Genomic DNA, 81681 nt, shown 5'->3' with positions numbered 1-81681 from the left:
GTGCAGGGGCAGGCCGTTGCCGTCGAACAGCGCCAGCCAGGGCCTCGAGTGGGCGGCGAACTTCAGGACATCGGCGATCGGCAGCAGCGTGCCGCCGGCGGTCAGCCCGTGGCCGGTGCCCTTCTCCAGATCAGTCAGACTCACCGTGATCACGACATTCGCGGGCAGGCCGTTGATGGTCCCCGTCGCTCTGGTGAGCATCCGCTTGCACAACGCCAGCAGCGCATCGTGGTTGCGCTTACCCGCGGTGCGGGTGTCATTCCGCTTCTGCTCTTCGGTGGGTTCACCCTCGAGGCAGGGATTCTCGTCAGCCGGGTTGCACATCCCCGGGGCGGCGTTGCGCTGCATCAACGGCTCTAAGGTGGCCCACGCTTCCGGGGTCAACAAGCCTTCGAAGGGGCGCATCCCGTCGGGGCGTTGCTTGCCGACCCGGATGTAGGCCAGGGCTTGACGGTCCTCATCGGAGAGCTCGCCGTCCTGGTTGAGCAGATAGAGCATGTGCGCTGCGGCTATCCGGAACTCGGCGGGCCCGAGTTCGCAGGCATGCTGGGCCAACTGGGCCTCGACATTCTCCCGGGTCTGAAAGTCCACGAACCCGGGCAGCTCACGGAAGAACCACCGCAGATGCTTGATGTGCTCGGCGCCGATCAACCCCTGGGCCTGACCGCGGGCGAACATCGGCATCGAGGGCGTCAACGGCTCGCCGGTCAGCGAGGTCCGCGGCCCCAACGACGCCGCCTCATCCAACCGGCGGTGCGCCTCAGCGGTGGAGATCCGCAGCCGCTGTACCAGTACGGCGGCGTAACTCTTGGCGCCCAGGGATATCGGTGAGCTTTGGGAGGTGATCCGCTGATACACGCGGTGATCGAGCACTGGCTGCGCCCGGACCACCGCTTCGCGGCGCTGCTGCACGTCGAGTAACTCGGCATCGGTGAACGCGTCGATCGACAGCCGATTCATCTGCGCGGTCAAGGTTTCGATCTGCGCGAGGGCAGCCAGCATCGCCTCCCGATCGGCAATAGCTGACGTTCCCATGACTCGAACAATAGTGCGACCCACCGACAAGACTCAGCGCGGTGAGGCGTCAGATACTGAAGTGAAACACGGGTTTTCGCACATCGTCGAGACTGCACCCAGCGTGAGCGTCAGCCGAGCTTTATCACGCTGTGCGCAGTGTCAACGCTCGTTCACTCGACGATGCTCAGCGCCCCAGAGGGGCAGAGCTGCACGGCTTTCCGCGCGTTGTCCTGCTCGGCTGGGGGCACGTCGTCGACCAGCAGTACCACGATGCCGTCGTCGTCCTGATCAAAGACCGCCTCGCTGTTCATCACACAGACCCCGGCGCCGATGCAGACGTCGCGGTCGGCGCGCACCCTCACCAGGCCACCTGCAGCGACTGCAGCCCATAGATGAAGTGGAAGGACCGGAACGCCACGTCGTCGAAGGGTTCGTCGAGCCGCAGCGTCGGGAAGCGTTGCAGCAGAGCCGGAAACGCGATCTTCATCTCCATCCGGGCCAGCGGTGCGCCCAGGCAGTGATGGACGCCGTGGCCGAACGCCAGATGTCCCATCGCGCCGCGGCGGACGTCGAATACCTCCGGGTTGTCGATGAAGCTCGGGTCGCGGTTGCCCGACGGTAGTGAGACGACCACCAGCTGGTGCGCGGGAATCTGCACCCCGGCGATCTCCACCTCGTTGGTGGTGATGCGGGGGATGCCCGAATGCACGATCGACAGCCAGCGCAGCAGCTCCTCCACCGCCGGGCCCACGGCATCGGGGTCGTTGCGCACCAGGGCCAGCTGATCCGGGTGCTGCAGCAACGCCAGGGTGCCGAGGCCGAGCATGTTGGAGGTGGTCTCGTGACCGGCCACCAGTAGCAGGCTGCAGATGCCCACCAGCTCGTCGTCGGTGAGCTCGGATCCATGCTCGCGCACCAGCATTCCGAGCATGTCGTCACCGGGGGAGCGACGTGCGCCGGCCACCAGCGCCTGCATGTAGGCACGCCCGGCGCGCTGCAGCTCGAAGCGTTCCTCGATCGGGATCGACAGGTCGAGCTGCCGGCTGGTGCGGTGCTGGAAATCGTCGCGGTCGTCATACGGCACGCCCAGCAACTCGCAGATCACCAGTGACGGGATGGGCAATGCGAAGTCGGTGACGAGATCACTTGGTGGACCTGCCTTTTCCATGGCGTCCAGATGCTGGGTCACGATCTCGGTGATCCGCGGCTCCAGGCGCTTCATCCGGCGGCCGGTGAACTCGCCGGTGAGCATGCGGCGCAACCGGGTGTGCCTGGGTGGGTCCAGGCCCAGCAGGTTGCCGGACTGGGCGGCGCGTTGTTCTTCCTCGGACACCTCGGGTGCCCCGGGTACGACGAACCCTGGCGGGCGCTCATTGGAGAACCGCTCCGGATCGGAGAGCACCGTCTTGATGTCGTCGTGGCGGGTCACCAGGTACACCGGCATGCCGAAGGCGTTGATGACGGTGCGCACCCCCTCGGTCTCGCGGATCTCGCCGAGGGTGGGGATGGGGTCGAAGTCGACACGCTGCATGTGCAGCGGAGGTGAGGCAGGTGCCTGGGTCATGGTGTCGACGGTACACGCGAGGCTGTTGGGTCCGCGTTGGGAAAGCGTCGATCAGGCCGTTGACCAGGGCGGGATCGCCAAGAAGCCGCTAACTCACCAGCCCCCCACCCAGCCGTCGAAAATGGCGTCCGGCTCGTTTTCGGGCTGCTCGGAGCGGCCGACCAGAAAGTCGAAATCGCACCCCCGGTCGGCCTGCAGGACACGGTCGACGTACATGGCCGCGTAGCCACGACGCTGTCGATGGCGCGGGGGTGGCGCCTGGCGGGTGGCCAGTTCGTCGTCGGGAACCAGTAGGTCCAGCGTGCCGGCGTGGGCGTTCAGCGCGATGATGTCGCCGTCGCGGACCAGGCCCAGCGGACCGCCCGCGGCCGACTCGGGGCTGACGTGCAGAACACACGTGCCGTAGGCGGTTCCGCTCATCCGGGCATCGGAGATCCGCACCATGTCGGTGACGCCCTGGCGCAGCAGCTTGCTGGGGATGGGCAGCTGGCCCCACTCAGGCATGCCGGGGGCACCGCGCGGGCCGGCATTACGCAGCACCAGCACGGAATCCGCGGTGACGTCCAGGTCGGGGTCGTCGAAGCGGGCCATCATGTCGCGCATGTCGTCGAACACCACGGCGGGCCCCTGGTGCACCAGCAGGGCAGGGGTGGCCGCGCTGCACTTGATCACTGCGCCGGTGGGCGCCAGGTTGCCGCGCACCACGGCCAGGCCCTGCGGCGGCTGGAACGGGGCATCGATGGTGGCGATGACGTCTGCGGCGGTGGAGATGCCGGAGGGCAGGTTGTCGGCGACGGTCTTGCCGCTGACGGTCAGCGCGTCTGTGTGCAGCAGGGTCTCGATTGACTTCATCACCGCGGGGATGCCGCCGGCGTGGAACACCTGCTCCACCAGGTGCTCTCCGGCGGGCCGCACGTTCACCATCAGCGGTGTGCGCGCGGACAATTCGTGGAACCTGTCCAGGGTCAGCGGCACCCCGGCGCGGCCGGCGATGGCCAGCAGGTGCACGATCGCGTTGGTGGATCCGCCGACCGCCAGCATCAGAGTGATGGCGTTGTCGAAGGCCTCGGCGGTGAGCACGTGCGAGGGCCGCACTCCCTCGGCGGCCAGGCCCACCGCACGCGCACCCACCTCTTCGGCCACCTGCAACCGCCGCGAGTCCATGGCGGGCACCGCGGCGGCGCCGGGCAGTGTCATGCCCAGCCCCTCCACGATCGTGGCCATGGTGGAGGCCGTGCCCATCTCCGGGCAGTGCCCGCGGGACGGGCCGGCCGCGGCCTCGAGACGCTCGTAGTCGGCCATCGACATCCGGCCCGCCCGCACATCGTCGATGTACTGCCACACCTAGAAGTCGTCGACGGTCAACGAGCGCGGCATCAGCCACAGGGTGTCGGGGTCGCCGTCGATGAGGTGCGCGCCGACCATCTGCGGCCACGGCCACGGCAAAAATGGGAAGAACACCAGCTTGTCCTCGACGCTGTTGGCGCGGTCCAGACGCGGTTCGGCGATCGCCACCGCGGCCGTCATCACGGGCCGCAGAAGAATGTGTGTGCGCAGCAGCTCGAACCGCGTGCCGGGGCAATCCTGGGCCTGGTCCTTCCGGGTCGCCACGGTCGCGCCGCGCGACACCCAGTCCTGCCACCGCCGCGTCAACGACGCGATCGACTCCGCTGGGAAGTAGAACAGCAGCTCGGGTGTGGACAGCGCGGCGCCGGCCATGTCAGACCACCGGCCGTGTGCCCGACCCCGCTTCGGAGTTCTTTTGAATGTCGCTCAGTCGGCGGCGGTAGCCGTCGATCCTGCGGGCGACCTCGACTGCGTGACGCAGCTGCTCGCCGACGTCATCGCAGGACTGCAGGAACCCGGTGAAGCCAGCGACGGTGCGGTCCACCGCCGCCAGGTAGAACGCGATCGCCTCGCGCAAGCTCGCCCGGTCCGCGTCGCACTTACGTTGGGAAACTGCGAGAGCCTGAATCTCATCGAAAACCGTTGTCGCCGAATCGTACTCAGTCCCGTCGCCGACATCAGGCAACGCGGCCATCGCCGCGGCAGCGCGATCTACGTCATCGCCAGCGTCGAGAACATCCAGCCACGCGTTGATCCGGATCATCCGCTCACCCCACTGGCGCATGGCGACGAGCTGATCCGACGACAGGACCACGTTCACCGCCTGGAGGTAACCGCGAGCTGCCATGTCGACTACGCGCAGCGGGCCGTCACTGGTGACCTCGGGCACGTCATAGGTCTCGGCCATGGGCGGAAACGGCGTCTGCTGCAAACCTTTGAGATATGACCGGATCGCGTTCACGTCGGCGTCGCCCGCTCTATGCCGTGTTGGCGGCGGCGGGATGCAGCGGCGCCCCCGCCAACCGGGAGGCGTACAACAGATCCGCACAGCCATCGACCGAATCGAAATCGCGCAGGCACATCACGACCTCAGCGGCACGCGCCGTCGCCAACAGCCGGGCCGGCGGCTCCGCTCCGCCCTGACCGGCATTCTTCATCGCCGTCTGGTAGGCGATCAACGACATGAAACGTTGCTTCGCAACGTCGGCCCACAACGCGTCGCTGATGGGCTTGCGCTGCTCGAAAAGGTCGATGACCTGATCGGTGGCGCGCCCGCTCATCTGCGTCACACTGGCCGCCATCTGCGAATGCCGCGCCGCCACCTTCAACCGGTCCTGTTCGGTGAACCTGTTGACGACACTCCATTCCCACGGCATCGCGACCGCGCAGCGATGCGCCATCGACGGATCCGCGATTCCCTTGCTGGCCTGGACCTCTCGGGGATTCACACTGACCGGCCGCGCTCCCACTGCGCCGGCCCAGTCGATGACTTGATCCATCGGCAGCGTCGAAGCGACCGCCAACACCCGCGCGCCCGGCGCGGCCTGCTCACGCGCCTCGGCCTGCCGAACGATGGTCTCCAGCGGATTGGCGCCGCCCGCCTCCGCCGATTCGCTCCACAGCTTGTGCCCGACGATCGGGTCGGTGACCGCCAAGCGGACGTCCTGCGGGATCCGCACACCCAGCGGGATGTAGCTCGCGCCCTCACTGGTGGCCAGCCACGCTGAGATGGTGCCGCCACGCTCCCAGATCAGCGACGCCGCGTACTGGATGTCGACGTAGCCGCTGCCCATCGTCTGCGCGACCAGCGAGGTGATCACGTCCCGGCCGGCGTCCATCGCCTGATCGAAGATGACATCTCCGGTGGCACCGTCCGCGCCGATCCCACGAATGGACGGCCCCTGCACCGCCACCGGCGCCAACGAAGCCCCAGCAGAGGCCGCAGACGGCGCTGCGGCGCTACTGAGCGGTGCCGCGCCAGCGGCCGGCGACGTCGGCGTCGGAGCGGCAGCAGCGGGAGGAGCGCCGGTCACCGGGCTCACCGGACCAGGACCGCCCGCGGCCGCAGCCGGCGGCGGCATCATCCCCATCGGCGGCGCAGCAGCACTCACCGGACCACCCACAGACGCCGGCGTGGTCGTCGCCGCAGGACCCGCCGGCGCTTGCGCGGCGGCCTGCGCCACGTTGTGCGCCACGTTGGTGCCGATGTTCGTCGCGGCACTGACCGCATTGGTCGCCGTATTCACCGCCCCAGAAGCCATCCGCGCCGACGACTCAGCCAACCCGGAACCCAAGCTGGCCAGCCCCGATGCGCGCCCTGCCGCGTTGGCAGCATTGGCCGCCCCAGCCCCGTTCGCCGCCCCGGCCCCGTTCGCGCCGTTGGCATTCGCTAGCTGACTCGACTGCGCCGCACTCGCAGGATTGCTCGCCGCGCTCGATGACGCCGGCGACGACGACGCCGGCGACGAGCTGCCCGAGGACGCCGGCTTCATCATCTGTCCGAGCACAGACGCCGGATTACTACTGCCCCCACCAGAACTCGGCGACGAAGGCGTCGATGGCGTGGACGGTGTGGAAGGCGTCGAGGGCTTCGATACTTCGGTGGGGTCAGCTTTGTCGGGCTGCTTAAAAGCTGTCTGCTGAATGTTTCTGTCGGCCGCAGTCTGTGATTCGGATTTCGGCGCCTGTTGCTCCGGTGTGGCCTGCTTCGGATCAAGCGCGTTCCCAGTTAGATAGTCGACCTGGCGCACGCTGCCGTTCGTGTCCTGAGGCAGTCCTGGAGCAGGAGCAGCCGGCGCGCTGATCCCAGGGAGACCTGGCATGCCGCCCGCCTCGGGCAGTAGGTGATTAGCGAAGGGGGCGGCCCATTGAGAGATGTCGGTCGACAGAGCAGTCACCGTGGAGGCGCCCTGCCCGTCACGTGCTATGGCATTTGACTTAGCTATGGAAACAATCTTGGCGATGCTCGTCTGTAGTTGCGCCTCGATGGCGGCGATCGCAGCAGGAGCAATTAGCGGGGTGCTTTGTAGTGCAACGGCTTTGGCCTTTTCCGCGCTGTCGCGGGAAGTTTGGATGTCCTCCTCGGCCTGGTTCACGATCTCGACAAGATCCTGTTTGGTCGACTGCAGCTCATTCGCCGCCCAGTGGGCCTTCTTCGAGATATGGCGGTACGCCTCGATCCGATTCTGCAATGCGGTCTCGCGGCCTGCGGCGAGGTTGCGCGCCGCGTCGATGAACGCGCCGTCCATCGGGGCTAGAATCTGCTTGATGTCCATCTGGACATCGAGTTCCTTGAATAGCGTGTTTGCGGCCTGCGAGAACGCCATGGCGTAACCCGACCAAGACATGACACTCGACGCTGGCCACGACCCGGCCAGAATTTCAGCCGAGTGCTCCGTCATCGGCATCATGACCTCACCGAAAGCCAAGGCGCTGAATCCTTTCGGCTATGCCAGACGGACGCACAATGCGCCGGTCAGCTGAGTCGACTCGTTTGCCATCGTGACGGCGTTTCCAGTAATCGGATCACTTGTCCGGATTGCCTCACCAAGGACCCGAAGGGTGCGAACGCTTGTTCGTGCAGCTTCGGATAAGACAGGTGTGGCGCCCGGTGCGATACTTCCGTCGAGTGCCGCACTAGCCTGCGTATAAAGATCTGCCGCCCTGCGAATAGAGCTGGCCCACTGTGGATTCGACGTCGCAGCCGGATCTCCGACCTTTACATCAGGCGGCAGCACACTGAGGGCGTCTTGCGCAGACCTGATGAGATTGCCTGCCTGAACCCACCCGTCTTGGCATGTTTGACGGTCGGCCTCTGCGGTCGGCAAAGGCGCGGGCGCGGCAGGGGTTGGTGCTGCAACGGTGACCGTGACTGGTGAGCTGGTGACCGGGGCGTCTGACGGACCTGTATCCCGTGCGCTGAGGGTGATTGAGGCCGCGGCGACGCTGGCGATTGTCGCAGCGATGGCGCCGGCAGCCACAAGCACGGGCCAGCGCCGACCACGGGCTGGCCTCGCTGGGGGCGGCCCAGGCGGCTGATGAGGCGGCCAACCCGGAACGGGCGGTGGAGGTGGCGGAGGAAACGCCGTGTCCACACCAAAATGGTTCTGACTCATCGGCACAACCAATCAACAGCCTTCTGGCTCGCTTGGAAGACCGCAATCGCGTTGCCTGTGGCCGGGTCGAACGACTTGTAAGACTCGGAGAGAGCCCTCAGCGAGCTGACGGTGGTGTCCGCCACGGCCGCCAGCGTCGGGCTAGTACCCGGAGCCGTTTGAGCCGCGAAGGTTTCGGCGGCCTGGCCGAAGAGATCGCCGGCGCGCGTGAAAGCAGCTTTGTACACCGGGTTGTTCGGCGTGGCTGGGTCGTTGAAATCTACGCCGGGGGGCACGGCTGCAGCGCCGGCGGTGACGAGGGTGTCCGTTGTCTGCCATGCCCGGCAGGTTTGGGCGTCGGCCTGGGCGGCGGGCAGTGGCGCGGGAGCTGGTGGCGGCGCGGCAGTTTCGGTGACTGTGGAGGGTGCCGATGTGGCGGTGGTTGCAGCTTCGGGGGTGGTGACGGCGAAGGTGATCAGGGTGGTGACGAGGCCGCCGACGATGGCCGCGCCAGCTGCTGTGGCTGCGACTGCGGGCCAGCGTCGACGTGGGGGCTGCGGAGCCGGTGGGTACGGCTGCGGCGGCCACGTCTGGTAGGCCGGTGGCGGCGCGACTGACATCCTGTACTCCCTGGTCCGGTATCGACTTCTGTATCTAGATTGGCGCGACTCCGCCGGATACGCCAGCGCCGGGTCCTGCTCCCCCGCTGGCGCCACCCTGCGGCCACACGGGCTGCGGGGAGCCCCACTCGTCCAGCTCCCACTCACCGTCGTCCAGGCCCCATGGCCCGTTCTCGGGCATTGAGGGGCTGTAGCTCGCGGGTTGAACACCGTCTGCCGGCGCGATCGGGTTGATCTGCGGCATCGGGTACTCGCTCTGGGGTACCGACTCCATCTCCGTAGCGCCCTGAACGTCCTGCTGCTGAAGAACGGGGGGCGACTCCGTGAGCGCCGCGGACTGCTTAGTGGCCCACGTGCTGTCGAGGGTGTCGACGTTGGACCGCAGCAGCTCGCTCTGCGCGCTCACTGCGGCCAGTGCTGCGTCGAGCTGCGACATCGCCGCGGGAGGGGGTGGCGGGATTGCACCGATGACGCTTGCGGCCAGCGTCTGCCCGGCTTTGCCGGCCGCAGAGTGCAGCTGGTCGGTCTCGATGTCGAGCTTCGTTTTCGCGCCCATAGGTGCATTGTCCCAGCATCCGCAGACATTGGAAACAGCAATTGGCTGCTTAGCTGGGTGGCGGCATTCGACGTAGAGGTAGCCGCGCTGGTACCGAATAGTCGTACGGGTTAGGTACGATAATTGCGTACTTGTCCGAGTGAAAGGCTGGGTGGATGTCTATCAGCGCAAGCGAAGCACGTCAGCGGCTGTTTCCGCTGTTGGAGCAGGTGAATACCGACCATGAGCCTGTCCGGATTACGTCCAAGGGCGGTGACGCGGTGTTGATGTCGGCGGACGACTACGACTCGTGGCAGGAGACCGTCTACCTGCTGCGATCTCCTGAGAACGCACGGCGGCTGATGGAGGCCGTAGCCCGAGACAAAAGGTCCCGTTCTCCCGAGTCGGTGGATCACGCGACGACGATCGAGGAACTCGAGGAGATGTCCGGCGGCCAGGCGTGAGAAGCATCCATTTTGACCCCGACGGATGGGACGACTTCCTGTACTGGCTGGCCACCGATCGGAAAACGGCGCGCAGGATCACCAGGCTGATCGCTGAGATTCAACGAGATCCGTTCAGCGGCATCGGGAAGCCGGAACCGTTGAAGGGCGACCTCTCCGGGTACTGGTCGCGGCGCATCGACGACGAACACCGCCTGGTGTACCGAGCCGACGCTGATGAGGTGAAGATCCTCAAAGCCCGGTACCACTACTGAAATTCGTCTCGAATGTCATGTGCGAGGTAGTCGCGGTCAGTTGTCCAGTCGGGATCGGCAGGACCAGTGAAGACCACGGCGACGTCGCTCCATCGTCGCCAGCTGTGAGTGCGCACTATGGCGGGGACGAGCTTGGCGATAGGCCGCCCGGCGACGGTGATGACGATCTCTTCGCCCGCCTCGGCGCGGCCCGCCAGTTCGTCGGCGCGCTCTCGTAGCTCGCGCAGTCCCACCTCGCCCATAGTCTCCACCATGGCATCCGGCCCGCCGGCTGGTCATTCGTTGTGGAGGCAAGCGGCGGTGCAATAGCCCGCGGCCAGCACGGGATCCACAAGGGGTTGGCCGCAGCGGCGGCAGTTGGATCGGTGTCGGCAGGCGCAGGTTGAAGGCCAGGGGCGGTGGCAGCCGGCGCATTCAAGGGGTAGCGGATCCTCGATGTAGAGCGGTGTCGCCGGCGGCCGCCCGGTCACGCGGCGTCCACGCCGAAGACGCGGCTGCCGATCCAGGTGAGCCGATCGGAGGGGATGTCGCCCGGTACGCGGATCTCCGGGTAGTCGGGTCGCCCTGGGGTGTGTTCGATGTCGGTGAGGTCGGCTTCCCACAGATCCCAGACGGGGTGCTCCACGGCGAACCCGCCACCTTCGAGTGCTCCCCCGGACAGCCACCACGCCTGGGCCGCTGTCGGCGCCAGACTGATCCAAGGGTTGCGGTGGTCGTCTTCGACGCCGTTGACGCTCGGGGCGGCTCCGATGACCAATCCGCGCGTCCGGATGGAGGTGCGCCGTGTGCTCGGCGACCAGTGGTAGGCGACTGCCATGTTCCGCACTGTAGGTGCCGGGCGAGACACCACCCGTGGTTCACCGGCGCGGTTCCGGGTGCATCCGGCGCAGTTGGTTCGCGGTTCCGGCGCAGAGTCCAGTGGTGCGCCCTAGTTGGTGGCGCAGTTGGCGCACCATCTGGTGCAGTTCTCTGACCTGCGGCGCGCCAGTGGTGCACCGCGCCAGAAGGGGTGGCCGTGATCTAGCCGTGATGCACGGTGCATCACCGGGGGCGGCGGCTCATCACGTCGTCAGCGTCGATCACCAGGGGCAGTGGCGAGGTCTGGATTCGCTTCAACACGTCGGGGTTGGTGTCGACGGCGCCGTCCACGTTCTCGACGTCTGCGCCGGCATCGAACATGAGCCGGGTTATCCCCTGGGCAAGATCCTCATCCGTGATGTTGGGCCAGTGCCGCTTGAACGGCAGGGGCCACGGCTTGCCGCAGCTGTCGACGAAGAACGCCACGCCGGCAGCGAGGTAGGCCTGGCGCAGGACGCCGCGCGCCGGGGCCGATACCCCGCAGGTCACGATGACGATTTCGCCGCAGCCCACGATCCAGCAGTCGGGCCATTCGGCGTCGGTGAAGTAGCCGGTGGGTGAGAGGTGGTCGTCGGGGCCGAGTTCGGCCGGGAGCATGGACAGCGCCAGTTGAAAGCCGATCTCATCGCGGCGCGCCGTGCTCACCGGCCGCAGCCGGGTCAGCCATTCCTGGATCATCCAGTGCTCGCGGTTGGACGGCTTGATGACGTAGGCGGAATGGGCGATGGGGTAGCCGCCGGCGACGGCGGCGGCGCGGGCAGCGATGAGCGGGTTGGGGATCTGCTGGTGCAGGAACAGTGCAGCTTCGCCGGCGGTCCGCGGCCGTGGCCGCTCCGGGTCGACGGCGGCGAACGCCGCGTGGGTAAGGCCGGGGAACGACTCGAAACGGTCTCTGCCCGAGTTGAATTCGCCGCACAAGTCGGTTTCGAGTTCACGGATCATCCGCGCCACGGTGTGGCGCAGGCCGGTGGAGCTGTCCGGGGTGAGGACGTCGAGCAGGGCTGCGGGGTCGCGTTCGGCGACGGCGGGAGTGATCGCCAGCGGGTCGTCGCCGGGCCGCCAGGACAGCATCGCGTCGCGCTCTCGCAGTCCTTTGGGCCACCACGGGATGTCGGTGCGTAGCAGGTTGGCGGCATCAGCCCATACGCCGCGTTCGACGCCGGAGGTGTTCGGGTCGCCGCCGAGCACCAGGCTGCGGCCGTCAATGATCCAGACCGCTGGCTGGGTGCGGCGGTGGCCGCGGCGCCCATCGGGGCCGTTGGCTGGGATGACGAGGGCGCTGGCCCAGGACAGCTGGGTGAACAGGCTGCGGGCAGCCTCAGCGGTGTCGGCGCCAGGGCAGTCGCGGACCGGGTATCCGATCGCGACGTGACCGCGGCCGTCGGGAGGATCCCAGGCGTGGATGACGAACTCCTGCCCGCCGGCGATCTCGATCGAGGTGGTGAAGATCAGGCGTGCCGGCCAAGCGGGTGCGGTCGGGTGAGGGAACAGTCGGGGCACGACAGCCGTGGGATCGCAGTACTCGGGGTGCTCGAAGATGTAGGTGTAGAGGTCGGCGAAGCTCCAGCGGGCTTCAACGTGCCGGCTGGGTGGATAGGTCTGCAGGAAGCTGGGCAGGATGCGCAGCAGCCTGTTGCTGATGGTGAGCATCTCCCCGAGTTCTTCCGCGGCGAGGGTGCGCCGGTACCAGTGGGAGTGCGCCATCCACACGTCCGGGGACACGGCCGGGTTCATCGACTTTCCCTTCGCGGCAGCGGACTTGATGTTGCATCGGAGTATCTCACCGCCGCGGGACAGGAAACCGGGTCGAGCGCGTCGAATTCGGTGACTTTCCCTCATGATGGAGCCGGACCGGCGCACCGGCAGGTTCTTTCGTCACGTGACATCCGGCTGAATCAAAATCGGTTGGCAAAAATACGTAACTCCATACGTGGATTTGTACGTTTCGGTTGTAGCGTCCGCAGGCATGAAGATTGACACCAACTCACTCGTCTCCGCGACCGACCTGAACCGAAATTCCGGACAACTCCTGGCCCGAGCCTCGAACGGCGAACGGCTGGTGGTGCTGAACCAGAATCGCCCCTTCGCCGCGATCGTCTCGATCGAGGACCTGAATCGGCTGGAAAAGCTTGACGTCCCCGACATCCCCAGTACCCCGCAACGACCCACTTTCGATCCCGGTTTCGCGCCCAAACAACTCGCCAATCTCGACGCCGCCCAGGGCTACACCGGGATCGGACAAACCCTCGACGAGCAGACCGTGGCACTGAAACTGGCCTGCCACACCTTGGTGATGGGTGCGCCCGGATCTGGGAAGTCCGTCACATTGAGCGCGGCGATCGCCGGCGCCCGCTCCGCCGATGCTCCGGTGGAGTTCGCGATCGCCACCGTGGATCTGGTGGGCCCACAGCTTGTGCATCAGCTGGTTGACCGCGCGCCCTCGGTGGTGGCGGTCGCTAACGACCTCACAGACGACAAAAGTCTGCTGACGTTCATCAATGATGTACAGGACCAAATCAACCGTCGCAGAAGCCTTCTCAAGGAACAAGGCGTATCCACCATCGAGGAGTACCGGAGCCGCGCCTCCGCCGATCAGACGCCGATGAGCGATCTGATCATCATCGTCGAGGGTCGGTCGCGACTGGCCAATCACAACGGTCGCCCTCTCGACAGCATCATGAGCAAGGTGCTCGCCGACGGCGCGGCGCTCGGCATCTACCTGTGGTACTTCGACGCCGACGTCCCTGAATCTGAAGGGGGCCTCCGCGAAAAATCGGGGGTCCTCGACGACTGCGCGGACACGTTCGCCCAACGGATCGCGCATCAGACCGACGCAAGCACTTCGCGCCTCGTCGTTGGCTCCGACGAGGCCTCGCTCATCTCCACAGCAGGCGAGGGCCTCCTCCGCACCGCCGGTAGCGGCGCTGCGGTTCGCTTTCGCGTCGCCGCGCCGGATGCGGAAGCCACCATCGTCACCGCACCTCCGGTCAAACTGCCCGAAGACGCCGGCAAACGTTTCTGGAAGACCATGGTCGTCGGCAGCAGGTGATGCGGAGGCGGTTACTCGACCTGAATAGTTGAAGGCGTTAACCTGACGCGAGCGAAGGAACCGGCCCTCCGGGCTTCATGCCTCGACAGTCGGTCTGGCCCTCGGTGTAGCTACGGCAGCCGGGGGCTGCTTCATCTCTGGGGTCGGATGGCCGGCTGCGGTGGGGCAGCGTGCCTGGGATGGGCGGCGCGAGTCGCAACACCAATCCCGCGCGACGCGGCATGTCGGCGCGTTGACGAAGCCTTTGCCCACCGTGCCGCCTCCATGCCGCATCCTTGAACACATGGTCTCGGTGGGCTCAGTGGTAGCGGGTTACCGCATCGAACGTGTGCTGGGCACCGGCGGCATGGGCTCGGTGTACCTGGCGAAGAACCCGACCCTGCCCCGGCGCGACGCGCTGAAGGTTCTCGACGCCGAGCTGTCCCGCGATCGCGCGTTCCGGGAGCGGTTCATCCGCGAAGCCGACATCGTGTCTCAGTTCGACCACCCCGGCATCGTGTCGGTGTACGGGCGCGGCGAAACCAGCGACGGCGAGCTGTGGATCGCGCTGCAGTACGTCGACGGCACCGATGCCGAGGAGGCCCTGCGCGCCGGTGAGATGACGCCGCATCGGGCGGTTCACATCGTTGGTGAGGTCGCCAAGGCCTTGGACTACGCCCATCAGCGCAACGTTGTGCATCACGACGTGAAGCCGTCGAACCTACTGCTCAGCGATGAGATCGGTGATGGTGAGCGGGTGTTCCTCAGCGACTTCGGGGTGGCCCGCCCGATCGAGGATGTTGACCGGGAGATGGACGGGGCGTTCACCGCCACGTTGGCCTACTCCGCGCCTGAGGTCATCACTGGCGAGCCGATCGACGGTCGGGCCGACATCTACTCGCTGGGCTGCACCCTTTTCCGGCTGCTCACCGGCCGGCAGCCGTACTTTCAGGCTGACGGGGTGGTGGGCACCATCCGCGCCCACCTGCAGCAGGCCCAGCCGCGGGTGTCCGAGCACCTGCCGTGGGCCACCCCGGATCTCGACGCGGTGATCGCCAAGGCGTTGGCGAAGAATCCGGCGCAGCGGTTCGGGTCGGCTCGCGAGTTCGCCGCGGCCGCGGCCGACGCGGTGCGCGGTGCTGCGCCCCCCGCGGGTTCGGCTGCGCCGTACCGCGCCATCCCGGCGTCGCCGGCTCCGCGGCGCGTGCCCCCGCCGCGGCCGGCTCCGGTGGTCGAGCAGCCGGCGCGGCCGGTTCCGCCGCCGCGGCAGCAGCTGTTCGATCACGCCACGGAGTTCCGGCCAAACCAGGCGCCGCGGCGCGCACGACCGCAGGTCTCGGTGCCCAAGGTCTCGGCGCCGAAGCTTTCGGTGCCGAGCGTCTCGATGCCCCGGCCGATCGTCATCCTGTGGAGCGTGGCCGCCGTCTTGATCGTGGCCGCGGCGGTGCTGATCAGCCTTGTAGTGCGGCGGGAGATGAGCCCGCCGCCGGCGGCCGCTCCGACGCCGGCGCCGGTCGGCGATACCGCCGCCCAGGAACAGCTCACCGAGCTGCTTCCGTCGGGTTACCCGGCGGGCAGCTGCGAGCCGACCCCGATCGGTGCCGGCGCTCGTGCCGTCGTGTCGTGCGGGCAGAACACCGATCCCGGTGGCCCCGCGTCCTCGGAGTTCACCCTTGCCGAGGACGAGACGGCCCTGCAGGGCGCGTTCACCGACGTGATGAGCCGGTCGTCGGTGGTCGTGTGCCCCGGAAACATTCAGTCGCCGGGCGCGTGGCGGCGCAACGCCAGCCCGACGTCGGTGGCCGGGACGCTGTATTGCGGCACCCGCGACGGCACGGCCGTGATCGCTTGGACCACGACCGCTGACCTGCTGCTCAACGTTGTCGAGGCCGAGACCTCGGAGATGGCTGACCTGTACCGCTGGTGGTCCTCGCACTCCTAACCCTGGAAACCGGGGCGTGAGTCCCCGGAATAGGTGGTGACGCCACCTATTACGCGGCAGCGGCGGAGCCAGAAGACTGCGGTCTTCTGCCGCGATTTCCCGAAGGGAACCGCGTCGTGAAAAACGCAAGCATCGTGATGCTGGCCGGAGTGCTTTACCTGTACCTGGTGTTCGGCTTCTACGTGGTGCACACCACCGGCAGCACCGCCGGCCTGGCCGACATCGGTAACGCCAAGCTCGCGTGGGTGGGCGTGGCGGCTCTGGCCGTGGCTGCTGGGGCCCGCAAGAAGTAGCGGGGCTACGCGGGGGCCGGGAGCAGCGTCTGGCTGGGATCTGAGGGCCGCAGGCCCTTGAAGCTGGTGTGCCGGAGCCATCGACCCGCGACGTACTCGCGGTAGGCGACCTCGGCGACGAGCTGGGGCTGCACGAAGCGCACGCCGGGCACGTCGACGTGGTTGGCGACAGGGGCGGTCGAGCATCGCAGCGGCTGCAGCTGCGCGTGCAGGGTCCGGCGCGTGAGGTCGCTGAAGCCGGTGCCGACCTGGCCGATGGCCACCAGGTCGCCGGTCTGGTCGTGTCCGGCGACGAGCAGGGACCCGACGCGGGTGCGTCCGCCTGGGCCGCCGGCGTTCCAGTATCCGACGATTGTCAGCTCGATACTGGCTCGGATCGGGACCTTGATCCAGTACGGGCTGCGCTCCCCCGGCCGGTACGGCGAGTCGAGATCCTTGACGACCACACCCTCCATCCCGTGCGCGGCTACGGCGTCCAGTGCGTCGGAGGGGGTCACGCCGAGCATGGGGCGCGGCACGGTGAGTAACCGCGACTTGTCGACCACCATGAGGTCGTCGAGCAGGTCTCGGCGCCGGGTGTAGGGCTGCTCGATGACGCTGTGGCCGTCGGCGTGCAGGATGTCGAACGCCCAGAACCGGACGGGAACTGAGCGTACGAGGTCCGCGCCGGGCCTGCGCTGCTGAGGCCAGCGCCGCTGCAGCCGGGTGAACGACGGCCGCCCTTGGGCGTCGAGGGCGACGATTTCACCGTCGAGCACGACGCGGCGGTCACCGATCGCCGCGGCGATGCCGGACAGCTCGGGGAACGTGCGGGTGACGTCGGTGCCGTTGCGTGAGAACACGGTGACGGCGCCGTCGGCCACGACGATCGTGCCGCGCTGGCCGTCGGCCTTCACTTCCACGGCCCGTCCGGTGCCCTGGGGTGGGGTGCCCAGGGTGGCCAGCATCGGCGCGTACGCGGCGTCGCGCACGGCGGGCTTAGTTCTGGTGGTGGGCACGTTTCGACGGTACGCGCGAGACCCGGTTGTGCTCCGTGCGTGACCGGTCGGTGATGCACGGTGCATCACTGTCGTGGGCGAACCGTCAGGGCGGGGGTGGCTGTCCGTCGATACCGATGAACTGGATCTCCGACATTGCTACTGAGGTCACTTCGTCTGGGTTGGGTGAGGTGTTTTCGCTTGTCGGCGTTGCTGGTTGGGGCGGTGGAGACGTTTCAGCGACGCGGATAAGCAATTTGCTGACGGTGGCCGGCGGGTTCAGGGCGATGAATCGCCAGTCGCGGGCGCCGGCGGTGTCGATTGTCACCGGGTCCCGCCTGAGGTCTTTCGGGAAGTACACCTCGAGTTTGGTGACGATGCGGTGCTTGGACCACTGGTCGGTGCCGTCGGGTGCGGTGGCGTCGAAGCCGCCGATGATGCGGATCTGGGTCAGCGTGACTTGCCGGCCGAAGTCGATCTGGATCTGCTGCCCGTCCTGGTTCTTGGCGCGGGTGCACACCCACGCGGTGTTGAAGTCGCTGTCGAACGCGCGGTTGGCGTCCGAGTAGTTGGGGTCGCGGGGGCAGACGTCGGAGGCGGTGGCCCCGGACAGGATCGTGTCGCGGTTGAGCGGTGCCTGGCTGGGAGGTGGTGGTGGAGCCGCGGTGGCCGGCGTCGCCGGTGCGGGTGGATTGACGTCGGTGGTGAGGTAGTTGACGCCGGCCAGGGCGACTAACAGGATCGCGACCGCGGCGACGGTCATGATGGCTACGCGGGCGCGGTTCTCCCGCGGTACCCGGTTGTTGAAGGCACGTCCGCCGGCGGTCACGGCACGGCCGGAGGCCCGCATACCGCGGCTGAGAAAACCGGGTTTGCGGGTTCCGTCCGAGTCGGCCTGAGGGGTGCTGTCGCCGTCAGCGGGTGTGCTGCGGCGGGCCGGGCGCGTGGCTGAGCGTGGGGCCAGCGACGCCAGGATCAGGCGCCGGTTGTCCCAGCTGCGGTCGATCGGCAGATCGTTGTCGTCGTTGTCTGTGCCCATGCTCATCGTGTCGTGTCGTCGTCCATGTCGATGATGTCGTAGATCGCGTCGTGGGCCTTCTGGCCCTCGGTGCGCACCGGCAGGGCCGGGCGGCTGTAGTCGGGTCGCGGCATCGGCTGTGCTGCAGCGGGTACGTGGCCGTAGAAGTGATAGTGGTTCACCTGAGTCAGCTGCGGCGAAGCCGTCTTGGGTGTCCGTGCTGGGGCCTTATGGCGGCGGCGACGGCGGAGCGCCAGGCGCACGAGGCGGCGCAGCAGGGGCCAGAAGAACCACAGCGTGACGCTGAGGACGAGGCTGTATCCGAAGGCCTCGTAGGGGTCGGTGTGCAGGAAGTGCGTCGCGGCGCCGGTCATGAGCGCCGCGATGATCAGGGTGCGTATCACGGTGATCCTCCTCCGGGGCTGACGGTGGTGATGTGGTGGCCGGCGGCGGCGCCGGCAAGTTCGGGGTCGTAGGTGACGAGGGTGCGCAGTCGTGGTCCGGCGCTCAGGGCCGCGGCGATGTGCAGTGCGTCGACGGTGCGTGCGGGGCTCGGGTTGAGCGCCACGGCGGCGTCGAGGAGGCGCTCGGTGACGGCCACGGTGTCGAGCCCGGCCAGGACGTGGTGGGCGTGACCGGTGGCTTCTTTCGGTAGGGCGGCCACTGCGCGGAGCAGCTCGACTCGTGACAGCGCGCAGGTGATCCACCGGGTGTCGGTGTGTGCGCTGAGGTATGCGGTCAGGGCGGCGGATTCGGGCGCTTCGTCAATGAGTTTCATGAGGGCGGTGGGGTCGAGGTAGATCACCGGTCGTCCCGTGGGGCGGCGGTACTGGCGTTCTGGCGGTACGAGCGGGGCGGGCGTTTGAGGATGTCGGTGACACTGTGGCGGGCGGCAGTGACTTCCTTGCTGGCGATGAGTGCGGTCCAGGGGTCGTAAGCGGCGGGGATCATCTGCGCGACGGGGTGCCCGTTGTTGGTGATTTCGACGGTTTCTCCGGCGGCCACCTCGCGTAGAACCATGGCTGCATTCTGGCGCAGTTCACGGACACCGTAGCTCTTCATGTACACAGCGTAGCTCGCAGTAGCACACCGTGTACACATGTCGATGTGAGGTGGCCGGGGGTAGTGGATGCGCCGAGTCGTGGGGGCAGCGAGCTGCGATGCCGCATTCATCGCTGGGGTCGAGGCTGAACGAGCTGTCCGAGGACCGGCCGAATGCCTGCGGTACGACACCGGGATCAGCCTCGGTCCGGCCGGGCCACAGTGACGCACGTGTCGGCCCGAGGTGGCAGCGACCCTCCCCAGCGGCCGGGTTTCCTTTGGCCTTGGCGCGGGTCGTTGGCGCGCGCTGGCGAGCGGTGGCGCACCGCCTGCGCACCGACGGCAGACGGGCTTCCACGCGGCATCCGGCGGGGTCGACCCGAGCCGTCAACTCGTGTGCAACCGGCCCCGGAACTCGGTTGTGGTGCACAGTGGCGCGGCTCGTACGCGGGTTCCGCGACAGCGCGCCGAGGAGCCAGTGACCGAGCCCAGACACCCGTCTCGACCTGACGCCTATGCAATGTCGGCGCATGCGACGCAATGGTCGAACGCCGAACGCTGTGGGCGGGCCCGATGAGCCCTGCGAAAGTGTCAGTGAGTCAGCTCAGCTGCGGCCACTGAAAGTGTGGTGAGCACGCTCTGGCGCAGTGTGGCGCAGCTGATAGGGACGATCATTTCGCGGTGGCTTTCCGGCCGTCGAGAGCGCTCCGCAGGGAGGCGATGTCAGGGTGACGGACGTACACGTCCCAGTTCCGGTCGAGGTCGTTGAGGTCGGCTCCAGGAGCCAGATCGAGACCCAGCTCGCGCAGGCGGTCGGGCAGCTGTTCGCGGCCGTCGCACAAGTCGTAGACCGGCCAATGGTCGGTGCGGGCAGGGGCGCTGGATACAGCGTCGCCGCCGCCGGTCTCCGACCATCCGGTGAGGGTGATGCGGCCGGTGTCGTCGGCGAGCAGCCATAAGCCGTAGTCCATGTACAGGAGTCCCTTCTGCATTAGCAGCGCTCGCGGGGTGCGGTGTCGATGGTCATGGGGCGGTGCCTTTCAGACGAGCTTGTTGATCTGGTTGACGAAGTAGCGCTGCACGATCTGAGTGCCTGTGTGGCCGGCCTTGTCCAGTGGCGTGGTGGCGTAGTTCTCGTGAAATCCACCCTTGATGAATTCGGCGTAGTGCTTGACGGCCTGGGCGACGTTGGCAGCGGAGAACTGGGAGAAGGTGGGTCCGAACATTCCGGTGGACTGGCTTCCGACGCCGCCGGTGGCGACGCTGATGGCGTTGAGCACGGCGGTGGCGAGATCGCCGATGTTTACGCCGCCCCCTTGGGAGATGCCCGCTCCGACGGGGCCGAAGCCGCTGACGTTGATGGTGGTGGTGCGGTCCTTCATCTGGGCGAGTGCGGCGCCGACGCTACTGGCGGTGGTGGCGATGGTGGTGATGGCGGCAGGGATGGCCGCCCACGCACGGGAGGTCACCAAGTTGATGACGTTGGTGACGGCGTTGACGAGGTTGGTGGCAGCGCCGGCGACCTGGGGGCCGGCCAGGTAGAACAGCTGCTGGGCGAGGGCCTTGGCGAAGGCGACGCCGCGGCTGATCAGGTTGGGGATCAGGTTGGGATCGTTGACCAGCTGCAGGATCTGGTTGATGGCGGCGGCGGCGGGGGCGATGAGGCCTCCCATGAAGATGGTGGCGAGCTTCTGGGCCGACCCGGAGGGGTCGGCGGCGTCGAGCTGGGAGCCGAGGTGCCCGATCATGCGCATCACGAGGTCACCCTGAGGCAGGTTGCAGTAGTAGTCCTGGGGGGCGCAGACGGAGAGCAGTCCGTTGCGCTGCAGCAGTGACCCGAACCCTCCCGAGCGGACGCCGGCGAAGCCCATGCCGGGGTCGCGCAGGCCGATGGTGGGTTGTCCGACGGGGGCCTGGGAGGGGTCGGCGACCAGGGCCACGCCGAGCAGCTTGTTGGCGGGGATGACACCGCGGTTGTGTCCGATGGCGGCGGCGACGTCACCGGCGACGTCAGCGCCCTGGCTGTAGCCGGTGAGGATGAACACGGTGTTCGGGCAGGCGCTGGCGACAGCTTTCAGACGGGCGTTGGTGGCGTCGATGCCGGCGTTCTTGGAGGCGCGGTATCCGCCGCCGTCGGTGCCGCCGACGATGGTCGCGGGGTAGGGCGTGTAGTACGTGACCATCCGTACGGGTGCGTTCTTACGCAGCGGCTCCAGAATGTTGCCGAGGACGCCCACGGGCTTGTCCGGATCGGCCTTCGGGTTGGTCTGGGTGGTGCCGGGAACGGCGATGGCCTCCACGGCGGGGCAGTTGGCGGCCAGCGCCGTGGGTGCGGTGTTCAGCAGCAGGGCGGCGCTGACGGCGGGTGCGAGTGCCAGTGCGGTGAGGCGGCGGGTGCAGATCATGCGGCGACCGCACCGTCGTAGAAGGTGCACAGCTTGCGGATCGCGCGCTGGGCGCGGCGTTCGACGGCGCTGACGTTGGCGCCCAGGACGCGGGCTGCGGTGGAGGGGCTGAAGACGTCGGAGGTGAGGTAGAGAGCGCGCAGGGTGTCGTGCTCCAGGGCGGTGATGATGCGGCGGTCGCGGGCCTGCTGCAGCAGGGTGGAGGTGTGGTCGTAGTCGGTGCCCAGATCGGCCTTGTCGAGGACGACCGAGTGGGGGTCGACGCGCACGGCGACCGCCGGGGATTCGGCGGCGGGCCGGGCCTTGAGGACACGCTTGAGGGTTTGGCCGTAGAGGTAGCGCGAGTTGAGCAGCTGGGGGTCCCCCGCGGTGCGGATGATCTCGAAGAAGATGCGCAAGGTGTCGTTGTCGCGGGCGTCGCGGTCACTGGAGCGGTACCCGTCGGGGTCGGCCATGTCGGCGATGCGTCGCAGCGGGTGGCGCATGAGGACTGCGGCCATCAGGAGGGCGTGGCGGTCACCGCTGCGGGCATAGCGCGCGATTTGGGGCAGTGCGGCGGAGACGGTCTCCAGGTGCGCGCAGATCGCGGCCGGCGAGGACGGCGGCTGCTTGTGCAGTGATTGGACGAGGGTCACGGAGGGGGTGAGGTCGCCGCGGCTCGGCCGGGTGAGGAGGCGGTGGGCCTGCTCGGCGAGGTGGTCCCAGGTGTTCATCGAATTCCTTGGCGTCGCGGGTTGGTGACGCGTTCATGGAATCCGCGGGGGTTGTTGCGGGGGTTTGCAGAGCGGTTGGCCGGGGCGTTGTCAGCGGGCCGGAAAAACTGTGATCTGAGTCACTGTGGAAGCTGCCGACGTGGCGTTTCAGGGTTGACAACCGGGTTGTCAGGGAAGTGGTGTGCGCAGCCAGCCGGACATCGCCGTGCATTGCTGGGGATGCTCAGAAGGTGCGGTGCGGGGCCGGCGGAATCGCACGTGAGGACGCGCTGGTGCAGTACGTGCGGGTGCGGGAGGTATTCGCCCAGGTCGTGTGCGCCGCATATGCGGTGATGCGGTTGGCGAATAGTTGTCGAGCTAATTGCACTAGGGGTGTCGCTCGGGATTCCTCTACGCAAGCTCCGAGATCCCGAGCGTAATCCCCTTGTCAAGCATCTAGCGAACATATGCGGCGCATACGCGCGTATGCGTTATCAATTCGTTACATATGCGGTTGTCGGGATTTCGGGGTCGCAGGGGTCATAAGGGGCTGCTCAACACCACCGACCCCCGAGAGGCCTGCCCGTGGAGCCCATGGCCCAGCCGATCCGCCGCAACGCCGGCGGCGTCCGCGCGTACTCCGATCACCTGCGCGACCTGATGAGCCAGCTTGCCGCCGACCCGCTCAACGAGCAGAAGTCGATCGCGTTGGTGACCCACATCGTCGAGCGCCGGGAATCCGCGGCGCAACTGCTCGAAAAACTGCAGTCCCAGACCTTGGGCATCTCATGCTGAGTCGCCCCCTGCAGAGATTCCTGGACGGGGTGTTCCTTCGCATCAGCGGCGGCGACACGATCCGCGCCGACGAGATCCGCACCCGCGCAACAGGCACCTTTCTGGTGTTCATCATGGCGAGCTACATCCCACTCATCGCAGCGGTCGTCCTGCTGGTGATCAACCGGCCCCAGCCGGTCGATGAGATCGCCCAACGCGATCAGATGTCGGCGGTCGAGGCCTACGCCACACACTTCGTCGACACCTACCTCAAAGACCCGTCCAACAGCACGGCCATCAAGCAGTTCTACGACGGCGATGTGCCCGCATCCGCACTCCCCGCAGGCGGTCGAGCACTGCGCGCATCCTCTGCGCTTCCCGGTGTCTTTCTCGACGGTTTTCAGACCTACTCCGTGGTCGTAGATGCCGAGATTCCGAAAGCGGCCAACTCCGCGTCGATGGTCTTCATTCGGCTACAGGTCGACATCTCTGCTGACACCAAGAACAGGTTCAAAGCGTTCACCCTGCCGCACGCCCGACCGGACAGGCCGTCGGGCGTCGCCGTCGAACTCGCCACGACAACATTGGTCGCCGAAGATCGCCCGGTTTTCAAGACGGTTTACGGGTTTCTCAGTGCCATGTTGACGGGCCAGGGAGACCTCGCTCCATACGTGGCCGCAGGCTCTGGTTTGACCGCCGCACAGCCCCCACGTTTCACGACCATGGCTATTGAACGTGTGCAAACCAATTCCGACCTCGCCAACGCCCAGGACGTGCCACCGAAAGCTGACGGCATCGAGGTCACTGTCCGCGCGGTGATGCAGACCGCGAGCGGCGTGCTCATGCCAATGGATTTCCCGCTCGTCATGTCCGTGGCCGGCGGCCATTGGCAGGTCGATCGGATCAACGATGCGCCCAGCATTGTCGCGCCCAATGACTCGGGGTCAACGACGCCCCGGACCACCACCCCATCCACCACTACAACCACACCACCGATGTATTCCAGCAGCACTCCGGAAGGGAGTTAGCACATGTTCACCACCCTCGCACCCATGGTTCTCGACAGCGCCGCCTCCGGCGCCACCGCCGCACAGGTCACCTACATGGCCGCGCCGATCTGGGACATCGGCGCCAACATCAAGAACCAAGGCATCACCTTCGCGGTGTACCTGCTCATCGGCGGCAGCGCACTGGTGTCGGCCGGCTATTACTTCATCGGCCGCAACAAGACCGCCGCGCTGAAGACCCTCGCTGTCGGCGTCGTCCTCATCGGGTTGGTTGGTTCACTACCCGCTCTCGGCGTGGTCTCCAAGGACACCATCGGCGGGCTGACCAACAGCGGAACCAGGTAGGGCCACGCCGCCGATGTTCGTCGCCAAGTGGTACACACGCGCCAGCCGAGTCCGCATCGTCATCGCGAAGTTCGACGGCCGATGGAAACTGCCCGGCGGGCCGTACCCGATCCCCGAACTGGTCGCGCTCGTCGTAGGGATCATGCTGACGCTGTTCCTGCTTCCCCGCCTCGGGCAGCCGGTGATGACCGGTGTCGTCGGCATCTCGGTGACCGCGATCGCTGTCGGCGCGATGCGCAAGATGCCCTATTCACCGGTGCCGTTCGGGACCCGCCTTCACCGCATCGCGCGTCTGTACACCAGCCCAGTCAGTGTCAGCACCGGCGATGAATCGCACGCAGTGAACACCGTCTCGACGGTGCGCCCCCAGATCGAGGTGCTCGACATGGGGATAGAACCCGTCCACGCCCACCCATCACGCCCCCGCCGCACGCCGTCGCCAACGTTCGTCCCGCCCCGTGAAACCGACGAATGGGCGGACATGTTCGGCGGCCAACAGCGCAGCGCCGCGGCAGACCTCTTCGGCTGATCCAACCCCCACCTTTCAAGGACTCATTGATGGCCAACCAGCTCGATCAGAACCTGCAACCCACCGTGTCGATCTTCGGCAACCTGCGGCGCCTGCGGGACGGCTCCATCTGGGCCGACTACCGGATCACTGGACTGCCCTACGGTTACACCAGCGATCAGCGCAAGTACGACACCCTCGTTCACCACAAGAACCTGTTCCGCGCACTGCCGAACAACGCGGTGATCTCCGGGCTGATCGCAGCGATGAACCCCGACGAGATCCTGTCGCGCGCTATCGCTGGAACTGACGTCAATGCGATGCCGATGTGGCGCGAAGAGTGCGAAGGCAAGCACGATTTCTTCTCCTCCGCGGTGCGGCCCACCGAACGCATCTTCACCGTGTCGTTCCCCGTCGTCGACTCCGATGTCGTCACCGACTTGACCGGCCTGGGTACAGCGGGCCGCCGATCCCGCGAGCGCGACCGCGCCGAAATGGCCAAGGCCGCCGATCTGGCCGCCTCAATGGTGTCGCGTCTGCCGTCGGTGTTCGGGTTCGAGCCCATGACCCCCTCGCAGATGGTGTGGCTGTGGAATCACGCCCTGTCCCGCGGCGGCGCACCTGAGGTGTTCCCCACCTCCATCCCGTCGAATGTGTCCTCACCGGCGGGCGCGTTCTCGATGGCGGAATTCGACGAGGGGGAACGCCGCGGCGAAGGCAAGCGGTGGCGACCCAGCAGCTTCGCGCCGCTGGTGAAGATCACTCAGCCCGGCCGCATCGACGCCACTGAGTCGTGGCAGACGCTGCTGGCGATCGAAGCGCTCCCCCTTGAGGGACTTCAGTTCCCCGGCTCGGAGTTCTTCACGATCGCCGACCGGGTGGCCGACTTCGACATCGACTGGGCCGTGCGCATCAGCAAGACGCCGCGGGAGCAGGCGATCTCACGCAACACCAAGAATCTGCGCAAGCTCACCGAGCAGGTCGATGAACGCGACAGCGAGATCTCGTTCGCGCAGAACACGCTCCACGAACAGGTGCTGCTACTGAGCGAGTACAACGGCCACCTGGAAAGCAACGACGATGAGATCGAGGTGGCGTTGTGCCCGATCTTCTCCGTCGCCGGCACCACCCGAGCCATCTGTGAAGACGGCGCCCTGAAACTGGTCCAGGCCTTCGAGCGCAACCGCATCAAGGTAGTCGCGCCCCTGGGTGGTCAGCGCGAGTTGTGGGCGGCGATGAACCCCGGCGGCACCAGCATGCGCGCTGTCGCGGACTTTTCGCACGTGACGATCAGCGAGTACGCCGCGGCTAGCGTGCCGTGCGCCACCAACGATGTCGGCGACGTCCGAGGTCCGATCTTCGCGCTGAACCTGTCCGGCCGGCGCAACCAGCCGGTGCACCTGGAATGGTTCCGCGAAGCCTCTCGCGATGCGTCACCGTCGGTCGCGTTCGCCGGCGAACTCGGCGCCGGCAAGACGTGGGCGATCGTGACACTGCTGTTCCATCTCGTCGACATCGGTGGGCAGTACCTGGCGATCGACCGCACCGATCAAGGGGAGTACGCGGCGCCGACCCGAACGCTGCCCAACTCCGTGGTCGTCGACATGATGCGGCCGCAGTGGTCGATGGACCCGCTGCGGATCTTCCCGTCAGACATCGGCGTCGACAAGGCCGTCGACCTGCTCACCCCGCTGTTCGGCTGCACCGCCGACTCGCCGCAGGGGCTGACCCTCGGCGAGCTGCTGCGACCCGAACTCGGGGTGCGCTCCATCCCCGACATGCTGGCCGTCCTACAGCGCGGGATGGACACCGGCGGCATGCCCGATGGCAAAAAGGCGTTGCCGGCGGGCTGGGCCGAACTGCACCGGCACCTGGACTACTGGTCGCGCAAGCGCTACGCCGCGGCCCTGATGGACCCCAACCTGCCGCCGCTGAACCTCAACGCCGAGGGCATCGTCATCCGCACCAACCGCGTGGAAGTGCCGACCGCCGAAGAAGTGGCCAGCGGTGACCCCATCGACCCCAGCAAGGTGTTCGGCCGCGCAATCTACGGGTTGTCCACCGAGATCGGCCGCCAGGCATTCGGCTCCAACCGTCGCCGCATGGGCGCTGTCGTCATGGACGAGGCCTACCACGTGACCTCGACCCCACGCGGGCTCGCCAGCGTCACCCGCATCGTCCGCGACGGCCGCAAGGACAACACCGCCCTGATCCTCGGCAGCCACGACCCGGTGTCCGACTACCCCGCCGGGACCGCGCTCGACCTGATCCCGATCCGCATCGTCATGCGTCACCGCGACGAATCGCTGGCCAAACGATCCCTGAAGTGGCTGGGCATCGACCCCGACAAAAACCCGCACATCGTCACCGACCTCACCAAGAACACCGCTCCGAAAGGCAGCAACAACAAGGTGATCCCCGGCCGAGAAGGCGAGGGCTACCTGCGTGATGCCCGCGGCGCCATCGGCCGCATCAAGGTTCTCGGACCGTCCTCGCAGATGCGCCGAGAGGCGATGAGCACCACTCCCCCAGAGCAGTCCGACGTCGCATGACCGAGAACGGGGCCACCGACATGATCGACCACCACCAAGATGCCGGCGCCGTCATCGCCGCCGGCCGCCGCCGGATCCGGCGGCTCCTCGTGGCAGCACTCATTGCGCTGGCCGCCGTTGCCACCGCGCTGGTGCTCACCACCGGGCCGGCATCACCCCCGCAGGCCGCCGGCCCCGTATGCCTGACGTTCGGTCCGGGGCCGGTGAACAACGGCAAGGCGGTCATCGCCGCCGGGGTGGCGATGAATGTCCCCGAAGAGGGCATCGTCGCCGGACTGACCGCGGCGATGGCCGAAACTCACCTGCTCAACCTCGCCAACCCCCACGTCCCGGACTCGCTGGCCATCACCCACGACGGCCTCGCCGTCGACCGTCAGTCGGTGGGAATCCTGCAGCAGGGCGCCACCTGGGGAAGCCCCGAGGAACGGATGTCACCCGCGGTGGCGGCCAAGCGCTTCTACAGCGCGATGATCTCCGTCGACGGCTGGGAGACGATGCCGGCCAGCGAGCTGGCCGGGTTGGTGCAGCGCTCGGCCTGGCCCGACAGCTACGTCGACGACGAACCCGCAGCCCGCCGGTTCTACCGCGACTACATCGACGACGTGCGGGTCTCGCGTTGCGCGGCCAGCCACGCCGATACCGGCGCTGCCCTGGTGGGGGCCCCTTCGTGATGACGCTCAGCAGGCTCGCCGATCCCGACCGGCTCGACAACGCCCACCGGTGGATCCGGGGCTGGACCCCGGCAGCACCCCTGCGGTGGTGCGGCCGGCACCGCCTGATCACCGCCGCGCTCGCCGTCGCCCTGGCGCTGCTGCTCATTGGAACCGCCACGGCGTGGGCAGATCCGGGAACCGGCAACAGCAGCGACGCCGGCAACCTGCTCATTTCCTGGATGGGCATCAAAGACTCCGACGGGGTGCCGGTAGCCAAATACACCCTCACCCTCAACGAAGGCGGCTGGGACGACCCGGCCTCGACCATGTTCGCCAAGGTCGCCTCCATCTCCTACGAGATCTACCTGTGCATCACCGCCACCGCGCTCTGGCTGATCAAGTTCGTCCTGGACTTCCAGTGGATGAGCCTGTTCACCATCCCGTTCCAGACCATCGGGCGTGGCGTCACCGATGCCATGGACCGGTTCGGGCTTGCCGCGACCGCGTTGGCGGTGCTCGCGATCGTCGTCGTGTGCACTGTGCTGGTGGGCCGGACCGCCAAGGCCTTCTCCAACATCGCCATGGGCATGCTCATGATCGGCGTCGCCGCAACGATTTTCGCCAACCCGCTCAGTGAACTCGTCGGCCCGGACGGGCTGTTGGCCAAAGGGCGCGATACCGGACTCGAGATCGCCACCTCGGTGTCCGACGGCACCCTGAGCAAGCAGGGCGACGGCGCCAACATCGACCAAATGGTCTCGCGGCTGGCCGACCGCTTCCTGCGCTCACCGACGCAGATGATCAACTTCGGCACCGTCGCCGACTCGATCTCCCGTAAGTGCCGAGAAGCCTGGTCTGCGGGCATCAACAACGAACGCGGCGACAAGCTTAAAGACGACATCAAAGGGTGCGATTCCGACAAAGGCGAAGCGATGCACCAGAAGTCGATGGGCAACCCCGCCGCGATCATGGTGCCCCTGAGCATCTGCGGGCTGCTCGCCGCCTTCCTGGTGGCCTTCGCCTGCTACTTCGTGTGGCACGTGGTCAAAGCCGCCGTGCAAGCCATGCTCTACGCCGCGCTGGCTCCGCCGGCATTCGCCATCGGTGTAATCCCCGGCGGCCCGCAGACATTCGCCTGGAAAACCGTCCTGGACTGCGCGATGGCGTATGCCGCCATGGTCATCTACACCGCAGCTTTCGGTGCCTACAACGTGATCCTCGATCAGGTCTTCAAAGAATCCACCAACGCCATCCAGTCGCTGTTCATGACGGCGCTGGTCCTGGCGTTCGGATTCGCGGTGTTCGGGCCACTGCGGCGCATGTTCGACCGTCAACGCGACACGATGGCCGCCCGACTCGGCGGTGGCGGCGCGATGGGCGGGCGAGGTGGCCGCGGCTTCCTGCACAAGGCCGCGGACATGTCGCGCATCCGTCAGGAACTCGGCGACCAATTCGGTTGGGGCCGTGGAGGACGTGGCGGCTCCTCGCAGCGTGACCCCGGAAAGATCGAACCCGAAACCGACTCGTCGAGCACCTCAGGTGGTGGCGGAGACGGAGGCGGAGGCGCGGGCCCGGACGGCGGTGGACCCTCGGATCCGGTGTCGGTCGGCGATCCCGCCTCCGGCGCCCCGGACACGAGCGGATCCGGCGCGGCGGGCGGCAGCTCGGACGCCGAAGCCGCCCCCGACACCGGGAGCCGGCGGGCACCCGAACCGCAGCCCGCCGGCGCGCCCGCGGACAGCAGCCGCGCCCGCGACACCCTTGACACCGCGATCCGGATCTACCGCGCCAGCCGCGGCGATGTCGGTGGCGGAGGCGGCGGTGCCGGCGCTGCGGGGGCCGGCCGGCACGCCCTGTCCGAGGCAGCCTGACGGGCCGCGCGGATGGAACCGATGTCGTGGGCGGCTGTAGCCAGCACCCTGTGGGCGCACCGGCGCAAGCTCTACGCCGCAGCCGCGATGCTCGCCCCGTTCGCCCTGGTCGCGGTGCTGCTCATGTTTGTGCTGTTCGCCGGCGGCGGCTCGCCGTCGACTCAGGAAGCGGCCCTCACCACACCGCAGTGCGCCCAACAGATGCAGTCCCAGGGGGTCGACGCCAGCCGGGGCGTGCAGTTCGGGCCGGGGCCGGTCAACAACGGCAAAGCCGTCATCGCCGCTGGCATCCAGATGCGGATCCCGGAGAAGGGCATCATCGTCGCCCTAGCCACCGCCATGCAGGAGTCCGGCATGCGCAACCTGGCCAACCCCAATGTGCCCGAATCGCTGCGCATCCCGAACGAAGGCACGGGACACGATCATCAATCGGTCGGCATCATGCAGCAGCAACCGTGGTGGGGAACCATCCGCGACCTGATGACGCCGCGGATCGCGGCGCTGAAGTTCTACGAAGCGCTACTCAAGGTCGGCGGGTGGCAGCAGATGGCGCCCACGGTGGCCGCTCAATCGGTGCAGCGCTCGGCATTCCCTGACGCCTACGCCGACGACGTGGCCGCGGCGACGCTGTTCTACCGACAGCACCTGCGTGAGGTCATGACAGCTGCCGGCCCCGGCGCGCCCACACCGGACTCCATGAACAGCGGAGAAACCGAAAACATGTGCGCCGCATCGCGTCCCCGCGCCTCACGCTCGGTGTACAACTTGTCCAAACTGCCGCCCGGAAAGGCCCCCGAGGACCGCCTGCAGCGCTACACCATCATCACCAACCGCGCAGTTTCGGCGGCCTTCCCCCAGATTCAAACGATCGGCGGTTACCGGCCCGACTCGATGAAGTGGCACCCCCAAGGCCTCGCCCTCGACATCATGATTCCGAGTCCCACCAGCCCGCAGGGCATCGCGCTGGGCAACGGGGTGCTGCAGTTCCTGCTCAAGAATGCCAAGACCCTCGGCGTCGACCACGCCATCTGGCGCCAACACATCTACTACCCCAGCGGCACCTCCGAAGCGATGGAGGACCGCGGCGGCCTGACCGCCAACCACTTCGACCACGTGCACGTCGCCACCATCGGCGGCGGCTACCCCACCCCGCAATCGCGTCCACGCAGGAGAAAATCCCATGGAGTACTACGAACCGCCGCCCAACCCCCTCACCCTCGGACTCGACGGCGCCGCCCTGGCCACCCTGTGGGGCCTGCTCGCCCTGCTGGTCGCCGCTCCGATCACCTACATCGCCGTGCGAGCGATCCACGCTCGCTGGTGCATGTCGGGCAGTGAAGCGCCGCGGCGCCGCAGCCCAGCTCGGATCGCCATCTCCGGTGTAGCGGCGCTGGCCCTAGTCGTCGTCGGCGGCTGGTTCCTCCTCGGCTCGGCGCTCAACCCGACGCTGGCCGCAGCGGACACCGGAAGGACCTCCGACGCCGGACTGCAGCGTGACGCCATTGCCGTCAAAACAGCAGTGGCAGAGCGGTTCCCGCAGATTCAAGACATCTCGGGTTTCCGGCCGGATCCGTTCAGTGAACATGACCAGGGCCGCGCGCTGGACATCCTCATTCCCGGCGACCCGACCAGCGAGCAGGGCATCGCCCTGGGCGACGACATCCGAGACTTCCTGCTGCAGCGCGCCAACGAACTCGGCGTGCAACACGTGATCTGGCGCCAGCACCTCTACCGCGCCGACGGCACCGCCGAGCCGATGCAACCTCGCGACAGCGACGTCGCCAATCACTTCACCCACCTGCACGTCACCACCTCAGGCGGCGGCTACCCGTGACCGTTCAAGCCTGCTGGATCAGCCACTGCGAAAGGACATACGCCATGAACCGCGATTACGACCACCGTGCCAGCAGGAACACCGGCGGTGCGCGATGAGGCAGCGTTGGGCGATGCTGCGCTACCGGTGGCGCCGGATCCCGATGCGCACCCGGATGGGCGCCCTGATCGCGGTAGTCGCGATCGCGGGGCTGACGTGGCAGTACTACTCCGTCGAAGACGTCGCGCAGACCGCGGAACAGGTCGCGCCCGGCGAAATCGACCACGAAGGTCACGATCACGGTCCTGAAGACGGCCACGCGCACGGCGAGTACCAACCCGACCCCAGCGAGCTGCCACCCCCGCCGGACTTCTCCCCCGAGGCGGCCCGCGTCATCGCAGAGCGATTCGCCTCGAACTTCGCCTCCCCCAACGGCAATCGCGAAGACTGGATCGCCCGCGTCGCCCCCGATGTGATGCCCGAGCTGCTCGACCAATACCGGCTCACCGACATCCGAAACGTCCCGCAGGCCAGCGTGGCGAAGGTCGACGGCCCCCTGGCCGCCGATCCGTTCCTCCCCACCTTCCAGATCGCCTACAGCGACGGATCTGCCGTAGAGACCACACTGGAGATGGCTGTGGACGGCTGGAAGATCAGCACCGTCGTCCCCGTGCAGGCCCAAGCACCGCCCCCGCCGGCCGCCCCCGCCGACCCAGCGCAGCCCCCCGCCGCGCCGGCACCGTCATCGGAGACCGTGGCGCCGACCTCCGCGATACCCGGCGCGATCCCGATCTCACTGCCCACGCCGTGAACCACCGGGCCGCGGCCCACCGCACGATTGCGCGACCAGTTCACGGTGTCCGTTCGGCGCCCGATGATGTGCTCAAGTCTCTCGCCCCAACCAGCGGAAAGGACAGCCACCGATGGCTCCCAGCGGCAAAACCGTGCCCGCCAAATCGTCTTCAGCGGCGGCAGCGCCGAGCAGCCGGCCCTACGCCACCAGCGGTGCTGAACTGAACCGGCCCTACGTTCCTGGCGAGAGCGCCGCCGAGCAGAAGCAGGCCGCCGAGAGCTGGCGCTGGATCCTGATGGCTGCGCTCGCCGTGGCCGCCGTTCTCGGATACACCAAGCTCTGGCCGGCCGCCCAGCAATTCCTCTACCGCCCCTCACCAGCACGGGACTACTTGCTGCCGCCCTCCCCGGAGCCGGTGTACGTCATCGCCGGCGTCGGCGTCGGATGGTTCTGGATCCTGTTCATCGCCGCCCCGGTGGTGACCGCGGTCCTGGCCGGACTGTGGTGGGCCATGCAGTCCTGGTCCAACCACCGTGCTCGCACCGGGCACACCGGCCACGTCCGGCCGGGACAGCACTGGACCGGCGAGCAGTACCCCACCGTGCCGCTCATCCTGGTCGGCGCCGCCGTGCTACTGGCGGCCTCAGGTGTGCTGCTGCGCTGGGCGGCGCCCTCAGCCGCCCACCTGCCGGGCCGTCTTCTCGTGGTGGCGGTACTCCTGGCCGCGGTGTTCGGGTTCTGGCAGTACTCCCGCTGGGCCTACGCCCGCGGCCTGGTCACCCGTCAGATCAACAAGATCACCTTCCTGATCTCGCCGGCGCTGGGCTGGCCCGATCTGCGGGCTGGGCGCGTGCGGGTCGAGCGCTGCGCCCACCCCCGCGGAAAGCCAGCGTTCCCCAAGGTGATCAGGCTGCTCTACGGTCAGCACCCCCGCTCGGTCGGCGAAGAGCTCACCGCCGAGATCGCCGCAGTCCTGCACGAAGTCACCGGCCATACCTACGCCTTCGAGCACGACCCCCTGGCGCGGGCGCTGACCGCGACCGAGACCGTCGTGGTCGAAGAGGATGTGGTGGTCGACGCCGAGTCGGTCCTCGCGCCGTTGGTGGCGTCCTGGTTCGATGCCGCGGCTCACATCGCCTCAGTGACCGTCGACAAACCAGCCCCGGTCGTCGACTCCGCGGTCGGCACGGTCGAGGCGATGCGACGCGCGCTGCACCCGCTGACTCCCCACGACGACGAGGGGACAATGAATGCGCAGCTAGACATGGACGAGGAGTTGGCCGCGCGGTCGGCGTCCACCGGTAACGACGCGATCGCCGCACGGATCCGAGAGTTCACCGTCGGGTTCGCCTATAACCTCAAGGTCAGTTCGGCCTTCCGGCGCGGAGCGATCGAGGGCATGGTCTCCGACTCGCTGGGCGGCTCCTGGGAAGCCGAGTGGAGCATGGCCTCGCGGCGCGTCCGATTCGTCCGCAGCCCCGGCCTGCCGACCATGGTCGATCCGCCCCTGGACTTCCCCGAGGTGACTCGGGCCAGCGTCCGCTCCCTCTACAAGAACACCGTCATCCCCTTCGGTATCGACGCCTACGGCAACGTCGTCGGCTGGGACTTCAAACAGTCACCGCACTTCCTCATCGCCGGCGCGACCTCCACCGGCAAGACCTCGGTGCTGATGACGATCGCCACCCAGTGCGCGCGCCGAGGCTTCAACGTCGTCTGGGTCGACCCGAAGGGCTTCGACTCCCCCGGCATGCGCAGCTGGCCCAACGTCTCACTGGTCACCGCCGGCACCGACGAAGACGGCCTCGTCGGTCACACCGCAGCGTTGCGCCTGATCGCCGACACCATGACCGACCGCCTGTCTCAGGTGAAGATCAACCCCAACCGGGCCGACGACTTCGATCCCATCATCGTGATCACCGACGAGTTCTCGAACCTGGCCGTCGCCCTCGGCCAGTTCTACAAGACCTACAAGACCTCCAAGGAACGCGGCGAACCACCGACCGCGACGGACATCGGCATCCTGCTGCGCACCGCCCGCGCCGTCGGCATCCACATGGCACTGGGCATCCAACGCCCGGACACCATGTTCATCGCCGGTGAAGCACGTGACAACACCGCGCTACGCGTCGCGATGGGACGTCTGCGCTCCAAAGACGCCGCCATCATGATGTTCAACGATGCAGTGGCCGGCACCAGATTGCAGCCCGGCATCAAAGGCCGCGGCACCGTGCAATTGCCCGACGGATCATTCCGCGAAATGCAGGCCTTCTACACGCCACGCGTGCCCGCAACCGAGGAACAAGACGCCGCCCTCACCGACCATGAACGTGCCATCTTGAACGAGCTGCAGAACGTGGACAGTTTCTGGCCTCGCCGCGTCGTCGACAGCGCTCTGCGCGGTTACGATCCCGAGGACGACGAGCAAGAGATGTCGTTCAAGATGATCCGCGAATCGCCCGTCGTTCTGGCATCGGATCGCCCCGATCTGGATCCCCTGCACCCGTCCTACGTGCGGCCGATGATGGCGCTTCGCCGGCCGACGATGGACGACGAGCACGGCGACGTCATCGACGACACGCCAGCGCCACATCAGAGTCCGTCACCCAGTGCGGCCGGCGCAGCCAAACCGGCACCGTTCAACGACGTAGTAGACGGCTTCGACGACGAGTATCTGCCCACCGTCGACGACGAATACGGGCCACCCATTCCGGTGTCGGCCAACGAGCTTCAACACGGCGATCTGGTCAATATCGGTGACGTTGACGGTGTCATGGACTGGAAGTACGTTCACGCTGAGCCCTACCTCACCGACGACGTTGACGGTGGTGACCGGCTGGTGATCCCGTACCGGGACCTCGACGACGGTCGCCATGCAGGCGACATCGACGTCGATCCCTACGAAGTGATGCAGGCTCGGCAACTGCATATGCACTAGACGCGAACGCGAAGGAGAGTCGGTAATGGCACCCAGGAAGAAGAACGGCCGGGCCGCCGCAGAAGCGGCCTACGCCAATCTGCTCAAGGACAACACCGCTCTCGTCGGCGACGTCGGAGAAGCCTTCGACCGCTACGTCGCCAGCCTGGAGGCCGCAGCCCAGGCCCGCGACGAGTTCGAGCAAGCGCGCGCGGCCGCCGTGAAAGCCGGTGCAGTCACCAACGACCAGCTCGACCAGATGGGCTACAAGAGGACCTCGAAACTGCCCGCCCCGCCGGCCCGCCCGGCGGACAAATCCAGCCAGGAATCACCGGGGGCCGATGCCGGCTCCTCGCCTGGCCCGAACACCAACGGTGCCGCGCCGGCGGCATCGCAACTGGCGTCCACGAGCGCCGGAACAGGGGAGGGAAGCTGACATGACACCGATCGAACTACTGGCGCAGCAATCACAGGAACAGCACGCGCGCTACCACGCCCTGTTCGGGCTCAGCCCGGTCGGCGGCGAGGGCCTGCGCGACCTGGCGCGTCGCGCCCGAGAGGTCGGCCTGCGCGAGCGTCAGGTGCGCCAAGGCGTCATCAACCTCAACTTCTCGACCAGGGTCACCGGATGAGCACCGGAAGCGGAGGCCCCTTCGCCCAAACCACCGGCCTCGACAACCTGCCGCTGGACAACTTCGGCGGCACCGCTGACAGCAGCGCCGACGTCACCGACAACAGCGCCGACGTCAACGTCACCGGTGCCAACGACGTCGCGGCCAACGCCCAAGCAGAGGCCGCGGAGATCGCCGCGGTGCCTGATCCGCAATCGCCCGCCGGCCAGGCGGCCATCCTCGCGATCATCGAGAAGTACCACGGCAAGAGTGCCGGCACCGTCGAGGGATCGGCGGCCACCGAGCAGGCCAACGGGTCGCAGGCCGCCGACAGCGGCAGCGACAAAGACGATGACGACGACAAAGGCAGCGACGAGATGAGCGGCACAGGCAGCGGTACCAGCCTGATGGACATTCTCGGTCAGCTGCTCGGTGCCGGTGGCTCGGGCATGCAAGGTATGCAGGGCATGAATCCGATGGGCCAGCAGGGCATGAGCCCGTTTGGTCAGCAGGGCATGAGCCCGTTCGGTGACCCCTACGGCCAGCAGGGAGCAGCCACGCCCGCAGCGGACCCGTTCGCCGACCCGTTCGCGGGATCGTCGGCAGGTGGTGCGCCGGCGACCACAGCCGGCTACAACGCTGCTGCCGACCCGTTTGCGACTGCACCGTCAGGGGGCAGCGGAACGGTCACCGCGGCCAGCACCGATGCCAACGCCGCCGCAGACCCGTTCTCCACCGCCGACAACAGCAGCGACGGCAACACCGACAGCGAAGACAGCGACGGCGAAGCGGCCGAGCAGGGCGCAGATCCCGCGGCGGCGTCGGAATCGTCGTCCTCGGGTGTGGATGCCGGCGCGTTCGGCGGTGCCGACGGATCGGCGGTCCCCGCTGATCCCGCCTCCGCCAGCAGCGGCGCCACCCAGTAAAGAAAGCAGGTCACTTCACCGTCATGACGTCGACCACCGCTGCCAGCAGCACCCCGGTCACCTCCTGGTGGTACGGGCAAGGCCGCGCGGTCGACGTCGTGCGGCGGCTGGAATCGCTGTACAGTCTCTCCCCCGCGCCGGCCGGCCCCGCGGGGCTGATCACCGCTCGACGCGACGAGCTGGTAGTCACCTTCGTGGCCGGTCTCAAGTCGCCACTGCCCTACCCCTGGAGGACCGCGGACTCCAGCAACGAAGCCCGCATCCCATGGGAAGCGGTAGACCCAAACCTCGCGCCCGACCCGGACCACCCCGTCTACCTGGTGGCGTTTGGCACCACTGACGACGGAGCCCTTATCGGACTCAATCTTGCTGCCTTCCAACGCATCCGCATCGACGGCGAGGCCAACGTCACCACCGCTCTGATCAGTCGCTGGGTGCTCGAACTGCTGACCACCCACCCCGACATCACCATCGGGGTGACCTCCGACGTGTGGCGCGGACCCTTCACCACCCGTGTGCGCCCGGTGGCCGTCGGACGTGTCCCCCAGGTCGACGTCCTGATCTGCGGACCCGACCTCACCTACACCGACCGCGCGCAGATCGTGTCCAACGCCGCCAGCAGGATCATGGTCGACCTCGGCAAGGACGCTGCCATCGACACGAAGTGGACCATCACGTGCGGGCCGGATCGGTTCGGCCAGATCAGCAACGGCGTGACCCGGCCCATGACGGCAACTTTGATCCTCCCGAGCCCCGCCGTCGTCGAACGCTGCGCCGATCTACTCACCGACCAGCCCATCGTGTCCCCCGCTCCACTCGAACCGGCTGCGGAAGCTTTCGAGGAGATGCAGCCCGCCGGCGAATTCGATGACACCGACACCGATCCACGCCTGCCGGTGTGGACACCACCGCCGACCGCCGCCAGCGAAGACAGCGCTGAGCCGATCGACTTCTTTGCCGGTCCGGGCACTGCCGCCGAGATCGACGACGAGACCGCCTCATGGCCGGCAGAGGACGATGATTTCGCCGCCGCGGACCTACCTGACGGCGGCGCGGCGCCGCTTCCAGTCCCCGTCGACGCGACCGCGGCGCCGGACGTGCTCGACGACCGGCCCGCGGAGCCCGCACCATCAGAGCCCGAACTCGCGCCGGCATCCAGTGCCGCTGAGGGCGCCAATGACGAGCCCGCGGCGGGAACGGCGGCTCCCGAGATCGCTCCCATCTGGAACCGCATCCTCGGCCAGGTCGACCTCAAGCCGCCTCACAGCGCTCAGTCACCCGGCCCGCGCGAGAAGCGCCTCAACGAACTGACGGTGTTCCTGCAGCACAACCGCTTCGCCGACAGCGGTGAGATCATCCGCGCCGTCTTCAACGGCGGCGCCTCCGAAAAGACCGTCACACAACAGGTTTCACTGCTTCGAGCAAGACTTGGGGTGACCCACGTTGGCGGCCCCAAGGCGCTACCGCCGATGAAAGACGGCGGTTATGTGCTCCACAATGCGGTGCGATCGGACTGGATGGAGTTCGAGCGGCTCGTCGAGATCCTCATCGACACGACCTCGACGGCCAACCTCGTCGCTGCGATGAGCCTGGTCACCGGGCCACCCCTGGGCGGGGTGCCGCCGAAGGAGTGGGCTTGGACCAAGGATCTGCGTGACGAGATCCGCGATCGCGTCGCCGGCGCCGCCGTCGTCCTGGCCGGCCGCCACCACGCGACCAAGAACTTCAGTGCCGCAGTGGAAATCGCGCGCAAAGGACTTTGGTACGACAACGCTCGCCAGGATCTGTGGCAGACCGGTATGCAAGCCGCTCTGGACGGGCACGACAAGGACGCATACCGGGCACTGCGCAGCCAGTACCTCAGCACCGTGCCCGGACCCGACCGCGATCCGGCGGTACTCGATCTGACCAAACAAGCAGGGTAGGCCCAGATGCACTCGATCACGCTGTCCCAGTTCAAAGATGACGACGATGAAGTCATCACCACGGCCGCTACCGACCCGCCGGCGATGTCGGTCTCGGTGCGTACCACCGGCGAGATCGTCGACGTCGACGCGCAACCCGAACGGCTCAAATCCCTGGGCGCGGACGGCCTCGGCGAGCTGTTCACCGCATGCGCACAATCAGCGTTTGCCCACCGATACGACCCACTGCAAGACGACCGGTAACGAGGTGTCTCGCCAGGGCACCGAGCCGCCGCGAACTGTCCGATCTGACGCCAGCACTCGACCTGGGCACAGCTGCCGCAGGTGCATGCGCGCAAACACGCCTCAGCGCTCGCGGCAAACGCTCACGACCAGGTACAAAGGCAATAGGGCCAACTGTGCAAGGCGCGTCGGGATGGTGAACAGCACCGTCACCTGATCGCTCACCGAGGAGCGGAGATGCAACACAGGCAGGGACCTGAAACGGGGAGGAGGCACTGATGAGTAGGACGTCCGGTCCTGACGCCCAGGAGTGCTCGATGCCGGCCCCGTTCGCACTGCCCCACCTCCCCGGCTGCGGTGACCCGATCTCCGCTGAGCGGATGCCGCGCTCCATCTGCCCGGTGACACACAACCCGCCTCGTCGGACAGCACAGGGGACGAGGAAAACCCAGGTCAGTGCGGTTCCGCTGAGGGCAAGGCCGATGTCCATCGACGCGTTGCCCGCGATTCCCCCGAGCCCGATCTAGGAGAGTCATGACCCAACCGAACGAGCCGACGCCCACCCCCACACCGGACATCGTTTATCCCTCCGGGCCACCCGGAGGCTTCGACGACGGATCCCCGCTGTACCCGGAGGGCGGGCCCGGCCCCGACGGCACCTGGCAGGTCCCCCAGTACCCGCCCTACATCCCCGAATCGCAGTTCGACGCCTCGCAGGGGATGCCGCGTTCCACCCTGGACGGCATCCACGGCACAACCGGAGATGAGCCGGTGCGGTGGTCACCGAGTCAACCCGGCGAGCTGCCGCCCTACTGGATGCACGACTACGTGCAGGATCAGACCGACCCAGACCTGTGGTGGCCCGACAAGCGCCCCCTTGCCCCCGGCTCGGTGCAGCCAGCCTCACACAACGGCGACAACTCAGGCGGTGCTGGTGAGGACAAGCTCGACGTCAATCCGGCTGACCTGACCAACGCCAGTGAGCAGTACGCCGAGCTGCAGGCCGCCGCCGCGGCGATCGGGCCGCAGGCCGTCGACGAGGTGAACCGGATCATCGCCAGCCACGGCGCCATGGGCTACCCGGTGGCCGTCGGAGTGGTGGCCGGCCTGGCGAGGCGACAGGCCATGTTGGAAAAGAAGGCCGCTGATTTCGGTGTGTACTCGACACGATTCACCGAGCATGCCGCGTCGTATCAGACCGGCGACTCCGACGGCGCTCAACGCATCCAATCGGTGTCCACCCCCGGCGACTGGGACGACCCCGACGAAATTTGGCCTGAATACATCGACCCAGGTGGTGCCGCCGCGGGCCCCAATGCTGGCCCAGCTATTCCGCCGGGGTTGCTGTCGACTTAGTGCGTTGCCGGTGCCGCCGGAAAAACTGGTGTTCCGCCGGCGCGTCAACTCGGGAGAAAATACAGTCATGGCCGCTTTGAATGTCGACACGGACGGGTTTCGCCGCACCGGTGAACTCGTCGACCTGGCCGGGGCGCTGCTGGGCTCGGACTTCGACGACCCGACACCGACGCCGCCCTGCGCGTCGGATCCCGCGTCAGAGACCATCATGCGCAACCTCAACGCCCGCCATCAGTGGTTGCTCGGGCACGTCCGCGCTGGGTCCGACCAAGCCTCCAACGCCGCGGCTGGCATGAACGACACGGCCGCCAGCTACGAGACCGGCGACAGCCAGGGCGCCGCATCCTTCGGTCAGTTCGGTGGCACCTCTCCAGGCGGCGCGCCAGCGGCCACGATGAGCGGCTCGGCCAAGCCCTCAGCGGCCCCGTCCGCCATGCCGACCTTCGACCCGATCCCCGATGTCAGCGGCACAGAGGGCGAGTCACTGGCACTGCAGCTGGAAACCGGGGCCGGAACCGGACCCGCAGTGACCGCGGCGACCCGGCTGACCACCCTGGCAGCCCGCGCGGCCGCAGCTAACGCCAGCCTGGTCAACGCCCATACCCAACTGCTGGCCACCGGTGAGTCCGCGGCGACGCCAGGGATGGCTACCAAGCTCACTCGAGGAATCGCCTTCACCGAAGCTATCGCCGGGCACGCCACCGCCCTAGCTGCCGGATACGAATCGGCGGGCAACCTACACACCCTGACCTACGGACAGGTTGGCCCGTCGGTCAGCTGGACCACGCTGAAAACAGAGCTGGCACAGGTACAAGCGCTCAACGCGGCGAGCGGCGGCGCTCATCAGCCCCTCGTGGACGCCTACCAACAGACCCTCGACGACAAAGAAGCCCTTAAAGGGGTGGCCGCGACCGGCTTGCAGGCCGGCGGCGAGGTCGTCAGCACCCCTCCCGGCGACGTGCCCGATCCCGGCATGGACCCCAACGGTCACGAGCCCGGCGAGTCGGACGAGAAGAAGGACAAGGGCGAAAAGAAGTCTGCGGCCGAGGAACCGTCGGGCGGTATGCAGGACATGCTGCAACCGCTGATGGGTGCGCTCGGCCCGCTCACACAATCGCTCGGCAAGGCCAACCCCCTGCAGTCGGTCGGCCAGATGGCCCAACAACTCGGCGAGCAGGTCAGCAAGCTCGGGGGCGATGCTGCAAAGAAGGCCGCCGGCAACCCCCTCAAGCCCGCGGCGTTGGCCAAACCTTTGGCCGGCGCAGGGAAAGGCAGTGGTGGCGGCGGAGGGGGAGGCAGTCCCATTAAACCGTCGAGCAACCTGCCCGGAGCCACCCACCCGGCGTCGTTGACCGGTTCCCCCACCGCCACACCATCGAGCGCCGCTGCACCCCTGAAGCCGGCGGCAGTCGCGGCAGCCGGCAGCGGCGCAATGGGCGGCGGCATGATGCCGATGGGAGGCCGGCCCGGCGGTGACAACAAATCCTCGAAGATCAACAGCTACGAGGACCCTCTGGCCGAGGTCGAGGGCACCGGCCGCCCCGGTGTTGTCGGTGAGACGCCCAAGGCTGCCGCGCCCGTGGTGAATCCGGACGCGCAGAACGCCGTCAAGGAACGTTTGGCCCGCCGGAAGAAGGACGCTGCCGGCGACGGCGATGGATAGCTGCGGACACGTTGACCGCCGTGTCCCACTTCTGTGCCACGCTGATGGCATGACTGATCAGTCGACCGTCACGGCCGCACCGCGCCGGCCCGGTCGTCGACCGTCACACCGCCTGGTCACACATCGGCCCGACAAGCGTTAGGCATCCCTGATGGACATCCCCCTGCACCCCGCGGTATCCACCGAAATCGCCCGTGGCCGGGAGTTTCTCGACCGAATTCGCAACGCTCGCCGCACCGTCGAAGGGCTGCGCGTCACAGTCCCCTGCCCCGACGGCGACAACGAAATCATCTTCGGCGGTGACGGCATGGTCGTCGCCGCCAGCTTCACCGAGGACGTGTTTAGCCGCTATCCCGGCGACAAGCTCAGCGAGCTGCTGCTAGCGATGTCCGAGGAAGGGTTCAACCAGGTGTCGACGAAGGTCACCGCAGAGGTTGCCAGCGTGCTGGAGCAGCAGTGATCGACCACGATGCGCTGGACCAGTTCACCAGCAGCTGCGCCGCCCTGGGGGCCGAAGTGTTCGGCCGTCGGCAGGTCGCCGACCTGCGGCAGGCCCGCGTCGGGTTCGAACGACTGACCGCCCAGTACCCCGACCAGTGCGACGGATGGCTGGGCCTGGCCGCCAGCGGCGCCACCGACCGCGTGGTGCTGGAGAGTGCCTACCGTGCCCTCGACACCGCTGGCGAGCTGATCTCGGCTGCCGACGTCGCCGCCGACGCCGTGGACTTCCCGTTCGACACCGGCCTCTACGTTCAGCTGCACGCCCGCGGCGCCGACGGAGTGATCATGGCCTGCGCGGCAGCACGGGCACGCGACGGCGACTACGGTGCTGCCCGAGACCTGCTCGACGACCGCCTGCTGCATGCACATCCGCAGCACGCCGGCTGGGTCCTGGCGGTCATCTTCTTCCGCGCCAAGCGCTGGCACGACGTGCGCCGGGTGCTTGCGCCGCTCACGCCGCAGGCCCACAACGACCCCTACCTCTTCCAAGCGATGTCGGTGGCGCAGGGCCTGTCGACCGCCTACCTCGGTCTGTGGGAGCCGGCATTCGACCAACTCAGCGCCCACGGCCAAGGCCCCATCCCCGCGGCCAGCTCCGAAGCCCTGCTCGCCGCCGCCCTGTCGGCGCGCGCATTAGGCCGTGGCGACAGCGCCACCGCACTGTTGAACGAGGCCTACGGCATCGCCGGCATTCAAGACAACGTGCGCGCAACGATCGGCACAGCACTCAGCGACCCCGGTTACGGGATCCAACCGACGACCGCCGCGCGCATCGACGCCCGCACCGACTACTGGGACCCCGACACCGAACCCGGAGAGCGAGACTTCGCCCGTCAGCTCGGGGCGTCCCGCCGGGAAGAGCTTCGCGCAGAAGCCGAGGCGGAACTCGCTGAGTTCGTCGGCATGGCCGACGTCAAAGAGCAGATCGCACGACTGGAATCCAATGTGCGCGCAACCAAACAACGTGAGGCCCTTGGCCTTCCGGTCCGCAACAAGTCGTTGCACCTGATCCTGAAAGGACCGCCGGGGACCGGTAAGACCACCATCGCGCGGGTGATCGCCAAGCTGCTGTGTGCCGCCGACGTCCTACCGTCGGACACCTTCGTTGAAACCGGGCGCGCCGATCTGGTCGACAAGATCATCGGAGGATCTGAGGCGAAGGTCCGCCAGATCATCGACCGCATCATCGACAGCGGCGGCGGAGTCCTGTTCATCGACGAGGCCTACGCACTGACCGACTCCGGCTCCGAAAACGACTACGGCCCGCTGGTGATCGCCGAACTGATCCGTGCCATGACCAACCACAACGACAAGCTGATGGTGATCGCCGCCGGATACGCCGACAAGATGCAGGAGTTTCTGGACTCCAACGAAGGTCTGCGCTCACGTTTCACCCGCGCGATCACCCTGCCCTCCTACTCCGTCGACGAACTCGTCGAGATCACCACCCGCAAAGCCGTCAAGGGCGGCAGCATCGTCGAAGACGTCGAACCGCTGCGCCAGGCCTACGCGGACCTCAGCGCCGCCACGGCACTGGACACCACCGGCCGCCGCCGCCCAGCGCTCGACGTACTGGGCAACGCCCGCCTCGCCGACAACCTGATCGGCTTCGCCGAAGAGGAACGCGACCACCGACTCGACGTCACCGGCAAGCTCGGCCCGGACTCCACCGCCGAGGACCTGCAGACCATCACCGGAGATGATCTGCGCGCCGCGGTATCCCGTGAAGTGGGCCGAGCCGAGAAAGAACAGAACATCGAACTGAGCCGCGGTGCGACAGGAGGTGCCCAGTGACCACACCGCTTCAGCCGCGGCGCGGTTTTAAATCCAAGAGCGCCGAGCCCGGCCCGAACTCGCAGCGTTCCCGGCCATGGGGATTCGTAACCAAACACCAGATCTCGGGGTGGCGCTTTCTAATCCGCCGCATCAGCAATGGTGTCGCCTTGCGTGACACCCGCATGCTCACCGACCCGCTGCGTCGTCAAGGCCGCGCGCTCAGTGTCGGTCTGATGCTCGGAGTGATTCTGTTGGCCGGCGCGTTCATCCTGTCGATCCTGCGGCCAGCCGGCACCAGCGGGGGGCAGGCCATCCTGGCGGAGCGCTCCACCAACGCGCTCTACGTTCGCATTGACGACGAACTACACCCGGTGCTCAACCTCGCCAGCGCACGGCTGATTGTCGGCAAGGCCGAGAACCCCACCGTGGTCAAGCCCAGCGAGATCGACAAGTTCCCCCTTGGCAACACCCTCGGCATCCCCAACGCGCCGTCGCGGATGGAGCAGAACCCCACCCGTGACGCCCGCTGGATGGTCTGCGACGCCGTGGGCGGCCCCGACGCCGGTACCACCATCATTTCCGGCGACCCAGTGCCCGGTCCCGGCCACGCGACACCCATGCAGGACAACGCAGCGGTGCTGGCCACTGACAACGGCGACCAGAGCACCTGGCTGATCTGGGGCAACAAGCGCAGTGAAATCGACCTGAACAACGCCGCTGTCACCGCAGCCGTCGGCATCAACGTCGACACTCCCAATCCGCGCACCGTCGACCGCTCGCTGCTCAACCTCATCCCCGAATCCCCGCCGCTGGTAGTGCCGTTCATCGCCAACGCTGGCGATCCGCCGCGCTTCCCGTGGCCGGTGGCCGGCCAACAGGCTCCGCTGATCGGGTCGGTCGTCGTCGACCGCGACGAGAACAACCAGCTGCGCTACTACGTCGTCACCGCCGAAGGGATCCAGGCGATCACCCCGGTGATCGCGGCGATCCTGCGCGCCAATGACGCCTACGGCCTCGTCGAACCGCCGGCGCTGACCCCAGACCAGATCGCGAAGGCACCCAAAGCCGAGCCGATCCCGGTCGAGGACTATCCGACCGAAGCGCTCCAAATACTCGACCCGACAACCGATCCGGTGTCGTGTGGGCAGTGGGTGAAGCTCGACGGCGCACCCACGTCGAATCTGACACTGCTGGTCGGCCAATCGCTTCCCGTCGCCGAAGACGCCAGACCGGTGACCCTGACCGGAGCCGGCCCTACCTCCGCGCAGCGTGCCATCCTGCCCAAGGGCAGCGGCTACTTCGTCCAAGTCACCGGCCAGCAACCGGAGTCGGCGACCAGGGAGTCAGCGTTCTGGGTGTCCGACCTCGGAGTCCGCTACGGGCTGGAGGCCCCGAGCACTCCCGGTGGCGTCGGCGGCGGTCCAGCCGAGTCGCTCGGCATGACCGCTGAACCTCTCCCCATCCCGTGGTCCCTACTGAGCCTGTTCGCCCCAGGCCCCACCCTGTCCAAAGACGATGCGCTGGTTGCGCACTAAACGGAAAGCCGGAAATGCGAGCGAGATTCCCTCAGCGGCGCCGCGTCAGCGGCCCTAAACCCGCACCCAAGGACAACTTCATCTTCGAGGCGCCACCCGAGCTGCCCCGTACCATTGAGGTCAGCGCCTGGAAGAAGGCGCTGCCGTGGGTGTTCGGCGTCGTCATCGTCGGCATGGTCGCAATGATGTTCATCATGGGGTTCCGTCAGATGAACCCGATGTACCTGTTCTTCATGGCGATGATGGGCATCGCACTGTTCTCCTCGATGCAGGGCCAGGGCGGCAACACCGAGATGAGCAAGGCCGAGGTGAACTCCGAGCGCGCCGAATACCTGCGCTACCTGTCGGGTATGGCCGAGCAGATCCGCGAGGCGGCGGACGCGCAGAAGGCTCGCGCCGAATGGTCACACCCGGATCCCGACGTGCTCGAAGCGGTGCTCGACGGCCCGCGGATGTGGGAACGCGGCGCCAGCGACCCCGACTACCTTCACATCCGGGTCGGCCGCGATGAGGTCAAACTGGCAGCGAAAGTCAAGGTCAAGCCAGTCGAATCTGAACTGGACCTTGAACCGGTCACCAAGACCGCCCTGCAGCACCTACGGGCGGTGCAGCAGTCAATTCCCCACTGCCCCAAGGCGATTAACTTCGCCGGACTGGGCATGATCGGCATTTACGGCGAACGCGGCGTCTTCGAGTCCGCCGTCCGAGCCTGGGTGGCGCAGCTGGTGTGCTGGCACACCCCCAATGACACCGCGCTGGCGATCGTCTCGCCGCACCTGGAGTCACACTGGGCCTGGGCCAAATGGATTCCCCACACCGAGAGCCAGGACATCGACGGTGCCGGGCCAGCTCGATTCCTGAGCGCTTCGCTCAGTGACGTCGAGGCGATGCTCGAACCGCTGCTCAAAGAACGCGCCAAGGTCGTCGATGACAAGGGCAACCTCGACGCCGCGGCGGTCAGCAAGTCCAACAAGCACGTCGTGGTGGTCATTGAGGACCCCGACGCACCCTCATCGGCGGTGCGGCGCATCGCTTCTCGCGATGGCGTCACGGTGATAGCGCTACGCCACGGGGACGCCCCCGACCCCGACTACGCCGCGCATCCCCGCGAACTACTGCTGCGAATCGACCGTGACGGCCATGCCGACGATGCAGCGCTTCGGATCCAGCACTGGCACAACTTCCGGTGGCAACTGTTCTGCGCCGAGCCCGACAGCCTCGACGAGCCGGTGATTGCCCATCTCGCCCGGCAGCTGTCCAAGTGGGACAGCGCCCCGATCGGGCGCCAGGACGCAGAATCGGCTGCGGCACAGACCATGCTGTCACTGCTCGGGGTGACCAACGCGGCCAATCTGGACGTCCACGCATTATGGAAGCCGCGGATGTTGCCGGTAGGCACAGGCGAACCGGTGAACCTGGAACCGCTGCTGCGGGTGCCGATCGGACTGCAACCCAGTGGTGCTCCGCTGATCGTCGACCTCAAAGACGAAGCTGACGGCGGCAACGGGCCGCACGGGCTGATGATCGGTATGACCGGATCGGGCAAGTCGACGACACTGGCCACCCTCGTCGAAGGCCTGTTCATCCAGCACTCCCCCGACGTCGTGCAAGCCATCCTGACCGACTTCAAGGACGGTGCGGGATTCGACGCATTCGCCGACTATCCCCACACGGTCGCGGTGATCACCAACATGGAGGAAAAGCGTTCGCTGGTCGATCGTTTCGGCGACACGCTGCTGGGGCTGCTCGACCTGCGTGGACGAATCTTCCACGAGGCGGGCAATCAGATCAAGGGTGCAGCGTTCCAGTCGCTGATCGAGTACAACGAAGCGCGCGCCACCCCGGCCGGGGCGCAACTGCCGCCGGTGCCGTTCATGTTCGTGGTGGTCGACGAGTTCTCCCTGCTCCTCAAGGACCACCCGGAGATGGCCGACGTCTTCGACACCGTGACCCGTAAGGGCCGCTCACAGGGCGTGTTCTTCCTGTTCGCCAGCCAGACACTCGATGAGGGCGTCATCAAGCGAATCCCCGACAACACCCAGTACCGCATCGGCCTGAAAGTCGCATCGGAGTCGATCTCTCGCCGCGTCATCGGCAACGCCGACGCCTACCACATCGCCGATGGCAAAACCATAAAGGGCACAGGGTATTTCGTGCGCGCCCCCGGCGCCGAACCGGTGAAGTACCGCGGGTTCATGCTGCCCAGCCGCTACGAACCGCCCACCACTGTCAACCGCCGAGTGATCAGCGCCAGCCCCCGTGCCCGACTGTTCACCGCCGGCCGGGTCGAACCCGACGCCGACACCGTGATCGAAGAAGAGATCGCCGCGGAGTCCGTTCTCGAAGGCCCGCCTCGATCTCTGGTGCTGACGGTCGGCCCCCAGCTGACCGCCGCCTACGGCAAGAAGGTCCCCCAGCTGTGGTCGCCGCCCTTGGACGACCCGATCCCGCTCGACAGCATCCTCACCCAGGCCCAGGAATCACCGCAGCGGCCCGGATCCGCGCTCTGGTGGCCACTGGGTGAGATCGACCGTCCGCGCCAACTGAGCCACGGTCTGCTGCGTTACAGCCTCGACGAGGGCAACGTGTCGGTGCTGGGCATGCGTAAAGACGAGGCGTCCTCGGTGGTACAGACCTTCGTCCTGTCCGCTGCAAGCAGGTACTCCCCGACTGAGGTCGGCTTCTACCTGATGAGTTACGGCGGCCCAGCACTTGGTGTGCTGCGCGACCTGCCCCACGTGGGCGCCATCGGCGGAGAAGGCCGGCGCGAGGTCAACCTGCGGCTACTGGGCGACCTCGAAGCCATCCTGATGCGCCGGCGGCGTCTCTTCCAGCAGCACAACATCCTCTCGGTCGAAGAATGGCGCCGTAAGCGTCAGGCCGGGGATGCAGGACTCGACGACGGTTTCCCCACCGACCTGTTCGTCATCGTTGACGGCTGGGAAAACTTCATCGACGACAACACCTCGATTCTCAATCCGAAGAACCCGCAGGTGAAGAACATCGAGACGCTGATCAGTGGCGGCCATGGCGTACACGTGGTCATCACCGCCTCGGACTGGATCAAGTTGGGCAACGTCATCCAGAACCAGATCAACGCCCGCTACGAGTTGAAACTGGCCAATGCCGCCAACTCACAGGTCCGCGCCCGCATCGAGGACAAGATGATCCGCCCGCAGGATCGCATCCCCGCCGACCAGCCCGGTCGCGGCATCACCTCCACCGGCGACGTCATCCGTTTCGCCATCGGCCGCACCGACGGCCAGGCCACGATGGATGACCTCGACACCAAGGTGCGCGAGACGGTTCAAGCCATCACCGATCGCTACGCCGGACATCGACGCGCACCGGGGCCGCGGCTGCTTCCCACCCGCGTCGAAGCGCACGCGCTGCCCAGCCCGCGCGACCTCGGCGGGGAACGTCACGCCCTCGGCGTCCGCGGCCGCGATCTGCAACCGATGATCGTCGATTTCGCGACCGATCCGCTGCTCGCTGTCTTCGGTGACGACCACCACGGCAAGTCGAGCTTCATCCTGAACACGATCGCCAGCATCACCGCAGGCCGCGAATCGCCCAACGAGGCGATCGTCGTTCTGTTCGACCCCAAGCGGCGGCTGGGTGAGGCGACGCGCATGCTGGTGGAGCCGCGCGCTGATGACGAGAACCCGGCCGATTTCTACGAGACCGACTTCAACGTGATGGCGCGGCGTGTCGACCAGATCGCCACGATCCTCGACAAGCGTCAGCCGCCGTCGTCATCGGGTTGGGAGCAGCGGCGCGCGTGGACTTATGAGGGTCCGAAGATCTATCTCATCGTCGATGATCTGGACGCGGTGCCGCTGCGTCAGCAGATGCACCAACAGGTCACCGCAGGGGCGCCAGCCGGGCCGGGGATGGCCATGACCGTGGCCACCTGGGAGCCGCTGCTGCGGCATCTACCCAACGCTGCCGACCGCGGGCTGAGGGTCATCGTGACCCACCGCGCCGCCGAACTAATGGCCGCAGAAGTGCAGACCAACGGCATTCCGCACCATTTATCGACGCAGCCGTCAACGCGGATTCTGCTGGGTGCGCGGTCAGATCGCGACAAGGTGGGCGGCGTCAAATTCGAGGTCGGATTGCCGCCCGGTCGAGGCCAAGTGGTCGGCGGCAGTCAAGACAATGCAGGGTACGTACAGTTGACTGCACCCCCTCAGTGAGTGTTACGGGCATGTTAAAACTCCACGTGGAGGGTGGTGCCACCCCTAGAGGCATGTTTGGTTTAGTGGCGCGTGTCATTTGCTGGCGGTACCGTAATTTTTCAGATAAGCACCAGCAGAAATTGCCGTCACTGCCCAGTCGGAACCTCGGCGATAATAAAAACAAGGTCTCAGCGAAAGAGGGGAACGCAATCCCATGCAACTTGATGTAACTCCCGAAGCGCTCGCCGCGGCATCTGGACAGGTCGCCGCGCTGACAGGTCGGCTCATCGGCGTCAACACCTCCCACATGGTCGCCAACGGCATGATCCTGCCTCCGGGCTCGGATGTGGCGTCGGTCAAAACGGCAGCCAGCCTGCAGGCCGGCGGCCTCGCGCACGACGCGATGGTCGCCATGGGCAACTTCCACACCGCGGCCACCTCTTACGGTCTCGGTGAATCCAGCACCAGCTACGCCAGCGGCGAGTACCAGGGCGTCGCCGCCCTCACCGCTGCCGGCGGCGTCGGGGTTTAACCAACCCTCGGGGGACTCCATATGCCTGCGCTACCGCCTACGCCGATCTATCACGCGGCTCCGCCGGAAGTGAATTCGACACTGCTCAACACCGGGGGCACCGCGGCGGGGATTACCGCCGCGGGCACCTCCTGGTCACATGTGGCCGCGGAGTACGTCTCCGGAATCGCCGAGCTTGAGGCGATTCTGGCCTCGGTGCAAGCGACCTACCAGGGACCGTCGGCGGAGAAGTTCGTCGCAGCGCACCAACCGATGCTGATGTGGATGCAGCAGGTCGTCATCAAGGCCACTTTGGCGGCCGTGGCGCACGGCGAGATCGCAATCTCCTACGAGAGTGCGGTGGCGCTGATGCCCACCATGCTGGAACTGATCAACAACCACGTCGTGCACGGAGTGTTGGTCGGCACCAACTTCTTTGGCGTCAACACGATCCCGATCGGCATGAATGAGGCCGACTACGTTCGGATGTGGAATCAGGCCGCCGACGTGCAGACCACCTACGACTTCTCCACCGGTGCCGCAGTCGCCAGCGTTCCCGAGACCTTGCCCGCCCCCATGACGCTCATCCCAGGTGTCGGAGAGACGGGCAGCATCGCCGCCACCGCCGCAGGGTTCTTTACCCAGGCGACCGCGACCGCCACCGGTGCATCACTGACCGCCGGCCACGCGATGTCGGACAAGCTCATCGCCGGCAAGGCAGCGACCGCCCCGCTGTCGGTGACCGAAGAGATCCAGCAGGCCGCCGGGTCGGCACCCACCGAACAATCGCAGACCGCCGCCGACCAAGCCGGACAGCAGCTCAAGCCCGAGAACATGGGCACCAGCATGCTGCAGCAATTCACCTCAATTGCCTCCAGCGCACCTCAAGCGGCCACGTCAGCCATTCAAGGCCCAGCCCAAATGCTCACGCAGGCACCGCAAATGCTCGCCTCGGCACCCCAACAGCTCAGCAGCATGCTCAGCCAGTTCGCCGGCGGCTTCGGCAGCGAGCTTGGCCAGAACGCGATGCCCGCGGTCGGCTTCGCCGGCACCGGCGCCATCCAGGGTTTCAACCCCGCCGGCATGACCAGCCTCGCCGGCGGCGCTCTTGGCAGCGGTCCGGCGCGCCCGATGATGCCGTCGACATGGGGTTCGGCACCGACTGCGACCGCGGACATGTCCAATGCGGCCAAGGTCTCTCCGGTGGCCACTGGCCTGCCGGGCGCGGGTGCCGGCGGTACAGGCGCTGGCGGCAGCGGCATGATGGGGTCCGGCGCAAACAACCGCCGCAGCAAGGGATCTCAGCAAGTCACTACCTACTCTGAAGACGCTGACGGCGACGACGCCGCCGACGCCGACAGCGATGGGGGGGCTTACGCGATGACCCGCTGACAGACATCACCCCTCTCTGCGGGATCAACTCAGCCCAAACTGAACACACGAAACAGCAACGCATAGTCAACTCACACGAAAGGGAGCAATCCTTATGTCGAATTTCCTCGACGCGAACACCGCTCAGCTGGCGTCCTCCTCGGCCGCCGTGCAGGACGCCACGGTCAGCTTCGTCAACGTGCTGCACCAGGCCGAAGGCACCGCGGCCTACGCCCAGGCTATGAACCAGGGTGAGGCCAGCCTGGCGTTCCAGCAGTCCCACGCACGATTCGTCAACGGCTCCACCAAGCTGCAGGGCCTGCTGCAGATGGCCGGCGTCAACGTCGGCGAGGCCGGCACTGACTACACGTCCACCGACTCGCTGGGCGCCTCCAACCTGCAGTCGGTGCCCATCTCCGACGGCGGCGACATCTCCATCCGCGCGTAGACAACCCACCTAAACCTCTTCTCCGAAAGGAACATTCGATATGTCGCAGATCCTGTACAACTACCCCGGCATGAAGGAAGTGGTCGGGCAGATGCAGACCCAGGCCACCTCCCTCGACGCGCTCGGCGGCAACGTCGAAGCCGAGCAGGCCGCTCTGGGTGCGGCCTGGCAGGGGCCGACCGGTATGACCGTCAACCAGTGGATCGCGCAGTGGAACTCCGCGCTGCAGGAGACCATCACCGGTCTGCGCGGTATGGCGACCGCCTACGACGACAACACCAACCAGATGATGGGCCGCGACGCCCACCAAGGCGCCAAGTGGGGCTGAGCGCCTGAACCTGGCACCACAAATGTGGGGCGGTCACCGAATTCGGTGACCGCCCCACATTCGTTTCGAGATGAGACCCGTGAAAGACGGCGCGCAGCAGTCTTCAGACCCTCGGCGGTGCCTGGTCGACGAGTCGGGTGCTGAGGAGCTGGCGGCCGTGGCCAGTCGTCAAATGGAACAGGTTCGCGCGGGCGCCGTCCTGGGTGATGACGATCGTCGTCGACGGAGCCTGCGCGGATTGCGGGCGTCGAAGCGTCACCGCGATCGGACCCGACGGTGCGTCGATGCTGCCGTCAGTGACCACGATCGAACCGGGCACCGGCGCCGGCGGCCGAATCGCGAACTGCTCCGGGGCTCCGTGGTTGACCAGCGTCGTCCACGGGCGAGGATCCGCGGTGTACACCGCCACCGGCAGTCCCGACAGCGCCAGTCGGGACACGATGCCCTGGTGAAACTGTCCGGTGCCCGTCACGGTGATGCGTACCGGCTCCGGTGAGGCAAGGCCCAGGTACACCGGCTCGCGGTGGCGATTGAAGCCGATCGGCACCCCGGCCGCGGCCGTGGGCCACGACAACTGCGTGAGCGCGTCCCAGTCAACTCCCGAGGTGGGCAGGTCGAAATCGTCGTGCTGGAACCCGGTCACCGACAGCGCCGGAGCGGCCTTGCGGTGCAGGCCATGGAATCCCTCCAGACCCGGCAGGGGGTTTCGTGTCGGCTTGGCACTGGTGATCATGCCCACGGATGCCTCGATCGAGGCCGGTTGCACTGCCGGGGTACGCACGGTGAGCACCACCCAGGTGGCCTTGGTCGCCACCGTTGGCAGTGTCTGCAGGACCTCGACGAGGCGACCCGGATCGACCGCGTAGACCGCCCGGAACCCGTCGGTGTGCTCGGTGCCCGTCCAGTGTTCACGGCGGACTGCGGCGGACGGGGGTACGAACTCAGGCAGCTTGTGGCCATCGTCGTCTGAGAGTGTCGCCAGCCACCCACGCTCACGCAGCTCGGCGATCAAGCGGCGGGCCACCGTGTCCGCCAGGGCCGCCCGCTGCGGGCCGGTGCTTTCTGAGTCCTCCTCAGAGCTGCCCATAGTGGTCTGCCGTGCAGTCAGCGCGGCGACGTTGCTTTCGGCGCGCAGCGTGTACGTCAGCCAGGTGTCGCGATGCTGAGGAGCCAGGCCCGTCAGCAGTGCGGCCGAGTCCGTACGCAGGCCGCTGGCGGGCGGGGTGCGCGTCACCGCCGCGACCGTCAAAACGTCAGCGCGCACACCGTAGCGGTGAAGCCAGCTCGTGACGAACTGCCACGGCAGCTGGTCGGTGGTGTCACCCGGAGTGGTCATCGCATGCGGGTGTGGGCGCAGATGAATGACGATGCGGGCCTCGAGTGAGCTTGATCGAGGCTCTGTTGAGGCGGGGTCGCCGGCGTTGTCCGCGGCGCGGCGGCGGCCGGGCTGCACGCGTCGTGTGCGCTGCCGGCGGTTGTACACCGACACCGGTGCCCATCGACGCACCGTCGTGGAGACGTGCTGCCCGTGCCAGGAACCGAGGAACGCCAGAATCAGTGCGACACCGATCGCGTAATGCCACCACAGCGGCCGCTGCCCTGCGGGCAGCAGGGCCGCCCACCCCAGTAGCAGCAGTGAGACGAGGGTGGTCACTCGCCGCCAGCTCGGGACGGCGGGAGCCAGACGCAGCCCCCGGCGGCGGTCAACTGTTGTTGCCACGGCGCATTCCAATCATGGTGACGGCGATGACGGCGGCTGCGACGGCCAGGATGCCGGCACCGAGCGCAATCATGCGGGGTAAGCGGTTGTCTGGCGGCGGTGGTGGAGGAGGATCCACCCGCACGACCGGCATGTTGGCCGGGACCGTTTCCCCTTCAGGGATGTCCCAGGTCAGGGCCGCCACTGGGTCGATGACGCCGGCGCCGACCAAATTTGACGGTGCGCGTGCTGCATTGTGTGCCGAGGAGACGATCCGGTTGACCACCTGACGCGAGGTCAAGTCGGGGAACTCCGAGCGCACCAGTGCGGCGATTCCGGAGACGTAGGCCGCGGCGAAGCTGGTGCCGTTGATCGGCACCAAGGGTTCCTTGTTAGAGGGTTGACCGTTGACCAGTCCGGAGTTCGGTGCGTTGCCCAACGAGACAATCTGCTCACCGGGTGCGGCGACGCCGACCCATGGACCTGCCATCGTGAAACCCGACGGCTGCCCTTCGGGGGTCAGCGAGGCCACCGACAGGACGTAGGGCTGCCAGTACGACGGCGTGGAGATGGTGGTGGCGCCAGCCCAGTTACGCGGATCCTCAGGGCTATTCGGGTCGGTGAGCGGATTGCTCTCGCAGTTGCTCTCGCCCGTGTTGCCGGCCGCGGCCACCACCACGATGTCCTTGTCGATCGCCGCGTAGCGGATCGCGGCGCCCAGCGCTGCCTGGTCGACCTCTTTGTACTGGGCGATGCAGTCGATCAGGGAGATATTGATGACCCGCACGAAGGGGATGTCAGCGGCGTGACGGATCGCCCGCGCCAAGGTGGCAACGTCACCGGCGGTCTTGGCCCGCTGAGGGTCTTCCCCTGAGGGCATCTTCGGCGACCACTGGGCCGAACTCTGGCGAATGGACACGATCGAGGATTCCGGTGCGACACCGGAGAAGCCGTCCGGGCCAGGCTGGGCGGCGATGATGCCGGCGACCGCAGTGCCGTGTCCGTCGCAGTCGACCAGGCCGTTGGCCGAGGGGTCGATGTAGTCGCCGCCGGGATTGAGGTTAGGTAGGCGCGGTTGCGGCGTTACACCCGAGTCGATGACCGCCACCGCCACTCCCCTGCCGCGCGAAGTCTTCCAGGCCTCTGGGAGATTGAGCATCGCCTGGCTGGGCGGTACTGCAGCTGGGTCGAAGCCGGGCAGGGCTCCGTTGAACGCGCACTTCTCGGAGTTCTGACGCATCTCCTGGGCCGGCCCAGGAGGGCCGTCGGGCGGGAGCGCGGCTGGGTCGACTTCGGGAATGGTCAGCGCCAGCGCCGGCGGCGGTGGTGAGCACAGCACCAGAAGTGCCACCGCCGCGGCCACCGACGTGAACTGTCGGATCATCAGATAGCTCCCCGGTTGCGGATCAGGCTGACCAGACCGACCAGCCACAACATCGCGGGCAGGATCGTGACCAGCAAGGTGTTCTCAAACAGATCCAGGCGCCGGCGCGCCGGGATGGACAGATCGCGTGGCTTGAGCTGCGAGGCGATGAGCAGCAGCACGGTCAATCCGGCGACGGCTGCGGCGGCGTAGATCCCGGCCAGCAGATGCCCACTGGCGGTGAAGGCAATCGTCAACGCGAGCGCGGCAAGGAAAGGCGTTGCGAGGAACCACAATGCGGGAATCGCGGAATCCCAGATCCGCATACGCATCACGGTCACCGTGATGGTCGCGAGGACCAACCACCACGCGAGCAGGGGCGGCGCATCGGGCAGCCACAACACCAGCACCGACCCGAGGACAGCCAGCAGGACCGACGCCGAGATCAGCCCGCTCTGGTAGGAGGCGCTGGTGGCCGTCTTGCGTGGCAGGTCTTCGATCTCGGCCAGCGACGACGGCGCGGGCGTGGGCTCGCCGGGTGCGGGCACGTTGGGCAGCGGGAACCGCGCCCACACCGCCGAGGCGGTCGGTGCGTTCAGTGCGATGAGCAGAGAGATGGCCAGCACTCCGCACCCCAGCGACAGGTAGGGCAGGTGGGCGAACATGCGCACGCCGGCGGCGATCGCCACGGTGACGCTCACGGCGATGATCGCGGTGTACGTCGCTACCCAGGTGCTGGTGATCGCCAGCAGTAGCAGCGACCACGCCACCAGGCCCGCTGCTGCCAGGAACACTCGCGGAGCGGCGCCATCACCAGGCAAGGCCGCGGCCAAAGCCAAAGCCAGAGGGACGGTAGTGGCCACTCCCATGCGGCCGGCGGCCGTGACAGCACCGCGGCGGCGCAGCAGGACGGTGGCCGCCATGAAGACGATCGCCAGTGCGCCCAGAGCCCCCGCGGCCCACCATTGGAAGCCGCGGTGCCAGCCGTCGAGGGCCAGCGCGCACACCAATGCCCCGAAGATCAAGACGAGCACCTGGGCGACGATGGGCAACAGCTCGTGGGTGAACGGCTGGAACTGTCGGGCGGAGTGGATCGCTGAGGCGTCGGCGATGTCCTCGACGACCGGCGGGGCGGCTGGGCCTGGCGGCAGCTTGCACAGGATCAGCTGCTCGCCGTCGTCGATCGACAGCGTTTCCAGGGTGGCGTCCAGGCTGAACGGTGTACCCCCAAGTGGCGCAAGCGAATAGGGGCGCGTGCCGTCAGCGGCGCTCGGCGGTGTGATGGGGTCGTCGTCGCGTCCAGACGCCAGCGTGGCGCGGATCCGCGGGATCAGCTCGCGGATCGCGAGCGTGGTGGGCAGTGCCAGGTCGGCAGCCGCGCCGTCTCCGATGATCGCGACGCGGACTTGCCCAGTAGCAGCGGCAGGATCCATGGTCAGTAGCTCCCCAATTCCTCAGGACGTTGACGTGATTGGCGGGTCGGGTAGTACTGGGCGATTGAGCCGGCCAGCTCCATCACCGCCTTCTGCGTTTTCTTGGCCAGCTTCGGGAAGTCGATGAACCCGCCTTCGTGCAGGTGCCTGTCGTAGGGGACGTTGACGACTTCCTGGACCTGCTCACGGAACTTCGCCTCGACCTCTTTCATGTCGACCGCCGGCTTGTCGCCGCTGTTGGCGTTCAGGGCGATGACGGTGCGCGGGAGCAGACGGCTGAATCCGTGGGCCTGCAACCAGGACAAGGTGCGCCACGCGCCGTTGAGGCCGGGAGCGTCGTTCGAGGAGACCACCACCAAGCAGTCGACTTGCCTGGCGATCGCCGGAAACAGGTTTGAGGTGATCGAGGTGCCGCAGTCCAGCAGGATTACGTTGTAATGCGCCCGCAGGATCCGCATCGCCGACTCAAAGTCCTGGATGTTGAGCCGGTAGGACGATCGTGGATCGTTCTGGGAGGAAAGCATTTCCAGGCGGTCGTCGTTCTGGACGGTGAACACTCGCACGTTCTGGTAGCTCCCGGCGCTCTGCAATGACGACAACGCCTCGATGTTGGCTTTGGGGCCGCCGTTCTCGTGAAACCGGGCAGACAGGTTGCCCAGGTCGGTGTCGACGTCAACGACGATCACTCGGTCGCCGCGCTCGCGGGCGATGGCATTGCCCGCTGACACCGCCATCGTGGTCTTGCCCACTCCGCCCTTGCTGTTGACGAAGGCGACGACGTAGACGTCGGTGAGGGACGCCCGGATTCGCCGGATCTGCTCCTCGGCGTGTTGCTGCTTGGCGCTCGGGCCGGGCTTGATGAGCCCGAACGTCATGACGGCGACGGCTTTACGCCAACCGGTGCCGACGCGGCGCTGTTCGGCGGCGAAGTGGTCGGGGTTGTCGCCGCCGGCGTATCCGGAGCCGCCGATGAACGGCTCCCCCGCCCCACCGATGGGGCCATCGAACAACGGCTGTGACCCCGTTTGCGGGCCGCGGGGTTCCGGCTGCGGCGACCACTCCCCCTGCTGGACAGCCCTATTCGATCCTGACGGAGGCCCGAAGAAGTCACCCACTCCCGGATCCTGGGCCGCCTGCTCACGGGCTGCGGCGATCGCCCCGGCAGACATGATGGTGGTCTGTTCGGTGATGTCAGGTCCGTCGGGGCGACGGCTCTGAAACCCTCGCGGCGCCCCCGGCGTCGTGGCCGCCGATGGCTGCTGGTGGCGTGGCTGGGCGGAATGCTGGCCCGGCGCCGACTGTGCCTGGCCCGGCGCCGACTGGGCTGGTCCCTGAGGCGACTGCAGCGGTCCGGCGGGTTCTTGCGGTGGCCCCGAGGGCGACTGCAGCGGTCCGGCGGGTTCTTGCGGTGGCCCCGAGGGCGACTGCAGCGGCCCCGCGGGTTCCTGCGGTGCCCCGAAGGGATCCGGGGAGGACGGTGCCGCTCCTGCGGGCGGCGGAGTGTGCGGCGCGGCGCCGGGGACCGAAGCGCCCCAAGGCGGCGATGGCGGTGTGGTGGGCGCGGCCTGCCGATGCGCCCCCGTTTCGGTGGGCGCAGGGGTGTTTGGGCGGCGCTCGCCCTCGAACTTGTTCACCGCGGCGGTGGTTTCCTCGGCGCTCTTGTCGGGCTCGTTGTCTGAAGAGAAGAAGTCAGATGGTGTGCTCATCGTGTTCGCTTTTCCGTTTCGATTCGATTGTCAGATGTCGTAGTTCTCGTTGGGAAACCAAGTGCCCGAGGGCAATCGGTCGGTGAGGTCACGCACCGCCATCGAGATGGCGAATGGCTCGCCAGGCGCGAAGATCGAGTTGCCGCCGTCACGCGGCTCCCCCGACGGGGGGCTTACCAGGATCAGTCCCACCTCGGTGCTGATCAGGTTGACACTGACGTCGGTCTGGTGCCGGGCACCGTTGATGGCGTCATGCGCGGTCAGCTCGACAGTGATCCGATCGCCCGTACGGGCCAGCTCCATGATCTCGGCGTCACGTTCAGGAACGCCGAGATCGGTCAGGGTCTCCATGATGTCGGCGCCACGGGCAATGCGCTCGTCGATCTGCTTGCCGATGTCCATCCGCAACTCGAACTCGGCAAACCGGGCCGGCGGCTGATCCTGGGGCAGGCCGGCGCTGATGATGGGCACGATGGCTTCGCTGTGGGTCAGCTGCAGCGGGGTGAAGGTGACCATCTGTGCGTATCGCAAGGCGACGACCACCTCGGGCGGCGAAACGCGAGCGAGGACGCCGCGCAGGATCTGATCGGGGTCAATCATCGTGAACCATTCCAGCCATTGGGTGGCCTGGCAGATGGTCCGAATGGATTCGGCCACTGAGGGTTTCACGCGGCCCTGGTCGTCGATGACGCCAATCTCAGTCAGCTCGGCCAGGCACCGTTCGTTGAACGGTGCGCGCTCGCCGGGGTCGACGTAGGGGGCCGTGATCGCGAGCTTCCACGGATAGGTTCCGGCGCCGAGATGCTCGGCCAGGAACCAGGCCTGGTGTGCGGTGACCTCCACTGCCTCGAACCTAGCCATCGTCGTCACCGCCCTTAACGGGTGGGGCGGCCTTCTCCAATTCTTCGAGCACGGGCTCCAGCGCACGCTCGGTGATCAGCGACATCGACGTATTCCATCGTTGCTCTTGGGCCTTGAGCCGTTTCAAGGTGGAGCGTTTGAGGCGGAGCGTGGTGGCTGTCTTCTCGTCCTGGTCCAACATCTTCTTGGAAAGTTCCTGGACAAGGGCGCCGCCGACGCTCTCCGATTCCGTCGTGGCCATCGTGACTCACCCCTTTCTTGCTGGGTCTTTGCCCGTGCGCTCGCAGTAGAGCACACAAGCAGGACACGGCAAATAGATTGCTTACCCCGCTAGCCGATACGGTCGATAGCTCTACGCGCCGCATCAGCCAGCTATCAGTCTGCCCTGAACTGATAGGGGCATCGCGCACTAATCTGCGCTGAGTGCATATTCAACAGCTCGGCGCATACGCGGCGCATATGCGCATATGCGCCGAACGCATACATACATAGGCGGCATCCAGCGTGCGGTCGGGCGGTCCCACACGGCTCCTCGGCGAGGCGATTAGTGGCCGGTGTCCGTTGGCGGTGAGAGACTGCCTTCCAAGGCGGGCCAGATCGACCCCTCCCCTCCCCCATCGGCCTGGCGCCGCCCCATCCGTCACAGTGGTGACGTTTCGTCACAGTGACGGCTATCAGTATTGGCCCTGTCACGGTGATGCACCGTGCATCACGCTTCTGGGCCGACACGCCGCGCAATCTCTTGGCGGTGTCAGGGTCAACAAATACTCTTATACCGGTATTCAGGAAGGAGTCACACTCGTGACCGACACATCCACCCGGTCGACGCGCCGCCCGGTCAAGGCCGCCGGTAAGCGCAAGACAGCCAACCGATTCGCCAAGTTCGCCGGCGGCGATGCGGACACCGAGACGAACCTCTCCCCCGCCCCCGCTGACGAACCCACACCCGAAGCCAGCGGACTGATTGGCGGAATGTCCGCCGTGGCCGCCGACGAGGCCCACCGCGTCGTTAACCTCGCCGTGGCCGAGATCGCACCCCACCCCTTCAACGACGACGCCCGATCGCAGCCGCAGCCCGGTGACGCGAAATGGGAGGAACTGCTCAACGGGGTCCGAACCAACGGCGTCCGCCTGCCTGTGCTCGTCGTACCCCGAGACTCATTCGCTGCTGCCAGACCCACTGCCGCGCAACACATTTCCCCAGAAGCGAAGTACGTTCTGGTCTATGGGCACCGTCGCCGCGCCGCGGCGCTGGAAGCCGGGCGCGACACCGTTCCCGCAGTCGTCGATGACTCGATCATGGCCGAAGACGGCGACCTCGACGCGATGGCCACCGAAAACCTTGGCCGACAAGACCTCTCGGAACTCGCCGAAGCTGACCTGTTCGCACGCTATTCAGAGATCGGCTTATCCCAACGCGCGATCGCCGAACGGCTGGGAGTCGACCAAGCCACCGTGTCGCGCCGCCTGGCACTGCTCCTACTTGCCCCCGAAGTCCGAACCGCGGTCGAGGCCGGCGACCTCAAAGTCACCGAGGCGGCGCACTTCGCCAACCTGCTGCCCTACGGCCCGCCGCGGCGCTGGCAGAAGACGAAGGATCCCGAGCAGGACACCGATCAGCGCCGCGGTGAGCAGATCGCCGCGCTGCGCTTCGTCGTCGAGAAGGACTGGACCGGCAAAAGCGCCGCCGAACGCGTCAACGCCGAACGCGTGGCTCGCGGTGAGGCCGAGGCCTTGGGGGTGGCAATCGTCGAGGATCCGGAAGCCGAACTCGGGCCCAGTTTCTACGACCACCGCATCAGCCGGGACGCCCTGAACGACCCCGCTGACGCCTTCGGGGTCATCAACCCCCACACCGGGCAGCTCGATCTGTACCGCCGCACAGCACCGCAGCCGGCTGCCGCGGAGCCCGCGCCGATCGCGACCGAGACAGGCGACGCGCAGCCGGCACCGCCCGCTGCCGATCGCGCCACCGACCCCGCAACAGTGCCCGATGACGACGCGGCGGCGGGGGAGCAGGACACCTCCGGCGAGGATGCTGGCGCAGATGCTGAAGCTGCGGCCCTCGCCGAGCAGAAGAGCGCCGACGCCGCCGCGGCGAAGGCCGCACAGGCGCGCCGGCGAGACGCCTGCGCCGGACTCATCAACCACCCGCCGAGCAACGCAGACCTCCTCAAGGTCCTCGTCCGCCAGTGTCTGTCGGGGGTCAGCGCCCGCAGTCAGACCTCCGCGGTGAAGGCCCTCCTAAAGGACTGGGACGCCAGCGTCGACGGAACGGGGGAGAAGGCCCGCAACACCCGCGCCTGGCACCTCGCCGTCGCCTCGGCGGAACTGCACACCGCCGAACTCAAGGGTGCATGGGACGACGACGCGATCACCCACCTCGAAATGCTGACCGAACGGGTCGGCTACCAGCCCACGGAGTGGGAGAACCGACGCCTGACCGAGGCCGGTGGCCGGTGATGCACCGTGCATCACCGATCCCAGTAGCCCCGCGTGATGCACCGTGCATCACCAGCACCGCCAACCCCGCGTGATGCACCGTGCATCACCTGCACCATCCACACCCCTGATGAATACCGCATCGACCATCCGCACCACCAGCGACAGGAGAGCCCCCTAGATGTCCACTTACACGGTCGCCAACATGTCCGGCAGCGTCGGAAAGACCACCACCGTCGTCACCGCCGCAGTCCAACTCGCCGCATCCGGCTTACGCGTCCGGGTCATCGACCTGGATCCGCAGGCCAACGCGACGACCTGGCTCGGCTACCCCGACATCGGGGGCACCACCATCGCCGACGTCCTGCGCCTGGACGCCACCATCAACGACATCGAGCGTCCCGCCCGCATCATCGACTACACCGAAGACGGAGATCTGCTGTTCAGCGACGACCCCGACGCGCTCATCGACAACCTCACCATCGTGCCGGCGGCGCGATCCACTTTGGACAAGCTCATGGTCGAGCTGCCCGCCGTCGTCGGGGGAGTCATGCGCCTACGCGACGCCCTCGAAGCCGCCACTTCGGTCGATGTCACCCTGATCGACTCACCCGGATCCAACAGCGCACTGGTGACCGCAGCGCTGATCGCGTCCTCCGTCGACGAGGACGGCCCTGAAGGCTCGTGGGGTCTCATCACCTGCACCAAGCCCGCAGGCAAGGAATCAGAGGGCATTCAAGCGCTGCTGCGCGAACTGGCGATCGTCAAAAAGACCTTCCGGATCGACATCCCGCTGCTGGCCATCGTGCCGTGCGCCGTGCCGGCCAGCGGAACGGTCTATCAGCAGCAGATGGAGTACCTGGTTGAAGGCTTCGGGGACAAGGTGACCCCGGCCGTGCGCCGCAGTTCGATCGTCGACGAGGCCTACACCAACTACCGGCCCGTCCCGCTGTACGGGTACCGCGCAAAAGACGTCAGCAGGGACTACGAGAACGTCATCGCGCACATGAAGAGTCACGGAATGTTCCGCCCCGCGGCCATCAATGCCTGACAACGGCCACCACGCACCGGCTGCAGACGCCAGCAGACTCAGCAAGCTCAACGTGCCCGCCGAGCTGCACCAGCGCGCCCGCGCCGCGGTACGCATCGTGCGCCGAGTCACCGGGCGGCGCTACACGATCGCGCAGTTCGTCACCGAAGCCTTCGTCGCACAACTGGCCGTGATCGCCCGCGACTACAACGGCGGCCGCGAGATCTACCCGGACACCGAACCCCTCGAACGGGGCCGAGGATAAGTTCCCCACACCGAACGCCCACGTCCCGGTTCCACTGCCGATAAAGCGATTCCCGGCCGTGTCGCTCACAGCGCCGATAGTGAGTACACACATCGCGACGAGGGGATCGACTTGGGCACCGAGCAGTTCGCCGACCCGGCATCTGACCCGGACTGGATGGCCAGCCAGGACTACGCCGCCAGCCGCCCAGCGCCGGCGCCCCCATCCATCGACCCCACCGTCCGCGCACCCCTGGACTACGCGTACACCGCAGCCGAGATCATGGCGGCCCTTCCGCGCTCAGAAGCAGTAGACATCGAGGCCCTGCCCACCGATCTGCAACTCAAAGCCCGGTCCCACGGCGACGATCTGAGCAACATCATCGAGTCCGAGCAGATGACCACCCGGCACCGCCGCGACGTCATCTGGACCGAGATCGCCCGCACCGCCCGCGTCGTCATACCACTCGCCAAGTACGGAACGCCCGTCGCCGCCGTGATGGCAGCCGTACTGATGACCATGCATCGGTGGAACCATCCAGATACCGCGATGGCCGAAACCCTCGCCGCCTCCAACCCGTTCGGATACATCGGAATCGTTCTCATCGCGGCCGCACTCACCGCTGGGGTAGCGCGGCGACGCGCGGACACCGCACCGCACTGGGTGTACTCCGAAGACGAACTGGAAACCCTCGACGCGGCCTCCATCGACTGGCCGGCCGTACCCGAGGAACTCGACCGCTACGCCAACGGCGAGGCCTTGCGGCGCGAATGGCACGGAACCTGGCTGGCGCGAATACAGCCTGGGGGAGCGGCACTGGTGTGGAGAGAACCCCACCTCGTCGCGGTGGCCACCCTGTTAGGCCGCGACATCCGGTCCAGCCCGGCGTGGCGCAGCGACCTGCTCGACGTCCACCGCGTCCGCATCGACCTGGACCGCACGCTCTCCGACATCTATCGACGAGCGCACCGCATCTGGCGCGCCCGCGCCAACCTCGTACCTCCGGCGACCAAGGACCCCGGCGACGTCGTGACGCGCCGCAACACCGAGATCACCGATGCCGCCGACGACGCCTGGACCACCCTGGTCGCGCTGGTGCGCCAGCTGCAGGACTACCGCCAAGCACTGATCCCGGTCGACGCGATCCACGCCGAAATCGTCGCGCTGCAGCAGAGCAGCTTGCGCATCACCGACGCCGCTGTGCGGCAACTGCACGTCGACGCCGCCGGCAACGCTTTGCACACCGGCGCAGTCGGTGCGGCAGCAGGAGAACTGACCGACCTCAACGCCAACCTCGCGGCGCGGCTGACGACACTGCGCCACAACCTCACCGCCGCCACCAACGGACTTGCCCTCCGCGCGCCATGAAGCGCGCCGCCCCGAACCGAAAGTGCGCCATGACCTCTCAGCCCCAGACCTCAACGCCGGTGCGCCCCGCCAATTGGCTCACACGCCCACCCCGGCCACCACTCACGCGTCTTCGTTGAACTCGACCAGTAACCGCCGCGGCACAGGAGACAAAGAACCCGAATGGCCCCCACCACCATCACATTCCGCACCGACCGCGGCGTGATCGCTTACAGCGCCATGGAGCGCCCCCAACCCGACGACCCCGGCCGCGTCGCCAACGGACTCCTCGGCGGCGATCCCTCCCTCGTCGCCATCGTCCGCGAGATCCTGGCCGGCAGCATGCCCAAGAGCGTGCGCGTGGCCGAACCCAATGTCGACTACGTATTCACCGCGAACCGTGACACCCTCGCCGATGTCGCCGCCGCGATGCTGGTCGCCGGCAACGGCCGAGGCCGGCTCTCCGACGCCGGCTGGGACGCCCTCGATGCCGCCATGACCTACGAGCCCGGCCCCGGCACCAACAGCCCCGTCATCTACTGACATGTGCCGCGCAGTCCTCGACGGCGGCCGCCGCTGCCCCTGCACCCGAGGCGACCGGCGCCGCGCCTACCAACGCATGCGCTACGCCGCCCGCCAGGCCGCGGCCGCGGCCGATGAACTGTGCGAATCGGAAGCCGCCGTACAGACGGACTCGATCACATCGCAGGACCGTCGCGCCACGACCGCGGCCGCCGTCGACTCGGCCCTCGCGGCGCTGCGTGACCCTGAGCGCAGCAGCCACCCAGACGTTCACGACGCCTACCTCAACGCGGTCCTAGATCACGGTGCCGTCGTGCGCGACGTCGCCGGCCAACGAATCGAGAACGCCTACGCCGAGCGCGGCCTCGACGACGCGTCTGTTGAGGCCGAAGCTGCCGCAGTCGCAGCTGAACTCGAACAGATCGAGGCACGGTGGCGCGAGACCAAGAACGGCTCCAGCGCCTACCTCACCGCCGACGGAGCCGCGTTCACCGCCGAGGGGGCGGCAGCACTAGACGAAGCGCGCAACGCGTACTCCGCCGACAAGATGGCCGTCTACCGCCGCGCAGGCGACCGATCCAAAGACATCAACGAGCAGCGCGCCCAGATCGCCCGAGAGATCTACTACGACGAGCTGTCCCGCGAGCGCAGCTTCGGCGGCCCGGCGGCGATGGCGTTCGTGCCGTCCAACACCGCCAAGATGACACGCGCCGACCGTGCGATGTTCAGTGCCACCACGGCGCTGTATCCCGACGAGATGGTTGAGCACGCCAACAGTCTCGGCGACATGCTCGCCAAACGGTCGAAGGCCCGCGCCCACTACACCGCCGGCGCCCGGCAGCGCAGCCGCCGCACCCGCACCGAAGTGTTTGATCTCAAGGATGCGATGGAGTACGGCCGGTTCCGGTTCAACCACTTCATCGACTCGCCCGCAGACATGGCCCGCGGCGCCGGCTCGATCCGCGACCGCTACAGCGCTGAAAACGCATTCGTGCCGCGAACTCCCGACAACGAACGCAAAGTCGGCGAGCTGGTCGCCCAGCACAACGAGAACCGCCGCCAATACGCCACCGTCGAGTACGCCACCGCCATCCCGAAAGACGGTGGAGAACCCTACGAGGTCATGTACGTCAAAGGCCCCAGAAAGCGGGTCACGACGGAGGTCACCGGAATCAGCGCCGAACTGACCTTCAGCGACGCTTCGTCAATGACCCATGAGCTTGGCCATCGCATGGAGGACCGCAACCCGGAGATCTCAACCGCCACGAAAGCCTTCCTGCGTCGGCGCACGGCCGGCTTGGCACCCGAACGCTACGCACGCTCCGAGATGACGGTCAGCGATGGCTTTGCCGACCGCTACATGGGCAAGGACTACGCCGGCACACACCACACCGAACTGTTTTCCTGCGGCATGGAAGCTGTGACCCAAGGCCGCTTCGGCGGACTCGTCGGCCGCCCCCAGGTCTTCCTGCCGGCGCCCGGCGGCCTCAGCGCCGCCGACCGCGCCCAACGGCCCAAACCCGACACTGAGCACCTCGCGCTCGTTCTCGGCCTACTGGCCTCGGCGAACAAGCGCATCCGCTGATTCGTGCGCCAGGGTGCTCTTGCTCGATTCGACCGCGTGTCCAGCAGCCTGGATACCCTCACCAGGTGGCACTGATGAAGCGGGCGGCTGAGCGTCGGCAGGTCTCGGAGGGCACCGTGACTGGCATCGCCGCAGACTCCGATGCCCCGCTTCGCGCGGAGGACTTCCAGCCCGACTGGTTCCCCGGCGATGTGGAAGACCCCTCAGAGACCTACCCGGACTTGGCGCCGGCCGCAGAGGCGGACCGCGCACAGACGATCGCGCCGCCAGCCGCAGAGGCCGTCGACGATGAGCGGGACTCCGCGCCCTCAGCGCCCACAAGCCAACGGCCAAACAGCGACGAGCCTTGGCAGCCTCCGCAGTGGCAGTACTTGACGAAGAGGGCTCGGGTGAATCAACACCAGAACCCGAGAACCGCTTGAGGGACAAGGAATGAGCAGCTCAAGACGTCACCACGGGCGCTCAGTGACCATCACAGCAGGTTCCACCCATAGCTGAAGCATCAGGCGCGCCGCCCCGTTACCGCTGGCCACAGGAACGGACACCCAGGCGATCCACCCGCCGTCGGCACGCCGTAGCCAGGCCTGGAGGGTGCCCTCCATCCACGGCTCCATCCTCAAGCCTGACCCGCGAACGAACAACGGCAGCTCGTCCTGCCGGCGCGAGCACGTCCCGAGGCCGGGAAACACCCGCATCATGTCGACCCACACGTGTCGATGCACTCTGAACAGGTTCCGGTATGGCCCCGACTGCGGCCACTGACTGAACTCCGGCTCCGTCATGGCTCGTCGACACGCTCGCGCCGCGCCGCCGCCCGCAGATTGCGTTCATCCATCGCGAGCAGCAGACAGTCATCTCCGAGCGGAGGTGAGTAGTGGGTGAACTCGCACGAGCGGCAGAAGTGGGTCCGGTGCGATTGACCGCATCGGCATTGCGCGATCCCAACGAGCGTCCTTTGCGGACCGAGGCTCGCTCCACAGGCGCTGCACTGTGTGGGCCGCGGTTCGGCCCATCCGTGTGCAGTCCTGCGCAGCTGCGTATGCGGACCGAGGAGCCGCCGTTCTTCCACCTCAACCATCCTAGTCGAACAAACGTTCGAGTTGACAGAGTGGGTCAGCTGGGCGAGCGCCTACTGCTGGCACAATCGCCACTTGTGGGCACGCACAAGCATTGCTTGTGCGTGTCAGGGTCGGTCGATAGCATCGCCGACGTGTTCAGAACGCAGGCCGCGGACGTGATCGCGTGACTAGTGGCGATCCCACCGTCGCGCTGATTCAGGCTGCGGCGCAACGCGATGCAGACGACTTCGCCGCAAGAATGGCCGACTCATCCCTGGAGGCAGCGGTCGACGTCTGGCTGCGCCGGATCGCCAGGCGCAAGGTCAGTCCTGCAGCACGAACACGGCTGCTGCGTGCCGTCGAGCGGGGAGATGCAGCGGACACGAAAGGTGTTCAGCTCACCCGTGCGGCTCTGCTACGCAAAGCCGGCCTCGACGAGCGTCCCGCCGCGGCCGCGGCGATCGCGGCCGGCGCGACCTACACCGAGGTCGGTGCCGTTCTCGGTATGACCCAGCAGGGAGCGAGCGCGCGGATCCGGCCTTACCTCGCGGCCCGGCCCACTGGCGGAGATCAGTCGTGATCGGTGCGGGAGTCGAGCGGCACGTCGTCATCATCACGACGGCGGGATCGTTTAACGCGCGAGGCGATCGGCTCACCGGACCCGTCGACGCGGTGGACAAACTCGAGAAGCTGATCGACTGGGCGCACCAGCGCGGCGGGCTGCGCCCCGTTCCGGTCGACGGGGAGGGCGAACCAGAGCCGGCGCGCATATGGATGCTCGGCGAGGCTTGCGCCCTGCTCGGGGGCGCGCCCGCGGCGGCGGACGTTGAGATCGCCGATCAGATCGGGCAAGCACTCGCCCCGTTGGTGACCCGAGGGTGGGAGCTGAGCGCCAGGCCGACGAAGGCGCTGATGCTCAGCCGTGGTCAGGGCGCGCAACGGATTTGCGTGGAAGTGCTTGCCGAGCGCGAGCCATGGCTGGCGGCTGGCCAGCATGCGGCCACCGATGATCCTGCCGAACTCGGCAGGCGGCTGCAGCAGTGGTTCACCGCACTGGGTGTGCTGCCTGCAGCGGGCGCCGCGGCGTCGGGCGCGGTCTTGAGCGACCACATCATGCGCGCCCGAACGGGACGGCGCGGCGCGGTGGTCACCGCCGCGGGCGCACTGCCGGCGTGGGTGCAACCCGAGGTCGAGATCCAGCCGACCTGGTGCGCCTCGTCGGCCGAGGTAGAGCAGCAGTTTGTCCGCTCCGACGAGCTGGTGTGCCTGACTCAGCAGTGCCCGCAGCTGGCCTCGGCAGGGATGCTCACGCTGGGGCATGGCCAACCCCAGTCGTTGGAAGCCGCGGCCGCGGCCGGCAGCGCTGCGGAATCCAAGCGGCCCTTCGGGCTGTGGCGGGCGACGCTGCCCGCCGGCGACGGCCTGAACCTGCCAGAGATGCTGCCGCTGCCGCATCCGCAGATGCGCCCCGACCACGCAGTCCAGGTGTGGCTCACCACAGAAGATCTCGACGGCCTGACCAAGGACATCCGCGACGGCGGCGCCGGGCTGAGCATCGAACAACTCGCCATCGACGAGGCGATCGTGTGGCCCCAGCAGGGCCGGGTCCTGGAGGCGTGGGCAACCCGTCTGCGGGAGGCCCGAGAAACGTTCCGTGACGAAACGGCGCTGCAGTATCTGGTCGAGTCCGTCGCGGCCGAATACCTCACCGCGCTGGCCGATCCGGACTTGTGGTCTGAGGAGGCCTGGAGGCACCACTTCCAACCCGCCTGGACCGCGGCGATCGCTGCACACACGCGATTCCGTGGGCGTCGTGCCGCGATGCGAATCTCGCGCGAATACCGGTCTTGGCCTGTCTACATCCGCGGCGTCGACATGCTTTACACGCCGGGGCGTGATGAGACTACCGGCGCACCAATTGATTTGGCGGACACGCATACCCGACTCGGACGGCTGGCAGCTACACGTCGTGTCGAGCTGACCGACACAACGGTGCTTGCCGTGCTGCTCGCCGAGTCCACGTCCGAGGTGGCCGCCGCGCTCACCGGCGCCCTCGGCATGACCGAAGACGCCACCGCGCCCAGCCTGCCGGCTGACGACGCCGGGACAGTGGCCCCGGAACCCACCGTGGTCGCGGATGACCACCGCGCTGAGGAAGAGCCCGCGTCGCCGGTCGCCGAGGACGACGAGCCGCCGGTCGACGAACAGCATGAGGAACCGGCACGTTTGAAACAACCGGCTGTCGAGACGGTCGAGCACGCACCGTCGGAGGGTGGTGTGCCCGCCGCGGTGTTGCATACCGATGGCCTGTGGCTTCCCGACGGTTCGCACATCGAGTTCCCTGAGCCGCTCGTACATGTTGGGCAGGTCGCTGATCTGGCTTATACCCACCACATCGGTTACCAGCTGACCGCGAAATTCGCTGAACCCGGCCAGATCTGGATCACCGAAGATGCCTGCGCTGCGTTCGGCATCGACGTCGAAGCCATCAGCCGGCGAGACCGCGCGAAGTCGCTACGCCAACTGACCGAGGGCATCGACTTCGTGGCCCTGGCGGTTGCCGAAGGATGGAGCCTGGGTGGGGCGGGGGAGGACCCCACCGCCCATCGCCTCGGCACCTGGACGCGGGTGTACCGCGAGGACAAGCGGGGCGTGATGATCGCCCTCGTTCCCGGCATGGGCACCAGCCCCGACGAAATGCCAGTCCTGGCTGACGATCCGACCCCGGCCCAGCTCGCGCGCCGACTGCAGCTGCTGGCTGATGCGCTGCGGTTCCCCTGGAAGATAAACGCAGGCGTGACCGCTGTCGACTTGATGCTGCAGACCCGCACCAAGAAGTGGTCACCTCAGGAGTGGCGGTCGGTGGTATTCGCGCCGTCGACAACGACGCCGCCGTTCGGCATCGGTGACGTCGAATCGGACTTCGACTGGTCGCGACCACCTACTGAGGATGAGAGCCAGCGTCGGTACCTGCACGCCTACGACCGTGGAGGGTCCTACGTGGCCGGCATCGCCGGTCTGGAACTGCCCATCGGATCTCCTACGCATCACCCCGAGGGCGCGGAGTTCGACGCCAAGACGCCGGGTTACTGGCTCGCCGAGATCCCCGAAGGCTCCGACTGGCGTATGCCATATGTCCTCAATCCCAGGGGAATTCAGTTCACCGGACCCAAGTGGGTGACCACACCGACCATGGAGCGCGCGATCGCACTGGGCTATCAACCCCAGATCCTGGAGGCCTGGACCTGGCCCCAGCACGGCCGCGTGCTGCTCGGCTGGTACGAGCGGTTCCGCGACGCAAGCAGCTCGTTAGACATCGACGACCCCGATGCCCAGGCGGCCCGTAACCAGGCCAAGGTGATCCGCACCCACGGTATCGGCATCATCGGCTCGGACGAGTACCTCAAGGGCAAGACCGCTTACAGCCCGGAGCGGCGCCTGCACGTGCTGGCCAAGGCGAAGGCCAACATCGTCTACCGACTGCAGCAGATCGGGGAGAAGAGCGGTCGCTGGCCGTTGGCGGTGGCCACCGACACCGTGCTGTACGCCTCCGACGATCCCGATCCGGTCTCCGCCTGGCCCGGTGATCCCTCGACGTTCGGCCGCGGGTTCGGGCAGTACAAACCGGAAGGGTCCGCTCTGTTGGCCGACCATCTCGACTACCTGAACGGCCGCGACTACCGCGGCAAACGCGAGCTGATTTCCGCAGCGGACTGGGCGACCGCCCGCGCTGGCGATGACGGGAGCACATGATGGCGCGGAACAACCGACGGCGCAGCAGGATCGACAGCAACGACCTGGCCGGCTACGGCTCGGTGGCTCACGGAACGGTCAACATCGACCGCGCGGCCCGCGGCCTCGGGGCATCTAAAACCGAAGTGCGACAGGCGTTGCGGCAAGCACAAGCCGCGCAGTCAAATACCTTCTATCGACGAATCTCCGGCAAGTCCGAAGGGGACTCCACCGAGGGCACCAGCATGCGCGGAATGCTGCAGGCGGCGTTCGGTCGCGGCCCCCGCGGCGGCGCCGTCGACGCCCGCGCCGCAGCGCAATCCCTCGGGGTGTCGACGGGCACAGTGCGCCGCTGGGCCGCCGGTACCCAGAAGCCCTCGCCCAGCCGCCTTGCCTCGATCCGCCAAGCCGCCCGCCAGGTCACCACCACGAAGAGGGGCCGCCGGTCGGCCACCGCCGACTTCCGCGCCAGCGCCAAGGGCAGTCAGGCGCTCAAGGGCGGCAGCAAGATCTGGGTCAGCGGCGAACAGGGCGTTGGCGGCGCCGACCAGGGCTACGCCCGCGACCGCCGCGTTGCCACTACCATCAGCCCCTCGGAGATTGAGGCGATGCTGCGCGCCTACGAAGACGGCGGAGACAGCGGCCTGCGGGACTGGATGACATCGTTCTTCGACGGAAAGTACGTCGAAGGCTGGGATTTCGTCACGATCGACGACTTCGGCATAGGCATACCTGAGTGAGCGCCGCAGCGGTGATCCGACCGGCCCGCGGACCGCGGTGGACACGCCAGCGGCTCATCACCATGCTGCTGGATTGCTACGGCCCCACACCGCGCGGCGCGGTGGACGTGGCGACAGTCGCGCACTACGCCGGCGTATCAACATCCACGGTGCGCCGCTGGCTGGCCAAGACCCCGGACGGGTCGCGCCGCATGTTAATTCCGAAGCACCGACTGCGCCAATTACAGTGCGGCCCTGCAGAGGTAGAGCGGCGAAACGCTCAGCAGTACTCGCATGCGCTGGCCGCGCTCGCCTCGATCGACGACGAGAAGTCGGTGCTGCCGGTGTGGCGCGAACAGGGTTGGCTCGACCAGCACACCGTTGCCGTCCTCGCCATCCATCAGCGCCCGTGGCGCCAGGTCGCTGTGACCAACGGGACTCGGCGCGCCCTGGGGGAGATGCACCGCCGCGGCGCCACCGTGGACAACCTGGTCGTCCCCACCCGCTTCCACGCACAGGTTCTCGCCCATGCCGTCATGGTTCGCCAGCAGGCCTGGCGCGTTCACCCCGCGGCCCATCTTCTGGCCACCGGCCGCACTCAGGTGTGGATGGCCGACGGACCGGATGTCGACCTCGCCGCCCTGTCGGACACCGCGCTCGCGAGAATTGCCGCTGGTAGCGGGCAGACTGGCTAGGCTCACGCCGTGGCATTGATGAAGCGGTTGTCCATGCGGCGCCAGATACGGCGCACCGCCGAGCAATCGCTCGCGCAGAACCCAATCTTCACCGCGCCGCCGGCTACGCCGCTGTATCACTCGGCACCACCGGAAGTGAGCGTTGCGCGACTCGGCGCAGACAACCCTGACCAGCTGCCGGCATCAGCTGCGGTCAGCGCGCCCGAGGCCAGCACCGCCGAAGGGTCTCGGCCGCCCGTGCAGGTTGAGCCGGCCCCGCCGTCAAGCGCCTCGTCAGTCGACACAAGCAGCCAGGACCCGAGCCAGCCGGCGTTGCGTGCGCCGAGACCTACCATCCCGACACCGGCCCCAGACGCTGAACAGGACGAATGGCAGCTGCCGCAATGGCAGTACACGTCCAAGCGAGCACGGGCCAACCAGCAGCAGGAGCAGCGCAAGAAGCGCCGTTGACCGCGGGGTGTGCAACTGGCGATTCTGCCCAGTTGCACAGCTGGGGAGTCGAATCAGCGGGCGGGCGAGTAGGCCGCGGTTCTGCTGATTGGGTGCAGATAGGGCGGCCGTATGCTGGCCGACCCCAACGCTCCGACCGTGCAGCCGTCGCGGGAGTCGACACAGCGTTGCGGGGCGGTGCGACCAAGGACACCGGGTTCGTGTTCGTGGCCTGCCGTCCACGGGGGCACGTCGGGCGTCTCCTCGACCTCCCAGCGGCTGACCAGCCCCTCACCGACACCGCGGTGCTTGCCGATGGACGGTAGGTCGGTGAGAAGCTCACGGATGCGGTCGGGATCGCCCACAGCCCGCCACGTCAATGTGGTCGCCAGGTGGGCCATCACGGGGACGACGCGGCGTTGGTAGCGCCCGGTGCTGTCGGAGACCGCCTGGCTGCCGATGGACGGACTGAGGTGCTGCAACCGCGACCGGTCGGTTCGCGAGGTGCGCCAGCGGATGTCTGGATCGGGGATCTCGTGTGGGCGGGGATGCCGGTCGGCAAAGGTGGCCATCCAATGCCAGTCGTCATGGTCGGGGGAACCGCAACGAGCCAACGGTAGGTCGAGGTCTTCGGGAATCTGGTCGTGCTGGTAGGTGAAATGTTCACCGACACTGCGTGCTTCCCATTTCCTTCGATGCCACAGCACCGAGGCCAGCAGCCCGTCGAAGGCCACGCCCCAGGGGCGGGACAGCACGATTCCGTGCGGTGTGGTGGCGGTGATCTGTAGGGCGATCATGGTCGGTTCAGCTGAGTTGGGACAGCGCGGCGATCGCCTCGTCGCGGTGGGCGCCCAGTTCCTCAGCCCAGTCGACTCCGGTGTCCGGAAGCTGGCCACGCTGGACGGTTTCGGTGATGGTGGCGCTGACCTGGCCGTGGCCGGCGGCGATCCGGCCGCCCAGGTGGCCGCGTGTGGCGAATTCAGCGAGGACATCCCGGAAGAAGGCGGCCTGCGCCGCGGTGGCGTTGGTGAGGCGCACCCAGCTCTGCAACCGGGTGCCGGCCGGAAGAGTCTCAACACCGAAACGGCCCAGCGGACTGCTGTTTTCATCGAGATCGGCGTTCGGGGACTGGGCGGTGCTGGTGCGGTGATCCGAGAGGTGACTAAACGATTCCTCGGCGACCCCGAGCACAGCCGGCAGCGTGACCGAGCGGGCAGGTCTGGGCAGCAGGTGAGACAGCTCGGCGATCTCGGGGAGCACCTTGCCGACGGTGAGCAGCCCGGACATGATGCGCCCCGAGGCTGCCCCGCCGAACACGGCGACCTGGGGCAAAAGAGTCTTGAGGCGCCGCTCTTCCTCGTCGGTGAGCGGGCGCGCGGACTTGGCGAGCCGGCCGCCGTTAGTGAGTAGGTGCGCTGCCGGGATGGGCAATGCCGTGTCCTCGTAGTCGAGCACGCCGGCGGTCAGCGCCTCACCGATGCGGCGCAGGATCCCTCGGAAGCTGCTCCCGGACACGATCGGCACCTGCATCACCTCGCCGGCGGGGCCGATGATCTTCTCGCGGCGAAACAGCGCGAAGTTGTCGGTGCCGACGGCGCTGTAGTCCTCGCGGTGCACGATCGAGGACTGAGCCAGGATGTCGATGTCGAACTGAACGCTCAGCAGAGTCATCCGCGTGCCGCTTTCCGTTGGTCGGCAACAGCTTCGGCGATGATGCGGACCCGCAGCAGCAGTGCTGGCAGGCTGTCGCGTAGTACTGCGATAACGGGCAGTGGGGGTTCGCGAAGCAGGGTGGCCAGTTCGAGTCGACGATCCCGTTGCCGCGGCGCCGGTGCGCCGAGCTGTCCGGACACATCCGACCACCAACGATCGAGGGTGTCGGCGCGGTAAGCGGCACGCCGAACACGTCCGGGCAGCTGCTCATCCCAGTAGGTCTTGCGGTAGCGGGGATCGGCGACCCAGCTGGTTTCCCAGTCGATCCCGTAGTGCAGCAACAGCAGCAGCCGCTCGGCGATCGCGTGCGGTCCGTCGACGGGAGGAAGTTCGGGCACGGTGGCCTGCCACGCCTGTGTGGGGGTGAGGGCCGCTGTCATGGCCGGAAGCGTAGCGGCCGGTGCTGCCACGGCCAGCTAATGCGGTTTTGGGTCTACTCGCGCCGGGGGCGGGTTGGTGAGGACACGGGCGGCCGCCCACAGGGGTGGGACGGCGCGCCAAGGCTGCAGCGACGTCCAAGCGGCCAGGATGCGCGTCCACTGGTCAGCGGGCTGGGCGCTCAGCAGCCGTGACGGTGGAGCTGAATGGTTCAGCTGTGGCCACGTGGCGCCGACGGTGGTGCGCAGCCACACCAGGTCGGTGAGTCGGTCGGCTGCGGCGATGTCCCACGCCACGACCAGGCCGTCGGTGGCGAGGTGGCCCCACTCAGCCGTCGGCAGGATGTGGCGCCGGCGCGCTGTCGGCAGGACCACGGCTTGCGTGCTCGTCAGTGCTGCCGAGGTGAGGGCCGCGGCCAGCTCGGCGCCGGCGGAGTACTCCGTGACGGAGGTGTCGGTGATCAGCAGTGACGGCTGGGTGGTGGGCTGGCGGCTGTAGGCCCAGGCGCAGGGCACGCACAGCCGACGCGACCCGAACGGCCACGCGTCGAATCCGGTGAACTTCTCGGAGATGATGCGTGCGCTGGTGACCGTCGGCCCGTCTTCGCCGCATCGACCGCAGCGTCCGTCGACCGGTGCAGGTGCATCGACGGCGGGCCGACCGGCAGCAACCCACGCCGCGGCGGCGGGATCGGAAAGCATGCTGGCGTCACGATACGGCCAGATGGCGGGGCGGATTGCTACGGTGGTCGACACGAAACGCACACAGGGGTTGGGTGAGGGTTTCACCTGAGGCGGTTCCGGGCGGCTGGTGACAGCCGTCCGGGGCCGCCTCCCTCCGTTTCGCCACGACGCGGGTGGCCTGATGGCGTTCGTCCGCGGTGTCCAGTTCGGCCCATACACTGCGGTTTAACCATCTAGCTACGGAAGTCTGAGGCCGCGTGGGCGCCAAGACCGCCAGACCGAACAGAGAGCAGCCCGTCGCCGTCGACGTCGAGGGCGGCGCCATCGGTGCACGTGATGTGAAAGCTGCTCGCGAGGTCGCTGAGGATGCGATGACCGAGCGCTCATTCCAGCGCCTGGCCAACCAGATCACCGACGAGCTGCGCGACGAAGACACCGCCCTGACCCGCGCAGCACGCGACCGCGATCGCGCCACCCCACGGGACGTGAGCCACGTCGACTCCGCGCGACTGCGGGGTGACCTACCCGCGCGCGAGGAGTTCCGCGAGATCCTCAGCGGCCGACAGCGCAAGATCCGCTCGACGGTCAAGAACCAGGTGATGGCTTCGGCGCCGGCATCGCAGCACGCGGCGATCAACAGCATGCTTAGCAGCGAGGACCCCACCGAGTGGCGGCGCATCAACGAACGGCTGCACCTGGCCGCCGGCGACGCCCAGCAGCTCGTCGACACTGACCGCGCCAAAGTGCAGCGCCTCGATCGGGCCATCCAGTCCTACGAGCGGCTCAACGACCGCACGCACCGCGTCTACGTGGCGGTGAGACTGCCCGATAACCACGGCGACATCACCAAGCCCTCCGACCTGCCGGCCAGCCTGCAACCGGGGGCCAGCGTCGCGTTCGATCAGTTCACCATCACCCGACACAATCTGCACGAGACACCTGGGCACGACAGCTCTCGGCACGTGGTGTTCGAGGTCGTGACGAGCCGGGGCATGTATCTCGGCCGGTCCGACAGCGTGGAGGACACCACCCACGTACTCCCCAGAGGAATGCAGTTCGACGTGGCATCCGCCGAACACGTCGCCTACGCAACCCGCTCGGGAGGCTTCAACGAACGCGTCGTCTTGCAACTGAGGGAGCGGTGATGACACGCACCGAATGGACCGTGCACCCCAACCGGTCGGACATCGGCTCCGACGAGCCTGGACAGAACGGTCAGTTCCGGTCGCTCACCCGACCCCGAACTCCGGCCACCGAACCGTGCCAGGCCCGAGTCAAGCTGCCGCGCCGGCTATCCGGTGTCGCCGACAAAGACGGCACGGTGACCTTCGGCGGCAACGATTGGTGGTTCGTCGTCGGCGCCGCGCGCACCTTCGCACGCGAGCACGTCGATCCCGACGTGCCGCCGCCGTTCGGATTCAAGCGCAATGGCCGCTGGCTGTGGTGGGACAACACCACCACTGAGGAGTCCATCCTCGACGGCGCCGACGCCATCGACTACTTGCGCGAGTACCTCGACCGCTTGTTCCCGAGCATGACGATCACGGTTACCGATCAGCGATGACCGCCACGCCGGCCGCGGGGCTGAACATGCAGACACTGCGCGGCATCGCCGCGCGCCGGCGCGGGACGCGGACCCATCAACACCTGCTCGACCGCATCGCCGAACACCTCGACGAGCACGACGGGTTCGTGTCCTGGAGCGGCGGTAAGGATTCCACCGTCGTCGTCGACCTCGCCCGCCAGGTCGATCCGCACATTCCCGTGGTGTTCTTCGACAGTGGGCTGCAGTTCCCCGAAACGGTGCGCTACCTGGAGGATCTCGCTGAGGCGTGGCAGCTGAACTACCAGGCGATCGCAGCCGAGCCGGACCTGTTGACGGTGTTGATCGCCGGCGGCGGGTTCGATCACCAGGCCGTCGATCGGACGTTGCGCGGGCAGCTGGCCGACATCATGATTACTGGTCCCGCCCGCGAAGCGCACCGCCTTCACGGCCGCGGGTCGTTGTGGGGTGTGCGCGCCGAAGAGTCCCACGGCCGGCGGATGCTCTACCGGCGCGGGCTGGCCGCCGAAACCCGTGCACGACAGAACGGTTCACGCAGCGATGTCCGCGCGCAAGCGGGGGGAGTGGTGCGCCGCGCTGACGGGACCATTACCTACGGGCCGATCTGGGACTGGCAGCGAGCCCAGGTTTTTGAGTACCTGGCCGGTCGGGGAATCGAACCGAACCCGCTCTACCGCAAGCTGGCAGCTCTCGGTGTGCCCGAGGCGCAGATCCGGGTTGACTCGATCATCGACGCCTCCAAGCTGTCCAACGGCCACATCGCCTGGCTACAGAAGGGATGGCCGGACCTGTTCGATCGGTTGGCGCGGGCGTTGCCCAGGTTGGCCGAATGGACGTGAATCATGCTGTGCCGCAGATCGTCAGCGGCGGCGGCAACGACGAGAAGCGGCAGATCCTGGTGAGCGAGGACCGCCGTGAATTGACGATCGTCTCACCGCGGGGTCATCGGGCGGTCTACCGCTCCGCTCGGCCGCACGGATTCACTGACGCCGATGTCGGGGCCGCCCGCACGGTCGACTTCAGCACCCGGATCCGGGGCCAAGTCAATCGGGCGCGTGAGGTTCAGATCGGCGCCTGGCTGGTGTGCGCGCACGTCAATACGGGACCGCCGACGTGGTGGAGGCCGCGGATCGAGGTCGGGCCCGGCGCGGTGTCGGTGGGCTGGTTGCGGCTGCTCGGTGCGCTGACATGGCAGCGGTCGGAGCTGCGGCAGCGCGATTGACCGGCGGCGTCTGATGCCGGGAGTAGCATCGTGGACGGAAGGGCAGGCCAACACGGGTCGGCCCGACATCTCCGGAAGGGAGAAGGGATCATGAGTGTCGGACTGGCGGGTACGTTGCCCGCCGCTATGTACGACCAGGAGGACGACATCGACGAGGCCCCGTACCTGTGGTCGGACCTGTTGGCGCGGCGCAACGCGCTCAGCCTGCGGGTCGAGGACCTCGTGCCGGTGCTGCGGGTGGATCTACGCAAGTACCGTTCCCGCGAGACCGGCGCCCTGGAAGTCAGCGCCGAACTCGTCGACGAGTTGATCGCGATGGAGGAGTTCATCGCCGGCGACGTCGCCAGGATGCTCAACACGGCGCCGGCCGAAGGCACCGTGCGCCTGGAGGCCGCCGTCGACCAGGTGGAGTTCGAGGACGCCTACCCGGAGGCGCGAACACTGCGCGACCTCGTTCCGTACCCGATGTCGCTGCAGCACGTGGCGGTCGGCCGCGCCGCTGCCGAGCTGAGCCGCCGCGGCCGCGACGTGGAGGTCTACCGCGGTGAACAGCGCGGAGATCTCACCGTGCGCCGGCTGGCGGCCGGATTGCTCAAAGAGGAGACCGCCCGGCTGCTTGGTATCGACGTGAAGCGATACGCGAAGTTCGAGCGAAGCACCTCGGCGCCGCCGGCGGGGCTGATTGCCGAACTGCAGGCCATCGACGACTTCATCACCAGCAGCGCTGGCCAGCTCGACGTCACCGACGTCAATGGTGTGAATGTTGTGGTGATGGTCGACGACCAGGCCGAGTTCGAGCGGATCTACCCGCAGGCCCGCACCAAGCGCGACGGCCTGGTGTACCCGCGCCGCGTGCACCGCGTGGCGGCCGCGCGTCGGGCACACGAACTCGAGGCCGCCGGCAGCTCGGCCCGGATCCTGGTCGCCGATAACTAGGCCTGGCAGGTGTTTCGGCGGAAATTCAACGACAGCGCCGAACGCGTCGTGTCCCCGCGGCTGACGATGTTGGTCATCGCTGACGTCAGACCTGACTTTGGCGATCGGGCTCTCGCCGACGTCGTTGAGGACCAGGGCGTCGATCTGGTGATCACCGCCGGCGACCTCCACCGAACCGACATCGCCGGCATTGATCAGCTGCCGGTGCCCACTCTCGGGGTCTACGGGAATCACTGCGATGGCCGCTATCTGGCCGATCTGCGGATGACCAACCTGCACCTACGCTGCGTCGAACTCAACGGGCTCAGGTTCACGGGCCTTGAGGGGTGCGTGCGGTACAAGGACGGCACCCGCGATGCGCTCTACACCCAGAGTGAGTACAGCGCCATGCTCGCCGAGCTGCCGCGAGCTGACGTGCTGGTGACGCACTGCCCGCCGGCTGGCGTGAACGATCACCCCGGTGATGAGGCCCACGCAGGCATCGAGGCGCTGCGCCGCTGGGTTGACCGAACGTCGCCGACGATGCTGATCCACGGCCACACCTATCCGCGGGTGCCGGTCACCCGCTACGGAGCTACCCGCGTGGAGTATGTCCGCGGCGCTCGCGTTGTGACCCTCTGACCGCGCCGCCGACACCCAGACACCCACTCCCGGCACCGGGGTGGGGAGTGGGTGTCTAAAGACGCTGCGATGGAGTGTATTTGGAAGGATCGGCTGTCGGTGCTGGGTTGTAGGATCGTGGTGTTGGGCAGGCCGAGAGGGGCTGGCCCACTGAGCCCAGGAAGGGGCGTTGGACATGGGGCATGAGGATTCGCGGCGGGGATCGGCGTCGGAGGCGCGCGCGGCGGTGTTGGCCGAGACGCGAGCCAAGGTCGCTGAGCATGGGTGGACGGTCTTGGCGGTGTTTCCGACGGCTGGGGATCAGGGTCCGTCGTTCGCCTACACGGTGGGTCTGTCGGCGCAGTCGCTGCCGGAACTGGCGATCTACGGGCTGCCGGGCCAGGTGGCGCACAGCGTGCTCAACCAGGTGGCCCGCCGGATGGTGGCCGCAGGCCAGGGGTTGGCTACCGGCGATCGGATCGAGGGGGTCCTGGTCGACGATGTGGCGCTGGTGGCGGTCGAGATGACCGATGCGCGGGATCTGAATCTGGTGAGGGAGTGCTACGGCGCGGTCGCGGCGGCGGTGCAGGTGGTGTGGCCGGATGCCGACGGGGTGTTGCCGGGGGAAGCCGGATCGCGCAGCGGGGACGCGCAGCAGCCGCTGCGTGGGCGCCCGCCGCAGGCGCGGCCGGTGTATCACGCGCAGCGGGTGGCGGCGTCGACGGCGCAGGAATTGGCCGATCTGATCGCTGAGCAGCCGCGGAAAAGCGTCGTGGTCGGTGATGGCTCTGACCCGCAGCGCGACAACGATATTCGCGCTGGCTGGGCGGCGCGGGCGCTGGTTGCCTACGCCGAGCACCTGGGCGGATCCAGCCTGACTGAGGACGTCGCTACGGCGGCGACCGACCTGTTGTCGGACTTACGGCATCTGTTCGATGCGCTCGGCGTCGAATGGGAGCAGGCGGTCGCGTCTTCAGACGGCTA

At 67.3% G+C, this 81681-nt stretch carries 83 protein-coding genes; 52 read left to right on the top strand and 31 right to left on the bottom strand.

Features of this window, described 5'->3' with window-relative positions; translation table 11 throughout:
• The 7 genes from AC5Y6Y_RS22565 to AC5Y6Y_RS22535 form a co-directional block, all read right to left on the bottom strand.
• Positions 1–1035: DUF222 domain-containing protein (locus AC5Y6Y_RS22565; RefSeq protein ID WP_499930438.1), on the bottom strand; the 1035-nt coding region annotated here is incomplete at its 3' end.
• Between the two features lie 152 nt (positions 1036–1187).
• Positions 1188–1379 (bottom strand): ferredoxin, encoded by a 192-nt coding sequence (locus AC5Y6Y_RS22560; RefSeq protein ID WP_024450559.1) that lies wholly within the window; start codon positions 1377–1379, stop codon positions 1188–1190.
• On the bottom strand, positions 1376–2581 hold the full coding sequence (locus tag AC5Y6Y_RS22555) for a cytochrome P450 (RefSeq protein ID WP_024450560.1): 1206 nt from the start codon (positions 2579–2581) through the stop codon (positions 1376–1378). Before AC5Y6Y_RS22555 ends, AC5Y6Y_RS22560 begins: the two co-directional genes overlap by 4 nt.
• Positions 2582–2674: 93 nt before the next feature.
• Entirely contained in the window at positions 2675–3925 is a 1251-nt protein-coding gene (locus AC5Y6Y_RS22550; RefSeq protein ID WP_068004080.1) for a dihydroxy-acid dehydratase, read from the bottom strand.
• Positions 3926–4300 carry a hypothetical protein gene (locus AC5Y6Y_RS22545; RefSeq protein WP_068004083.1) on the bottom strand — a complete coding sequence of 125 codons (375 nt, stop codon included), beginning with the start codon at positions 4298–4300 and terminating at the stop codon, positions 3926–3928. It abuts the gene before it with no gap.
• 1 nt (position 4301) lies between these two features.
• Positions 4302–4889 (bottom strand): hypothetical protein, encoded by a 588-nt coding sequence (locus tag AC5Y6Y_RS22540; protein WP_068004084.1) that lies wholly within the window; start codon positions 4887–4889, stop codon positions 4302–4304.
• A gap of 16 nt (positions 4890–4905) precedes the next feature.
• Positions 4906–5841 (bottom strand): hypothetical protein, encoded by a 936-nt coding sequence (locus tag AC5Y6Y_RS22535; protein ID WP_499930434.1) that lies wholly within the window; start codon positions 5839–5841, stop codon positions 4906–4908.
• Here AC5Y6Y_RS22535 and AC5Y6Y_RS22530 point away from each other — a divergent pair.
• The gene (locus AC5Y6Y_RS22530; RefSeq protein ID WP_499930432.1) at positions 5819–6325 is read left to right on the top strand and encodes a hypothetical protein; all 507 of its coding nucleotides are present in this window, start codon (positions 5819–5821) and stop codon (positions 6323–6325) included. The two genes, AC5Y6Y_RS22535 and AC5Y6Y_RS22530, sit on opposite strands and share 23 nt — an antisense overlap.
• Positions 6326–6349: 24 nt before the next feature.
• Positions 6350–6571 (top strand): hypothetical protein, encoded by a 222-nt coding sequence (locus AC5Y6Y_RS22525; protein ID WP_499930430.1) that lies wholly within the window; start codon positions 6350–6352, stop codon positions 6569–6571.
• 1468 nt (positions 6572–8039) lie between these two features.
• Here the strand turns inward: AC5Y6Y_RS22525 and AC5Y6Y_RS22520 are convergent.
• Both AC5Y6Y_RS22520 and AC5Y6Y_RS22515 read right to left on the bottom strand, forming a co-directional pair.
• Positions 8040–8642 carry a hypothetical protein gene (locus tag AC5Y6Y_RS22520; protein ID WP_068004086.1) on the bottom strand — a complete coding sequence of 201 codons (603 nt, stop codon included), beginning with the start codon at positions 8640–8642 and terminating at the stop codon, positions 8040–8042.
• A gap of 34 nt (positions 8643–8676) precedes the next feature.
• Entirely contained in the window at positions 8677–9198 is a 522-nt protein-coding gene (locus tag AC5Y6Y_RS22515) for a hypothetical protein (protein WP_499930428.1), read from the bottom strand.
• Positions 9199–9353: 155 nt separating this feature from the next.
• On the opposite strand from AC5Y6Y_RS22515, the gene AC5Y6Y_RS22510 reads away from it, so the two are divergent.
• The gene (locus AC5Y6Y_RS22510; RefSeq protein WP_499930426.1) at positions 9354–9641 is read left to right on the top strand and encodes a type II toxin-antitoxin system Phd/YefM family antitoxin; all 288 of its coding nucleotides are present in this window, start codon (positions 9354–9356) and stop codon (positions 9639–9641) included.
• Positions 9638–9895, top strand: coding sequence for a Txe/YoeB family addiction module toxin (locus tag AC5Y6Y_RS22505; RefSeq protein ID WP_499930424.1), 258 nt, complete (start codon positions 9638–9640; stop codon positions 9893–9895). The genes AC5Y6Y_RS22510 and AC5Y6Y_RS22505 overlap by 4 nt, the downstream gene beginning before the upstream one ends.
• On the opposite strand, the gene AC5Y6Y_RS22500 is transcribed toward AC5Y6Y_RS22505, so the two are convergent.
• From AC5Y6Y_RS22500 to AC5Y6Y_RS22490, 3 genes are all read right to left on the bottom strand, one after another.
• Positions 9889–10137 (bottom strand): type II toxin-antitoxin system Phd/YefM family antitoxin, encoded by a 249-nt coding sequence (locus AC5Y6Y_RS22500; RefSeq protein WP_499930422.1) that lies wholly within the window; start codon positions 10135–10137, stop codon positions 9889–9891. The two genes, AC5Y6Y_RS22505 and AC5Y6Y_RS22500, sit on opposite strands and share 7 nt — an antisense overlap.
• 224 nt (positions 10138–10361) lie before the next feature.
• A complete protein-coding gene (locus AC5Y6Y_RS22495) occupies positions 10362–10712 on the bottom strand; it encodes a hypothetical protein (RefSeq protein WP_499930420.1) in 351 nt (116 codons plus the stop codon).
• 224 nt (positions 10713–10936) lie between these two features.
• A complete protein-coding gene (locus tag AC5Y6Y_RS22490; RefSeq protein WP_499930418.1) occupies positions 10937–12487 on the bottom strand; it encodes a hypothetical protein in 1551 nt (516 codons plus the stop codon).
• A gap of 232 nt (positions 12488–12719) precedes the next feature.
• Here AC5Y6Y_RS22490 and AC5Y6Y_RS22485 point away from each other — a divergent pair, with 232 nt between their 5' ends.
• The 3 genes from AC5Y6Y_RS22485 (at position 12720) to AC5Y6Y_RS22475 (ending at position 16016) form a co-directional block, all read left to right on the top strand.
• Entirely contained in the window at positions 12720–13802 is a 1083-nt protein-coding gene (locus tag AC5Y6Y_RS22485) for a type II toxin-antitoxin system prevent-host-death family antitoxin (RefSeq protein WP_499930416.1), read from the top strand.
• Positions 13803–14085: 283 nt separating this feature from the next.
• Positions 14086–15723, top strand: a complete 1638-nt coding sequence (locus AC5Y6Y_RS22480; RefSeq protein WP_499930414.1) for a serine/threonine-protein kinase — start codon at positions 14086–14088, stop codon at positions 15721–15723.
• A 116-nt stretch (positions 15724–15839) separates the two neighbouring features.
• The gene (locus AC5Y6Y_RS22475) at positions 15840–16016 is read left to right on the top strand and encodes a hypothetical protein (protein WP_499930412.1); all 177 of its coding nucleotides are present in this window, start codon (positions 15840–15842) and stop codon (positions 16014–16016) included.
• 5 nt (positions 16017–16021) lie between these two features.
• Here the strand turns inward: AC5Y6Y_RS22475 and ligD are convergent, their stop codons facing one another.
• The 8 genes from ligD to AC5Y6Y_RS22435 all read right to left on the bottom strand — a co-directional run bounded on the left by ligD (position 16022) and on the right by AC5Y6Y_RS22435 (position 22170).
• Positions 16022–17014, bottom strand: coding sequence for a non-homologous end-joining DNA ligase (gene ligD, locus AC5Y6Y_RS22470; protein ID WP_499930410.1), 993 nt, complete (start codon positions 17012–17014; stop codon positions 16022–16024).
• A gap of 85 nt (positions 17015–17099) precedes the next feature.
• Positions 17100–18038, bottom strand: a complete 939-nt coding sequence (locus AC5Y6Y_RS22465; protein WP_499930408.1) for a discoidin domain-containing protein — start codon at positions 18036–18038, stop codon at positions 17100–17102.
• Positions 18035–18415 (bottom strand): hypothetical protein, encoded by a 381-nt coding sequence (locus AC5Y6Y_RS22460; RefSeq protein ID WP_499930406.1) that lies wholly within the window; start codon positions 18413–18415, stop codon positions 18035–18037. The genes AC5Y6Y_RS22465 and AC5Y6Y_RS22460 overlap by 4 nt, the downstream gene beginning before the upstream one ends.
• Positions 18412–18816: a PIN domain-containing protein gene (locus AC5Y6Y_RS22455; protein ID WP_499930404.1), complete on the bottom strand. Its 405-nt coding sequence runs from the start codon at positions 18814–18816 to the stop codon at positions 18412–18414. Before AC5Y6Y_RS22455 ends, AC5Y6Y_RS22460 begins: the two co-directional genes overlap by 4 nt.
• Complete coding sequence (locus AC5Y6Y_RS22450) at positions 18813–19073, bottom strand: type II toxin-antitoxin system Phd/YefM family antitoxin (protein ID WP_499930402.1); 261 nt, start codon at positions 19071–19073, stop codon at positions 18813–18815. Before AC5Y6Y_RS22450 ends, AC5Y6Y_RS22455 begins: the two co-directional genes overlap by 4 nt.
• A gap of 650 nt (positions 19074–19723) precedes the next feature.
• Positions 19724–20044: a hypothetical protein gene (locus AC5Y6Y_RS22445; protein WP_499930400.1), complete on the bottom strand. Its 321-nt coding sequence runs from the start codon at positions 20042–20044 to the stop codon at positions 19724–19726.
• Between the two features lie 48 nt (positions 20045–20092).
• A complete protein-coding gene (locus tag AC5Y6Y_RS22440) occupies positions 20093–21457 on the bottom strand; it encodes a cutinase family protein (protein ID WP_499930398.1) in 1365 nt (454 codons plus the stop codon).
• Positions 21454–22170, bottom strand: a complete 717-nt coding sequence (locus tag AC5Y6Y_RS22435) for a hypothetical protein (protein ID WP_499930396.1) — start codon at positions 22168–22170, stop codon at positions 21454–21456. Before AC5Y6Y_RS22435 ends, AC5Y6Y_RS22440 begins: the two co-directional genes overlap by 4 nt.
• A 573-nt stretch (positions 22171–22743) precedes the next feature.
• On the opposite strand from AC5Y6Y_RS22435, the gene AC5Y6Y_RS22430 reads away from it, so the two are divergent.
• From AC5Y6Y_RS22430 to AC5Y6Y_RS22305, 26 genes are all read left to right on the top strand, one after another.
• On the top strand, positions 22744–22944 hold the full coding sequence (locus AC5Y6Y_RS22430; RefSeq protein ID WP_499930394.1) for a hypothetical protein: 201 nt from the start codon (positions 22744–22746) through the stop codon (positions 22942–22944).
• A complete protein-coding gene (locus AC5Y6Y_RS22425) occupies positions 22938–23951 on the top strand; it encodes a hypothetical protein (RefSeq protein ID WP_499930392.1) in 1014 nt (337 codons plus the stop codon). The genes AC5Y6Y_RS22430 and AC5Y6Y_RS22425 overlap by 7 nt, the downstream gene beginning before the upstream one ends.
• A 3-nt stretch (positions 23952–23954) precedes the next feature.
• On the top strand, positions 23955–24275 hold the full coding sequence (locus tag AC5Y6Y_RS22420) for a hypothetical protein (protein ID WP_499930390.1): 321 nt from the start codon (positions 23955–23957) through the stop codon (positions 24273–24275).
• A 13-nt stretch (positions 24276–24288) separates the two neighbouring features.
• Positions 24289–24804, top strand: a complete 516-nt coding sequence (locus AC5Y6Y_RS22415) for a hypothetical protein (protein ID WP_499930388.1) — start codon at positions 24289–24291, stop codon at positions 24802–24804.
• A 29-nt stretch (positions 24805–24833) separates the two neighbouring features.
• On the top strand, positions 24834–27335 hold the full coding sequence (locus tag AC5Y6Y_RS22410; protein WP_499930386.1) for an ATP-binding protein: 2502 nt from the start codon (positions 24834–24836) through the stop codon (positions 27333–27335).
• Positions 27332–28006 (top strand): hypothetical protein, encoded by a 675-nt coding sequence (locus AC5Y6Y_RS22405; protein WP_499930384.1) that lies wholly within the window; start codon positions 27332–27334, stop codon positions 28004–28006. Before AC5Y6Y_RS22410 ends, AC5Y6Y_RS22405 begins: the two co-directional genes overlap by 4 nt.
• Positions 28006–29859: a hypothetical protein gene (locus AC5Y6Y_RS22400; RefSeq protein ID WP_499930382.1), complete on the top strand. Its 1854-nt coding sequence runs from the start codon at positions 28006–28008 to the stop codon at positions 29857–29859. The genes AC5Y6Y_RS22405 and AC5Y6Y_RS22400 overlap by 1 nt, the downstream gene beginning before the upstream one ends.
• A gap of 21 nt (positions 29860–29880) precedes the next feature.
• Complete coding sequence (locus AC5Y6Y_RS22395) at positions 29881–31197, top strand: VldE C-terminal domain-containing protein (RefSeq protein WP_499930380.1); 1317 nt, start codon at positions 29881–29883, stop codon at positions 31195–31197.
• Positions 31184–31693, top strand: a complete 510-nt coding sequence (locus AC5Y6Y_RS22390) for a VldE C-terminal domain-containing protein (protein WP_499930378.1) — start codon at positions 31184–31186, stop codon at positions 31691–31693. Before AC5Y6Y_RS22395 ends, AC5Y6Y_RS22390 begins: the two co-directional genes overlap by 14 nt.
• A gap of 94 nt (positions 31694–31787) precedes the next feature.
• A complete protein-coding gene (locus AC5Y6Y_RS22385; RefSeq protein WP_499930376.1) occupies positions 31788–32483 on the top strand; it encodes a hypothetical protein in 696 nt (231 codons plus the stop codon).
• A gap of 112 nt (positions 32484–32595) precedes the next feature.
• Positions 32596–35403, top strand: a complete 2808-nt coding sequence (locus tag AC5Y6Y_RS22380; protein ID WP_499930374.1) for a type IV secretory system conjugative DNA transfer family protein — start codon at positions 32596–32598, stop codon at positions 35401–35403.
• A 25-nt stretch (positions 35404–35428) separates the two neighbouring features.
• Positions 35429–35818: a hypothetical protein gene (locus AC5Y6Y_RS22375; RefSeq protein ID WP_499930372.1), complete on the top strand. Its 390-nt coding sequence runs from the start codon at positions 35429–35431 to the stop codon at positions 35816–35818.
• Position 35819: 1 nt separating this feature from the next.
• Positions 35820–36014, top strand: a complete 195-nt coding sequence (locus AC5Y6Y_RS22370; RefSeq protein ID WP_499930370.1) for a hypothetical protein — start codon at positions 35820–35822, stop codon at positions 36012–36014.
• On the top strand, positions 36011–36919 hold the full coding sequence (locus AC5Y6Y_RS22365) for a hypothetical protein (RefSeq protein ID WP_499930368.1): 909 nt from the start codon (positions 36011–36013) through the stop codon (positions 36917–36919). Before AC5Y6Y_RS22370 ends, AC5Y6Y_RS22365 begins: the two co-directional genes overlap by 4 nt.
• Before the next feature lie 23 nt (positions 36920–36942).
• Positions 36943–38844, top strand: coding sequence for an AfsR/SARP family transcriptional regulator (locus AC5Y6Y_RS22360; RefSeq protein WP_499930366.1), 1902 nt, complete (start codon positions 36943–36945; stop codon positions 38842–38844).
• Between the two features lie 6 nt (positions 38845–38850).
• On the top strand, positions 38851–39087 hold the full coding sequence (locus tag AC5Y6Y_RS22355) for a hypothetical protein (protein ID WP_499930364.1): 237 nt from the start codon (positions 38851–38853) through the stop codon (positions 39085–39087).
• A gap of 513 nt (positions 39088–39600) precedes the next feature.
• Complete coding sequence (locus AC5Y6Y_RS22350; RefSeq protein ID WP_499930362.1) at positions 39601–40422, top strand: hypothetical protein; 822 nt, start codon at positions 39601–39603, stop codon at positions 40420–40422.
• A gap of 67 nt (positions 40423–40489) precedes the next feature.
• Positions 40490–42085, top strand: coding sequence for a Fis family transcriptional regulator (locus tag AC5Y6Y_RS22345; RefSeq protein WP_499930360.1), 1596 nt, complete (start codon positions 40490–40492; stop codon positions 42083–42085).
• Between the two features lie 151 nt (positions 42086–42236).
• Positions 42237–42545, top strand: coding sequence for a hypothetical protein (locus tag AC5Y6Y_RS22340; protein ID WP_499930358.1), 309 nt, complete (start codon positions 42237–42239; stop codon positions 42543–42545).
• A complete protein-coding gene (gene eccA, locus AC5Y6Y_RS22335; RefSeq protein WP_499930356.1) occupies positions 42542–44380 on the top strand; it encodes a type VII secretion AAA-ATPase EccA in 1839 nt (612 codons plus the stop codon). The genes AC5Y6Y_RS22340 and eccA overlap by 4 nt, the downstream gene beginning before the upstream one ends.
• Positions 44377–45897, top strand: coding sequence for a type VII secretion protein EccB (eccB, locus tag AC5Y6Y_RS22330; protein WP_499930354.1), 1521 nt, complete (start codon positions 44377–44379; stop codon positions 45895–45897). Before eccA ends, eccB begins: the two co-directional genes overlap by 4 nt.
• Positions 45898–45911: 14 nt before the next feature.
• Positions 45912–50096 (top strand): type VII secretion protein EccCa, encoded by a 4185-nt coding sequence (gene eccCa, locus AC5Y6Y_RS22325; protein WP_499930352.1) that lies wholly within the window; start codon positions 45912–45914, stop codon positions 50094–50096.
• A gap of 196 nt (positions 50097–50292) precedes the next feature.
• Positions 50293–50610 carry a PE domain-containing protein gene (locus tag AC5Y6Y_RS22320; protein ID WP_499930350.1) on the top strand — a complete coding sequence of 106 codons (318 nt, stop codon included), beginning with the start codon at positions 50293–50295 and terminating at the stop codon, positions 50608–50610.
• A 21-nt stretch (positions 50611–50631) separates the two neighbouring features.
• Positions 50632–51981 (top strand): PPE family protein, encoded by a 1350-nt coding sequence (locus tag AC5Y6Y_RS22315; RefSeq protein WP_499930348.1) that lies wholly within the window; start codon positions 50632–50634, stop codon positions 51979–51981.
• Between the two features lie 94 nt (positions 51982–52075).
• A complete protein-coding gene (locus AC5Y6Y_RS22310; protein WP_499930346.1) occupies positions 52076–52408 on the top strand; it encodes a WXG100 family type VII secretion target in 333 nt (110 codons plus the stop codon).
• A 40-nt stretch (positions 52409–52448) separates the two neighbouring features.
• Positions 52449–52736, top strand: coding sequence for a WXG100 family type VII secretion target (locus AC5Y6Y_RS22305; RefSeq protein WP_499930344.1), 288 nt, complete (start codon positions 52449–52451; stop codon positions 52734–52736).
• Between the two features lie 103 nt (positions 52737–52839).
• On the opposite strand, the gene AC5Y6Y_RS22300 is transcribed toward AC5Y6Y_RS22305, so the two are convergent.
• The 6 genes from AC5Y6Y_RS22300 to AC5Y6Y_RS22275 are packed head-to-tail and all read right to left on the bottom strand — an operon-like array spanning position 52840 to position 60039.
• A complete protein-coding gene (locus tag AC5Y6Y_RS22300; protein WP_499930343.1) occupies positions 52840–54390 on the bottom strand; it encodes a hypothetical protein in 1551 nt (516 codons plus the stop codon).
• A gap of 49 nt (positions 54391–54439) precedes the next feature.
• On the bottom strand, positions 54440–55819 hold the full coding sequence (gene mycP, locus AC5Y6Y_RS22295) for a type VII secretion-associated serine protease mycosin (RefSeq protein ID WP_499930342.1): 1380 nt from the start codon (positions 55817–55819) through the stop codon (positions 54440–54442).
• A complete protein-coding gene (eccD, locus tag AC5Y6Y_RS22290) occupies positions 55819–57231 on the bottom strand; it encodes a type VII secretion integral membrane protein EccD (protein WP_499930341.1) in 1413 nt (470 codons plus the stop codon). The genes mycP and eccD overlap by 1 nt, the downstream gene beginning before the upstream one ends.
• Before the next feature lie 2 nt (positions 57232–57233).
• Positions 57234–58937, bottom strand: coding sequence for a MinD/ParA family ATP-binding protein (locus AC5Y6Y_RS22285; RefSeq protein ID WP_499930340.1), 1704 nt, complete (start codon positions 58935–58937; stop codon positions 57234–57236).
• A 30-nt stretch (positions 58938–58967) separates the two neighbouring features.
• Positions 58968–59798, bottom strand: a complete 831-nt coding sequence (locus AC5Y6Y_RS22280) for an ESX secretion-associated protein EspG (protein ID WP_499930339.1) — start codon at positions 59796–59798, stop codon at positions 58968–58970.
• Positions 59791–60039, bottom strand: a complete 249-nt coding sequence (locus AC5Y6Y_RS22275; RefSeq protein ID WP_499930338.1) for a hypothetical protein — start codon at positions 60037–60039, stop codon at positions 59791–59793. Before AC5Y6Y_RS22275 ends, AC5Y6Y_RS22280 begins: the two co-directional genes overlap by 8 nt.
• 560 nt (positions 60040–60599) lie before the next feature.
• On the opposite strand from AC5Y6Y_RS22275, the gene AC5Y6Y_RS22270 reads away from it, so the two are divergent.
• The 7 genes from AC5Y6Y_RS22270 to AC5Y6Y_RS22240 all read left to right on the top strand — a co-directional run bounded on the left by AC5Y6Y_RS22270 (position 60600) and on the right by AC5Y6Y_RS22240 (position 67390).
• The gene (locus AC5Y6Y_RS22270) at positions 60600–62261 is read left to right on the top strand and encodes a ParB/RepB/Spo0J family partition protein (RefSeq protein ID WP_499930337.1); all 1662 of its coding nucleotides are present in this window, start codon (positions 60600–60602) and stop codon (positions 62259–62261) included.
• Positions 62262–62421: 160 nt separating this feature from the next.
• A complete protein-coding gene (locus tag AC5Y6Y_RS22265) occupies positions 62422–63291 on the top strand; it encodes a ParA family protein (protein WP_499930336.1) in 870 nt (289 codons plus the stop codon).
• A complete protein-coding gene (locus AC5Y6Y_RS22260; RefSeq protein ID WP_499930335.1) occupies positions 63284–63535 on the top strand; it encodes a hypothetical protein in 252 nt (83 codons plus the stop codon). Before AC5Y6Y_RS22265 ends, AC5Y6Y_RS22260 begins: the two co-directional genes overlap by 8 nt.
• A gap of 111 nt (positions 63536–63646) precedes the next feature.
• Positions 63647–64882: a hypothetical protein gene (locus tag AC5Y6Y_RS22255; RefSeq protein WP_499930334.1), complete on the top strand. Its 1236-nt coding sequence runs from the start codon at positions 63647–63649 to the stop codon at positions 64880–64882.
• A gap of 162 nt (positions 64883–65044) precedes the next feature.
• Positions 65045–65404: a hypothetical protein gene (locus tag AC5Y6Y_RS22250; RefSeq protein WP_499930333.1), complete on the top strand. Its 360-nt coding sequence runs from the start codon at positions 65045–65047 to the stop codon at positions 65402–65404.
• A gap of 1 nt (position 65405) precedes the next feature.
• The gene (locus AC5Y6Y_RS22245; RefSeq protein ID WP_499930332.1) at positions 65406–66968 is read left to right on the top strand and encodes a hypothetical protein; all 1563 of its coding nucleotides are present in this window, start codon (positions 65406–65408) and stop codon (positions 66966–66968) included.
• A 65-nt stretch (positions 66969–67033) separates the two neighbouring features.
• Positions 67034–67390, top strand: a complete 357-nt coding sequence (locus AC5Y6Y_RS22240; protein ID WP_499930331.1) for a hypothetical protein — start codon at positions 67034–67036, stop codon at positions 67388–67390.
• Between the two features lie 27 nt (positions 67391–67417).
• On the opposite strand, the gene AC5Y6Y_RS22235 is transcribed toward AC5Y6Y_RS22240, so the two are convergent.
• Positions 67418–67570, bottom strand: a complete 153-nt coding sequence (locus AC5Y6Y_RS22235; protein ID WP_499930330.1) for a hypothetical protein — start codon at positions 67568–67570, stop codon at positions 67418–67420.
• A gap of 640 nt (positions 67571–68210) precedes the next feature.
• Here AC5Y6Y_RS22235 and AC5Y6Y_RS22230 point away from each other — a divergent pair.
• From AC5Y6Y_RS22230 to AC5Y6Y_RS22210, 5 genes are all read left to right on the top strand, one after another.
• A complete protein-coding gene (locus AC5Y6Y_RS22230; protein ID WP_499930329.1) occupies positions 68211–68606 on the top strand; it encodes a Fis family transcriptional regulator in 396 nt (131 codons plus the stop codon).
• On the top strand, positions 68603–71779 hold the full coding sequence (locus tag AC5Y6Y_RS22225) for a DUF8841 domain-containing protein (RefSeq protein ID WP_499930328.1): 3177 nt from the start codon (positions 68603–68605) through the stop codon (positions 71777–71779). The genes AC5Y6Y_RS22230 and AC5Y6Y_RS22225 overlap by 4 nt, the downstream gene beginning before the upstream one ends.
• Positions 71779–72498, top strand: coding sequence for a hypothetical protein (locus AC5Y6Y_RS22220; RefSeq protein ID WP_499930327.1), 720 nt, complete (start codon positions 71779–71781; stop codon positions 72496–72498). The genes AC5Y6Y_RS22225 and AC5Y6Y_RS22220 overlap by 1 nt, the downstream gene beginning before the upstream one ends.
• 62 nt (positions 72499–72560) lie before the next feature.
• Positions 72561–73172 (top strand): hypothetical protein, encoded by a 612-nt coding sequence (locus AC5Y6Y_RS22215; protein WP_499930442.1) that lies wholly within the window; start codon positions 72561–72563, stop codon positions 73170–73172.
• Between the two features lie 9 nt (positions 73173–73181).
• Positions 73182–73622 (top strand): hypothetical protein, encoded by a 441-nt coding sequence (locus AC5Y6Y_RS22210; RefSeq protein WP_499930326.1) that lies wholly within the window; start codon positions 73182–73184, stop codon positions 73620–73622.
• Positions 73623–73675: 53 nt separating this feature from the next.
• Here AC5Y6Y_RS22210 and AC5Y6Y_RS22205 read toward each other — a convergent pair whose 3' ends face one another.
• Genes AC5Y6Y_RS22205 through AC5Y6Y_RS22190 form a run of 4 tightly spaced genes read right to left on the bottom strand, consistent with a single transcriptional unit; the run spans position 73676 to position 76393 of the window.
• Positions 73676–74398, bottom strand: a complete 723-nt coding sequence (locus tag AC5Y6Y_RS22205; protein ID WP_499930325.1) for a hypothetical protein — start codon at positions 74396–74398, stop codon at positions 73676–73678.
• Between the two features lie 7 nt (positions 74399–74405).
• The gene (locus tag AC5Y6Y_RS22200; RefSeq protein WP_499930324.1) at positions 74406–75272 is read right to left on the bottom strand and encodes an RAMP superfamily CRISPR-associated protein; all 867 of its coding nucleotides are present in this window, start codon (positions 75270–75272) and stop codon (positions 74406–74408) included.
• Entirely contained in the window at positions 75269–75694 is a 426-nt protein-coding gene (locus AC5Y6Y_RS22195; RefSeq protein WP_499930323.1) for a hypothetical protein, read from the bottom strand. The genes AC5Y6Y_RS22200 and AC5Y6Y_RS22195 overlap by 4 nt, the downstream gene beginning before the upstream one ends.
• 36 nt (positions 75695–75730) lie before the next feature.
• A complete protein-coding gene (locus tag AC5Y6Y_RS22190; protein WP_499930322.1) occupies positions 75731–76393 on the bottom strand; it encodes a hypothetical protein in 663 nt (220 codons plus the stop codon).
• 239 nt (positions 76394–76632) lie between these two features.
• Here AC5Y6Y_RS22190 and AC5Y6Y_RS22185 point away from each other — a divergent pair, with 239 nt between their 5' ends.
• From AC5Y6Y_RS22185 to AC5Y6Y_RS22155, 7 genes are all read left to right on the top strand, one after another.
• Positions 76633–77520: a hypothetical protein gene (locus AC5Y6Y_RS22185; protein WP_499930321.1), complete on the top strand. Its 888-nt coding sequence runs from the start codon at positions 76633–76635 to the stop codon at positions 77518–77520.
• Entirely contained in the window at positions 77520–77939 is a 420-nt protein-coding gene (locus AC5Y6Y_RS22180) for a hypothetical protein (protein ID WP_499930320.1), read from the top strand. Before AC5Y6Y_RS22185 ends, AC5Y6Y_RS22180 begins: the two co-directional genes overlap by 1 nt.
• A complete protein-coding gene (locus AC5Y6Y_RS22175) occupies positions 77936–78778 on the top strand; it encodes a phosphoadenosine phosphosulfate reductase domain-containing protein (RefSeq protein WP_499930319.1) in 843 nt (280 codons plus the stop codon). The genes AC5Y6Y_RS22180 and AC5Y6Y_RS22175 overlap by 4 nt, the downstream gene beginning before the upstream one ends.
• Positions 78769–79161 carry a hypothetical protein gene (locus tag AC5Y6Y_RS22170; protein WP_499930318.1) on the top strand — a complete coding sequence of 131 codons (393 nt, stop codon included), beginning with the start codon at positions 78769–78771 and terminating at the stop codon, positions 79159–79161. The genes AC5Y6Y_RS22175 and AC5Y6Y_RS22170 overlap by 10 nt, the downstream gene beginning before the upstream one ends.
• Positions 79162–79251: 90 nt before the next feature.
• The gene (locus AC5Y6Y_RS22165) at positions 79252–80097 is read left to right on the top strand and encodes a hypothetical protein (protein WP_499930317.1); all 846 of its coding nucleotides are present in this window, start codon (positions 79252–79254) and stop codon (positions 80095–80097) included.
• Positions 80098–80163: 66 nt separating this feature from the next.
• Complete coding sequence (locus AC5Y6Y_RS22160) at positions 80164–80718, top strand: metallophosphoesterase family protein (RefSeq protein WP_499930440.1); 555 nt, start codon at positions 80164–80166, stop codon at positions 80716–80718.
• Positions 80719–80893: 175 nt separating this feature from the next.
• Positions 80894–81681 (top strand): DUF4262 domain-containing protein (locus tag AC5Y6Y_RS22155; protein ID WP_499930316.1); only part of this gene is annotated, 788 nt, incomplete at its 3' end.

This window comes from Mycobacterium sp. NGS24, from assembly GCF_059813065.1.
This window is presented reverse-complemented; position numbering and strand designations above follow the sequence as displayed.

What these genes read in the sequence shown, in the direction of transcription:
- AC5Y6Y_RS22555 (WP_024450560.1), bottom strand. Translation starts at nt 2,581, where the DNA reads ATGACCCAGGCACCTGCCTCACCTCCGCTGCACATGCAGCGTGTCGAC.
- AC5Y6Y_RS22545 (WP_068004083.1), bottom strand. Translation starts at nt 4,300, where the DNA reads ATGGCCGGCGCCGCGCTGTCCACACCCGAGCTGCTGTTCTACTTCCCA.
- AC5Y6Y_RS22530 (WP_499930432.1), top strand. Translation starts at nt 5,819, where the DNA reads ATGGACGGCCCCTGCACCGCCACCGGCGCCAACGAAGCCCCAGCAGAG.
- AC5Y6Y_RS22520 (WP_068004086.1), bottom strand. Translation starts at nt 8,642, where the DNA reads ATGTCAGTCGCGCCGCCACCGGCCTACCAGACGTGGCCGCCGCAGCCG.
- AC5Y6Y_RS22515 (WP_499930428.1), bottom strand. Translation starts at nt 9,198, where the DNA reads ATGGGCGCGAAAACGAAGCTCGACATCGAGACCGACCAGCTGCACTCT.
- AC5Y6Y_RS22510 (WP_499930426.1), top strand. Translation starts at nt 9,354, where the DNA reads ATGTCTATCAGCGCAAGCGAAGCACGTCAGCGGCTGTTTCCGCTGTTG.
- AC5Y6Y_RS22500 (WP_499930422.1), bottom strand. Translation starts at nt 10,137, where the DNA reads ATGGGCGAGGTGGGACTGCGCGAGCTACGAGAGCGCGCCGACGAACTG.
- AC5Y6Y_RS22495 (WP_499930420.1), bottom strand. Translation starts at nt 10,712, where the DNA reads ATGGCAGTCGCCTACCACTGGTCGCCGAGCACACGGCGCACCTCCATC.
- AC5Y6Y_RS22490 (WP_499930418.1), bottom strand. Translation starts at nt 12,487, where the DNA reads ATGAACCCGGCCGTGTCCCCGGACGTGTGGATGGCGCACTCCCACTGG.
- AC5Y6Y_RS22485 (WP_499930416.1), top strand. Translation starts at nt 12,720, where the DNA reads ATGAAGATTGACACCAACTCACTCGTCTCCGCGACCGACCTGAACCGA.
- AC5Y6Y_RS22480 (WP_499930414.1), top strand. Translation starts at nt 14,086, where the DNA reads ATGGTCTCGGTGGGCTCAGTGGTAGCGGGTTACCGCATCGAACGTGTG.
- AC5Y6Y_RS22465 (WP_499930408.1), bottom strand. Translation starts at nt 18,038, where the DNA reads ATGAGCATGGGCACAGACAACGACGACAACGATCTGCCGATCGACCGC.
- AC5Y6Y_RS22450 (WP_499930402.1), bottom strand. Translation starts at nt 19,073, where the DNA reads ATGAAGAGCTACGGTGTCCGTGAACTGCGCCAGAATGCAGCCATGGTT.
- AC5Y6Y_RS22445 (WP_499930400.1), bottom strand. Translation starts at nt 20,044, where the DNA reads ATGCAGAAGGGACTCCTGTACATGGACTACGGCTTATGGCTGCTCGCC.
- AC5Y6Y_RS22440 (WP_499930398.1), bottom strand. Translation starts at nt 21,457, where the DNA reads ATGATCTGCACCCGCCGCCTCACCGCACTGGCACTCGCACCCGCCGTC.
- AC5Y6Y_RS22435 (WP_499930396.1), bottom strand. Translation starts at nt 22,170, where the DNA reads ATGAACACCTGGGACCACCTCGCCGAGCAGGCCCACCGCCTCCTCACC.
- AC5Y6Y_RS22430 (WP_499930394.1), top strand. Translation starts at nt 22,744, where the DNA reads ATGGCCCAGCCGATCCGCCGCAACGCCGGCGGCGTCCGCGCGTACTCC.
- AC5Y6Y_RS22425 (WP_499930392.1), top strand. Translation starts at nt 22,938, where the DNA reads ATGCTGAGTCGCCCCCTGCAGAGATTCCTGGACGGGGTGTTCCTTCGC.
- AC5Y6Y_RS22420 (WP_499930390.1), top strand. Translation starts at nt 23,955, where the DNA reads ATGTTCACCACCCTCGCACCCATGGTTCTCGACAGCGCCGCCTCCGGC.
- AC5Y6Y_RS22415 (WP_499930388.1), top strand. Translation starts at nt 24,289, where the DNA reads ATGTTCGTCGCCAAGTGGTACACACGCGCCAGCCGAGTCCGCATCGTC.
- AC5Y6Y_RS22410 (WP_499930386.1), top strand. Translation starts at nt 24,834, where the DNA reads ATGGCCAACCAGCTCGATCAGAACCTGCAACCCACCGTGTCGATCTTC.
- AC5Y6Y_RS22405 (WP_499930384.1), top strand. Translation starts at nt 27,332, where the DNA reads ATGACCGAGAACGGGGCCACCGACATGATCGACCACCACCAAGATGCC.
- AC5Y6Y_RS22400 (WP_499930382.1), top strand. Translation starts at nt 28,006, where the DNA reads ATGACGCTCAGCAGGCTCGCCGATCCCGACCGGCTCGACAACGCCCAC.
- AC5Y6Y_RS22395 (WP_499930380.1), top strand. Translation starts at nt 29,881, where the DNA reads ATGTCGTGGGCGGCTGTAGCCAGCACCCTGTGGGCGCACCGGCGCAAG.
- AC5Y6Y_RS22390 (WP_499930378.1), top strand. Translation starts at nt 31,184, where the DNA reads ATGTCGGGCAGTGAAGCGCCGCGGCGCCGCAGCCCAGCTCGGATCGCC.
- AC5Y6Y_RS22385 (WP_499930376.1), top strand. Translation starts at nt 31,788, where the DNA reads ATGAGGCAGCGTTGGGCGATGCTGCGCTACCGGTGGCGCCGGATCCCG.
- AC5Y6Y_RS22380 (WP_499930374.1), top strand. Translation starts at nt 32,596, where the DNA reads ATGGCTCCCAGCGGCAAAACCGTGCCCGCCAAATCGTCTTCAGCGGCG.
- AC5Y6Y_RS22375 (WP_499930372.1), top strand. Translation starts at nt 35,429, where the DNA reads ATGGCACCCAGGAAGAAGAACGGCCGGGCCGCCGCAGAAGCGGCCTAC.
- AC5Y6Y_RS22370 (WP_499930370.1), top strand. Translation starts at nt 35,820, where the DNA reads ATGACACCGATCGAACTACTGGCGCAGCAATCACAGGAACAGCACGCG.
- AC5Y6Y_RS22365 (WP_499930368.1), top strand. Translation starts at nt 36,011, where the DNA reads ATGAGCACCGGAAGCGGAGGCCCCTTCGCCCAAACCACCGGCCTCGAC.
- AC5Y6Y_RS22360 (WP_499930366.1), top strand. Translation starts at nt 36,943, where the DNA reads ATGACGTCGACCACCGCTGCCAGCAGCACCCCGGTCACCTCCTGGTGG.
- AC5Y6Y_RS22355 (WP_499930364.1), top strand. Translation starts at nt 38,851, where the DNA reads ATGCACTCGATCACGCTGTCCCAGTTCAAAGATGACGACGATGAAGTC.
- AC5Y6Y_RS22350 (WP_499930362.1), top strand. Translation starts at nt 39,601, where the DNA reads ATGACCCAACCGAACGAGCCGACGCCCACCCCCACACCGGACATCGTT.
- AC5Y6Y_RS22345 (WP_499930360.1), top strand. Translation starts at nt 40,490, where the DNA reads ATGGCCGCTTTGAATGTCGACACGGACGGGTTTCGCCGCACCGGTGAA.
- AC5Y6Y_RS22340 (WP_499930358.1), top strand. Translation starts at nt 42,237, where the DNA reads ATGGACATCCCCCTGCACCCCGCGGTATCCACCGAAATCGCCCGTGGC.
- eccCa (WP_499930352.1), top strand. Translation starts at nt 45,912, where the DNA reads ATGCGAGCGAGATTCCCTCAGCGGCGCCGCGTCAGCGGCCCTAAACCC.
- AC5Y6Y_RS22320 (WP_499930350.1), top strand. Translation starts at nt 50,293, where the DNA reads ATGCAACTTGATGTAACTCCCGAAGCGCTCGCCGCGGCATCTGGACAG.
- AC5Y6Y_RS22315 (WP_499930348.1), top strand. Translation starts at nt 50,632, where the DNA reads ATGCCTGCGCTACCGCCTACGCCGATCTATCACGCGGCTCCGCCGGAA.
- AC5Y6Y_RS22310 (WP_499930346.1), top strand. Translation starts at nt 52,076, where the DNA reads ATGTCGAATTTCCTCGACGCGAACACCGCTCAGCTGGCGTCCTCCTCG.
- AC5Y6Y_RS22305 (WP_499930344.1), top strand. Translation starts at nt 52,449, where the DNA reads ATGTCGCAGATCCTGTACAACTACCCCGGCATGAAGGAAGTGGTCGGG.
- mycP (WP_499930342.1), bottom strand. Translation starts at nt 55,819, where the DNA reads ATGATCCGACAGTTCACGTCGGTGGCCGCGGCGGTGGCACTTCTGGTG.
- eccD (WP_499930341.1), bottom strand. Translation starts at nt 57,231, where the DNA reads ATGGATCCTGCCGCTGCTACTGGGCAAGTCCGCGTCGCGATCATCGGA.
- AC5Y6Y_RS22285 (WP_499930340.1), bottom strand. Translation starts at nt 58,937, where the DNA reads ATGAGCACACCATCTGACTTCTTCTCTTCAGACAACGAGCCCGACAAG.
- AC5Y6Y_RS22280 (WP_499930339.1), bottom strand. Translation starts at nt 59,798, where the DNA reads ATGGCTAGGTTCGAGGCAGTGGAGGTCACCGCACACCAGGCCTGGTTC.
- AC5Y6Y_RS22275 (WP_499930338.1), bottom strand. Translation starts at nt 60,039, where the DNA reads ATGGCCACGACGGAATCGGAGAGCGTCGGCGGCGCCCTTGTCCAGGAA.
- AC5Y6Y_RS22265 (WP_499930336.1), top strand. Translation starts at nt 62,422, where the DNA reads ATGTCCACTTACACGGTCGCCAACATGTCCGGCAGCGTCGGAAAGACC.
- AC5Y6Y_RS22260 (WP_499930335.1), top strand. Translation starts at nt 63,284, where the DNA reads ATGCCTGACAACGGCCACCACGCACCGGCTGCAGACGCCAGCAGACTC.
- AC5Y6Y_RS22250 (WP_499930333.1), top strand. Translation starts at nt 65,045, where the DNA reads ATGGCCCCCACCACCATCACATTCCGCACCGACCGCGGCGTGATCGCT.
- AC5Y6Y_RS22245 (WP_499930332.1), top strand. Translation starts at nt 65,406, where the DNA reads ATGTGCCGCGCAGTCCTCGACGGCGGCCGCCGCTGCCCCTGCACCCGA.
- AC5Y6Y_RS22235 (WP_499930330.1), bottom strand. Translation starts at nt 67,570, where the DNA reads ATGGAGGGCACCCTCCAGGCCTGGCTACGGCGTGCCGACGGCGGGTGG.
- AC5Y6Y_RS22220 (WP_499930327.1), top strand. Translation starts at nt 71,779, where the DNA reads ATGGCGCGGAACAACCGACGGCGCAGCAGGATCGACAGCAACGACCTG.
- AC5Y6Y_RS22215 (WP_499930442.1), top strand. Translation starts at nt 72,561, where the DNA reads ATGCTGCTGGATTGCTACGGCCCCACACCGCGCGGCGCGGTGGACGTG.
- AC5Y6Y_RS22205 (WP_499930325.1), bottom strand. Translation starts at nt 74,398, where the DNA reads ATGATCGCCCTACAGATCACCGCCACCACACCGCACGGAATCGTGCTG.
- AC5Y6Y_RS22200 (WP_499930324.1), bottom strand. Translation starts at nt 75,272, where the DNA reads ATGACTCTGCTGAGCGTTCAGTTCGACATCGACATCCTGGCTCAGTCC.
- AC5Y6Y_RS22195 (WP_499930323.1), bottom strand. Translation starts at nt 75,694, where the DNA reads ATGACAGCGGCCCTCACCCCCACACAGGCGTGGCAGGCCACCGTGCCC.
- AC5Y6Y_RS22190 (WP_499930322.1), bottom strand. Translation starts at nt 76,393, where the DNA reads ATGCTTTCCGATCCCGCCGCCGCGGCGTGGGTTGCTGCCGGTCGGCCC.
- AC5Y6Y_RS22180 (WP_499930320.1), top strand. Translation starts at nt 77,520, where the DNA reads ATGACACGCACCGAATGGACCGTGCACCCCAACCGGTCGGACATCGGC.
- AC5Y6Y_RS22175 (WP_499930319.1), top strand. Translation starts at nt 77,936, where the DNA reads ATGACCGCCACGCCGGCCGCGGGGCTGAACATGCAGACACTGCGCGGC.
- AC5Y6Y_RS22170 (WP_499930318.1), top strand. Translation starts at nt 78,769, where the DNA reads ATGGACGTGAATCATGCTGTGCCGCAGATCGTCAGCGGCGGCGGCAAC.
- AC5Y6Y_RS22165 (WP_499930317.1), top strand. Translation starts at nt 79,252, where the DNA reads ATGAGTGTCGGACTGGCGGGTACGTTGCCCGCCGCTATGTACGACCAG.
- AC5Y6Y_RS22160 (WP_499930440.1), top strand. Translation starts at nt 80,164, where the DNA reads ATGTTGGTCATCGCTGACGTCAGACCTGACTTTGGCGATCGGGCTCTC.